Annotated in this window: 110 protein-coding genes (1 of these 110 cut by a window edge); 47 read left to right on the top strand and 63 right to left on the bottom strand. The window is 70.0% G+C overall.

Annotated elements, in window-relative coordinates; all coding sequences use genetic code 11:
- A protein-coding gene (locus tag ACE3T5_RS02390; RefSeq protein WP_374664045.1) for a porin crosses the window boundary here: on the top strand, nt 1-452 show its end. It extends 616 nt beyond the left edge of the window; 452 of the gene's 1,068 nt are visible here — the last part of the coding sequence; its start codon lies off the left edge, out of view; the stop codon is at nt 450-452.
- Between the two features lie 108 nt (nt 453-560).
- Here the strand turns inward: ACE3T5_RS02390 and ACE3T5_RS02385 are convergent, their stop codons facing one another.
- The 5 genes from ACE3T5_RS02385 to ACE3T5_RS02365 form a co-directional block, all read right to left on the bottom strand.
- Nucleotides 561-2,663: a 4-oxalomesaconate tautomerase gene (locus ACE3T5_RS02385; protein ID WP_374664043.1), complete on the bottom strand. Its 2,103-nt coding sequence runs from the start codon at nt 2,661-2,663 to the stop codon at nt 561-563.
- Nucleotides 2,664-2,724: 61 nt separating this feature from the next.
- Nucleotides 2,725-3,129, bottom strand: a complete 405-nt coding sequence (locus ACE3T5_RS02380; RefSeq protein WP_374664041.1) for a GreA/GreB family elongation factor — start codon at nt 3,127-3,129, stop codon at nt 2,725-2,727.
- 247 nt (nt 3,130-3,376) lie between these two features.
- Nucleotides 3,377-4,147: a DUF169 domain-containing protein gene (locus tag ACE3T5_RS02375; protein ID WP_374664039.1), complete on the bottom strand. Its 771-nt coding sequence runs from the start codon at nt 4,145-4,147 to the stop codon at nt 3,377-3,379.
- Nucleotides 4,148-4,212: 65 nt separating this feature from the next.
- Nucleotides 4,213-4,854: a hypothetical protein gene (locus tag ACE3T5_RS02370; protein ID WP_374664037.1), complete on the bottom strand. Its 642-nt coding sequence runs from the start codon at nt 4,852-4,854 to the stop codon at nt 4,213-4,215.
- Complete coding sequence (locus tag ACE3T5_RS02365) at nt 4,842-5,267, bottom strand: hypothetical protein (RefSeq protein ID WP_374664035.1); 426 nt, start codon at nt 5,265-5,267, stop codon at nt 4,842-4,844. Before ACE3T5_RS02365 ends, ACE3T5_RS02370 begins: the two co-directional genes overlap by 13 nt.
- Before the next feature lie 105 nt (nt 5,268-5,372).
- Between ACE3T5_RS02365 and ACE3T5_RS02360 the strand changes: the two genes are divergently transcribed.
- Complete coding sequence (locus tag ACE3T5_RS02360) at nt 5,373-6,050, top strand: TetR/AcrR family transcriptional regulator (RefSeq protein WP_374664033.1); 678 nt, start codon at nt 5,373-5,375, stop codon at nt 6,048-6,050.
- Nucleotides 6,051-6,062: 12 nt separating this feature from the next.
- Here the strand turns inward: ACE3T5_RS02360 and ACE3T5_RS02355 are convergent, their stop codons facing one another.
- Together ACE3T5_RS02355 and ACE3T5_RS02350 are read right to left on the bottom strand one after the other, a co-directional pair.
- Nucleotides 6,063-7,019 (bottom strand): tripartite tricarboxylate transporter substrate binding protein, encoded by a 957-nt coding sequence (locus ACE3T5_RS02355; protein ID WP_374664031.1) that lies wholly within the window; start codon nt 7,017-7,019, stop codon nt 6,063-6,065.
- A 33-nt stretch (nt 7,020-7,052) separates the two neighbouring features.
- Nucleotides 7,053-8,126, bottom strand: coding sequence for a tartrate dehydrogenase (locus tag ACE3T5_RS02350; RefSeq protein ID WP_374664029.1), 1,074 nt, complete (start codon nt 8,124-8,126; stop codon nt 7,053-7,055).
- A 75-nt stretch (nt 8,127-8,201) separates the two neighbouring features.
- On the opposite strand from ACE3T5_RS02350, the gene ACE3T5_RS02345 reads away from it, so the two are divergent.
- From ACE3T5_RS02345 to ACE3T5_RS02335, 3 genes are read left to right on the top strand one after another with little or no spacing between them, the layout of a single operon-like run.
- On the top strand, nt 8,202-9,134 hold the full coding sequence (locus tag ACE3T5_RS02345; RefSeq protein WP_374664027.1) for a LysR family transcriptional regulator: 933 nt from the start codon (nt 8,202-8,204) through the stop codon (nt 9,132-9,134).
- A 17-nt stretch (nt 9,135-9,151) separates the two neighbouring features.
- A complete protein-coding gene (locus tag ACE3T5_RS02340) occupies nt 9,152-9,412 on the top strand; it encodes a helix-turn-helix domain-containing protein (protein WP_374664025.1) in 261 nt (86 codons plus the stop codon).
- Nucleotides 9,412-10,650, top strand: a complete 1,239-nt coding sequence (locus tag ACE3T5_RS02335; RefSeq protein ID WP_374664023.1) for a TIGR03862 family flavoprotein — start codon at nt 9,412-9,414, stop codon at nt 10,648-10,650. The genes ACE3T5_RS02340 and ACE3T5_RS02335 overlap by 1 nt, the downstream gene beginning before the upstream one ends.
- A 129-nt stretch (nt 10,651-10,779) precedes the next feature.
- Here the strand turns inward: ACE3T5_RS02335 and ACE3T5_RS02330 are convergent, their stop codons facing one another.
- The 8 genes from ACE3T5_RS02330 to ACE3T5_RS02295 form a co-directional block, all read right to left on the bottom strand.
- On the bottom strand, nt 10,780-12,012 hold the full coding sequence (locus tag ACE3T5_RS02330; protein WP_374664021.1) for an ATP-binding protein: 1,233 nt from the start codon (nt 12,010-12,012) through the stop codon (nt 10,780-10,782).
- Nucleotides 12,013-12,292: 280 nt separating this feature from the next.
- Nucleotides 12,293-12,673, bottom strand: a complete 381-nt coding sequence (locus tag ACE3T5_RS02325; protein WP_374664019.1) for an XRE family transcriptional regulator — start codon at nt 12,671-12,673, stop codon at nt 12,293-12,295.
- An 84-nt stretch (nt 12,674-12,757) separates the two neighbouring features.
- Nucleotides 12,758-13,045 carry a KTSC domain-containing protein gene (locus ACE3T5_RS02320; RefSeq protein WP_374664017.1) on the bottom strand — a complete coding sequence of 96 codons (288 nt, stop codon included), beginning with the start codon at nt 13,043-13,045 and terminating at the stop codon, nt 12,758-12,760.
- Nucleotides 13,046-13,124: 79 nt separating this feature from the next.
- Complete coding sequence (locus ACE3T5_RS02315; RefSeq protein WP_374664015.1) at nt 13,125-16,271, bottom strand: efflux RND transporter permease subunit; 3,147 nt, start codon at nt 16,269-16,271, stop codon at nt 13,125-13,127.
- A complete protein-coding gene (locus ACE3T5_RS02310; protein ID WP_374664013.1) occupies nt 16,268-17,794 on the bottom strand; it encodes an efflux RND transporter periplasmic adaptor subunit in 1,527 nt (508 codons plus the stop codon). The genes ACE3T5_RS02315 and ACE3T5_RS02310 overlap by 4 nt, the downstream gene beginning before the upstream one ends.
- A complete protein-coding gene (locus tag ACE3T5_RS02305) occupies nt 17,794-19,023 on the bottom strand; it encodes a TolC family protein (RefSeq protein WP_374664011.1) in 1,230 nt (409 codons plus the stop codon). The genes ACE3T5_RS02310 and ACE3T5_RS02305 overlap by 1 nt, the downstream gene beginning before the upstream one ends.
- Before the next feature lie 81 nt (nt 19,024-19,104).
- A complete protein-coding gene (locus ACE3T5_RS02300; protein WP_374664009.1) occupies nt 19,105-19,491 on the bottom strand; it encodes a hypothetical protein in 387 nt (128 codons plus the stop codon).
- A 79-nt stretch (nt 19,492-19,570) separates the two neighbouring features.
- Entirely contained in the window at nt 19,571-19,921 is a 351-nt protein-coding gene (locus ACE3T5_RS02295) for a copper-binding protein (protein ID WP_374664007.1), read from the bottom strand.
- A gap of 164 nt (nt 19,922-20,085) precedes the next feature.
- Between ACE3T5_RS02295 and ACE3T5_RS02290 the strand changes: the two genes are divergently transcribed.
- The 10 genes from ACE3T5_RS02290 (at nt 20,086) to ACE3T5_RS02245 (ending at nt 26,282) form a co-directional block, all read left to right on the top strand.
- Entirely contained in the window at nt 20,086-20,394 is a 309-nt protein-coding gene (locus ACE3T5_RS02290) for a heavy-metal-associated domain-containing protein (protein ID WP_374664005.1), read from the top strand.
- Nucleotides 20,382-20,861, top strand: a complete 480-nt coding sequence (locus ACE3T5_RS02285; RefSeq protein WP_374664003.1) for a hypothetical protein — start codon at nt 20,382-20,384, stop codon at nt 20,859-20,861. Before ACE3T5_RS02290 ends, ACE3T5_RS02285 begins: the two co-directional genes overlap by 13 nt.
- Nucleotides 20,862-20,875: 14 nt before the next feature.
- Nucleotides 20,876-21,124, top strand: coding sequence for a DUF2933 domain-containing protein (locus tag ACE3T5_RS02280; RefSeq protein ID WP_374664001.1), 249 nt, complete (start codon nt 20,876-20,878; stop codon nt 21,122-21,124).
- A 1-nt stretch (nt 21,125) separates the two neighbouring features.
- Nucleotides 21,126-21,386, top strand: coding sequence for a hypothetical protein (locus ACE3T5_RS02275; RefSeq protein ID WP_374663999.1), 261 nt, complete (start codon nt 21,126-21,128; stop codon nt 21,384-21,386).
- A 47-nt stretch (nt 21,387-21,433) separates the two neighbouring features.
- Nucleotides 21,434-23,851 (top strand): copper-translocating P-type ATPase, encoded by a 2,418-nt coding sequence (locus ACE3T5_RS02270; RefSeq protein ID WP_374663997.1) that lies wholly within the window; start codon nt 21,434-21,436, stop codon nt 23,849-23,851.
- Nucleotides 23,852-23,884: 33 nt separating this feature from the next.
- Complete coding sequence (locus tag ACE3T5_RS02265; protein ID WP_374663995.1) at nt 23,885-24,808, top strand: pseudouridine-5'-phosphate glycosidase; 924 nt, start codon at nt 23,885-23,887, stop codon at nt 24,806-24,808.
- A complete protein-coding gene (locus tag ACE3T5_RS02260) occupies nt 24,808-25,137 on the top strand; it encodes a hypothetical protein (RefSeq protein WP_374663993.1) in 330 nt (109 codons plus the stop codon). Before ACE3T5_RS02265 ends, ACE3T5_RS02260 begins: the two co-directional genes overlap by 1 nt.
- Before the next feature lie 80 nt (nt 25,138-25,217).
- Nucleotides 25,218-25,508, top strand: a complete 291-nt coding sequence (locus tag ACE3T5_RS02255; RefSeq protein WP_374664063.1) for a nucleotidyltransferase family protein — start codon at nt 25,218-25,220, stop codon at nt 25,506-25,508.
- A 41-nt stretch (nt 25,509-25,549) separates the two neighbouring features.
- Nucleotides 25,550-25,873 carry a DUF86 domain-containing protein gene (locus ACE3T5_RS02250; protein ID WP_374663992.1) on the top strand — a complete coding sequence of 108 codons (324 nt, stop codon included), beginning with the start codon at nt 25,550-25,552 and terminating at the stop codon, nt 25,871-25,873.
- Between the two features lie 85 nt (nt 25,874-25,958).
- Nucleotides 25,959-26,282: a hypothetical protein gene (locus ACE3T5_RS02245; RefSeq protein ID WP_374663990.1), complete on the top strand. Its 324-nt coding sequence runs from the start codon at nt 25,959-25,961 to the stop codon at nt 26,280-26,282.
- 82 nt (nt 26,283-26,364) lie between these two features.
- Here ACE3T5_RS02245 and ACE3T5_RS02240 read toward each other — a convergent pair whose 3' ends face one another.
- The 7 genes from ACE3T5_RS02240 to ACE3T5_RS02210 form a co-directional block, all read right to left on the bottom strand.
- Nucleotides 26,365-27,975: a M48 family metalloprotease gene (locus tag ACE3T5_RS02240; RefSeq protein ID WP_374663988.1), complete on the bottom strand. Its 1,611-nt coding sequence runs from the start codon at nt 27,973-27,975 to the stop codon at nt 26,365-26,367.
- A gap of 64 nt (nt 27,976-28,039) precedes the next feature.
- Nucleotides 28,040-29,686: a restriction endonuclease subunit S gene (locus ACE3T5_RS02235; protein ID WP_374663986.1), complete on the bottom strand. Its 1,647-nt coding sequence runs from the start codon at nt 29,684-29,686 to the stop codon at nt 28,040-28,042.
- Nucleotides 29,683-30,747, bottom strand: a complete 1,065-nt coding sequence (locus ACE3T5_RS02230; protein ID WP_374663984.1) for a YhcG family protein — start codon at nt 30,745-30,747, stop codon at nt 29,683-29,685. The genes ACE3T5_RS02235 and ACE3T5_RS02230 overlap by 4 nt, the downstream gene beginning before the upstream one ends.
- 38 nt (nt 30,748-30,785) lie before the next feature.
- Nucleotides 30,786-32,255 (bottom strand): N-6 DNA methylase, encoded by a 1,470-nt coding sequence (locus tag ACE3T5_RS02225; protein WP_374663982.1) that lies wholly within the window; start codon nt 32,253-32,255, stop codon nt 30,786-30,788.
- Between the two features lie 21 nt (nt 32,256-32,276).
- Nucleotides 32,277-34,709 carry an EcoAI/FtnUII family type I restriction enzme subunit R gene (hsdR, locus tag ACE3T5_RS02220; protein WP_374663980.1) on the bottom strand — a complete coding sequence of 811 codons (2,433 nt, stop codon included), beginning with the start codon at nt 34,707-34,709 and terminating at the stop codon, nt 32,277-32,279.
- Nucleotides 34,710-34,760: 51 nt separating this feature from the next.
- Nucleotides 34,761-35,066, bottom strand: coding sequence for a HigA family addiction module antitoxin (locus tag ACE3T5_RS02215; protein ID WP_374663978.1), 306 nt, complete (start codon nt 35,064-35,066; stop codon nt 34,761-34,763).
- A 51-nt stretch (nt 35,067-35,117) separates the two neighbouring features.
- Nucleotides 35,118-35,399 (bottom strand): type II toxin-antitoxin system RelE/ParE family toxin, encoded by a 282-nt coding sequence (locus ACE3T5_RS02210; RefSeq protein ID WP_374663976.1) that lies wholly within the window; start codon nt 35,397-35,399, stop codon nt 35,118-35,120.
- Between the two features lie 42 nt (nt 35,400-35,441).
- Between ACE3T5_RS02210 and ACE3T5_RS02205 the strand changes: the two genes are divergently transcribed.
- Complete coding sequence (locus ACE3T5_RS02205; protein ID WP_374663974.1) at nt 35,442-36,080, top strand: MBL fold metallo-hydrolase; 639 nt, start codon at nt 35,442-35,444, stop codon at nt 36,078-36,080.
- On the opposite strand, the gene ACE3T5_RS02200 is transcribed toward ACE3T5_RS02205, so the two are convergent.
- Nucleotides 36,081-36,923: a M48 family metallopeptidase gene (locus ACE3T5_RS02200; RefSeq protein WP_374663972.1), complete on the bottom strand. Its 843-nt coding sequence runs from the start codon at nt 36,921-36,923 to the stop codon at nt 36,081-36,083. It lies immediately after the preceding gene.
- A gap of 118 nt (nt 36,924-37,041) precedes the next feature.
- On the opposite strand from ACE3T5_RS02200, the gene ACE3T5_RS02195 reads away from it, so the two are divergent.
- A complete protein-coding gene (locus ACE3T5_RS02195; RefSeq protein ID WP_374663970.1) occupies nt 37,042-38,706 on the top strand; it encodes an MFS transporter in 1,665 nt (554 codons plus the stop codon).
- Between the two features lie 109 nt (nt 38,707-38,815).
- Here ACE3T5_RS02195 and ACE3T5_RS02190 read toward each other — a convergent pair whose 3' ends face one another.
- Nucleotides 38,816-40,285 (bottom strand): class I adenylate-forming enzyme family protein, encoded by a 1,470-nt coding sequence (locus ACE3T5_RS02190; RefSeq protein ID WP_374663968.1) that lies wholly within the window; start codon nt 40,283-40,285, stop codon nt 38,816-38,818.
- Nucleotides 40,286-40,364: 79 nt separating this feature from the next.
- Between ACE3T5_RS02190 and ACE3T5_RS02185 the strand changes: the two genes are divergently transcribed.
- Both ACE3T5_RS02185 and ACE3T5_RS02180 read left to right on the top strand, forming a co-directional pair.
- The gene (locus ACE3T5_RS02185; protein WP_374663966.1) at nt 40,365-41,075 is read left to right on the top strand and encodes a response regulator; all 711 of its coding nucleotides are present in this window, start codon (nt 40,365-40,367) and stop codon (nt 41,073-41,075) included.
- Nucleotides 41,076-41,085: 10 nt separating this feature from the next.
- A complete protein-coding gene (locus ACE3T5_RS02180; protein WP_374663964.1) occupies nt 41,086-42,291 on the top strand; it encodes an ATP-binding protein in 1,206 nt (401 codons plus the stop codon).
- A 276-nt stretch (nt 42,292-42,567) separates the two neighbouring features.
- Here the strand turns inward: ACE3T5_RS02180 and waaF are convergent, their stop codons facing one another.
- From waaF to ACE3T5_RS02165, 3 genes are read right to left on the bottom strand one after another with little or no spacing between them, the layout of a single operon-like run.
- Nucleotides 42,568-43,548 (bottom strand): lipopolysaccharide heptosyltransferase II, encoded by a 981-nt coding sequence (gene waaF / locus ACE3T5_RS02175; RefSeq protein WP_374663962.1) that lies wholly within the window; start codon nt 43,546-43,548, stop codon nt 42,568-42,570.
- Between the two features lie 22 nt (nt 43,549-43,570).
- Nucleotides 43,571-43,798: a zinc-finger domain-containing protein gene (locus ACE3T5_RS02170; RefSeq protein ID WP_374663960.1), complete on the bottom strand. Its 228-nt coding sequence runs from the start codon at nt 43,796-43,798 to the stop codon at nt 43,571-43,573.
- Nucleotides 43,799-43,800: 2 nt separating this feature from the next.
- Nucleotides 43,801-44,739 (bottom strand): branched-chain amino acid transaminase, encoded by a 939-nt coding sequence (locus tag ACE3T5_RS02165; RefSeq protein ID WP_374663958.1) that lies wholly within the window; start codon nt 44,737-44,739, stop codon nt 43,801-43,803.
- Nucleotides 44,740-44,837: 98 nt separating this feature from the next.
- Here ACE3T5_RS02165 and ACE3T5_RS02160 point away from each other — a divergent pair, with 98 nt between their 5' ends.
- Nucleotides 44,838-47,012, top strand: a complete 2,175-nt coding sequence (locus ACE3T5_RS02160) for a prolyl oligopeptidase family protein (RefSeq protein WP_374663956.1) — start codon at nt 44,838-44,840, stop codon at nt 47,010-47,012.
- A 41-nt stretch (nt 47,013-47,053) separates the two neighbouring features.
- Here the strand turns inward: ACE3T5_RS02160 and ACE3T5_RS02155 are convergent, their stop codons facing one another.
- Genes ACE3T5_RS02155 through radA form a run of 3 tightly spaced genes read right to left on the bottom strand, consistent with a single transcriptional unit; the run spans nt 47,054 to nt 49,715 of the window.
- Entirely contained in the window at nt 47,054-47,524 is a 471-nt protein-coding gene (locus ACE3T5_RS02155; RefSeq protein ID WP_374663954.1) for a glycerate kinase, read from the bottom strand.
- Complete coding sequence (locus ACE3T5_RS02150) at nt 47,521-48,330, bottom strand: metallophosphoesterase (protein ID WP_374663952.1); 810 nt, start codon at nt 48,328-48,330, stop codon at nt 47,521-47,523. The genes ACE3T5_RS02155 and ACE3T5_RS02150 overlap by 4 nt, the downstream gene beginning before the upstream one ends.
- The gene (radA, locus tag ACE3T5_RS02145; protein ID WP_374663950.1) at nt 48,327-49,715 is read right to left on the bottom strand and encodes a DNA repair protein RadA; all 1,389 of its coding nucleotides are present in this window, start codon (nt 49,713-49,715) and stop codon (nt 48,327-48,329) included. Before radA ends, ACE3T5_RS02150 begins: the two co-directional genes overlap by 4 nt.
- Before the next feature lie 114 nt (nt 49,716-49,829).
- Between radA and ACE3T5_RS02140 the strand changes: the two genes are divergently transcribed.
- The gene (locus ACE3T5_RS02140; RefSeq protein ID WP_374663947.1) at nt 49,830-50,870 is read left to right on the top strand and encodes a D-cysteine desulfhydrase; all 1,041 of its coding nucleotides are present in this window, start codon (nt 49,830-49,832) and stop codon (nt 50,868-50,870) included.
- Nucleotides 50,871-50,941: 71 nt separating this feature from the next.
- Here ACE3T5_RS02140 and ACE3T5_RS02135 read toward each other — a convergent pair whose 3' ends face one another.
- Nucleotides 50,942-51,820 (bottom strand): SDR family oxidoreductase, encoded by an 879-nt coding sequence (locus ACE3T5_RS02135; protein ID WP_374663945.1) that lies wholly within the window; start codon nt 51,818-51,820, stop codon nt 50,942-50,944.
- A gap of 22 nt (nt 51,821-51,842) precedes the next feature.
- Between ACE3T5_RS02135 and hpaR the strand changes: the two genes are divergently transcribed.
- The 8 genes from hpaR to ACE3T5_RS02095 are packed head-to-tail and all read left to right on the top strand — an operon-like array spanning nt 51,843 to nt 58,579.
- Nucleotides 51,843-52,316 carry a homoprotocatechuate degradation operon regulator HpaR gene (gene hpaR, locus ACE3T5_RS02130; RefSeq protein ID WP_374663943.1) on the top strand — a complete coding sequence of 158 codons (474 nt, stop codon included), beginning with the start codon at nt 51,843-51,845 and terminating at the stop codon, nt 52,314-52,316.
- Nucleotides 52,317-52,320: 4 nt separating this feature from the next.
- The gene (hpaE, locus tag ACE3T5_RS02125) at nt 52,321-53,778 is read left to right on the top strand and encodes a 5-carboxymethyl-2-hydroxymuconate semialdehyde dehydrogenase (RefSeq protein WP_374663941.1); all 1,458 of its coding nucleotides are present in this window, start codon (nt 52,321-52,323) and stop codon (nt 53,776-53,778) included.
- A gap of 2 nt (nt 53,779-53,780) precedes the next feature.
- Complete coding sequence (gene hpaD, locus ACE3T5_RS02120) at nt 53,781-54,707, top strand: 3,4-dihydroxyphenylacetate 2,3-dioxygenase (protein ID WP_374663939.1); 927 nt, start codon at nt 53,781-53,783, stop codon at nt 54,705-54,707.
- A 49-nt stretch (nt 54,708-54,756) separates the two neighbouring features.
- Nucleotides 54,757-55,164, top strand: a complete 408-nt coding sequence (locus ACE3T5_RS02115; RefSeq protein WP_374663937.1) for a 5-carboxymethyl-2-hydroxymuconate Delta-isomerase — start codon at nt 54,757-54,759, stop codon at nt 55,162-55,164.
- The gene (hpaH, locus tag ACE3T5_RS02110; RefSeq protein ID WP_374663935.1) at nt 55,161-55,964 is read left to right on the top strand and encodes a 2-oxo-hept-4-ene-1,7-dioate hydratase; all 804 of its coding nucleotides are present in this window, start codon (nt 55,161-55,163) and stop codon (nt 55,962-55,964) included. Before ACE3T5_RS02115 ends, hpaH begins: the two co-directional genes overlap by 4 nt.
- A 37-nt stretch (nt 55,965-56,001) precedes the next feature.
- Nucleotides 56,002-56,811: a 4-hydroxy-2-oxoheptanedioate aldolase gene (hpaI, locus tag ACE3T5_RS02105; RefSeq protein ID WP_374663933.1), complete on the top strand. Its 810-nt coding sequence runs from the start codon at nt 56,002-56,004 to the stop codon at nt 56,809-56,811.
- Between the two features lie 11 nt (nt 56,812-56,822).
- The gene (locus ACE3T5_RS02100; protein ID WP_374663931.1) at nt 56,823-57,605 is read left to right on the top strand and encodes a class II aldolase/adducin family protein; all 783 of its coding nucleotides are present in this window, start codon (nt 56,823-56,825) and stop codon (nt 57,603-57,605) included.
- The gene (locus tag ACE3T5_RS02095) at nt 57,602-58,579 is read left to right on the top strand and encodes a 2-dehydropantoate 2-reductase (protein ID WP_374663929.1); all 978 of its coding nucleotides are present in this window, start codon (nt 57,602-57,604) and stop codon (nt 58,577-58,579) included. Before ACE3T5_RS02100 ends, ACE3T5_RS02095 begins: the two co-directional genes overlap by 4 nt.
- 15 nt (nt 58,580-58,594) lie before the next feature.
- Here the strand turns inward: ACE3T5_RS02095 and ACE3T5_RS02090 are convergent, their stop codons facing one another.
- The 6 genes from ACE3T5_RS02090 to ACE3T5_RS02065 form a co-directional block, all read right to left on the bottom strand.
- Entirely contained in the window at nt 58,595-59,581 is a 987-nt protein-coding gene (locus ACE3T5_RS02090) for a zinc-dependent alcohol dehydrogenase family protein (RefSeq protein ID WP_374663927.1), read from the bottom strand.
- Nucleotides 59,581-60,159 carry an amino acid synthesis family protein gene (locus ACE3T5_RS02085; protein ID WP_374663925.1) on the bottom strand — a complete coding sequence of 193 codons (579 nt, stop codon included), beginning with the start codon at nt 60,157-60,159 and terminating at the stop codon, nt 59,581-59,583. Before ACE3T5_RS02085 ends, ACE3T5_RS02090 begins: the two co-directional genes overlap by 1 nt.
- 18 nt (nt 60,160-60,177) lie before the next feature.
- Entirely contained in the window at nt 60,178-61,143 is a 966-nt protein-coding gene (locus ACE3T5_RS02080) for a tripartite tricarboxylate transporter substrate binding protein (protein ID WP_374663923.1), read from the bottom strand.
- 43 nt (nt 61,144-61,186) lie between these two features.
- Nucleotides 61,187-62,050 carry a fumarylacetoacetate hydrolase family protein gene (locus ACE3T5_RS02075; RefSeq protein ID WP_374663921.1) on the bottom strand — a complete coding sequence of 288 codons (864 nt, stop codon included), beginning with the start codon at nt 62,048-62,050 and terminating at the stop codon, nt 61,187-61,189.
- 61 nt (nt 62,051-62,111) lie between these two features.
- Nucleotides 62,112-62,660 carry a VOC family protein gene (locus tag ACE3T5_RS02070; RefSeq protein WP_374663919.1) on the bottom strand — a complete coding sequence of 183 codons (549 nt, stop codon included), beginning with the start codon at nt 62,658-62,660 and terminating at the stop codon, nt 62,112-62,114.
- Between the two features lie 19 nt (nt 62,661-62,679).
- Nucleotides 62,680-63,411 carry a GntR family transcriptional regulator gene (locus ACE3T5_RS02065; protein ID WP_374663917.1) on the bottom strand — a complete coding sequence of 244 codons (732 nt, stop codon included), beginning with the start codon at nt 63,409-63,411 and terminating at the stop codon, nt 62,680-62,682.
- A gap of 79 nt (nt 63,412-63,490) precedes the next feature.
- Here ACE3T5_RS02065 and ACE3T5_RS02060 point away from each other — a divergent pair, with 79 nt between their 5' ends.
- Nucleotides 63,491-64,390 (top strand): DMT family transporter, encoded by a 900-nt coding sequence (locus ACE3T5_RS02060; protein WP_374663915.1) that lies wholly within the window; start codon nt 63,491-63,493, stop codon nt 64,388-64,390.
- A gap of 17 nt (nt 64,391-64,407) precedes the next feature.
- Here the strand turns inward: ACE3T5_RS02060 and ACE3T5_RS02055 are convergent, their stop codons facing one another.
- Complete coding sequence (locus ACE3T5_RS02055; RefSeq protein WP_374663913.1) at nt 64,408-65,931, bottom strand: hypothetical protein; 1,524 nt, start codon at nt 65,929-65,931, stop codon at nt 64,408-64,410.
- A 119-nt stretch (nt 65,932-66,050) separates the two neighbouring features.
- Nucleotides 66,051-67,568, bottom strand: coding sequence for a hypothetical protein (locus ACE3T5_RS02050; protein WP_374663911.1), 1,518 nt, complete (start codon nt 67,566-67,568; stop codon nt 66,051-66,053).
- 279 nt (nt 67,569-67,847) lie between these two features.
- Here ACE3T5_RS02050 and ACE3T5_RS02045 point away from each other — a divergent pair, with 279 nt between their 5' ends.
- Nucleotides 67,848-69,116: a hypothetical protein gene (locus tag ACE3T5_RS02045; RefSeq protein WP_374663909.1), complete on the top strand. Its 1,269-nt coding sequence runs from the start codon at nt 67,848-67,850 to the stop codon at nt 69,114-69,116.
- On the opposite strand, the gene ACE3T5_RS02040 is transcribed toward ACE3T5_RS02045, so the two are convergent.
- The gene (locus tag ACE3T5_RS02040) at nt 69,097-70,617 is read right to left on the bottom strand and encodes a hypothetical protein (protein WP_374663907.1); all 1,521 of its coding nucleotides are present in this window, start codon (nt 70,615-70,617) and stop codon (nt 69,097-69,099) included. The genes ACE3T5_RS02045 and ACE3T5_RS02040 overlap by 20 nt on opposite strands.
- A gap of 184 nt (nt 70,618-70,801) precedes the next feature.
- On the opposite strand from ACE3T5_RS02040, the gene ACE3T5_RS02035 reads away from it, so the two are divergent.
- Nucleotides 70,802-71,938 (top strand): hypothetical protein, encoded by a 1,137-nt coding sequence (locus tag ACE3T5_RS02035; RefSeq protein ID WP_374663905.1) that lies wholly within the window; start codon nt 70,802-70,804, stop codon nt 71,936-71,938.
- Between the two features lie 17 nt (nt 71,939-71,955).
- Here the strand turns inward: ACE3T5_RS02035 and ACE3T5_RS02030 are convergent, their stop codons facing one another.
- The 3 genes from ACE3T5_RS02030 to ACE3T5_RS02020 form a co-directional block, all read right to left on the bottom strand.
- Nucleotides 71,956-73,836 carry an FG-GAP-like repeat-containing protein gene (locus ACE3T5_RS02030; RefSeq protein ID WP_374663903.1) on the bottom strand — a complete coding sequence of 627 codons (1,881 nt, stop codon included), beginning with the start codon at nt 73,834-73,836 and terminating at the stop codon, nt 71,956-71,958.
- 122 nt (nt 73,837-73,958) lie between these two features.
- On the bottom strand, nt 73,959-75,347 hold the full coding sequence (locus tag ACE3T5_RS02025; RefSeq protein WP_374663901.1) for a sigma-54-dependent transcriptional regulator: 1,389 nt from the start codon (nt 75,345-75,347) through the stop codon (nt 73,959-73,961).
- On the bottom strand, nt 75,344-77,164 hold the full coding sequence (locus ACE3T5_RS02020) for an ATP-binding protein (RefSeq protein ID WP_374663899.1): 1,821 nt from the start codon (nt 77,162-77,164) through the stop codon (nt 75,344-75,346). The genes ACE3T5_RS02025 and ACE3T5_RS02020 overlap by 4 nt, the downstream gene beginning before the upstream one ends.
- Before the next feature lie 128 nt (nt 77,165-77,292).
- Here ACE3T5_RS02020 and ACE3T5_RS02015 point away from each other — a divergent pair, with 128 nt between their 5' ends.
- Both ACE3T5_RS02015 and ACE3T5_RS02010 read left to right on the top strand, forming a co-directional pair.
- The gene (locus tag ACE3T5_RS02015) at nt 77,293-77,934 is read left to right on the top strand and encodes a DUF4166 domain-containing protein (RefSeq protein WP_374663897.1); all 642 of its coding nucleotides are present in this window, start codon (nt 77,293-77,295) and stop codon (nt 77,932-77,934) included.
- The gene (locus tag ACE3T5_RS02010) at nt 77,931-79,364 is read left to right on the top strand and encodes a TIGR01777 family oxidoreductase (RefSeq protein ID WP_374663895.1); all 1,434 of its coding nucleotides are present in this window, start codon (nt 77,931-77,933) and stop codon (nt 79,362-79,364) included. The genes ACE3T5_RS02015 and ACE3T5_RS02010 overlap by 4 nt, the downstream gene beginning before the upstream one ends.
- Nucleotides 79,365-79,407: 43 nt before the next feature.
- Here the strand turns inward: ACE3T5_RS02010 and ACE3T5_RS02005 are convergent, their stop codons facing one another.
- The 6 genes from ACE3T5_RS02005 to ACE3T5_RS01980 all read right to left on the bottom strand — a co-directional run bounded on the left by ACE3T5_RS02005 (nt 79,408) and on the right by ACE3T5_RS01980 (nt 82,967).
- Nucleotides 79,408-79,800 carry a VOC family protein gene (locus tag ACE3T5_RS02005; RefSeq protein ID WP_374663893.1) on the bottom strand — a complete coding sequence of 131 codons (393 nt, stop codon included), beginning with the start codon at nt 79,798-79,800 and terminating at the stop codon, nt 79,408-79,410.
- A 51-nt stretch (nt 79,801-79,851) separates the two neighbouring features.
- Nucleotides 79,852-80,283 (bottom strand): ion channel, encoded by a 432-nt coding sequence (locus tag ACE3T5_RS02000; RefSeq protein WP_374663891.1) that lies wholly within the window; start codon nt 80,281-80,283, stop codon nt 79,852-79,854.
- A gap of 34 nt (nt 80,284-80,317) precedes the next feature.
- Nucleotides 80,318-80,674, bottom strand: a complete 357-nt coding sequence (locus ACE3T5_RS01995; RefSeq protein WP_374663889.1) for a hypothetical protein — start codon at nt 80,672-80,674, stop codon at nt 80,318-80,320.
- 104 nt (nt 80,675-80,778) lie between these two features.
- Nucleotides 80,779-80,988, bottom strand: a complete 210-nt coding sequence (locus ACE3T5_RS01990; protein ID WP_374663887.1) for a DUF4287 domain-containing protein — start codon at nt 80,986-80,988, stop codon at nt 80,779-80,781.
- A gap of 351 nt (nt 80,989-81,339) precedes the next feature.
- Nucleotides 81,340-82,362: a sensor histidine kinase gene (locus ACE3T5_RS01985; protein WP_374663885.1), complete on the bottom strand. Its 1,023-nt coding sequence runs from the start codon at nt 82,360-82,362 to the stop codon at nt 81,340-81,342.
- Nucleotides 82,359-82,967, bottom strand: a complete 609-nt coding sequence (locus ACE3T5_RS01980; RefSeq protein WP_374663883.1) for a hypothetical protein — start codon at nt 82,965-82,967, stop codon at nt 82,359-82,361. Before ACE3T5_RS01980 ends, ACE3T5_RS01985 begins: the two co-directional genes overlap by 4 nt.
- A gap of 836 nt (nt 82,968-83,803) precedes the next feature.
- Between ACE3T5_RS01980 and ACE3T5_RS01975 the strand changes: the two genes are divergently transcribed.
- The 3 genes from ACE3T5_RS01975 to ACE3T5_RS01965 all read left to right on the top strand — a co-directional run bounded on the left by ACE3T5_RS01975 (nt 83,804) and on the right by ACE3T5_RS01965 (nt 86,866).
- Nucleotides 83,804-84,985 carry a S41 family peptidase gene (locus ACE3T5_RS01975; protein WP_374663881.1) on the top strand — a complete coding sequence of 394 codons (1,182 nt, stop codon included), beginning with the start codon at nt 83,804-83,806 and terminating at the stop codon, nt 84,983-84,985.
- 2 nt (nt 84,986-84,987) lie between these two features.
- The gene (locus tag ACE3T5_RS01970) at nt 84,988-85,692 is read left to right on the top strand and encodes an O-methyltransferase (protein WP_374663879.1); all 705 of its coding nucleotides are present in this window, start codon (nt 84,988-84,990) and stop codon (nt 85,690-85,692) included.
- 133 nt (nt 85,693-85,825) lie between these two features.
- Nucleotides 85,826-86,866, top strand: coding sequence for a M28 family peptidase (locus tag ACE3T5_RS01965; protein ID WP_374663877.1), 1,041 nt, complete (start codon nt 85,826-85,828; stop codon nt 86,864-86,866).
- Here the strand turns inward: ACE3T5_RS01965 and ACE3T5_RS01960 are convergent.
- Nucleotides 86,848-87,564 (bottom strand): GntR family transcriptional regulator, encoded by a 717-nt coding sequence (locus ACE3T5_RS01960; RefSeq protein WP_374663875.1) that lies wholly within the window; start codon nt 87,562-87,564, stop codon nt 86,848-86,850. The two genes, ACE3T5_RS01965 and ACE3T5_RS01960, sit on opposite strands and share 19 nt — an antisense overlap.
- Nucleotides 87,565-87,604: 40 nt before the next feature.
- Here ACE3T5_RS01960 and ACE3T5_RS01955 point away from each other — a divergent pair, with 40 nt between their 5' ends.
- From ACE3T5_RS01955 to ACE3T5_RS01935, 5 genes are all read left to right on the top strand, one after another.
- The gene (locus tag ACE3T5_RS01955) at nt 87,605-88,660 is read left to right on the top strand and encodes a Bug family tripartite tricarboxylate transporter substrate binding protein (RefSeq protein ID WP_374663873.1); all 1,056 of its coding nucleotides are present in this window, start codon (nt 87,605-87,607) and stop codon (nt 88,658-88,660) included.
- An 8-nt stretch (nt 88,661-88,668) separates the two neighbouring features.
- Nucleotides 88,669-90,414: an L-arabinonate dehydratase gene (gene araD / locus ACE3T5_RS01950; RefSeq protein ID WP_374663871.1), complete on the top strand. Its 1,746-nt coding sequence runs from the start codon at nt 88,669-88,671 to the stop codon at nt 90,412-90,414.
- A gap of 13 nt (nt 90,415-90,427) precedes the next feature.
- Complete coding sequence (locus ACE3T5_RS01945; protein ID WP_374664061.1) at nt 90,428-91,138, top strand: ribonuclease activity regulator RraA; 711 nt, start codon at nt 90,428-90,430, stop codon at nt 91,136-91,138.
- 355 nt (nt 91,139-91,493) lie between these two features.
- Nucleotides 91,494-92,147 carry a DUF4433 domain-containing protein gene (locus tag ACE3T5_RS01940; protein ID WP_374663869.1) on the top strand — a complete coding sequence of 218 codons (654 nt, stop codon included), beginning with the start codon at nt 91,494-91,496 and terminating at the stop codon, nt 92,145-92,147.
- A gap of 50 nt (nt 92,148-92,197) precedes the next feature.
- A complete protein-coding gene (locus ACE3T5_RS01935) occupies nt 92,198-93,223 on the top strand; it encodes a macro domain-containing protein (RefSeq protein WP_374663867.1) in 1,026 nt (341 codons plus the stop codon).
- Between the two features lie 115 nt (nt 93,224-93,338).
- On the opposite strand, the gene ACE3T5_RS01930 is transcribed toward ACE3T5_RS01935, so the two are convergent.
- Nucleotides 93,339-94,265 carry a LysR substrate-binding domain-containing protein gene (locus ACE3T5_RS01930; protein ID WP_374663865.1) on the bottom strand — a complete coding sequence of 309 codons (927 nt, stop codon included), beginning with the start codon at nt 94,263-94,265 and terminating at the stop codon, nt 93,339-93,341.
- A 156-nt stretch (nt 94,266-94,421) separates the two neighbouring features.
- On the opposite strand from ACE3T5_RS01930, the gene ACE3T5_RS01925 reads away from it, so the two are divergent.
- Nucleotides 94,422-95,426, top strand: a complete 1,005-nt coding sequence (locus ACE3T5_RS01925; protein WP_374663863.1) for a tripartite tricarboxylate transporter substrate binding protein — start codon at nt 94,422-94,424, stop codon at nt 95,424-95,426.
- A gap of 5 nt (nt 95,427-95,431) precedes the next feature.
- The gene (locus ACE3T5_RS01920; RefSeq protein WP_374663861.1) at nt 95,432-96,964 is read left to right on the top strand and encodes a UxaA family hydrolase; all 1,533 of its coding nucleotides are present in this window, start codon (nt 95,432-95,434) and stop codon (nt 96,962-96,964) included.
- Nucleotides 96,965-96,970: 6 nt separating this feature from the next.
- On the opposite strand, the gene ACE3T5_RS01915 is transcribed toward ACE3T5_RS01920, so the two are convergent.
- Nucleotides 96,971-97,279, bottom strand: coding sequence for a hypothetical protein (locus tag ACE3T5_RS01915; RefSeq protein WP_374663859.1), 309 nt, complete (start codon nt 97,277-97,279; stop codon nt 96,971-96,973).
- A 136-nt stretch (nt 97,280-97,415) separates the two neighbouring features.
- Here ACE3T5_RS01915 and ACE3T5_RS01910 point away from each other — a divergent pair, with 136 nt between their 5' ends.
- Nucleotides 97,416-97,778: a hypothetical protein gene (locus ACE3T5_RS01910; protein ID WP_374663857.1), complete on the top strand. Its 363-nt coding sequence runs from the start codon at nt 97,416-97,418 to the stop codon at nt 97,776-97,778.
- Between the two features lie 23 nt (nt 97,779-97,801).
- Here the strand turns inward: ACE3T5_RS01910 and ACE3T5_RS01905 are convergent, their stop codons facing one another.
- The gene (locus ACE3T5_RS01905) at nt 97,802-99,439 is read right to left on the bottom strand and encodes an FAD-dependent oxidoreductase (protein WP_374663855.1); all 1,638 of its coding nucleotides are present in this window, start codon (nt 99,437-99,439) and stop codon (nt 97,802-97,804) included.
- A gap of 14 nt (nt 99,440-99,453) precedes the next feature.
- The gene (locus ACE3T5_RS01900) at nt 99,454-100,437 is read right to left on the bottom strand and encodes a Bug family tripartite tricarboxylate transporter substrate binding protein (RefSeq protein ID WP_374663853.1); all 984 of its coding nucleotides are present in this window, start codon (nt 100,435-100,437) and stop codon (nt 99,454-99,456) included.
- Between the two features lie 84 nt (nt 100,438-100,521).
- Between ACE3T5_RS01900 and ACE3T5_RS01895 the strand changes: the two genes are divergently transcribed.
- Together ACE3T5_RS01895 and ACE3T5_RS01890 are read left to right on the top strand one after the other, a co-directional pair.
- Nucleotides 100,522-101,436: a LysR family transcriptional regulator gene (locus ACE3T5_RS01895; protein ID WP_374663850.1), complete on the top strand. Its 915-nt coding sequence runs from the start codon at nt 100,522-100,524 to the stop codon at nt 101,434-101,436.
- A gap of 93 nt (nt 101,437-101,529) precedes the next feature.
- On the top strand, nt 101,530-101,973 hold the full coding sequence (locus ACE3T5_RS01890; protein WP_374663848.1) for a VOC family protein: 444 nt from the start codon (nt 101,530-101,532) through the stop codon (nt 101,971-101,973).
- On the opposite strand, the gene ACE3T5_RS01885 is transcribed toward ACE3T5_RS01890, so the two are convergent.
- From ACE3T5_RS01885 to ACE3T5_RS01845, 9 genes are all read right to left on the bottom strand, one after another.
- Nucleotides 101,951-102,364, bottom strand: coding sequence for a RidA family protein (locus ACE3T5_RS01885; RefSeq protein WP_374663846.1), 414 nt, complete (start codon nt 102,362-102,364; stop codon nt 101,951-101,953). The genes ACE3T5_RS01890 and ACE3T5_RS01885 overlap by 23 nt on opposite strands.
- Before the next feature lie 11 nt (nt 102,365-102,375).
- Complete coding sequence (locus ACE3T5_RS01880; RefSeq protein ID WP_374663844.1) at nt 102,376-103,509, bottom strand: DSD1 family PLP-dependent enzyme; 1,134 nt, start codon at nt 103,507-103,509, stop codon at nt 102,376-102,378.
- A complete protein-coding gene (locus ACE3T5_RS01875) occupies nt 103,506-104,138 on the bottom strand; it encodes a hypothetical protein (RefSeq protein ID WP_374663842.1) in 633 nt (210 codons plus the stop codon). Before ACE3T5_RS01875 ends, ACE3T5_RS01880 begins: the two co-directional genes overlap by 4 nt.
- A gap of 6 nt (nt 104,139-104,144) precedes the next feature.
- Nucleotides 104,145-104,483: a monovalent cation/H(+) antiporter subunit G gene (gene mnhG / locus ACE3T5_RS01870; protein WP_374663840.1), complete on the bottom strand. Its 339-nt coding sequence runs from the start codon at nt 104,481-104,483 to the stop codon at nt 104,145-104,147.
- On the bottom strand, nt 104,480-104,755 hold the full coding sequence (locus ACE3T5_RS01865; RefSeq protein ID WP_374663838.1) for a K+/H+ antiporter subunit F: 276 nt from the start codon (nt 104,753-104,755) through the stop codon (nt 104,480-104,482). Before ACE3T5_RS01865 ends, mnhG begins: the two co-directional genes overlap by 4 nt.
- Complete coding sequence (locus tag ACE3T5_RS01860; RefSeq protein WP_374663836.1) at nt 104,752-105,237, bottom strand: Na+/H+ antiporter subunit E; 486 nt, start codon at nt 105,235-105,237, stop codon at nt 104,752-104,754. The genes ACE3T5_RS01865 and ACE3T5_RS01860 overlap by 4 nt, the downstream gene beginning before the upstream one ends.
- Nucleotides 105,234-106,895, bottom strand: a complete 1,662-nt coding sequence (locus tag ACE3T5_RS01855) for a monovalent cation/H+ antiporter subunit D (protein WP_374663835.1) — start codon at nt 106,893-106,895, stop codon at nt 105,234-105,236. The genes ACE3T5_RS01860 and ACE3T5_RS01855 overlap by 4 nt, the downstream gene beginning before the upstream one ends.
- A 55-nt stretch (nt 106,896-106,950) precedes the next feature.
- A complete protein-coding gene (locus tag ACE3T5_RS01850) occupies nt 106,951-107,292 on the bottom strand; it encodes a Na+/H+ antiporter subunit C (RefSeq protein WP_374663833.1) in 342 nt (113 codons plus the stop codon).
- Nucleotides 107,292-109,702, bottom strand: a 2,411-nt coding sequence (locus ACE3T5_RS01845; RefSeq protein WP_374663831.1) for a monovalent cation/H+ antiporter subunit A, incomplete at its 5' end; no start/stop codon positions are given. The genes ACE3T5_RS01850 and ACE3T5_RS01845, both read right to left, overlap by 1 nt.

Below are 109,702 nucleotides of genomic sequence, written 5' to 3'. Positions count from 1 at the left end.
TCAACGTGCGCCTGGGTTCCACCTTCGGCCCGGTCGAAGTCTCCGGCGCCTACGCCCGCCAGGCGCTGGCTGCCGGCGACATCGTGAGCAAGAACGTCGGCGCGATCTACCGTCACGCCAGCTTCCGCCTCACGGGCGCGTGGTACGAGGACACCACCCAGTCGGCCACGCCGTTCTCGGGCAAGGGCTACCTGGTGGGCGCCATCGTGCCGGTCGGCGCCGGTGAAGTGAAGGCTTCGCTGTCGCGCTACGGCTCGGATGCGGGCGCGCAGCCCACCGTGCGCAAGATGGCGCTGGGCTACGTGCACCACCTGTCCAAGCGCACCGCCCTGTACACCACGTGGGCGCGCGTGCGCAACAGCGGTGGCGCGACGACGGCGCTGAACGGTTCAACCACGGCGGCCAACACCGGTTCGTCAGGCTTCGACCTGGGCATCCGCCACAGCTTCTGATCCCGAAGCGTCCCGCTCCGCGCGGGACGCCATGCTTGTTTCTCAGGGTTCGCGCCGGCTTCGACCGGCGCGTTTTTCATGGGCAGGCGCGGGCGGCCCTGCGCGGCTTCACTCCACCGTTTCGAGCCAGCGGCCTGCTGCCTCGGAGGCGAGGCCGCTCTCGCGGGCCACGCGCGACCAGCGCGTGAACTCCGACTCCACCAGCTCCGCCAGCTCACGCGGGCCGCCGGTCTTGACCGCGGCGCCCTGCGCCTCGATACGGGCCACCACGTCGGGCAGCGACAGCACCTCGCGCAGCGCCTGCGACAGGCCCTCCACCACCGCCGACGGCGTGCCGCGCGGCGCGAAGAGCGCGTACCACTGGGTCACGTCCACGCCTTCCACGCCCACTTCGGGCAGGGTGGGCAGCTCGGGCATCTGCGCCGTGCGGCGGGTGCCGGCCACGGCCAGGGCGCGCAGGGCGCCGGTGCGGATGAAGGGCTGCGCGGTGAAGAGGCTCGGGAACATGATCTGCGCCAGCCCGTTGGCCGTGGCGGCGATGGCGGGCGCCGCGCCGCGGTAGTGCAGGCCCGGCAGCGCCGCGAGGCCGGCACGCTGGCGGAACAGCTCGGCCGCGAACTGCGGCGGGCTGCCGCGGCCGGCGTCGGCATACACGCACTGCCCCGGCTGGCGGCGCAGCCGGTCCAGCAGCTGCGGCACGCTCACCACGTCGAGACGCGGGTTCACCACCAGCAGCGTGGGCGAGGCGCCGATCAAGCCGACCGGCTCGAAGTCGGTGCGAGGGTCATAGCGCAACGGCTCCAGCGCCGGATGCAGCGCATGCGTGCCGATGTAGCCCAGCATGAGCGTGCGCCCGTCAGGGGCCGCACCTGCCACGTACTCGGCGGCGATGCTGCCACCCGCGCCGGGCCGGTTGTCCACGGTGATCTCCTGGCCCAGCCGCTGGGCCAGCCGTGCCGCCACCAGGCGGGCCATCACGTCATTGCCGCCGCCCTCGGCGGTGGGCACCACCAGCCGGATCGGGCGGCGCGCCGCGGCACCGGCACGGGCGGTGGACGCCTCGGCCTCGTCATCCGCGGCCGGGAACACATAGCGCGGCAAGGTCAGCTCACCCTGGAAGATCTTGCGTGCGGTGCGCACCAGCGCGGCGCTGCGCACTTCGGCCTGATCCCCTTCGCCGACCAGTTCGATCTGCACGTCGATGCGGCCGGCCGGGTGCAGCACCGCCAGCGCATGCCGGCCGGGCGCGAAGCCGCCGCCGCTGGCCACCGTGCCCGGCAACGCGAAGGCCGTGGTGACGCCGATGGCGCCGGTGACCGCATGCGAGGCATGGCACTTGCGCGGCGTGAAGTAGCGCGAGGTGATGGAGTCGGGCCCCTCGCCCTCGCTCACCAGCACCGGCTTGGGAATCACGCTGTCGCGCACGTCGCCCAGGCCCATGCGGCGGCCGGCTTCGACGCGCAAGGCCTCCAGCCGTTCGAGCAGCGGCGCATTCGCGTCCAGCGCCACCGGCTTCTCGCGGCCGGTGACGCCCAGGTCCTGCGCGCGCACCAGCATCATGGGCATGGCGGCGTCGATGCACGTCACCTGCACGCCGTCGATCACGTCGATGCGCTGGCCGGTGGGGAACACGCTGCCGGTGACCGAGCCCCAGGCATCGAGGAAGTTCAGCAGGATGGGGGCCGCCGTGCCGGGCACGCCGTCGATGCGCGCGTCACCTTCGTAGGTGACGTGGCCGCCGGGGGTCTGCACCGTCACGTCGATGCGCGAGCGGGTGTTCACGTTGTAGACGCGCGCGGTCGTCGTCTCCGGCCCGGCGGCGATCAAGCCCTGCTCGATGGCGAACGGCACCACGCCCGAGAGCATGTTGCCGCAGTTGGGCCGCACATCCACCGAGCGCTGGCCCACGCCCACCTGCGCGAACAGGTAGTCAACGTCGCAATCCGGCTGGCTGGAGCGGGAGACCATGGCCACCTTGCAGGTCAGGCTGCTGCCGCCGCCCAGGCCGTCGAGCTGCAGCGGATCCGACGCGCCGATGGCGCCGATCAGCGCCTGGTCGCGCGCCTCGTCGGCGGCGGGCAGCCACTCACGCAGGAAGAACGGGCCGCGCGAGGAGCCGGCACGCATCAGGACACAGGGCAGGGTGGTCTTCATGGCCTCGGGCACGGAGTCGATGCGCGCATTCTTGCGCGGCACGGCATCGTCGTCCATTGCATCTTTCCGTCGGATTGATGCACTGGACCGATCACCGATGCCGCGCGCGACCCTGCGCCTACGTGAGGTAGTCGCCCGTGGCTTCCGGCTGGAACAGGATGGCCTCGATGCGGGCCACCGTCTCCACGCCGCCGGGGCCTGCCCAGCGCGCCTGCGCGCCCACGGGCAGGCCGATCAGTCCCAGCCCGGCTGGCGACAGCACCGAGATGAAGCCCTTCGCCGGTTCGGCATCAGCGGGGTAGCACAGCACCAGTGTCTGGCGCTGGTCGGTGCGCTCGTCGTGGATGACGAACTGGGCATACATCGTCACCACGTCCGGCGGGATGGCCTGCGGCGCCACCACGTCGGCCTCATCCAGCAGGTGGGCCAGCAGGGGCGGCGGCGGGCCACCCGGTCGCAGCTTGCGCAGGCGGGCGGCATCGAGTTCGGTGAGCAGGCGCTCGCCAGGACGGAAAGGGGTCATGGGATCACTCCGATCGGGGACGCGCCGGTGGGGGCCCGGCGGTGATGGAGTGGCGCTTGAAGGAAGGGAGAGGGAGGCCGCCGGGCCTAGGCATGTGCGAGGGATCGCATCACGCCCGTTCGCGCGGGCGCGCACGCGCGCTCCCCCGCCGAAGTGGCGAGGGCGGCTGCGATCAACCCGGACGAAGCGCGGCAGGACATGCGGCGAGTATAGGCCGGCCCCGCGCGCGCGGGGCCGACGCACCGCATCAACCCCCGGCCGCGTAGGTCGCGCCCATGCCCTCGCGCACGTCCTGCTGGATGCCGTAGGTGGGGAAGGGATAGCGGAAGCCATTGCCGGCGAGGGCCTGCATGCCGGCCACGGCCTTGGCCATGTCCTCGGGCGGCGCGGCCATGAGCATCTCGTCGTCGAGCACGCCGCCGTAGCGCCGCTCGGCGAAGCACGGGATGGACAGGCTGGGCTGGCGCGTCTTCAGCGCGCGGCCCCACGAATCGGCACAGGCCGACTCGCCCACCACCGACCAGTCGAAGCGCCGGTAGCCGGACCACTGCAGGCCGTTGATGAAGTACATCATGGCGCCGGGCGTGGCGTAGAACAGCACGATGTCCGGCGGGTCGAGCCGGCCGCTGGCCAACGGCGACATCGCAAGCCCCTCGTAGCGGCCATCGGGCACGCAGTGCATGGCGGCCTGGTGGGCGGCGGCGTCGGGCTGGGTGGCGAACCACACGCCGGTCATCGCACGGCCGGACTGCCAATCCGCGTCCTTCGCGCGGCCCAGGCCCACGACGGAGCGGCACTGCGCGCCATACAGGTTGTCGGCCGTCATGCCCACCGTCCAGCCCAGGCGCGCGGTCTGCGCCACCACCTGGTCCAGCGTGTGCACGGCCTTGGGCCGCCGCAGCTTGGGGATGCGCAGCATCTCCGCCTCGGTCTCGAACAGCTTCATGCCGAAGACGACGCTGCGCAGCTTGAGCAGCCGATCCAGGTCGGCCGCCAGCTGGCTCCAGTTCATGCTCATGGGAGAGTCCTTCCGCCCTTTCGCGGGCAAGGACCATTGTGGGTCAAGCGGGCCGGCGGGCGGCCTCAGGGCAGGGCCGGCGCAAACGTCCGCAGGTAGTCGGCTGGCACTTCGAACGCGTGGATGCGCCCGGCCAGCAGCATCACGATGGCCACGCCTGCCAAGGCACCACCGCCCAGCGCCGAGGCCAGGGCCATCGAGCCCCACCGCGGCCGACCCTGCCAACGCCACCACGCCGCGCAGCCCAGGTGCGCGGCCAGCGCCAGCACCGCCAGCCCGTAGTAGGGCGCGAAGAACCAGTGGAGCGGCGGCACATGCAGGCCGGCCGCCGCGAAGTGGAAGCGCGTGTCCAGGCCCAGCACCGTGCGACCGAACAGCACCGCGCCCACGTGCACGCAGAGGAAGAAGGCCAGGTAGGCGCCCGAGCCCGCCTGCAGCCACGCGATGGCACCACGGCGCGTGCGCCAGCCCGCGGCCACCAGCCGCAGCCCGCTCGCGGCCTGGAAGGCCACGCAGGCCAGCAACACGGCCTCCAGAAAGGGCTGGCGGTACACGCGGCGGGCGGCCTGCATGAACGCGACATGGGTCTCGACGCCGGCCAGGCCCGCGAGATGATTGGCCAGGTGGACGGCGGCAAAGGCCCCGACGACGCACGCCGATCCCCGATGCAGGGCGCGCAGGGTCACGCCGCCCGTCACAGCAGCCACCAGCCCGCCGCGTACAGCAGGCCGGCCAGCGCCGCACCGCGCAGCGGCACGCGAAAGAAGTAGCGGCGCGCCAGCACCACATACGCCAGGTGCACGCCCAGCCCCAGCGCCAGCAGGAAGGCCGAGTCCGCCAGCACCTGCGGGCGCGCCAGCGCGAGATAGCCGTACACCACGCCGAAGGTGATGAGGCCCAGGCTGTGGCTGGCGTTGAAGCCCTTGACAGCACGCCCGACCGTCGTCTCGCGCGTGATGACCAGCGTGGCCTCCTCCATCGCCGCGCGGACGGCCGGGTCGCGCGGCTGCAGCCGCGGACCCCGGTAGGTGAACAGCAGGTGCAGCGCGCCCAGGATGGCCAGCACGGCGGCGCCAGCGGCGATCAGCAGGTGGGCAGGGAGGACGTGGGCAGCGGTCATGGGCAGGGGTGGCAGGCAGCGAACGGCTCGTGATCCGGATGGCATCTAAACACGAGAAAGATGGGCCATTGTGAAAGCCGATCCTTCGCGTGTCAAGATACGCCCATGCCCCGAGCGAAGCCCTCCCCTGCCGCCCCGCGGCCCAGCCGCGCACGCGCCCGTGCGTCGGCGCCCGTGCGCCCCTACCACCACGGCAACCTGCGCGCCAGCCTGCTCGATGCGGCCGACGCGCTGCTGGCCGCGCACGGCGTGCAAGGCCTGACGCTGCGCGAGGTGGCCCGCGCGGCCGGCGTGTCACATGGCGCGCCCTACCACCACTTCGCCAGCCTCGACGAGCTGCTCGCGGCGGTGGCCGAGCGCGGCTTCCAGGTGCTGGGCGATGCGGTGGCCAAGGCGGTCACGCAGGGCGATCCGCGCGAGCGGCTGCTGCGCGTGTCCACCGCCTACGTCGGCTGCGCGCTGGCCCATCCCGAGCGCTTCCGGCTGATGTTCGGCCCGCTGCTGGCGCGGCAGGACGACTTTCCGGGCCTGCGTGACGCTGCCCACGCGGCCTTCCGCCATGTGGCGACGGCCTCGGCCGCCCACGACGACGCGCACGCGGCCAGCCTCGCGCTGGCCGGCTGGAGCCTCGCGCACGGGCTCAGCCACCTGCTGATCGACGGCGCCCTGCAGGCCCTGGCGATCCAGGCCCGACCTGAGGAGCTCGCGCGCACCCTGGCGACGCATCTGCTGGGCTCGGCGCCCGCGCCGGCCGGGCGCCGAGCCGCGGCGCCGCGGCGGTGACCGGCGACGCCGCTACTTCTTGCCCAGCCCCAACCGTGCCGCGCCCTCGGTGTAGAGCTTCACCTTCTCGGCCATGAAGGCATCCATCTGGTCCGCGCCCACGTTGACCAGCTCGAAGCCGGCCTTGGCCGCCAGCTCCTTCATCTCGGGGTCGTTGTTCAGCGCGGCCCACAGGTCCGACAGGCGCTTGCGGGCCTCGGGCGGGGTGGACTTGGGCACGCCGATGCCGCGGTAGGCGCCGTCGACCCAGTTCACGCCCAGCTCCTTGAAGGTGGGCACGTCGGGCATGAGCGGGTGGCGCTTGTCCATGGCCACGGCCAGCGGGCGCACGCGGCCCTTGTTGGCGATGGCGAAGGGCGTGTAGGTCATGGCGCCGTCCACCTGCGCGCCCAGCACCGAGGTGGCCATGTCGCCCGTGCCCTTGAACGGCACATACACCGTCTTGATGCCGAAGGCGGCGTTCATGCGCTCGTGGGCCGCATGGTTGGCCGAGTTCAGGCCCGAGCCGCCCAGGCTCAACTTGCCCGGGCTGGCCTTGGCCGTGGCCAGGAAATCGGCCCAGCTCTTGATCGGGCTCTGCTCGGGCACGACCAGGATGTCGGGCGTGTAGTGGAACCAGAAGACGGGCGTGATGTCCTGCGTCTTGTACTGAACCTGCCCTTCGATGGGCTGGAACACGATGTGCGGCAGGTTCACGCCCACCACATTGAGGCCGTCGCCGGGCAGCTGGTTGATCTGCGTCCACATTAGCGCGCCGCCGGCGCCGGCCTTGTACTGGATGATGGTGTCGATGGCCGCGCAGCGCTTCTTCAGGACGATCTGCTGGTGGCGCGCGGACAGGTCCGACTCACCGCCCGGCGGGAAGGCCTGCCAGTACAGCACGTTCTTCTCGGGGCAGCCTTGCGGGGCCTGGGCCTGCGCCAGGGGCGCGAGGGCGGCCAGGGCCAGGGTGGCGATGAGGCGCTTCATGGGCTTGTCTCCTGTTGTGGGATGGGGCGGGGATCAGGCAGCGCGCAGCCGCTGGCAGACCGCCGCGGTCACCTGCTCGGTGGTGGCGCGGCCGCCCAGGTCGCGCGTGTGCAGGGCGGGGTCGGCCGTCACGGACTCGATGGCGCGCATCAGGCGCGCGGCCGGCTCGGCCAAGCCCAGGTGCTCCAGCAGCATCACGCAGCTCCAGAACGTGCCCACCGGGTTGGCGAGGCCCTGGCCCATGATGTCGAAGGCGGAGCCGTGGATGGGCTCGAACATGCTGGGGTAGCGCCGCTCGGGGTCGATGTTGCCGGTGGGCGCGATGCCCAGGCTGCCTGCCAGCGCGGCGGCCAGATCGCTCAGGATGTCGGCGTGCAGGTTGGTGGCCACCAGTGTGTCCAGCGAGGCCGGCCGGTTGACCATGCGCGCGGTGCAGGCGTCCACCAGCTCCTTGTCCCAGCGCACGTCGGGGAACTCGCGGCTCACGGCCACGGCCACCTCGTCCCACATCACCATCGCATGGCGCTGCGCGTTCGACTTGGTCACCACCGTCAGCAGCTTGCGCGGCCGCGACTGCGCCAGGCGGAAGGCGAAACGCATGATGCGCTCCACGCCGGCGCGCGTCATCACGCTCAGGTCGGTCGCCACCTCGATCGGATGGCCGCGATGCGCCCGGCCGCCCACGCCCGAGTACTCGCCCTCGGAGTTCTCGCGCACGATCACCCAGTCCAGGTCCGCCGGGGCGCAGCGCTTCAAGGGTGCGTCGATGCCGGGCAGGATGCGCGTGGGCCGCACGTTGGCGTACTGGTCGAAGCCCTGGCAGATGGCCAGCCGCAAGCCCCATAGGGTGATGTGGTCGGGAATGTCCGGATCGCCGGCGGAGCCGAAAAGGATGGCGTCCATGCCGCGCAGCTGGTCCAGGCCGTCGGCCGGCATCATCTCGCCGTGTGCGCGGTACCAGTCGCCGCCCCAGCCGAAGCGGGTGAAGTCGAAGCGGAAGGCATCCTGCGCATCCGCCAGCGTCTGCAGCACGCGCTGGCCGGCGGGCACCACCTCCTGGCCGATGCCGTCGCCAGGAATGCACGCGATCTTGAAGGTACGGGTCATGACGCGGATGGTGCCGGCAGACGCGGGCGAAAGATCAGCGCAAAATTCAAACCATTGTCAACCTGGGATTCAACAATGGCCGCTGCGCGATCCGCCTCCGCCGAGATGCAGTTCTTCGACACGCTCATGCGCTGCGGCAGCCTCTCGGCCGCGGCGCGCGAGCTGCAGGTGACACCGCCCGCGGTGAGCAAGCGGCTGGTGCAGCTGGAGGAGCGCCTGGGCGTGCGGCTGCTGTCGCGCACCACGCGGCGCATCGGCCTCACGGCGGAGGGCGAGACCTACCTCGCGCATGCGCGCCGCATCCTGGCCGATATCGAGGCCACCGAGCGGGAGCTGCGCGGCGCGAGCGAGCGCCCGCGCGGCCTGCTGCGGGTGAACGCCACGCTGGGCTTCGGCCGCCTGCACATCGCGCCGCTGATCGCCAGCTTCGTGCGCGCCCACCCGGAGGTGGAGGTGCAACTGCAGCTCTCGGCCAGCCCGCCGCCACTGACGGACGACGCCTTCGACGTCTGCGTGCGCTTCGGCGAGCCGCCCGATGCCCGGGTGATCGCGCGCCTGCTGGCGCCCACGCGCCGGCTGCTGTGCGCCTCGCCCGCGTACCTCGCACGGCACGGCACACCGCGCACGCCGGCTGATCTGGCACGGCACTCCACCATCACCATCCGCCAGGGCGATGAGGCGTATGGCGTGTGGCGCCTGCGCGCGGGCAAGCGCAGCGAGACCGTCAAGGTGCACGGCGGCCTCACCACCAACGACGGCGAGGTGGCCGTGCAGTGGGCCCTGGCCGGCCATGGCATCGTGATGCGCGCCGAGTGGGACATCGCCCGCTACCTGAAGACCGGCCGGCTGCGCCAGGTACTGCCCCAGTGGCAGACGCCGTCGGCCGACATCCATGCGGTGGTGCCGGTGCAGATGCAGTCTGCGCCCCGTGTGCGGGCCTTCGTGGATCATCTGGCCGCGCACTTCGGAACGGCCGGCACGCTGGCGCGCGGATCGGCCGCCGCCTGAGCAGCGACAATCGACGCATGGCCCAAGGCAAGCGCATCTCCACCGACCTGCCCGCGCACGCGCTGCAGACGGCGCAGGCGCTCGGTGCCGCCGCGCGCCAGGCCCGGCTGGCCGCGGGTGAGGGCCAGGCCGCCGCGGCCGCGCGGCTGGGCGTGCATGTGCAGACCATCGGCCGCATCGAGGCCGGTGAGCCCGGCGTGGCCATCGGGCATGTGCTCGGCCTGCTCGATCTGTACGGCCTGAAGGTGGACGCGCAGCCGCGCGAGGCCACGCCCTGATGGCCCGCGCGGCGGTGGTGGGCGGCGGCCCGGCCGGCCTGATGGCCGCCGAGGCGATGGCCGCGCAAGGTATCGACGTCGACGTGTTCGACGCCATGCCGTCGGTGGGCCGCAAGTTCCTGCTGGCCGGACGCGGCGGCCTCAACCTCACGCACTCGGAGCCGCACGAGCGCTTCATGACGCGCTATGGCGCGGCGAGCGCGGCGCTGCGCGAATCCGTGGACGCTTTCAATGGCGAGGCGACGCGCGCCTGGGCGGCCGCGCTCGGGATCGAGACCTTCGTCGGCACCTCGGGCCGCGTGTTCCCGAAGGACATGAAGGCGGCCCCGCTGCTGCGCGCCTGGCTGCACCGCCTGCGCGCGGCGGGCGTGCGGTTCCATCCGCGGCATCGCTGGACCGGATGGAACGACGACGGCGCGTTGTGCTTCGACACCCCCGCCGGTGGTGTGACGCACACGGCCGATGCGACCGTGCTCGCCCTGGGCGGCGCGAGCTGGCCGCGCCTCGGCTCCGACGGATCGTGGGTGCCGCTGCTCGCCGCACGCGGCGTGGCCGTCACGCCGCTCGCGCCCGCCAACTGCGGCTTCGACGTCGCGCCCATGCGTCCGGGCTGCACCGGGTGGAGCGACCTGCTGCGCCAGCGCTTCGCCGGCCAGCCGATCAAGCCCGCGGCCGCGCGGCTGCAGGGCGACGCTCCTCAAGACGCCACGCCCGGTGAATTCGTGCTCACCGACACCGGCATCGAAGGCAGCCTGGTCTACGCTCACTCGGCCCGCTTGCGCGACGCCATCGCCGCGCAGGGCCAGGCCACGTGGCTCGTGGATCTGCTGCCGCAACTCAGCCCCGCGCGCGTGCTGAGCGAGGTGACGCATCCCCGCGGCCCCCGCAGCCTGGCCACGCACCTGAAGAGCCGGCTCGGCATCACCGGCGCCAAGGCGGCGCTGCTGCACGAAGTACTCACCCCCGCGCAACGCGACAACCCCGCCGCGCTGGCCGAGGCGCTGAAGGCGCTCCCCCTCCCGCTGGTGCGTCCGCGCCCGGTGGCCGAAGCGATCAGCACGGCCGGTGGTGTGCGCCTGGATGCGCTCGACGCCAACGCCATGCTGCGTGACTTGCCCGGCGTGTTCTGCGCCGGCGAGATGCTGGATTGGGAGGCGCCGACCGGGGGCTATCTGCTCACGGCGTGCCTGGCGACGGGGCGTGCGGCCGGGGTTGGGGTAGGGAAGTGGTTGGTTTGATCGCCTTCGGGGATCGTCACTTCCGCTGCGACTGAAAGTAGATGGCCAGTGTGTCGTTGGCCACCGTCTGCAGCAGCGCCAGCGCGCTTCTGGGCCTACTTCTCGATCTGGGTAACCGGCGCGGGCATGTCAAGCCAGGCTTTTTGTACCGCCCCCATCGGTAGCGGTGGCTTCGTCATTGTCCATGGCCAACTGCCCCTGCGGGTCCACAGGGGGCCAGCGCCCGTCCTTCACCCTTTGCTGGAACCAGCGGTGCATGGCCGCATCGTCGACGGCATACTCGCCGCGTGCCGACTTCCAGACCAATGCCGGGTTGCGCTCGCGCAGCGATTCCAGCGCGCGCTGGGCCATCTGCGCTGTGACCCGGCCCGTCACCCGCTCGCGGTAAAAGCGCAGGGCCTCGCCGTCGTAGGGGCGAAAGCGGGGCCCTTGCTCCAGCAGGCGCCAGAGCACGGCTTGCTCCAGCGGTCGCAGTGCCAGGTATTCGGATTCCATCTGCGCTTCATCGGCCTGCTGGCGCTCCCGCGCCGCCTGCAGTACCGCCTGCTCGAACCGAACCCCCTGCAGGCCTGACAGAGGGCTCAGCGCCTGCCCCAGTGCCTCCATGAAGAACTGGGGCCGGTGACCAAAACTCTCGAAAGCCTGCAGCAGCGTGGCGCCATCCACCGGCGCCAGGTCGGGCCGCTGCGTCGTGATCAGCCGCGACACGTGGTCGATGAAGTCCTGCCCCAGGAGCGGCATGCGGGAGATCTGGGAGCCGTAGAACGGCGCGCCATTGGTGTTGACCAGCCGCAGCAGCTTGTCGCGGTCGGAGCCGGACATCACCAGCATCAGGTTCACTTCGCCTGGCCGGTTGAGCTGGTCACGCGCGGACTTCAGCGCCGACATCGTGGCTTCGCCGGCCTCGCTGGTCAGCGCATGCTGGGCCTCATCGACGACCAGGGCCACCGGCGCCTTGGCTGCTTCATGCAGTGCGCGCAGGGCGTCGGGCAGCGTCACGCCATCGATCTTGCCGATCTTGGTGACATCTACTTTCAGTGCGCCGGCGATCGTCACGCTTTCCAGGCCGGCCGCCTTGGCTGCACGACCCACCACGCCCAGGCGCGGCGCCAGCGCGCGGGCAATGGCGTCGGCGATCAACGCGCCCGGGTCTCGCCGCGGGTCGGCCCACAGATCCACATAAGCCACCACGATGCCAGCCGCTTCCAGCGCGGGCTTGAGATCCGCCTGCAGAAAGGTGGACTTGCCCGTGCGGCGGGGCGCCGCCAGAAACAGCCCGTTGTGCGCGTCCCCAAAGACCGTCTGGCCCTTGAGCGCCGCTGCCAGCTCTTGCGCTAGGGCTTGCCGAGGGAAGTGGATCACTTTACCTCCTAATATCGTATGGGCGATAATTTATCTAAATCGAGATAAAAGTCAATAAGCCCAGCATGGCGTTCGCCGGCAGTTGCGGCTACTGAGCGAGGTATAGCCATTTATGCCGACGTCTGCGGCTTGGACCGTCTACGCAGGAACTGCCCAGCCAGCAGCCACAGGCTGCACCGGCTTCAGGTGAGTGATGCCGCCCCTCTTGCTGTCAAGCAGGGACTCAGTGAGCGCCGTGAACTCAGTTCGCGGCCAGATGCCACACGGGCCTGAGAGCGCGTCAGGTCTCGCTATTCCGCTCATGCTGCCCTACGGGTGCGGGCGCGGTCTTGCCCCCATCAACCCGCCGCACATGGCGCCGCCGCGCCTGCTGCACCTCGGCCTCCAGCGCCCCCAGGTCCTCCTTGGGGTCGGCCGCATCGGCGAGCACGCCCTGGCGATTGAGCAACCACAGGGCCGTGGCCACCACGCCCACGGAGACGGCGGCGTCGCCCTTCTCCAGCCGCATCAGCGTGGGCACCGACACGTTCAACCGCGTCGACCAGGCCTTGAGGGATTCGCGCCGGCGTTTGCGGGCCGTGGCGAGGTCCGCCCCGAGCTTGCGCAGGGCGCTGGCCGCGGCGGGCGGCAGGGCATCGAGGGCGGGCGAGGCTTTGGACACACGTGCAGTTTAGCGAAAGCCGCTATTTGTTCAACCTTATGTGCATGACGTAGCCATAGGCCCAGCCAGGCGCCGCCCCAGCCTTCATCCATTCGACCGGTCGTCGGCACCCCCGAACAGATCCTTCAAGCTCTTCGCCCCCGCCCCCTGCGCGGGCTTCCCCATCGGCTGGCCGGCCGGGTACTCCTCGGCGATGCGGTCTTCCCAATAGGTGGTGGGGTTGGGCGCGGCGCACAGGCGGCGGAACACCTCGGCCGGCACGTGCTTGTAGGCACGCACTGACTGGTTGTCCCAATGCAGGTCGAGCTGGCGCGTGGCCGGGTCGTACACGGCCTGGCGGATGCGGCCCGAGTTGAAAGTCCTGGTTTCCATGGCGATGCTCCTGCGTGCCGGGTGCCAGCCTACAATTTTCCGGCGATGCCCGACATCGGTCCCTCGAGCTGTCTGGCCGTCAGCCCGTGCCACCAGCTTGCACACGGGTTGGCCCACGGCGATGCAGCAGGAACCAGACCGCAGGGATGACCAGCATGCTGAGGAGAGGGGCGGTCACCATGCCCCCGACCATGGGTGCGGCGATGCGTGTCATGACTTCGGATCCCGAGCCTGTGCCCAGCAGGATGGGCAGCAGACCGCCCATCACCACGGCCACTGTCATGGCCTTGGGCCGCACGCGCAGCACCGCGCCTTCGCGAATGGCGGCGAGCAGCGTTTCCTGGGTATCGGGCTCACCGGCGGCCAAGCGCCGCTTGTGGGCGTTCTTCAGGTAGACCTGCATCACCACGCCGAACTCGGCGGCGACACCCGCCAGGGCGATGAAGCCGACAGCAGTCGCCACGGAGATGTTGTGGCCCAAGGCCCAGACCAGCCAGAAACCGCCGATGAGGGAGAACGGGACGGCGGCCATGACGAGCGCCGCATCCTTGAAGGAGCGGAACAGCAGGTAAAGCAGCACGAAGATCACCGCCAGCGTGGCCGGCACCACCACCTTCAGGCGCTGCGTCGCGCGCTCCAGGTACTCGAACTGGCCTGACCACGAGACAGCGTACCCAGCCGGCATCTTCACCTCCTGCGCCACCGCCGCCTGCATGTCGTGGACCACCGAGCGCAGGTCGCGCCCGCGCACATCGACATAGATCCAGCCTGAGAGTCTGGCGTTCTCGCTGCGCAGCATGGGCGGGCCTTCCTGGATGCTGACCCGGGCGACGTCCAGCAGGCGCAGCTGGGCGCCCTTCTCCGTCACGAAGGGAAGTTCGCGCAGCCGTTGCAGCGAATCGCGGATCTCGCGCGGGTACCGCACGTTGATCGGGAAGCGCTCGCGACCCTGGATCACCTCGCCCACGTTCTCACCCCCGATGGCCGTGGTGACGAGCGCCTGCACATCGGCCACGGCCAGGCCGTATCGGGCGGCGGCCACGCGGTCCACGTCGATGTCGATATAGCGCCCGCCGGTCAGCCGCTCCGCGAGGGCCGAGGACACGCCGGGGACCTTCTTCACCGTGGTCTCGATATCGCCCGTCAGGCGGTCGATGGTGGCCAGATCGGCCCCCGCGACCTTGATGCCCACCGGGCTCTTGATGCCGGTGGCCAGCATGTCGATGCGGTTGCGGATGGGCGGCACCCACACGTTCGAGAGGCCGGGAATCTTCACGGCCTGGTCCAGCGCCTGCACCAGCTTGTCGGGCGTCATGCCGGGACGCCACTGGTCACGCGGCTTGAACTGAATGGTCGTCTCGAACATCTCCAGCGGCGCGGGGTCCGTCGCCGTGTCGGCCCGGCCCGCCTTGCCGAACACACGTTCGACCTCGGGCACCGACTTGATGAGGCGGTCGGTCTGCTGCAGCAGCTCCGACGCCTTGGCTGCGGACAGCCCTGGCAAGGCCGAGGGCATGTAGAGCAGGTCGCCTTCGTCCAAGGGCGGAAGGAACTCCCCGCCCAGGCGCATCACCGGGATAGCCGTCAACACCAGCAGCACGGCAGCCACGACCAGCGTGACCCGGGGAAAGCGGAGCACGGCCTCGAGTGCGGGTTTGTAGAGGGTCGTCAGCGCGCGGTTCAGCGGGTTGGTGGCTTCGGGCGGGATGCGACCACGCACCAGGTAGCCCATCAGCACTGGCACCAGCGTGACCGACAGGCCGGCCGCGGCCGCCATGGCGTACGTCTTGGTGAAGGCCAGGGGTGAGAACAGCCGACCCTCCTGCGCCTCCAGGGTGAACACCGGCACGAACGACAGCGTGATCACCAGCAGCGAGAAGAACAGGGCCGGCCCGACTTCGATGGACGCCTCCGTCACGAGGTCCCAGCGCTCCTGGAGCGAAGGGCCACGGCCCTGCCGGTGCTCGAAGGTCTCCAGGTGCTTGTGGGCGTTCTCGATCAGCACGATGGACGCATCGACCATGGCGCCCAGGGCGATGGCGATGCCGCCCAGGGAGAGGATGTTGGCGCTGACGCCCTGCCCCTGCATCACGATGAAGGCGGCCAGCACACCCACCGGCAGCGTGACCACAGCCACGAAGGCCGAGCGCAGGTGGAACAGGAACACGGCGCAGACCAGCGCCACCACGAGGAATTCCTCCACCAGCTTGTTGCGCAGGTTGTCCACGGCGCGGTCGATCAGCAGCGAGCGGTCATAGGTGGTGACCACTTCCACGCCCGCAGGCAGGCTGGGCTTCAGGGCCTCCAGCCTGGCCTTGACCGCCTCGATGGTGGTGCGTGCGTTCTTGCCGGAGCGCATGACGACCACCCCCCCTGCCACCTCGCCCTGCCCGTCGAGCTCGGCGATGCCGCGCCGCATGTCGGGCCCCACCTGCACCGTGGCCACGTCGCGCAGCAGCACCGGCGTGGCGCCCGAGCCGGCCACCGGGATGCTGCGGAAATCGTCCAGGTTCTTCAGGAAGCCGCGCGAACGCACCATGTATTCGGCTTCCGCCAGTTCGACGACCGAGCCGCCCGCGGCCTGGTTGGCCTTGCCCAGCGCGTCCAGGACCATCGCCTGCGTGACACCGGCTGCGCGCATGCGGTCGGGATCCAGCACCACCTGGTACTGGCGCACCATGCCGCCGATGCTGGCGACCTCCGCCACGTCGGGCACCGTCTTCAGCTCGAACTTGAGGAACCAGTCGTTCAAGGCCCGCAACTGGGAGAGATCGTTGCGCCCCGTCCTGTCCACAAGGGCATATTCGAAGACCCAGCCCACGCCGGTGGCGTCCGGGCCCAGTGAGGCACTGGCGCCGGCAGGCAGGCGGCTCTGCACCTGGTTCAGGTATTCGACGACGCGGGAGCGCGCCCAGTACGGATCGGTCTTGTCGTCGAAGAGCACGTAGACGAAGGAGTCGCCGAAGAACGAGTAGCCGCGCACCGTCTTGGCACCCGGCACGCTCAGCATCGTGGTGGTCAGCGGATAGGTGACCAGGTCTTCCACCACCTGCGGCGCCTTGCCCGGGTAAGGGGTGCGCACGATGACCTGCGTGTCGGAGAGATCCGGCAGCGCGTCCACCGTCATGCGGCTGGCGGACCACAGGCCCGCCACCACCAGCAAGGCCGTGGCGATGAGCACGAGGAAGCGGTTGCGCACCGACCAGCGGATGAGTGCGGCGATCACTGGCCGCCTCCGAGCTTGTGGACGGTCGTGAGCTCGTAGCCCGCCGGCCCGCCTGCCTTGAACTCGAAGTGCACCGTGTCGCCGGGCTTCACGTTCGGGAAGGCCTGGGGGCTGGGCTTGCCGAAGCCCATGGTCATGGCGGGCCACTTCAGCTGCGGCAGAGGCCCGTGCGAGATGGTGATGCTGTCGGCCTCGACGCTCTCCACCTTGCCCTGGGCCGTGTAGGTGGCAGGCGCGGCCGCTGCAGCCGGCGACGAGGCGCTGGCAGAGGCTGCGGGGGCGGCGGCGGCCATGGCGCCCAGCACGGAACGCAGGCGCGCCTCGGAGTCGACCAGGAACTGCCCGCTCGCGACGACCTGCTCGCCCTCGGCGAGGCCGGCCGTGACTTCGAGCTCGTCACCAAGGTCCGTGCCCAACGTCACCTCCCGCGGCTCGAAGCGACCGCCCTCCTTGCGCACGATCACCACGGCGCGCGTACCGGTGCGGATCACGGCTTCCGATGCCACCACGAGTCGTTCGATGGCCGGTCCAGCCACCTGCACACGCAACAGCATGCCCGGTGTGAGCCGGTGGCCGCGGTTGTCGACTTCGAAGCGGGCCTGCAGCGTGCGCGTGTTCGCATTCACCTGCGGCAGGATCTCCTTCAGCGCCCCGGTGAAGGTCTGCGCCGGGTCGGCCTGCAGCGCCGCCGTCACCTTCTGGCCGCGCGTGAGCCGCACGGCCTGGGCCTCCGGGATCTCCGCCACCGCCCACACCTGCTCCAGGCCGGCAATGCGGAACAAGGTCATGCCCGGCGTGACCTGCATGCCCTCACGCACGCCCAGTTCCGCCACCACGCCGGAGGCGGGTGCCATCAAGGTGAAGCGCGCCTGCGCCGTCCCTGTCTCTTCGGCCTGTCGCACCAGATCGGCGGGAATGGAAAGCGAACGGGTGCGCTCACGGGCCGCCGCCACGATGTCGGGCGAGGCGCCGGCCTTCTTCAACGCCAGCAATTCGTTCAAGGGCACCAGCCACTCGGGCGCGTACACGGTGGCCAGGGCCTGGCCCTTGCGCACCTGCTCCATGGGGGCGCGCACCGCGAGACGCTCCACATAGCCGGCCACGCGCGTCTGCACCGCCACGTTCAGCCGCTCATCGAACTGCACGGCGCCCACGGCGTCGAACGACTGGCTGACCTTCGCCTTCTTGACGACGGCGGTCCGCAGGCCGAGGTTCTGCTGGACGGCCGCGCTCACCTTCACGCCGCTGTCCGTCTGCTCATCGGCGTACACGGGGACCAGCGGCATGTCCATGAATGGCGATTTGCCGGGCTTGTCGAAACGTTGGCCAGGCACCATGGGGTCGTGCCAGTAGAGCACCTGGCGCTCCTTGGCCCTGGAGGCTTCCGGGGCGGCGGTCGACACGGGCACGGGACCCGTCGCGGCATGCCCTGACGCGGACTGGCGCCCGGCGTAAAAGGCCCCACCGGCAAGGGCGAGCACGGCGGCGGCGACCGCAATGCGTTGGGTGTGAGCGCGGTTCATCACAGGTCCTCCGACTTCAGGGGCTTGTAGGCCAATTGGGCGCGGGCCTTCATCCGATCCCGCTGCAGGCCCAGCAGCTTGCGGCGCGCGTCCAGTTCGGCGCGTCGGGTTTCGTACACCAGGGCCACGCTGCCCTGGTTGGCGGCCAGAGCCGCCCGCGCGGCGGCCGTGCGTTGCGCGCCGGGCACGACCACCAAGGTTTCGAAGGCGTGAATGCGCGCGTCCAGGCGCTGCGCATCGCTGGCGAGGGCCTGGTGGTCGGACTCGGCCGCCCGCAGGGCATCGGCGAGTTCCGCCTCGGCCTTCTGCACCAGCGCCAGCTTGGCGGCCGTGTCACGGTCCTGGCGGCTGGCCGGGGCCACGGGCAGGGGAATCCGCACACCGAACGAGACGAGATCGGATGCGCCGGTGCGCTGGCCATAGGCGAGCTCCCAGCTCCAGTTGGGCTGGCGATTGGCAGCAACGGCAGCAGCTTCCGCCTGGGCGACAGCGAGCTCGCGGCGCCTGGCCAGAACCAGCGGGTGCGCCTCGACCCACGCGGCCTCGGCGAGCACGCCCGGCACGGATGGCACAGCGACTTCGGCCCCAGGGACGCCGGTCCAGCGCCGCAAGGCCACCAACGCGGCCGCCAGCATCTGGCGGGCCTCACCCGTCTCGTCGGCGCTCGCGCCCTGCGCGGCGGCCAGTCCCAGCACGTCGGCAGCCGCGGTGCCCGCCGTCGCCAGGCGCGCACGGCCCACCGCCGCGGCCTCCCGGGCCTGCGCCTCGGCTTCCAGCGCGAGTTGCAGCAACTGGCTGGCGTAGTAGGTGTCCACGAAGGCCAGGGCGGTCTGCAACCGGGTCTCAGCCAGCGCGGTGGCGACGTTCACCGCTTCGCGGTCGGCCATCGCGCGTGCGGCAGCCACGCGCAGCGCGCGCTTCTCGCCGGAGATCCACTCCTGCTCCAGCGCGACCCGCTTCATGGTCATGCCCTCGCGGGTGGTGCTGAAGCGGTCCGGGCCGGTGGCCGGCAAGTTCTCGATGCTCACGCTCAGCATGGGGTCGAGGAGTTGGCCGGCGGCACGCGCGGCCTCGACGGCGCTCTCGCGTCCGGCGCGGGCCGAGCGGGTCGATTCGGACCGCTGCACCGCGCGGTCGAGCGCCTGCTCCAGCGTGAGCGGCGCCGACAAGGCGAAGAGGGGCAAGAGGGCGGCCGCACAGGCTGCGGCCCGGAAGACAGGAAAAGACATGGAACGCTCCGAGGTGAACACAAGGCACATCCGGGGCGCACACAAGTGCACGCCCGGCGCCGGATCAGCGGACGGAGCGGATCAGACTCGCAGGCGGAGCGTGGCGAGAAACAGCGGCTCGGGGGGAGGCTGCGGCTGGAACAGGGGGGCCCGGCCGAGCGTGGCAGAGGCCGCTTCCAGCGGCGCCACCCACGCCACCACATGCACCACGGCCGGCAGGCCGAGCGAGGGCAGCTTGACCAGATCGGTGGCCTCAGGCGCACCGGTGCAATGCTGGTGGCACAGGGCGGGCTGGTCTTCGTCCTGCGCCATGCCCCGGCATGGCTCGCCGGGCGCCATCTCCATCATCGTGGGCTGCGTATCCGCCCCCGTGGGGCAGACATAGGCCGCCAGCGCCAGCTGCGAGAACAGCAGCGCCAGCACCACCACCACGGAGGTGCGCAGACGAAGCAGGGAACCGCGGAACATGGTCAGCGGCAGTCTAACGGGCCGCGCCAGGCTTGTCTGCCGCTGCGGGCGCTTCCCTTGACCTGGCGCAAGTGCAAGCTCAACGCACGACTTCGAGCGCGGTCACCACGTAGCTGCCGTCCTTCTTGTCAGCCGTGAAGCGCACCTTGTCGCCCTCCTTCAGGCCCTGTAGCAGCTTCTTGTCGGTGGCGGTGAACACCATGGTCATGGCCGGCATGTCGAGGTTGGCAAGCGGGCCATGCCGCAGCGTGACCTTGCCCTGGGCCAGATCGACCTTGCGCACTTCCCCTTCGGACTTCGGGGCTTGGACGGACGACCCAGCCGGTCCGTGGTGCGCGGAATGGTCGGCGGCGCTGGCGGCCGGCTGCTGGGCGTGCGCCAGCGTGGCCGTGGCGAGCAGGACGGAAAGGATGACAGGGCGTGGCAGCATGGAGATCTCCTGATGGATGGTGGCAAATGCGGCGTGCTCGCTTGGAATCGCGTGAGCAGCGGAAAGTTCTGGTGGGGAGGCTCTGAAATTCATGCAGCGGAGTGTTGACCTTCCCATGGTGGGAAGGTCAACAATGCCGTCATCCACATGAAAGGAGCTCCTCGATGGTCACCTTCCGCATACCCGACATGACCTGCGGCCATTGCGCCGCGACGATCTCGCGGGCCATTGCCTCCGAAGACGCCGGCGCCCGCCTGGATTTCGACCTGCCCGCGCACGTGCTGCGCGTGACGCCCGCCACGGCCACGCCGGCCGAGCTGGAGGCCGCCATCCGCGAAGCCGGATACACGCCCGCCGCAGTCGATGCCGCGCCGCGAGCACGCGCCAGAGGCTGCGGTTGCGGATGCGGGCCGGCAAGACCGGTTGACATTTCGCAAGTCCGCGGCGCCAGCGGAAGCACATGCTGCGCATGACCCCAAACAGGAGACCCAACATGAAGTCCGCCCTCGTCATTCTTCCCCTGGTGCTGGCCGGTACGCTTGCCGTTGCCCAGGGCACCACTTCGCAGGACCATTCTGCGCATCACCCCGCGGGTGCCAGCTCGGCCCCTGCACGCCAACCGGCCCCTTCCGCGCCGCCCACGGGTGCCGCGCAACCCGACGGATTCCAGCAGCAAATGCAGAAGATGCAAGCCATGCATCAGCGCATGCAGGCCGCCAAGACGCCTGCCGAGCGCAAGGCGCTGATGGATGAGCACATGAAGGTCATGCAGTCCGGCATGGAGATGATGTCCAGGATGGGCACCGCACCGGGCGGGATGGGCAGCATGCAAGGCGGCGACATGATGGCCATGCACCGGTCCATGGCGCAGCGGATGGCCATGATGGAACAGATGATGAAGATGATGATGGACCGTGAAGCGGCACGGGATCGCCCGTGACGCAGGAGCCCGCCATGGCAGACGAACACGCTTCTCCCCGCCCCTCCTTCTGGAAGTCACCCTGGGGGGTGGTCTGCACGGTCATCGCCGTCGCCGCCAGCGCCTACCTCTGGCTGGCGCACAAGGATCACCTCCTGGCGCTGCTTCCCTACGCGTTCCTGGCTGCGTGTCCCCTGATGCACATGTTCATGCACCGTGGCCATCACGGCCACCACCATGGCGGCACGCCCCCGCCAGACCAGCGTGTCCCGCGCGACGATTAGGGTGGCCGATCTCGCCTCCAGCCTGGGCGGCATCCTTCTGGGAGCAGGGCTGGCGCTCATCGCGCCGTTGGGGCTTCGGGCATTCGCCCTGCCCTTGCTGGTGACGGGCCTGCTGGTTCACGCTGGTGGCATGACCCTGAAGCACCGGCTTGAGCAGGCGAGGCGCGAGCCGCTCTGGTGGGAGACCGTCTTGTTCTGGGTCTGCTGGGCCCTGCTGGGGGCCCTGGCCATCTGGTTGGCGCTGGGCCTGTCTGGCGAGTGACACGGCAGCGCCGGGCCGCCGCTCATCGATGCAAGGAAGAGCCACGCATGCAAAGCCATATCCCCTCTGCCGGCGAGTCCGGCGCCGCGCAGCCGGTCGCACATCCGCATGCTGCTGCTGATCACCCTGCTGACCCTGCGCACCAGCAGGAATACACCTGCCCGATGCACCCCGAAGTCCGGCAGCTCGGGTCGGGCCGGTGCCCGAAGTGCGGCATGTTCCTGCAGCCCGTCGGCGTCCCCACCGACGCGGCTCACTCACACGGGGCGCCCCACCGCGCGCACCACGACCACGGGCACCACCTGGCCGCGCCAGCCGCAGCCCCCGCCCCACGGGCCCCGGCCAATGGCCAGGAGGCGGAGTACACCTGCCCCATGCATCCCCAGGTGCGGCAGATGGGGCCGGGCCACTGCCCCATCTGCGGCATGGCGCTGGAGCCGGTGATCGCGACGAGCGGCACAGGCGACAGCCCGGAGCTGAGGGACATGACGCGCAGGTTCTGGATCGGACTGGCGCTCACGGCGCCTGTCTTCGTGCTGGAGATGGGCGCGCACCTGCTGGGCTGGCACCTGCTGCCGGGTCAGACCTCGAACTGGGCTCAGTTGCTCCTGGCCACCCCGGTCGTGCTGTGGGCCGGCTGGCCGTTTTTCGTGCGGGCGCTGGCTTCCCTGCGCAACCGCAGCCTCAACATGTTCACGCTCATCGCACTGGGCACAGGCGCCGCCTGGCTGTACAGCATCGTGGGCACGCTGGCGCCGGGACTGTTCCCGCAGGAGCTGCGCGGGCACGACGGCTCGATCGCGGTCTATTTCGAGGCAGCCGCGGTCATCACCGTTCTGGTGCTCCTGGGCCAGGTGCTGGAGTTGCGGGCGCGCGAAAAGACTTCAGGCGCGATCCAGGCGCTGCTGAACCTGGCGCCGAAGACGGCCGTGCGGGTGCGCGAAGACGGCACCGACGAGACCGTGCCCATCGACATCCTGCAAGTCGGCGACCAGCTGCGTGTGCGCCCCGGCGAAAAGGTGCCGGTCGACGGCGAGCTGACCGAGGGCAAGGGCACCGTGGACGAGTCGATGGTGACCGGAGAACCCATGCCGGTGGCCAAGGCGCCGGGTGCCAAGGTGACAGCAGGCACCCTCAACCAGACCGGCGGCTTCGTGATGCGCGCTGAGAAGGTGGGCGCCGACACCCTGCTCTCGCAGATCGTGCACATGGTCGCGGCCGCGCAGCGCAGTCGCGCGCCCATCCAGCGGATGGCCGACCAAGTGGCTGGCTGGTTCGTGCCGGTGGTCATCGCGGTGGCCGTGCTCACCTTCGCGGCCTGGATGGTCTGGGGGCCGAGTCCCGCGTTCTCGTACGCCCTCATCACCGCGGTGGCCGTCCTCATCATCGCTTGTCCCTGTGCGCTGGGCCTGGCCACGCCCATGTCCATCATGGTGGGGGTCGGGCGCGGCGCGCAGCACGGTGTGCTCATTCGCGACGCGGAGGCGCTGGAACGCATGGAGAAGGTCGACACGCTGGTGGTCGACAAGACGGGCACGCTGACGGAGGGCAGGCCAAAAGTCATTCACATCGAGCCCGCGCCAGGTGTGGACGCTGCCGACCTGTTGCAGAAGCTGGCCAGCGTGGAGCGGGCCAGCGAGCACCCGCTGGCGCTGGCCATCGTGGAGGCCGCGCTGGAGCGCAAGCTGCCCCTCTCCGATGTCGCGGACTTCGATTCTCCGGTCGGCAAGGGCGTGGTCGGCCGGGTGGCCGGCCTGGAAGTCGTGAGCGGCGCGGCCAAGTTCCTGGCCGAACGGGGCATCGACGTCGCGCCGCTGCAGGCCGCCGCGGAAGCGCAGCGGACCCGCTCCGCCACCGTGATCTTCGTCGGCGTGGCAGGCCGGCTGGCGGGCTTCGCGGCGATCGCCGATCCCATCAAGGCCACCACGCCGGCGGCCTTGCAACGCCTGCGTGAGGCAGGGGTGCGCATCGTGATGCTCACGGGCGACGGCAAGACCACGGCTGAAGCCGTGGGGCGCGAACTCGGCATCGACGAGGTGGTGGCCGAAGTGTTCCCCGAAGACAAGGCGAACATCGTCCAGCGCCTGCGCCGCGAGGGCCGTGTGGTGGCGATGGCGGGCGACGGCGTGAACGATGCCCCAGCCCTGGCCGCCGCCGAAGTCGGCATCGCGATGGGCACCGGCACCGACGTGGCCATGGAAAGCGCGGGCGTCACGCTGCTCCACGGCGACCTGATGGGCATCGTACGGGCCCGAAGGCTCTCACGCGCGACCATGCGCAACATCCGCGAGAACCTCTTCCTCTCCTTTGCCTACAACGTGGCGGGCATCCCGCTGGCGGCCGGCCTGCTGTATCCGTTCTTCGGCGTGCTGCTGTCCCCCATCGTTGCTGCGGCTGCGATGGCGCTGTCTTCCGTCAGCGTGATCGCCAATGCATTGCGATTGCGGACGGTGAAGGTGGATTGAGCGGGCCGGTCGCAACCCTACAATTTCAAGGTGATGCCCGACATCGATCCTTCCCGCTTCCTCACCTTCAGCCCGCCCGTCGCGGCGGCGCGCGCGGCCGGGCGGCCACTGGTGGCGCTGGAGTCGACCATCATCGCGCACGGCATGCCCTGGCCGCAGAACGTGCAGACGGCGCGCGAGGTGGAGGCGATCGTTCGCGCCCACGGCGCGGAGCCGGCGACCATCGCCATCCTCGGCGGGCAGATCCGCATCGGCCTGGCTGAGGACGAACTGGAGCAGCTGGCCCGCGGCGGCGCGCTCAAGGTGAGCCGGCGCGACCTGCCGGCCGTGCTGGCCAGCGGCGCGGCCGGCGCCACCACGGTGGCCGGCACCATGATCTGCGCCGCGCTGGCGGGCATCGAGGTCTTCGTCACCGGCGGCATCGGCGGCGTGCACCGCGGCGCCGAAACCAGCTTCGACATCTCGGCCGACCTGCAGGAGCTGGCGCGCACCTCGGTGGCCGTCGTGTGCGCGGGCGCCAAGTCCATCCTGGACATCGGCCTCACCCTGGAATACCTGGAGACGCATGGCGTGCCGGTGATCAGCGCCGGGCAGGATGCCTTCGCGGCCTTCTACACGCGCGACAGCGGCTACAAGGCCGACTTCCGCTACGACGAGCCGGCCGAGCAGGCACGCTTCATCCGCACCAAGTGGCGTCTGGGGCTGCAAGGCGGCGTGGTCGTGAGCACGCCCGTGCCCGCGGCCGACGAGATGCCGCGCGCGGCGATCGACGGCTTCATCCAGCAGGCCCTGGCCGAGGCCGCGGCAAAGGGCATCACCGGCAAGGCCGTCACGCCCTATCTGCCGGCCCGCATCCAGGCGCTGAGCGGCGGCCGCAGCCTGGCCACCAACATCGCGCTGATCCGGCACAACGCCGAGGTGGGCGCGCGGCTGGCGGTGGCGCTGGCGGCTACGTGATGGCGCGCGTGCGCAGCCACTACCACGTCTACGTGATCGAGCTCGACCCGCGCGTGTGGCAGGAGCCGCGCTTTCGCCAGGCCAACCCCGACTACACCGGCGCGTGCGGCCACGTCTACGTCGGCATGACCGGCCTGGACCCGGACCTGCGCTTCGACCGCCACAAGGCCGGCGTGCAGGCCAACCGCTACGCGCGCGACTACGGCCAGCGCCTGTTGCCGGCGCTGTACGAGGCCTACAACCCGATGGTGTACGAGGTGGCGCGCAAGAAGGAAGTGGATCTGGCGCTGGAGCTGCGGCGGGCGGGGTACGCGGTGTGGCAGGCGTGAAGGCAAAGCGGGGGAACCCGGGGTCTTGGCGCCCACTCTGATCGGTGGACAGCGCCAAGCGGCCCGGCAACAATCCATCCATGCGCCCTTCCGATGCCCTGCGCCTTCATCGTGATCGCATCCGCGAGATCGCCCTTGACCATCGCGTGACCAATCCGCGCGTGTTCGGCTCTGTATTGCGCGGAGAGGACACGGAAGGCAGTGACTTGGACATCCTGGTCGAACCGACGGCCGACGCCACCCTGTTCGACATCGGGGCGATCCAATACGAGCTGACTGAGCTGCTGGGCATTCGCATCGACGTGCTGACGCCCGCTTCGCTGCCCGAGAGTTTCCGGCACATCGTGGTGAGTGAGTCCGTGCCGATATGAATCGCTCGTCTCCACTGCGTCTGGCAGCGTATCTGGGTCATATGCACGAAGCCATCGAACGCTGCCAGACGTATGTGCAGGGAATGGACGAAGCCAGCTTCATGGCCGATCCGAAGACGCAGGATGCGGTCATCCGTGGATTCGAGGTCATTGGCGAAGCTGCCAGCAACATCAAGAGGCACTTCCCCGACTTTGCCCGAGAGCAACCCGATCTGCCGCTGGGCATGGCCATCGGCATGCGCAATGCGCTGTCGCACGGCTACTTCACAGTGGATCTTCAGATGGTGTGGCGCTCCATTCATGCAGACCTGCCCCCTCTGCTCGACCTCGTTCGTCGGCTCCTTGAACCACCGGGCCCTTCGTGACCACTGGGCTGTGAAGGGACTGACCGCGCGACGGCACATCGATACTGGCGCCGGGTTGTCGCCCATCCGAACACCCTCGCACCCCGTGCCCCATTCGCTCAAAGGCATCCCACAATCCATGACCAGCACGCATGTCATCGCCTGCATCGAGGCGGTGCACGCCGCCCTGCTACGGCATGAAGCCGACATCGAATCTCTGGATCGCGCCATCGGCGACGGTGACCATTACCTGAACGTCCGACGCGGCTGCACCGCGCTGATGGCGATGCGCGAGTCGCTGTTGCCCATGCCACCCGCGGCCGCTGCAGGCGATGGGCATGAAGCTGCTGTCGACCGTCGGCGGTGCCTCGGGCCCCTTGATCGCGAGCCTCTTGATGACCATGGGCACCTCGCTCAAGTGATGAGCTGAAGGCCCTGTGGGAAGCGCCGGTGCGGACGATGGCGTTGCGGTGGTAAGCGCAAGGCAGGCCAGGACTTGGCCTTCCCCCACCTCACCGCCCCCGCAACGCCTTCGCCCGATCATCCGCGGCCACCACGCCTGCGGCCGCTGCTTCGTCATAGTGCGCCAGGGCCTGGTCGCGATCGACCGCGGTGCCCAGGCCGCGCTCGTGCGACAAGCCCAGCTGGTACTTGGCCCAGGCCATCTGCGCTTCGGCGCCCGCGGCCTCTTGCAGCAGCGCGAAGCCGCGAGCGGGATCGGCCGGGCCGCCATCGCCGTCTCGCATCATCTTGCCGAGCAGGGCCTTGCCCAGGGCGTCACCGCCATCGGCCGCTGCCTGCGCCAGCGCGCGGGCGCGCACGAAGTCGCGCACCACATGCTGGGCCGATGCGTAGTGGAAGCCGAGCATGGCCTGGGCGCGTGGGTCGGCGCGGTCCGCAGCAAAGCCGAGCAGGCGGATGCCTTCGGCGGGGTCCATCGGTCGGCCGGCGCCCGTGAGCGCCGCGACGGCGAGCCGACGCAGCGCCGGGCCGAAGCCCTTGGCGGCCGCCTGCTGCAGCAGTTGCATGGCGGCAGCCGGGTCCTGGCGACCCGGCATGGCGCCCGCATGCAGATCGGCCAGCATGGTCAGGGCGCGCTCGTCGTCCGCACGCGCCGCCTCCTGCAGGGCGGGCTCGGCCTGTGGGTAGTCGCGCTGGAGCATGGCGTCGTGGCCGCGCACGTAGGCGGACCCGGCCGCGCGCTCCTGCGGCGGGGGGGCGAAGCTCGTGTACGCGGATCGCGGGTACGGGTCATCGACAGGCGCTGTCGGGGCGGCCCCCGCGGTAGACGCCCCACCGGGCCGCGCAGCCGCCAGGTAGACCGGCTGCAGTTGCGTGGCCAGCGCGCCGAGCGTCTGCTCACGCTCGGGATGCGAGGGATGCGTGTCGAGCCACACGCCCGAGGACGCGAAGCGCGACACGCGCGTCAACTCGCGCCAGATGCGCGCGGCGCCCTGCGGGTCGTAGCCCGCCTTGGCCATGGCCTGGATGCCCAACTCGTCGGCCTCGCGCTCCTGGTCGCGCGAGAACTTGGCATTGGCCAGGCCCGCGCCCAGCCCGCCGAGCAACGTGGCCGCGCCGCCGGTGTCGCGCCCGCGGCGCGCCTGACTCAGGTCCACCGCGGCACCGATCAGCGCGCCGATGAGGGTGACCACGGCGGCGCGACTGTGGCCGTCGCGCGGGTGATTCGCCTTCAAGTGCCCCAGCTCATGGCCGACGACGCCGGCCAGCATGGCCTCGTCATCGCCGGCCAGCCGGAGCATCGCCAGGTTGACGGCAATCAGCGGCTGACCGTCGCGGAAGGTGGCGGATGCATTGGGTGACTCATCGGTCCGCGTCGTGAGCCGGATCGCGGGGGCCTGGATCTGCAGCGCTGCGGAAAGCCGATCCGTCATCGCCACCAGGCCCGCGATGCGTTCGCGCGGGAGCCGGGCCACCTCCTGCACGGTCGAGCCATCGCGCACGTGGAGAACGACATCATCAGAGCTGCCCGTGGCGATCGCGCGGGCGTCCCAGGCCAGCGTGCGAGGTGGCTGCTGAGCCAGCGCGGTGAGCGGGCCGAGCAGGGCCGCGAGCAGCAGCCAGGTGGATAGCGCCTTCGTCGGCGCACGGGGAACGGTCATCGTGCGATCTCGCAGCAACCAGTGTCTGGCGCGCCGCCCGCTGGCGTCAAGGCGCTGGAGCGCGTCAGGCGGCGGCAGAGTCGACAAGCGCTTCGGCCAGGTGGGACTGGGTGGTTTGGCTGGCAGCCAGGCGCTGGCGGAGGTTGGCGCAGAGGCGGCGGAGTTCGGCAATACGCGCGACAATGCGGCGTTGCTCATTGAGAGGGGGCAATGGGATCGGCGTCGCACGGACTACAGACTGATTGATCTTTGGCATTGTTCCCTGCGTGCCGGTAGCGTTTCGCTGGAAGTAGGTTCTTCCATCCTGGCAAATGAGCCACATGTGAACGTACCGGACATCAACATGCGCGGACAGTCGGACCCGAATCATTAGGTCTGGAAAGATGTACTCGTCGTCCTCTTGGTCGTAAATCGCAGCGATGCCAACGTATTCCAGTGCGTTACCGCGCTGCAAAAGCAAGTCGCCCCTCTTGAGTCGAAAGGGCCTAGCGGCCGCAAGCGGAAGGTCAACGTACTTGAAGCATTCATTGCGAAAGTGTCCCAAAGTGGTCGCACTGAGAGACAAGCACCGCACACCCGTCGGCTCGTCCACTGGCTTTGGGGATAACCCATTTGTCGGCCCTGCAATGACTAAGTCCTCAAGCGCGCACCACAACCAATTTGCAGGCAAATTAAACAGCTCGGTAGGCAACCTAGAGAGAGCTTCCCTGGATTGGCTCTTGGGCATGGATAGTCGCTGTCGCTCGCTGTGAATTCTTCCTGTCAATGCAGATGCTGGCTCGTCGCTAGGATCGTTCTGTACAAGTAGACCGCGGACGGCCAGTTGGAGGATGGTCTGCTCCAGTGCATCCACGGCCTCAGGGCGGTCGAGGAGCAGGTCGAAGTGGTCGGCGACGCGTTGCCAGTTCGCGGCCAGTTCCTCGGGCGTGCTGCTGTCCGTCAGCGTGCCCAGCAGGGTGCCGAGCAGGCGGGCATGCTGCTCCGCTTCGAGCCGGCCCTTGACTTCGAGGGCATCGCACAGGCGCATCAGTTCGTCGACGCGGGCGACGATGCGGGCTTGCTCATCTATCGTTGGCAGCGGGATGGGAATCGAAACTAGGCGACTCTGGTTCAGCTTTGGGACTGTCATTCCCGTCACGTATCGGGACAGGTCCTCAGCAGTGAGCACCACAACCAAATAGCGATCAATGACTCTCTCGCGATGGGGTCGCAGGACGTGCGCGTGATTGTTGACCCACGACTTCCCCGAAATCATGAATGCCGTTGCTTCACCAGGCCCCCATTTGGCCCCATCTTCCCCAATAAGGACCAACGGTTCATCAAAGATGTATGCGTCAACGTGGTCCACCACACCCGACGCACCGAAGTACGGATAAGGACCGCATCTCCTGTTCTCTTTTTTCACGGGCTGTCGTTGACTATCGAGGATGTCAACAATTTCTCCAAGCGCGGTCCAAGCCCAACCAATAGGCAATTGGGGAAGGTGAACGTCCACCTCCCCCAATGGCGCTTTACCCGGGTAGTGGGCCATTGAACCCTTCGCCGAATCCCGTAGCAGCTTGCCTTGTGTGGCGAGCTTCAAGATGAACTGACGTAGCCGCGCCACCCCACCCGGCGCCGTCGCCAACAACTCAAACTGCCGCACCAGCGCCGGCTGTGCCTCCGCCAAGTACCGCGCACTGGGCTCCCGTGCCTCCACCACCGCACTCACGCCTCGCCCTCCGCCTGCCCCAATTCCCACAGCGCCCGGTCACGCGCCAGTTCGGCCTGCAGCTCGGCCTCGGTCGGCAGCCAGGCCTGGTAGCGGCTGGCGTACAGCGGGCCGCCGTCGGCCAGCCGGGAATAGCGCGCCACCGCATCGTTGCGCTCGCTGCTCAAGATCAGGCCGATGGTGGGGCCGTCGCCTTCGCTGCGCTGGCGTTCGTCCCACACGCGCACATACATGTCCATCTGCCCCACGTCCTGATGGCTGAGCTTGCCCACCTTCAGCTCCACCAGCACAAAGCACTTCAGGATGAAGTTGTAGAACACCAGGTCGACGAAGGCGTCTTCGCCCTCCACCCGCAGGTGCTGCTGGCGCGCCACAAAGGCAAAGCCCTTGCCCAGCTCCAGCAGGAACTTCTGCAACTGGTTCAGCAGGCCCTTTTCCAGATCGCGCTCGTAGAGCGCCGCGCCGGGCTGGGCGCCCAGGAAGTCCAGTACGTAGGGGTCGCGGATGAAGTCGCGCGGGTCCGGGCGGGCGTCGCGCTGCACCAGCGCCTGCGCCTCGGCCTGCACGGCGGCCTTGTCCTGGCTGGAGAGCAGGCGTTCGTAGTAGAGCGTGCCGATCTGGCGGTCCAGCGCGGCCACGCCCCAGGCCTGCGACACGGCTTCGGTGGCGTACCAGCGCCGGGCGTCGGGCTCGGCCACGCGCATCAGTGTCTTCAGATGCGACCAGCTCAATTCGCTCCACGGCGTGGAGCGAATCTCCTGGCTGCCGAACACCTGGTAAAGCTGGCGAAAATTGCGCAGGCTCTGCTCCGCAAAGCCTGGCCCGAACTCGGCCGTGAGCCGTTGCGCCAGTGCAGGCAGCAGCCGTGTGCCATAGGCCGCACGGGCCTGGCCGGCTTGCTCGTGCTCGACGATCAGGCGGCCCACATTCCAGTACGCCATCACCATGGACTGGTTCACTTGCCGGTGGGCCAGCCGGCGGGCCTGCGCCAGCACTTCGCGGACCCGGCCGTAGAGAGCCTCGTCGTCGCTGGCACTGGCCGCCGAGGCCGGTGCCAGCACAGCAGTTGGCGGCGTAGACGGGGTGGGCTTCTTCCGGCTCATCGCGCCCCCGCCAGCGATTCCGCCAGGATCGCCTTCAGTTGATCCCGCAGCCCCTGCGCCTCGGCCTGCAGCCGCATGTAGTCACGCAACAGTTCATCCGGGTCGTGGCTCACCGCCTCCGGCGCATGCGGGTTCTTCTGGTCCAGGTTGTAGCCCGCCGCCTTGATGGCATCGATGTCCACCTTCCACGCTTGCTCGTTCTCCACCCGGGCCGCGAAGCCATCGGCCTCGCTGCCCCACCAGGCTTTCTCGGCATCGAACTCCTCGATGCGGATCGGCTTGGTCTTGTTGTAGCTCTTCACGCCCGGCGGGTACGGGTGCTCGTAGTACCAGATGGCCTCCGTCGGGCGGCCCTTGGTGAAGAACAGCAGGTTGGTCTTGATGCCGGTATAGGGCGCGAACACGCCGTTGGGCAGGCGCACGATGGTGTGCAGGTTGCACTCGGCCAGCAGCTGCTCCTTGATGCGTGTCTTCACGCCCTCGCCGAACAGCGTGCCATCGGGCAGCACCAGCGCGGCGCGGCCGTTGGCCTTGAGGATGTGCTTGATGAGCACCAGGAACAGGTCTGCCGTCTCCTTGGTGCGCACGTCGGCCGGAAAGCCCGCCTCGATGCCCGGCTCCTCGATGCCGCCGAAGGGCGGGTTGGTCAGCACCACGTCCACGCGCTCGGCCGGCGTGTAGTCACGCAGCGGGCGGGCCAGCGTGTTGTCGTGGCGCACGTTGCTGGGCACCTCGATGCCGTGCAGCATGAGGTTGGTCACGCATAGCATGTGCGGCAGTTGCTTCTTCTCCACACCGTGAATGCTGTTCTGCAGCAGCGCCTCTTGCTCGGTGTTCTTCACCTGCTTGCGCAGGTGCTCGATGGCGCAGACCAGGAAGCCGCCGGTGCCGGTGGCCGGATCCAGCACCTTCTCCCCCAGCTGCGGGTTCACCATGTCGACCATGAAATGCGTGACGGCACGCGGCGTGTAGAACTCGCCTGCGTTGCCGGCGCTCTGCAGGTCGCGCAGGATCTTCTCGTACAGGTCGTTGAACTGGTGGCGCTCGGCCTGGCGGTTGAAGTCGATGGCGCCCAGCTTGTTGATCACCTGCCGCAGCAGCTGGCCGCTCTTCATGAAGTTGTTGGCGTCTTCGAACACGCCGCGCACCACCCAGCCGCGCGGGTTGCGCACCGGGTCGGCCGGCAGGGCCTTGAGCTTGGGGAACAGCGTGTTGTTGACGAAGTCCAGCAGCGCGTCGCCGGTGATGCCTTCGGGGTCGGCGGCCCACTCGCGCCAGCGCAGGTGCTGGGGGATGGGGCTCTTGTAGTCGTCGCGGGTCAGTTCCAGCTCTTCTTCAAGGGCGTCGAAGACCTTCAGGAACAGCAGCCACACCATCTGCTCGATGCGCTGGGCATCGCCGTTGATGCCGGCGTCCTGGCGCATGACGTCCTGGATCGACTTGATGACCGGGGTGAGGTTGGACATGCGGGATCAGTGAATCTCAGGTCATGCCTCGGGCGGCGCCGAAGTCGCGGCATACAGCTCGCGCTCCAGCGTGGCCAGGGCCTGCAGGTATTGGGGGCGGCCACCGAAGCTGCGGATCAGCTCCACGGGCGAGCCCAGGTCGGTGAAGGGCTGCACGCGCAGCACGGCATCGCTCTCGATGGTGGTGATGCCTTCGTCGGCGTACTTGTCCAGCAGCTTCTCCAGCACCTGGCGGGCTACCGGGCCGTACTGGGTGAAGACATTGCGCTTCTTGACGCGCTGGGCGCGCTCGCGCCGGGTCAGCGGCGGCTGGTCATAAGCCACATGCAGCAACAGATCGAAGGGGTCGAAGTCCTTGCCCACCTCGTCGGCCAGTGCATCGAGGAAGACGCCTCGCGCCTCCAGCTCCTCGATCAGCACGGCCTTGCGGTCAGCGCTGTTCCAGGCTTGCAGAAAGCCATCCAGCGAGTCATAGGCCTTGCCCAGATGGATGCGGGTGTAGTCGCGCAGGCTTTCGGTGATCAGCTTGCCTTCGGCGTTCAGGTACTGCACGCGCTCGCGTGCCACCAGAACGTTGACCATGCCGCCCACGATGTACTTGCGCGGTCCGGGCTGGCCATTTGTCTGATCACCCTCCAGCCGCTCCGGCCCGCCCTGCGGCAAATCGGGGGGTTGCGGCGGTTCGACAGGCTGGCCAGGGCCAGGCTCGTAGATCTGGACCGGGTCGCCATCGAAGGCCGGGTCGGCAAACAGCTCGGTGGCGCGCTTGAAGTCAAGGATGGTGAACCAGCTCTTGCCCAGGTCTTCGCGCAGGCGGGTGCCGCGGCCGATGATCTGCTTGAACAGGGTCATCGACTTGATGTGCTGGTCCAGCACGACCAGCTTGCACGTCTGTGCATCGACACCTGTGCTCATGAGCTTGGAGGTGGTGGCGATGACCGGGTAGGTCTTCTCGGGGTCGATGAAGTTGTCGAGCTCGCGCTTGCCTTCTGGGTTGTCGCCGGTGATCTGGACGACGTAGCTGGGCTGCGTGGCGCAGAGGTCGGCATTGGCGTTGCTGAGCGCCTGCCGCGTGCGCGCGGCGTGCTCGATGTCTTCGCAGAAGACGATGGTCTTGTCGTATCGGTTGGTGGCCTTCAGGTACTCGGTGATCTTGGCGGCCACCACCTCGTCACGGCGCTCCAGCACCAGCTTGCGGTTCATGTCCACGCCGGTGTAGACACGGTCTTCGATCACGTTGCCCAGCTTGTCCGTCATGCCTTCGGGCGGGCGCCAGCCGAAGGCGTCCTTGTCCAGGTCGACGCGGATGACCTTGTAGGGTGCGAGGTAGCCGTCCTCAATGCCCTGGCGCAGGCTGTAGGTGTAGACAGGCTCGCCGAAGTAGTCGATGTTGGAGACGTCGGCCGTCTCCTTGGGCGTGGCGGTCAGGCCGATCTGGGTGGCCGCGCTGAAGTAGCTGAGGATGTCGCGCCAGGCCGAGTCTTCGGCGGCGCTGCCGCGGTGGCACTCGTCGACGATGATGAGATCGAAGAAGTCGGGCGAGAACTGCTTGTAGATGTTGCGCTCTTCCTCCGTGCCGCTGACGGCCTGGTACAGCGACAGGTAGATCTCGTAGCTCTTGTTGACCTGCTTGGTGGTGCGGTGGATGGCCAGGTCAACTTCTTCGACCGTCGTCTTGCCCTGGGCATCGACCACCTCGACGCCCTTGGCGTGCGGGCTGAGCTTGGCCATCGCGCCCTTGAACGGCCGGAAGTCGTTGACCATGGTCTGGTCGATCAGGATGTTGCGGTCGGCCAGGAACAGGATGCGCTTCTTGGCACCGCTCTTCCACAGCCGCCAGATGATCTGGAAAGCCGTATAGGTCTTGCCGGTGCCGGTGGCCATGACCAGCAGCGCCCGGTTCTGGCCACGGGCCACCGCTTCGACCGTGCGGTTGATGGCATTGAGCTGGTAGTAGCGTGGCGTCTTGGCCGGCGCGTAGTCGTGCTCGGTCACCTGGCGCACTTCGGGCGTCCAGCCCTTCCAGGCACAGAAGCGTGCCCACAGCTCGGCCGGTGACGGGAACTCGTCGAGCGTCAGGTTGCGTTCGAGCACGCCGTCCGCCAGCGTCGCGTCACGGAAGACGAAGCCATCGCCATTGCTGGCGAAGCTGAAGGGCACGTCCAGCAGTTGCGCGTAGTGGATGGCCTGCGCCATGCCCGCGCCCATGGCGTGGTTGTTGTCCTTGGCCTCGACCACGGCCAGCGGGATGTTGGGCTTGAAGAACAGGGCGTAGTCGGCCCGCAGTACCGTCGACGCGTCCCGCTTGGCCCGGCGTCCCCGCACCACGACCCGCCCGGCGCGCAGCGGGAACTCACGATACAACTGCACCATGCCGTCCCACCCGGCCCGCTCCATGGCGGGCCGGATGAACTTGTCGCAGATGTCGCTTTCGGAAAGGGCCTTCTTGTTCATGCAACCGGACCGTGGTGCCTGGACGTTTGGTGGTGACAGGCATGTCTGTCGTCAGGCCACCTCAGGCGCCCTGGGCGCCACCTCCTTGCCGATACGCTTGCCCAGCGCCTGCTCGGCGACCTTGAGGTCATAGGCCGTCTGCAGATTCAGCCAGGACTGCGCATCGCCGCCGAAGTAGCGGGCCAGGCGCAGCGCGGTATCCGGCGTGATGCCGCGCTCCTGCCGGACGATTTCATTGATGCGGGCGGGTGGCACGCTCAGCGCCTTGGACAAGGCGAAGGCGGACATGCCCAAAGGAGCCAGAAAGTCTTCCTGGAGAATCTCGCCAGGGTGGATAGGGCGCATGCCGTTCTTCATGGTTCACTCACTTCCATCAACCTGAATCCTGACGAAGGGGCTCCGTTAGCGTCAGTGGTAGTCGCAGATCTCGACATCCTCGGGGCCGGCCGGCGTCCAGACGAAACACACTCGCCACTGGTCGTTGATCCGGATGCTGTGCTGACCTGCCCTGTCATGACTCAACGCCTCCAGGCTGTTGCCCGGGGGCGACTTGAGAAAAGCCAGCGTCTCCGCTGAGTCAAGCTGCTGCAGCTTCCGCTCGGCCACCTTGCGGATGTTGGCCCACCTCGCGGACTTGCCGGTCTCGAACAAGCGCTGCGTGTCGGCGCACCTGAAGGACCTGATCGCCATATTGAAAGTATGACATGCTTATCGATAATCGATAATGCTTCCATGCTCCGCTACCTCACCCTCCCCGTCACCCCCTTCGCCCAGAATTGCTCGCTGGTGTACGACGACGAGACGCACCAGGCCGCCGTGATCGACCCGGGCGGGGATCTGCCGCGGCTGCTGCAGACGGTGGATCAGCTCGGGCTGAAGCTGGAGCAGATCTGGCTGACGCATGCGCACATCGACCACGCGGGCGGCACGGCGGAACTGGCGGCGAAGCGGGGCCTGCCCATCATCGGGCCGCACAAGGGGGACCAGTTCTGGATCGACGGGCTGCCGCAGCAGGGCGCGATGTTCGGCTTTCCGCCTGCGAGCGCGTTCACGCCCGATCGCTGGCTGGAAGATGGCGACACGGTCACGCTGGCCGGCCACGTGCTGAACGTGCGCCACTGCCCGGGCCACACGCCAGGGCACGTGGTGTTCCACTCACCGGAGATGAAGCGCGCCTTCGTGGGCGACGTGCTGTTTGCCGGCAGCATCGGCCGCACGGACTTTCCGCAGGGCGACTACGACACGCTGATCGCCAGCATCACGCAGCGGCTGTGGCCGATGGGCGATGACACGGTGTTCATTCCCGGCCACGGGCCGGAGAGCAGCTTCGGCGCGGAGCGGCGCAGCAACCCCTACGTGCGCGGCACCTGATCAGCGCGGCTGCTTCTGCAGCGCCTGCTGGTACAGGCCCGCCACCTTGGGCACGTTGTCGCTCAGGCGCTTGATGCGGTCCGGCCCGGTGGGATGGGTGGAGAGGAAGGCGGGGCCGCCGCCTTCGCTGGCGCGGCTCATCTTCTCCCACAGCGAGACGGAGGCCTCGGGCTTGAACGCGGCGCGCGCCGCGATCTCCAGGCCCACCAGGTCGGCCTCGGTCTCGTCGTCGCGGCTGAACTTCAGGCTCAGCAGCTGCGTGCCCACGTTGGCGGCCAGGTCGCCCACCTGGCCCAGGCCCAGCAGCGCCGAGCCGATGGACAGCAGCGCGCCGGTGCCCTGCGTCTTGGCGATGCGCTCGCGCGCGTGCTCGCGCAGGGCATGCGCCATCTCGTGGCCCATGATCATGGCCGCCTCGTCGTCACTGAGCTTCAGCTTGTCGAGGATGCCGGTGTAGAAGGCGATCTTGCCGCCGGGCATGCAGAAGGCGTTGATCTGGCTGCTGCCGATCAGGTTGACCTCCCACTTCCACTGCTTCGCGCGGTCGTTCCAGCGCAGCGCATCCGGGATCATGCGGCGGGCGATGGCGCGCAGCTTCAGCAGCTGCGGGTGGTTGTCGGGCGCGAGCACCCGCTTGGCACGGGCCTGCTCCAGCATCTGGCCGTACTGCTGGCCGGCGGCGCGCTCCAGGTCGCCGGCGGGCACCAGCTTGCGCAGGCTGGAGGCCTCGCCCACGTTCACCTGCGCCAGCGCAGGCACGGCGGCCGAGGCCCCGGCGGCGAGCAGGAACGCGCGGCGCCCCTGGGCCCAGGGCGATGCTTTGGCGGCGCAGAGCTGGCACATGGTGCAAATAATACTGAGTAAGCTCCCTCCACATGTTAGTCCTCAACCGCCCATTCCAAGCCCCTCGCCCGGCCGCGCCCAGGCGAATCCCGCAGCGCACCGCGCGGAGGGTCGTCTGATGACCGAGGCTGCCGCCCCGCCGCCCGCCCACGGCCTGCGGGACTTCCTGCACCGGCGCGTGCTGGTCATGCTCACGCTCGGGTTCTCCGCCGGGCTGCCCAACCTGCTGATCTTCGACACGCTGTCGGCCTGGCTGCGCGACAGCGGGATCTCGCTGGCGGTGATCGGCTTCTTCAGCCTGGCCACGCTGGCCTATTCCGCCAAGTTCCTGTGGGCGCCGCTGGTGGACCGCACGCGCATCCCGCTGCTCACCCACCGCCTCGGGCATCGCCGCTCGTGGATGATGATGGCGCAGCTGGCCATCATGCTGGGGCTGTGGCTCATCTCGGGGCAGGATCCGGCCACCGGCCTCGGCGCGATGGCAGCGGTGGCCGTGTTCGTGGGCTTCGCCGGCGCCACGCAAGACATCGTGATCGATGCCTGGCGCATCGAAGCCGCGGAGGCGCGCCAGCAAGGCATCATGGCCGCCGCCTATCAGTGGGGCTACCGCATCGCGATGATCGTGGCGGGCGCGGTGCCGCTGGCGCTGGCGGAGATCTACAACTGGCGCGTCTCCTACGCGGCGATGGCCGCCCTGATGACGCTCGGCATCGCCGCCGCGCTGCTGGCGCCGCGCGAGGCCGCGCACGCGGTGCGGCCGATCCATGCAGAGGGCATTGCGCCACGCCCGGTCTTCGAGCTGGCCGAATGGGTGTTGCGCGCCGCCCTGCTGGTGTTCGGTGGCCTGGTCGCGGGCGCGGGTCTGTCGGGCGACCCCTCGCCGCTGGCCCTGCTGTTCGGCAAGGCGGTGCTGGGCCTCGCGCCCTACTGGAAGGGCACGCCGTGGAGCATCTTCCTGCAGGTGACCGCGGTCGCCATCGGTCTGGGCGTGATCGCGCTGGCCTGCGCACCGGTGCCGGGCATGCGCACGCGGCCGGGCGTGTATCTGGGTGCCAGCTTCGGCGCGCCGCTGAAGGACTTCTTCCTGCGCCATGCGGGGGCCGCCGCCCTGATCCTCGCGCTGATCTGCTCCTACCGCGTGTCGGATTTCGTGCTGAACGTGATGAACCCGTTCTACCTGGACCTGGGCTTCTCGAAGGTGGAGATCGCCGAGGTGCGCAAGGTGTTCGGCGTCGTCGCCTCCATGGCGGGCGTGTTCATCGGCGGGTGGGCGGTGCTGAAGCTGGGCCTGATGCGGGCGCTGGTGGTGGGGGCGTTCGCCGGCGCCATCTCCAACCTCGTGTTCATCGTGCTGGCGATGGTCGGGCACTCGATGCCGGCGCTGTTCATGGCCATCGGCATCGACAACGTGGCCAGCGGCTTCGCCGGCACCTGCCTCATCGCCTACATGTCCAGCCTCACCTCCGCCGGCTTCACCGCGACGCAGTACGCGCTGTTCTCGTCGCTGTACGCGCTGCCGGGCAAGCTGATCGCCTCGCAGTCGGGCCGCATCATCGAGGGCGCGGCGCACTCGGCGCACAACGGCGGCACCTTCGCCACGCTCAACACCTTGCTGGCCAGCGTGACGCCGGAGTCCTATGTCGCCGGGGCGCAGAAGGCGCAGGTGCTGCCGGCGGCACTGGGCGCGGGGTACATCGCGTTCTTCATCTACTCGGCGTTGATCGGGGTGGTGGCGATCGTGCTGGCGTTTGTCGTGGCGCGGCGGTCGCCGCAGGCGGGATGAAAGGAACGCTGGGGTTGCACTTCGTTCCACCCCAGCCTACGGGGAACAGCCGTCGCTGGCTTTCGCAGGCTGGGGTGGAGCGCCAGCGCAACCCCAGCGCTCCCGCCGATCACCCGCCCGCGCTCCCCGCCAGCACCCCGCGCTGCACCTTGCCGAGCGCCGTCTTCGGCAGCGCTTCCACGAACACCCACCGCCGCGGCTGCTTGAAACGGGCGAGCCGCACCTGCAGGTGCGCGCGCAACGCGGCCTCGTCCGCATCCGCCGCGCCGGGCTTGCGCACCACCGCCACCGCGACGATCTCGCCCCACTGCGCATCGGGCAGGCCGAAGGCCGCGCACTCGGCCACCGCCGGATGCTCGCCCAGCGCCTGCTCCACTTCGGCGGGGTGGATGTTCTCGCCGCCGGAGATGATCAGCTCCTTCGCGCGGCCCACGATGCGCCACGCGCCATCGGCCTCCTGCCGGGCCAGATCACCCGTGGCGAACCAGCCTTCGGCATCGCAGGCCGGCACGTCGGGCCAGTAGCGCGCCACGATGTTCGGCCCGCGCAGCAGCAGCTCGGCCGCGTCGCCGTGGGCGGTGCCCAGGCGCGCCTCCACGCCCGGCGCCGGCCAGCCGCAGCTGCCCACGTGGTCGAAGGCCCGCTCAGGCGGCAGCGCGATGGAGAACGGCCCGGTCTCGGTGGCGCCGTACACGTTGCACACCGGCACGCCGCGCGCGTGGAAGCCCTCGATCAGCGGGGCCGGCAGCAGGCTGGAGCCGGCCCACACCGCGCGCAGGCACGACAGGTCCGTCGCGGGCCACGCGGGGTGCTCCAGCAGCGCCTTCATCACCGCCGGCACGAAGAGCGTGAGCGTGGGCCGATCACGCGTGAGGGCGGCCAGCGTGTCGTCCGGGCTGAAGCGCGGATGCAGCAGCACGCGCGCGCCGGCGTACAGGGCAGGCAGGGTCTGGATGCACAGGCCGCCCACGTGGAAGGTGGGCAGCACGGTCAGCACCGTGTCGGCCGGCGTCATCGCCTGCACCTCGGCCGCGATGCGCATGTTCGCCAGCAGGTTGGCCTGCGTGTGCACCGCGGCCTTGGGGCCGCCCGTGGTGCCGGAGGTGTAGACCAGCAAGGCGGGCGCATCGGGGTCGGCGTGGTCGGGTGCCGGTTCCGCATCGGCCGCCAGTTCGTCGACGCCATGCACCGCAAGGCCCGAGGCCCCGCCCAGGGCCCGAGCCGCGTCGGCCCACGCGACGTCGTGCACGATGCAGCTCGGCTGGCTGTCCCCCAGCAGCCGCTGCCACTCGGCCGGCGCCAGGCGGAAGTTCAGCGGCAGCAGCATAGCGCCGATGCGCGCCAGGCCGAACAGCAGCGCGATCTGGCGCGGGTGGTTGCCGCCCAGCCAGGCCACGCGGTCGCCGGGACGCACGCCCCAGTGGTGCCATGCCACCGCGGCGGCGCGGATGGCGGCCTCGGCCAGCGCCGCGCGCGACCAGGCGCCAGCCTCCCAGCGCAGGGCCTCGGCGGTCGACGGTGCGACCGCGGCGGTCAGCGCTTCAGGCAGGGTGCGTGGCACGGCGTTGGAATCAGCCATTTACCCAACTTTACCGCCGCGACAAGCCGGCCCCGCGCGCGCGGCGCATCATGCGCCCTCGAATCGCTACCATCGTTCCATGCAGCAGCTCCTGATGATCGAAGACGACGCCCGCCTCGCGCAGATGGTGGGCGAGTACCTCGAGCGCTCCGGTTTCGGCGTGAGCCACGCACCCGATGCGCGGACCGGGCTGGACCGCCTCACCCAGCCCGGCGCCCTGCCCGATCTGGTGGTGCTTGATCTGATGCTGCCCGACCTGGACGGCCTGGAAGTCTGCCGCCGCCTGCGCGCGCTGCCGGGCGAGGCCGGCAAGGTGCCGGTGCTCATGCTCACCGCCAAGGGCGACCCGATGGACCGCATCGTCGGCCTGGAGATCGGCGCCGACGACTACCTGCCCAAGCCCTTCGAGCCGCGCGAGCTGCTGGCGCGCATCCGCGCCATCCTGCGCCGCAAGGGCGACGGCGGCACCGTGCCGTCGGCGCGCACGCTTCGCTTCGGCAGCCTGGAGATCGACCGTGACGCGCGCACCGTCACCGTGGGCGGCCAGCCGGCCGAGATGACCAGCTACCAGTTCGACCTGCTGGTGGTACTGGCCGAGCGCGCCGGCCGCGTGCTCACCCGCGACCAGATCATGGAGGCCGTGCGCGGCCGCGAGCTGGAGGCCTTCGACCGATCCATCGATGTGCACATGGGCCGCATCCGCGCCGCCATCGAGGCCGACGCCAAGAACCCGCGCCGCATCGTCACCGTGCGCGGCGTGGGCTACGTGTTCGCGAAGCAGCAGGACTGAAGGCCGCCGCATGGCCGATGCCGAATCACTCTCCTGGGTGCGCAGGCTGCGCTTCCCGCTCTACCTGCGCATCTGGATCGCGGTGACGGTGGCGGTGGGCCTGCTCACCTTCGCCTTCGGCTGGATCTGGCGGACCAACGTGGATCCGCCGCCCATGCGCGAGATCATCATCCGCAACGAGGAAGGCGATGTGATCGGCCAGAGCATGACGCGGGCGCAGCGCATCCCCGGCCAGGGCATCGAGTTCGAGGTGCGCATGAACGACGGCCGCGCGATCACCGTGCACCTGCCGCCGCGGCCGCGCCGCCCCGGGGAGCCGCCGCCGGGCCGCCCGATCGGCCCGCGCGGGCCCGAGGGCTTCCTCTGGCTACTGGGCGTGGTGGGCCTGGCCGTGGTGCTGGGCAGCTACCCCATCATCCGGCGCCTCACCAAGCGGCTGGAGACGCTGCGTGGCAGCGTGGAGCGCTGGGGCGAAGGCGACCTGAGCGTGCGTGTGCCCGAGGAGGGCAGCGACGAGGTGGCGGCCCTGTCGCGGCGCTTCAACCAGGCGGCCGAGCGGGTGGAGCAGCTGGTCCGCTCGCACAAGTCGCTGCTGGCCAATGCCTCGCACGAGCTGCGCTCGCCGCTGGCACGCATCCGCATGGGGCTGGAGCTGATGGATCCGCAGCCGTCGCCACGCGCCCGCGAGGAGATCCTGCGCAACATCGCCGAGCTGGACCAGCTGGTCGACGAAGTGCTGCTGGCCAGCCGGCTGGACGCCCGCGAGTCCGACCTCGGCACCGTGGAAGCGGTGGACCTGGTGGGCCTGGCCGCCGAGGAGGCGGCGCGCGCCGGCGCCGAGCTGGATCTGGGCGAGCGGCCGCCCTCCGTCACCGTCCACGGGGTGCCCAAGCTGCTGCGGCGCGCGCTGCGCAACCTGCTGGAGAACGCGCGCCGCTATGGCGATGGCCCGGTGCAGCTGCGGCTGGCGCGCACGGGTGGCATGGCCGAGCTGCGCGTCTGCGACGGCGGCCCGGGCGTGCCCGCCTCGGAGCGCGAACGCATCTTCGAGCCCTTCTATCGCCTGCCCGGGGCCAGCGAGCGCGAGGGCGGCGTGGGGCTGGGCCTGGCGCTGGTGCGCTCCATCGCGCAGCGCCATCACGGCACCGTGCATTGCGAAGACAACCCGGGCGGCGGCGCCTGCTTCGTGCTGCGCGTTCCCTGTGACCAGATGTAGCCCCGTGTAAAAGAATGGAGCAGCGCTCGCCATTCGTGCAAAAAGTCACCACCATGAGGCCCATCACAGCGCGAGAAAGTTGGCAACTCCCCTACCTGGGGTATGTGCCGGCCTGCCAGGCCCGCTAAAGTGGGGTCCAAGCTGTCACGCTTCGAACATCACGGGCCACCACACGAGTTCTTGTCACCGACAACCCTCATTCAAGTCTCCCAACGACGTCCTTCACAGGACTTGATACAGCCACCGCGAGGTGGCTGTTTTTTTGGCGATGGGCCTTCAGCTCAACAGTGCGCGCACCCGCTCGGCGTCGATATCCGCCAGGCAGCGCGTGTGGCCCAGCGGGCACTCGCGCTCGAAGCACGGCGCGCAGTCCAGCGGCGGCTGATAGGCGGCGTCCTGCTTCAGCCACAGGACCCGGGCGCGGTCGTTCAGCGGGGGCGTGTGCAGCGGGCTGGAGGAGCCGAACAAGGCCACCTGCCGCACGCCAAAGGCCGCAGCCACGTGCATCAGGCCGGAGTCATTGCTGACCACCGCGCGCGCGCCCGCGACCAGCGCGAAGGCATCGGCCAGCGGCGTGCGGCCGGCGAGGTGCAGCACGCGGCCGGGGGCGGCGGCCGCGATCTCGTCGCAGAAGGGCGCGTCCTTGGCGGAGCCGAGCAGCACGATGCGCTCGTCCAGCAGGCCGGCCAGACCGGCGTAGTGTGGCCAGCGCTTGGCCGGGCCGAACTCGGCGCCAGGGGCAAAGACCACGTAGCCGCCGCGCGCGAGGCCGTGCGCCTGGAGCACGGCGCTCACCTGCGCCTCGGGCAGCGCGAGGTGGGGCCGGTCGAACTCGACGCCCGGCTCGCCGCTCAGCGCCGAGTAGAAGGCCACCATGGGCGGCTTCGACTTCGGGTTCTTCAGGCGGTGGGTGAGCAGGCCCACGCGCGCCTCGCCCAGGTAGCCCACCCGGCGCGGAATGCCGGCCAGCAGCGGCAGCAGCGCGCTCTTCAGCGAATTGGGCAGCACGTAGGCGGTGTCGAAGCGGCCCTGCAGCTCGCGCCCCAGGCGGCGCCTGGCCTGCAGCTGCAGGCCGCCATGCTGGAAAGGGAACTCGATGACCGCCGCCACCTGCGGCATGGCGCGATAGACCGGCGCCACCCAGGGCAGGGCGCCGACGGTGAGCTGCTCGCCGCGCGCGTGCAGGCGGCGCAGCAGCGGCTCGGTCATCACCGCGTCGCCGATCCACTGCGGCGCGATGACGAGGGCACGCGTCATGGCCGTGCCCCGATGCGCGGGCTCAGTGCCCGCCGCCGAAATGTTCGCCGGCCTTCAGGCGGTACACCGTGCCGCAGTACGGGCACTTGCCTTCGCCGGCATCGGCCACGTTCAGGAACACGCGCGGGTGGCTGTTCCACAGCTTCATGCCCGCCTTGGGGCTGGGGCAGAACACGCCGCCCTGGCCATTGAGGTCGCTGGCCAGCAGCTCGACGACGGTTTCCTTGCGCGGGGCGGTGGCAGTGTTCATGCTCAGACCTTGGCCAGCCAGTGGGCGTACTTGGGGTTGCGGCCGTTCACGATGTCGAAGAAGGCCGACTGGATCTTCTCGGTCAGCGGGCCACGGCGGCCGATGCCGATCTGCACGCGGTCGAGTTCGCGGATGGGCGTGACCTCCGCCGCGGTGCCGGTGAAGAAGGCCTCGTCGGCGATGTAGACCTCGTCGCGGGTGATGCGCTTCTGGATGATCTCCAGGCCCAGGTCCTTCGCGATGTGGAACACGGTGTTGCGCGTGATGCCGTTCAGCGCGCCGGCCGACAGGTCGGGCGTGTAGATCACGCCGTCCTTGATGACGAAGATGTTCTCGCCCGCGCCCTCGGAGACGAAGCCGGAGGAATCGAGCAGCAGGGCCTCGTCATAGCCGTCATCCAGCGCTTCCATGTTGGCGAGGATGGAGTTGCTGTAGTTGCTGACCGCCTTGGCCTGCGTCATGGTGATGTTGACGTGGTGGCGGGTGTAGCTGCTGGTCTTGACGCGGATGCCCTTCTGCATGCCCTCCTCGCCCAGGTAGGCGCCCCAGGCCCAGGCCGCGACCATCAGGTGGATGGTGTTGCCCTTGGGGCTGACGCCCAGCTTCTGCGAGCCGATCCAGGTGAGCGGGCGGATGTAGCAGCTTTCCAGCTTGTTGGCACGCACCACTTCCTTCTGCGCCTCGTTCACCTGCTCCTTGGTGAAGGGCAGGTTCATGCGCAGGATCTTGGCGCTGTTGAACAGGCGGTCGGTGTGCTCCTGCAGGCGGAAGATGGCGGTGCCATTGACCGTGTTGTAGGCCCGCACGCCTTCGAAGGCGCCGCAGCCGTAGTGCAGGGTGTGGGTGAGAACGTGGATCTTGGCGTCACGCCAGTCGACCAGCTCGCCGTCCATCCAGATCTTGCCGTCGCGGTCGGCCATGGAGGGGAGTGCGCTCGCCATGTGGGTTCCTTGCTTGCAGGGGTGGAGGGTTGGCCCGAGGGGCCGAGCCGGCGATTTTATGCGAGCATGCCGCGCCCCCAGAGGAACACCGAAGCCGCATGATCCTTCTCCCCCGGCGCCTGGCGCCCTATCGCCCCGGGCTGGCCGCCGCGCTGGGCGTGATGTGCCTGCTGCTGGCCGCCTGCGCCGCGCCCGGCCCCAGGGCCACCGCCACCGCGGAGCCGTCCGACCCCTACCTGTGGCTGGAGGAGGTGCAGGGCGAGCGCGCCCTGGCCTGGGTGCGCGAGCGCAACGCCGAGGCCGAGGCGCTGCTGACGGCCCAACCCGGCTTCGCCGCCACGCGCGACCAGCTGCGCGCGGTGCTGGAGGACCGCAGCCGCCTCGCCCGCGTGCAGCGCGTCGGCGGCCACGTCTACAACCTCTGGACGGATGCCACCCATCGGCGCGGCCTGTGGCGGCGCGCCCTGCTGGCCGACTACGCCGCCGGCCGGCCGCAGTGGGAGCCGGTGCTGGACCTCGACGCCCTGGGCCGCGCCGAGGGCGAGAGCTGGGTGTGGAAGGGCGCCGCCTGCCTGCCCGCCGCCACCGAGGCCGGCATGGACCGCTGCCTGCTGCAGCTGTCGCGCGGCGGCGCCGATGCCCGCGTGGTGCGCGAGTTCGACCTGCGCACGCGCACCTTCGTGCCCGGCGGCTTCACCCTGCCGGAGGCCAAGAGCCAGGTGGAGTGGATCGACCGCGACACGCTCTACGTGATCACCGACTTCGGCCCCGGCAGCCTCACCGCATCCGGCTACCCGCGCATCGTGAAGCGCTGGTCACGCGGCCAGCCACTCACCCAGGCCGAAACCGTGTTCGAGGCCCCGGCGAACCATGTCTACGTGACGGCCACGGTCGACGCCGCGCCGGCCGGCCCGCGCCACGTGTTCCAGCGCGCCCCCGACTTCCACACCACCGAGGCCTTCGTGCTGCAGGCGGGCCGGCTGGTGCGCATCGACAAGCCGGCCGATGCGCGCCTGCAGGTGGGCGGCGGCTGGGCGGCGCTGCAGCTGCGCCGGGCCGCCACGCTGGGCGGCGCCAGCCACCCGGCCGGCACCCTGCTGGTGACACCGCTGGATGCGCTGGTGGCGGGCCGGCCGCGCTACGACACGCTGTTCACCCCCACGCCCACCAGCAGCCTGGCGCGCAGCGGCGTGCGTTTCCTGCGCGGCCACCTGCTGCTGGAACGCACGGACAACGTGGTGGGCGGCCTGGAGGAGTGGCGCCATGACGGCCGCGCCTGGCAGCGCCGCGCCGTGGCCGCGCCCGGCGCAGGGCAGCTCATGATCGAGCCGCTGGGCCTGCCGGCGCTGGCCCAGGACGCCTGGGGCGACGCCTACCTGATGACGTACTCGGATTTCCTCACGCCCGAGTCGCTGCTGCTGGGCCGCGCCGGCACCGACGAACGCAGCGTCGTGCAGCGCCGCGCCGCGCAGTTCGATGCCACCGGCATGCGGGTGGAGCAGCTCTGGGCCACCAGCCGTGATGGCACCCGCGTGCCTTATTTCGTGGTGTGGCCGCGCGGCGCCATGGCCAGCGCGGACAACCCCACGCTGCTCAGCGCGTATGGCGGCTTCCAGGTCAGCGTGCAGCCCACCTACCAGTCGCTGCGCGGCAACGCGTGGCTGGCGCGTGGCGGCGTCTACGTGCTGGCCAACATCCGCGGCGGCGGTGAGTTCGGCCCCGCCTGGCACCAGGCCGCGCTGCGCGAGAAGCGGCAGAACGCCTTCGACGACTTCATCGCCGTGGCCGAGGACCTGATCGCGCGCCGCATCACCTCACCGCGCCACCTGGGCATCGCCGGCGGCAGCAATGGCGGGCTGCTGGTGGGTGCCACGGTCACGCAGCGGCCCGACCTGTTCGGTGCCGCGCTGATCCAGGTGCCGGTGCTCGACATGCGCCGTTATCACCGCCTGCTGGCCGGCGCGAGCTGGATGGCCGAGTACGGCAACCCGGATGACCCGGCGGACTGGGCCTTCCTCTCGAAATACTCGCCCTACCACCAGGTGCGCGCCGACGCGAAGTACCCGCGCATCCTGCTGACCACCAGCACGCGCGACGACCGCGTCCACCCGGGGCATGCGCGCAAGATGGCGGCACTGCTGCTCGAGCAGGGCCACGCCGCGCTGTCCTACGAGAACATCGAGGGCGGCCATGGCGGCGCCGCCGACGCCACGCAGCGCGCCCACCTGAGCGCGCTGGAGTTCAGCTACCTGTGGCTGCAGCTGGGGCGGTAGTCTCGCTCCGGGAGAGGACCGGGGCGAGGGCGCCGGCCGCGCTAACGACCAGGGACTTCGCTCCCTCTCCCTCCGGGAGAGGGCTGGGGTGAGGGCGCCGGCGCGGCACCAACATCCTCCTGCGCCTGCGGCCGCACCATCTCCCACTTCACCAGCCGCCCGTTCACGAACTCGCAAGTCACGCTGCTGGCGGTGCCGTCGGTCCAGCGGTAGACCTCCGGGGCGGTGCCCGCCTCGCTCAGCTGCTCGCCCATGGCGCGCGTGAGCGCCATCACGTGCAGCAGGTTCACGCCCAGGCGCAGCTTGGCATTGAGCATCACCGCGCTGTCGCAATAGCCGATGGGCCGGTTGGCCGCGCCCTGCAGCACCTTCATCGTGCGGGTGAAGTGCAGCAGCATCCACATCACGATGCCACCCACGACCAGGGCCACGCCGCCCCAGCCGCCGGACTGCCAGCCCACGGCCACCATCACCACGCCCGCCACGGGCACCAGGATCTTCCGCCAGTTCATCCCGTGATTGTCGCGGCGGCCGGCGGCATGCGGCCTGTGGCGAGTGCGTAGGCCCAGTCGGGCCGGCCGCGGGCCTGCGCCAGCGCGGCCTGCGGGGCCCAGTCGTAGGGCACGGCGCGCCATTGCACGGCCCAGCCCGCGGCACGGCGCTCGACGATCACGTAGCGCGCCTGCGGATGGCCCGTCTCCATCACGTGCGGATGCGGCCAGTCCCAGTCGTAGGCCTGCAGGCCCACGCTGCCGGGGTTCACGACCAGCGTGCCGTCGCATTGCACGGCGCGCGGCATGTGGGTGTGGCCGCACAGGATCAGGGTGGGTGGCGCGGCTTCGTCGAGCACCGCACCCAGTCGCTCGCGCACTTCGATTGCGGTGGCGGGGCGCACGCCCGGGTCGCCGCCGGGCTGGTAGCTGGTGGTCGCCGTCTCCAGCAGGTAATGCAGGTCGCTCGCCGGCGTGCCGTGGATCAGCAGCACCTCGTCCGCGACGCGCAGGCCGGGCGGCGGGATGCTGTCCAGCCAGTCCCACTGCGCTTCGTTGAGTTGCGTGGCCGCGTAGCCGTCACTGTCGGTCGGGTTCCAGCGCTCGGCCCGCCCGCGCAGGCGCAGCAACTGCCGCTCATGGTTGCCGGCGATCACCGGCCCGCCGCGCGCCATCAGCAGATCGGCCGTCTCGGCCGGCTGCAGCGGGCCGCTCAAGCTGTCGCCGAGGTTGACGACGAGATCGGCGCGCTCGCGGTCCACCTCCTCCAGCACCGCCTGCAGCGCGGGCAGGTTGCCGTGGATGTCGGACAGCACCGCGATCCTCATGCCGACAGCTCCCGCAGCACCTCCAGCGCCTGCTCGATGCGCTCCACGGGGTGGATGGTCAGGCCCTCGAAGTCGCGCGCGGCGCGGCCGCTGGTCTTGGGCGCGTTGGCCTTGGGCACGATGGCCACCGAGAAGCCGAGCTTGGCCGCCTCGCGCAGGCGCTCCTGACCGCGCGGCGCCGGCCGCACCTCGCCCGCCAGGCCGACTTCGCCGAAGGCGAGGAAGCCCTTGGGCAGCGCCCTTCCGCGCAGCGACGAGGCGATGGCCAGCATCACCGCCAGATCCGCCGCCGGCTCGCTGATGCGCACGCCGCCCACGGCGTTGACGAACACGTCCTGATCCAGGCAGGCCACGCCGGCATGGCGATGCAGAACGGCCAGCAGCATGGCGAGTCGGTCGCGGTCCAGGCCCACAGAGAGGCGGCGTGGGCTCGGGCCGCCGCTGTCCACCAGCGCCTGGATCTCCACCAGCATCGGCCGCGTGCCCTCCAGCGTGACCAGCACGCAGCTGCCGGGCACCGGCTCGCTGTGCTGCGACAGGAAGATGGCGCTCGGGTTGGCCACGCCCTTCAGGCCGCGCTCCGTCATCGCAAAGACGCCGATCTCGTTGACGGCGCCGAAGCGGTTCTTGATGGCGCGCACCAGTCGGAAGCTGCTGTGCGTGTCGCCCTCGAAGTACAGCACGGTGTCCACCATGTGCTCCAGCACGCGCGGGCCGGCGAGCGCGCCTTCCTTGGTCACATGGCCGACCAGCACGATGGCGGTGCCGCCGGCCTTGGCCGCGCGAGTGAGATGCGCGGCGCATTCGCGCACCTGCGCCACCGAGCCGGGCGCGGAGGTGAGCGCGTCGGAGTAGACGGTCTGGATCGAGTCGATCACCGCCACCGCCGGCTGCTGCGCGCTGATGGTGGCCTGGATCTTCTCCAGCTGGATCTCCGCCAGCACCTTCACCTGCGAGCGGTCCAGCCCCAGCCGGCGCGACCGCAGCGCCACCTGGGCGCCACTCTCCTCGCCGGTCACGTACAGCGTGGGCACGCCCTGGCGCTGCAAGCCATCGAGCGCCTGCAGCAGCAGGGTGGACTTGCCGATGCCGGGATCACCGCCGATCAGCACCACCCCGCCTTCGACGATGCCGCCGCCCAGCACGCGGTCCAGCTCGTCGATGCCGGTGGGCGTGCGGGCGATGTCGGCCGCCTCGATGTCGGCCAGCACGGCGACCTCCGAAGCTGGCGCGAGCGATGCGAAGCGGTTGCGCGTGGCCGAGGCCGACTCGGCCACGCCCTCGATCAACGTGTTCCAGGCACCGCAGTGCGGGCACTTGCCCTGCCACTTGGGGCTGGTGCCGCCGCAGTCGTTGCAGGTGTAGAGGGTCTTGTCCTTGGCCACGCGGGCAGTGTAGGCGAGTGCGCAGCGGGTCAGCGTCGCCAGAGGCGCGGCGACGAACAGGGCCGGGCAGATCCCAGGTCGGCGGGGCCCGCGCTTCGGCGACACTCGCTCCCCATGGACCTCTCCCGCTTCCCCCGCCGCCGCTACACGCCATTCGCCACCCCCATCGAGCCGCTGCCGCGCTTCTCGGCGGCGCTCGCGGCCAGTTGCCCGGGCGGCGTGGGGCCCGAGGTGTGGATCAAGCGCGACGACATGCTGGGCCTGTTCCCCGGCGGCAACAAGACCCGCAAGCTGGAATTCCTGGTGGCCGACGCGCTGGCGCAGGGCGCCGACACGCTGGTGACCTGCGGCGCGCCGCAATCCAACCATTGCCGCATCACGCTGGCCGCGGCGGTGAAGGAGGGGCTGCGCTGCCGCTTCGTGATCGAGGAGCGCGTGGCCGGCAGCTACGACCCGCACGCGAGCGGCAATCACTTCATGTTCCAGCTCATGGGCGTGGAAGCGATCACCGTGGTACCCGGCGGCTCTGACATGGCGGCTGCGATGGCGCAGGTGGCGGCCGACGTGGCCGCGCTCGGGCGCAAGGCCTACATCATCCCCGGCGGCGGCTCCAACGCCATCGGCGGCCTGGGCTACGTGGCCTGCGCGCAGGAACTGCAGCAGCAGTGCTTCGACTTGGGGCTGCGCTTCAACCGCGTCGTGGTCGGCTCGGGCAGCTCCGGCACGCATGGCGGGCTGGTGGCCGGCTTCCTGGGCAACCACATCGACATTCCCATCGTGGGCGTGGGCGTGAGCCGCGACCCGGCGAACCAGCAGCCGCTGGTGCTGAAGGAGGCGCAGGCCGTGTGCGACCTGCTGGGCATCGGCGTGACCGTGCGACCCGAAGACGTCACCTGCGTCGGCGGCTACTGGCAGCCGAAGTATTCCGTGCCGAACGCGCGCATGGTCGAGGCGGTGCAGATGCTGGCCCGTACCGAAGGCATCCCGCTCGACCCGGTCTACACCGGCAAGATCATGGCCGGGCTGATCGGCCTGGCGCGCGAGGGCTTCTTCGCGCCCGGCGAGCGTGTGCTCTTCATCCACACGGGCGGCCTGCCGTCGCTGCATGTGTATGAGGACGTGGTGCTCGGACGCACCGAGGTCGCGTCCGCGTGACCTCGTGACCTCGTAGGCTGGGGTGGAGCGCAGCGCAACCCCAGCGCTTCAAAGTCCGCCCACGCGGCGCCTCAGATCAGGCCCTTGTACGACCCGCCGTCGATCTGGATGTTCTGGCCGCAGATGAAGGCGGCCTGCGTGCTGCAGAGAAACGCGCAGATCGACGCGAACTCCTCCGTGGTGCCGAAGCGCTTGGCGGCCACGGTGTCGGCCAGCTTGCGCCGCGCCTCGTCGTAGCTGGTGCCGTCCAGCTTCGCCTGGCGCTCGGTCAGGAACTGCTGGCGCGGGGTGTCGATGCGCTCCGGCAGCAAATTGTTGATGGTCACGTTGTCCACCACCGTCTCGGCCGAGATGGCCTTGCACACGGCGGTGAGCGCGGTGCGCGCCGAAGTCGACAAGCCCTGATGCGCGCGCGGTGACTTCACCATGGCGGAGGTGATGTTGACGATGCGGCCGAAGCGCCGCTCGCGCATGCCGGGCAGCAGCGCGCGGATCATCAGCACCGGCGCCAGCATGTTGGCTTCCATCGCCTGCAGGTACTGATCACGCCCCCAGTCCTGGAAGTTGCCCGGCGCCGGACCGGCGTTGTTGTTGATCAGGATGTCGGCATCCGGGCAGGCCGCCACCAGCGCGGCGCGGCCGGCCTCGGTGGTGATGTCGGCCTGCACCGGCGTCACCGGCTGGCCGGTGGCGCGACGGATCTCCTCCGCCGCCGCCTCCAGCGTGGCCAGCGTCCGGCCGTTGATGAACACGTGCACGCCCTCCTGCGAAAGCGCCAGGGCGCAGGCCTTGCCCAGCCCTTGCGACGACGCGCAGACGATGGCCTTGCGGCCGGCGAGGTGCAGATCCTTGCGGGTCTCCTTGTGCGTGCGGACCGACGACCGCAGCAGCCTGCCGGCCGCTGGGGCATGCCCCTGCGGCGCGCCCGGCGGGGCTTGCGCGAAAATCATTTAACCTGTTAAATATTGTGCCATGGTCCAGCCCTTCACGCACCGCAACCTGCCACGCCTGCTGCTGCAGGCGCGGGAGGCGGTGATGCTGCACACCCGCCCCAGCCTGCGCGCGCACGGCCTGTCGGATCAGCAGTGGCGCGTGCTGCGCGTGCTGGGCGAGCACGGCACGGTGGAGACAGGCCGGGTGGCACGTGAGGCGTTCATCCTCGGCCCCAGCCTCACCGGCGTGCTGGCCCGCATGGAGCGCGACGGCCTGATCCAGCGCGAGCGCGACCCCGCGGACCAGCGTCGATCCGTCGTGCGCGCCACGCCGCGCGGCAAGCGGCTGGTGGCGAAGCTGTCCGACGCCATCGAATCGCACTACGCTTGGCTGGAGCAATCGCTGGGCAAGCCGCAGCTGCAGCAACTCTATGACCTGCTCGACCGCGTGATCGCGCTGGAGCAGCCTGGCGACGAGACCGTCGCCGAACCCGAACACGAACAAGAGATCTGAACCCATGCGCATCGAACACCTGATCAACGGCCGCCCGGTTCCCGGCGGCGACTACTTCCAGACCGTCAATCCCGCCACGCAGGAAGTGCTGGCCGAGGTCGCCGCCGGCGGCGAAGCGGAGGTGAACGCCGCCGTCGCCGCGGCGAAGGCCGCCTTCCCGAAGTGGGCGGCCCTGCCCGCGCCCGAGCGCGCGAAGCTCGTGCGCAAGCTCGGCGACCTGATCGCGGCGCACGTGCCCGAGATCGCGCAGACCGAGACCAACGACACCGGCCAGGTGATCGCGCAGACCGGCAAGCAGCTCGTGCCGCGCGCCGCCGACAACTTCTACTACTTCGCCGAGATGTGCGTGCGGGTGGACGGGCACACGTACCCCACGCCCACGCACCTGAACTACACGCTGTTCCACCCGGTCGGTGTGTGCGCGCTCATCTCACCCTGGAACGTGCCGTTCATGACGGCCACCTGGAAGGTGGCGCCCTGCCTCGCCTTCGGCAACACCGCGGTGCTGAAGATGAGCGAGCTGTCCCCGCTCAGCGCTGCGCGCCTGGGCGAGCTGGCGCTGGAGGCGGGTATCCCGGCCGGCGTGCTGAACATCGTGCACGGCTACGGCAAGGCGGCCGGCGAGCCGCTCTGCGCGCACCCGGACGTGCGCGCCATCTCCTTCACCGGCTCCACCGCCACCGGCAACCGCATCGTGCAGGCCGCGGGCCTGAAGAAGTTCAGCATGGAGCTGGGCGGCAAGAGCCCGTTCGTGATCTTCGAGGATGCGGACCTGCCGCGGGCGCTGGATGCCGCCGTCTTCATGATCTTCAGCAACAACGGCGAGCGCTGCACCGCCGGCAGCCGCATCCTGGTGCAGAAGTCGATCTACGCTTCGTTCGTCGAGCAGTTCGTGGCCCGCGCGAAGCGCATCACCGTGGGCGATCCGCTGGACGAGAAGACGATCATCGGCCCGATGATCAGCCAGGGCCACCTGGCCAAGGTGCGCAGCTACATCGAGCTGGGGCCGAAGGAAGGCGCCACGCTGCTGTGCGGCGGCCTCGATGCGCCGGCCCTGCCGGACCGGGTGAAGAAGGGCAACTACGTGGCGCCCACCGTGTTCGCCGACGTGGACAACCGCATGCGGATTGCGCAGGAAGAGATCTTCGGCCCCGTGGCCTGCCTGATCCCGTTCGAGGACGAGGCCGACGCCATCCGCATTGCCAACGACATCGCCTACGGCCTCTCCAGCTACGTCTGGACCGAGAACATCGGCCGCGCCCATCGCGTGGCCGCGGCGGTGGAGGCCGGCATGTGCTTCGTCAACAGCCAGAATGTGCGCGACCTGCGCCAGCCGTTCGGCGGCACCAAGGCCAGCGGCACCGGCCGCGAGGGCGGCACGTGGAGCTACGAGGTGTTCCTGGAGCCGAAGAACGTGGCGGTGTCGCTGGGTTCGCACCATATTCCTCACTGGGGGGTTTGACCATGGGCCAACTCGCACTCGCCGCCAAGATCACGCACGTGCCCTCCATGTACCTGAGCGAGCTGGACGGCCCGCGCAAGGGCACGCGCCAGGACGCCATCGACGGCCACATCGAAATCGGCCGGCGCTGCCGTGCGCTGGGCGTGGACACCATCGTGGTGTTCGACACGCACTGGCTCGTGAATGCCAACTACCACGTGAACTGCGCGCCGCACTTCAAGGGGCTGTACACCAGCAACGAGCTGCCGCACTTCATCAGCAACATGGGCTTCGAGTTTCCCGGCAACCCGAAGCTGGGCAAGCTGATCGCCGAGGTGGCCAACGACTGGGGCGTGGAGACGCTGGCCCACGACGCGACCACGCTCAACCCCGAGTACGGCACGCTGGTGCCCATGCGCTACATGAACGCCGACCAGCACTTCCAGGTGGTCTCGGTCTCGGCGCTGTGCCAGGCGCACTACCTCAACGACAGCGCGCGCCTGGGCTGGGCGATCCGCCGCGCCATCGAGGACCACTACGACGGCACGGTGGCGATCTTCGCCAGCGGCTCGCTCTCGCACCGCTTCGCGCAGAACGGGCTGGCGCCCGAGTACGCGTTCAAGATCTGGAGCCCCTTCCTGGAGCAACTCGATCACGAGGTGGTGCGCATGTGGCAGGCCGGCGAATGGAAGGCCTTCTGCGGCATGCTGCCCGAGTACGCCAGCAAGGGCCACGGCGAGGGCTTCATGCACGACACCGCCATGCTGCTGGGCGCGCTGGGCTGGTCGGCGTACGATGGCCGCGCCGAGATCGTCACGCCGTACTTCGGCGCCTCGGGCACCGGGCAGCTCAACGCCGTGTTCCCTGTCACGCCGCAGGATGGTCATGCCATCCCGGCGCCGCAGGCCTCGTCGGCCGAGGGCTACACGGCGGTGGCGCAGCGGCTCTGAGGGGCGCTGCGGAAATCGTTATCTGACCCCAATTATTGGGAGGCTTGCCATGCCACATCTCGTCGTGCTGTACACGCCCAACCTGGAGGCGCGCACCAACCTCGGATTTCTTTGCCGCTCGCTGGCGGATGCCATGCTGGGGGTGATGGACGAGGCGGGGCGGCAGGTCTTTCCCACCGGCGGCACGCGCGTGCTGGCGTTTCCGGCGGCGCACTACGCGGTGGCCGACGGCAAGCGGGACTACGCGTTCATGTACCTCAACCTGCGCATGGGCGCGGGCCGCAGCGACATGGTGAAGAAAGCCGCCGGTGACGTGCTGCTGCACACGGTGCAGCGCCACTTCGCGCCGATCTTCGAGCAGTCGCTGATCGGCATCACCGTGCAGGTGGACGAGAGCCCCGGCCAGGTCTACGACGCCAAGCACAGCAACATTCATCCGCTTTTCCAGACCCCATGAGCTTCAGCACCGACCTCATCGACCAGCTCGCCCGCGAACTCGACCAGAGCGAGAAGACCCGCCAGCAGGTGGAGCACTTCAGCAAGCGCTTTCCCGGCATGACCATCGCCGACGGCTACGCGGTCTCGCGGGCCTGGGTGGCCATGAAGATCGCGCAAGGCCGCGTGGTGCGCGGCCACAAGATCGGCCTGACCTCACGCGCCATGCAGCAGGCCAGCCAGATCGACGAGCCGGACTACGGCACGCTGCTGGACGACATGTTCTTCGCGCCCGGCGACATCCCCTTCGACCGCTTCATCGCGCCGCGGGTGGAGGTGGAGCTGGCCTTCATCCTCAAGGCACCGCTGCAGGGCCCCGAGGTCAACGTCGACCAGGTGCTGGCCGCCACCGAGTACGTGCAGCCGGCCATCGAGATCATCGACGCGCGCATCGAGCAGTTCGACCGCCACACCAAGGTGATGCGCAAGGTGCAGGACACGATCAGCGACAACGCGGCCAACGCCGGCATCGTGCTGGGCGGCGAGAAGGTGGACCCGCGCGCGGTGGATCTGCCGTGGTGCGGCGCTGTCCTGCGCCAGAATGACGTGGTGGAAGAGACCGGCCTGGCCGCCGGCGTGCAGGGCCACCCCGCCATCGGCGTGGCCTGGCTCGCCAACAAGCTCGCGCCCTGGGGCGAGAGCCTGCAGGCGGGGCAGGTGGTGCTGGCCGGTTCCTTCACGCGGCCGGTGGGCGCCAAGCGGGGGGACCGCTTCGACGCCGACTACGGGCCGCTCGGACGCTTCACGTTCCGCTTCGTGTGAGCGCAGCGCCTCCCAACAGGAATCCGGAGACCCCTCGATGCAGACCCCCGTCAACCCCTTCAAACAGGCCCTGGCCGAGAAGCGCGCGCAAATCGGCCTGTGGCTCGGCCTGGCCGACCACTACACCACCGAGATCTGCGCCGGCGCCGGCTTCGACTGGCTGCTGATCGATGGCGAGCACTCGCCCAACGACCTGCGCACCATCCTGCAGCAGGCGCAGGTGATCGCGGCCTACCCGGCCAGCCATGCCATCGCGCGCGTGCCCATGGGCCATGGCATGGTGGGGCAGGCGCTCATCAAGCAGTACCTCGATCTCGGCGTGCAGACGCTGCTGGTGCCGATGGTGGACACGCCCGAGCAGGCGCGCGAGCTGGTGCGCTGCATGCGCTACCCGCCGGATGGCATCCGTGGCATGGGCGGCGCGCGTGCCTCGCGCTGGGGCCGCATCCCGCAGTATGCGAAGGAGGCCAACGCCCAGGTCTGCCTGCTGGTCCAGGCAGAGACGCGCGAAGCCATCGCCAACCTCGACGCCATCGCGGCGACGCCGGGCGTGGACGGCGTATTCATCGGCCCGGCGGACCTGTCGGCGGCCATGGGCCATGTGGGCAATCCCGCGCATCCGGAAGTGCAGGCCACCATCGAGGACGCCATCCGCCGCATCATCGCGGCCGGCAAGGGCGCCGGCATCCTGACCACCGACGAGACGCAGGCGCGGCACTACCTGGCCCTGGGCGCGACCTTCGTCGCCGTGGGCCTGGACACCAACCTGCTGATGCGCGCCACCACCGAGCTGGCGCGCAAGTTCAAGGGTGCGCCCGCTGCGCCGCAGGGCAAGACGACCTACTGAGGAGACCGCGCATGAGTGCCGTGCTGAAACCCGCCGCCGCCAGCCGCTTCCACCCTGACGAGTGGGCCGCGCGCGTGCAGCTCGCCGCCGCCTACCGCATCTTCGACATGCTCGGCTGGACGGAGATGATCTACAACCACATCACGGTGCGCGTACCCGCCAGCGTGAGCGGCGATGCGAAGCACTTCCTCATCAACCCCTTCGGCCTGCACTACCGCGAGGTGACGGCCAGCAACCTGGTGAAGATCGATCTGGCGGGCAACAAGCTGGATGCGGACAACCCCTGGCCGGTGAACCCGGCCGGCTTCACCATCCACGGCGCGATCCACACCCACGTGGACCACGCGCACTGCGTGATGCACACCCACACGACCAATGGGCTGGCGGTCGCCTGCACCGAAGGCGGGCTGGCGCAGAACAACTTCTATTCCGCGCAGCTGCATGACCTGGTGGGCTATCACGACTTCGAGGGCATCACCATCCACGCGGACGAAGCCCCGCGCCTGCTGGCCAGCCTGGGCAGCCGGCCATTGATGATCCTGCGCAACCACGGCCTGCTGTCGGTCGGCCCGACGCTGCCGCTCGCCTTCGTGCGGCTGTGGACGCTGCAGCGCGCCTGCGACATCCAGGTCACGCAGGCCGCGCTGGGCCGCGCCATCCCGGTGCCCCAGGCGGTGGCGATCAAGACCACGCACGACTCGTTCCAGTTCGACCAGCGCTTCGGCGCCGGCCAGGACGTGTTCGACGCCATGACGCGGCTGGTGGACCGCATCGACGACAGCTACAGGCAATGAACAAGGTCTGCATCTACGGCGCCGGCGCCATCGGCGGCTGGATCGGCGTGAAGCTCGCGCGCGTCGGTTGCGCGGTGAGCGTGGTGGCCCGTGGCGCCACGCTGGAGGCGATCCGCCGCGACGGCCTGCGCCTGGTGGAAGGCGGTGTCACGACCGCCGTGCCGGTGCAGGCCAGCGCCTCCCCGGCGGAGCTGGGCGTGCAGGACGTCGTGGTGGTGGCCGTCAAGGCGCCGGCCATGGCCGACGTGGCGCGTGCCATCGGCCCGCTGCTCGGGCCACACACCATCGTGCTCACCGCCATGAACGGCGTGCCCTGGTGGTTCTTTCACGGCATGAGCGGCCCGCTGGCCGGCACGCGGCTGGAAGCGGTGGACCCCGACGGTGCCATCGCCGCGGCCATCCCCGCGCAGCACATCATCGGCTGCGTGGTGCACGCGAGCTGCGCGCTCGACGGCCCGGGCCTGGTGCGGCATCACTTCGGTCAGAAGCTGATCATCGGCGAACCTTCGGGCGAGGCCACGCCGCGCGTGCAGGCGCTGCAAGCGCTGCTGCAGCGCGCCGGCTTCGAGATCGAGCTGTCGCCGCAGATCCAGAAGGACGCCTGGTACAAGCTCTGGGGCAACATGACGGTGAACCCGGTCAGCGCCATGACCGGCGCCACCACCGACAAGGTGCTCGACGATGATCTGGTGCGCGGGTTCATCTCCGCCGTGATGCTGGAGGCGCGCGAGATCGGCCACCGCATCGGCATCCCCATCACCCAGCAGCCGGAGGACCGGCATCAGGTCACGCGCAAGCTGGGCGCCTTCAAGCCCTCGATGCTGCAAGACGTGGAGGCCGGCAAGCCGGTGGAGCTGGATGCGCTGGTGAGCGTGGTGCGCGAGCTGGGCCAGCGCACCGGTGTGCCCACGCCCTACACCGACGTGCTGCTGGGCCTGGCGCGGCTGCACGCGCGCACGCACGGGCTGTATTGAGCCGCGGGCGCGGCCTCAGGGCCGCAGCACGAGCTTGCCCAGCGTCTCGCCCGCATCCAGCAGCTGGTGCACCTCACGGGCCTGCGCCAGCGGGAACACCGCGGCCGGCAGCGGGCGCAGGCGGCCCTCGGCCATGAGGTCGATGGCCCGCTGCATCAAGGCGCGCCGCTTGGCCGGGTCCGCATCGAGCGTGTGGATGGAGTAGCAACGCACGCCGAGGCTGCGGCCCAGGCGCGCGCGCAGGGCCGCGAACACATCCTGCGGCAGGCCGCCGAGCGCGTTGTACGACAGCAGGGTCCCCAGCGGCGCGAGCAAGTCGAGGTTGGCGATGAAGCCCGGCCCGGCGACGTGATCCAGCACCATGTCGACGCCCCGCCCCTGGGTGAGGGCCATCACGGCCGCGCGCAGGTCCTGCTCGCCGCGCACCAGCACCTGCTTTGCCCCCGCCGCGAGCGCGAAGTCCCGTTTCTCCGGCGAGCTGACGACCGAGATCACCTCGATGCCATCGGCGCTCGCCAGCTGTTGCAGTGCCGTGGCCACGCCGCCGGCGCCGCCGTGCAGCAGGATGCTGCGCGGCCGCACGCAACCGCTTTCGTACAGCAGCGCGCCGGCCAGCTGGTAGTTGGGCAGCGTGACGGCATCGTCGGGTGAGATGCTTGCCGGCAGCGCATAGACGGCCCCGGCCGGCAGGCAGAGGGCCTGCGCGTAGCAGCCGCCTCGCTGCGGCAGCTCCCGCGAGCTCACCAGCACGCGCTGGCCCGGCGCGACGCCGGTGACGCCGGCACCGACCGCATCCACCACCCCGGCCATCTCGTTGCCCGGGATCGCCGGCAGCGGCGGCATCCACTTGTAGGTGCCCTGGCGGATCAGCGCGTCGGGCTTGCCCACGCCGATGGCCAGCGCACGCACGCGGACCTCACCCGCCGCCGGCTCGGGCAACGGAAGATCGACGACCTCCAGCACCTCCGGCCCGCCGGGGTGCCGCAGCTGCACGGCCTGCATCAGCGCTGGCCGTCGTGCACCGACACGTTTTCCTTGGTCAGGCCGCCCAGCCGCGCATGCACGCGGCCACCCGTGCCCATGACCAGCGCGAACAGGATCTCGCGCGGACGCGGTGCGTCCTGGATGCCGATCTCCATGCTGTTGTAGTGGCTGCGCACATAGCAGGCGTGGATGTAGTGCAGCGGCACCATGAGGCGGTAGCCCGTGGCCGCGACGGCCTTGGCGGCCGGCACGATGGCCTTGGGCTCGCCCAGCACGGCGCGCATGGCCCAGCCGCCCGCCTCGTGCCAGACGGCGGCGTGTTCCAGCTCGCCGTCGACGCCCACGATCGCGGCCTTGCTGTACACCTCCACGTTCTCTTTGCCCAGCACGCCCACCAGCTCCTCGGCCAGCAGGGTGCCCAGCGAGCGCAGTTCGGCCATGAAGGGCAGCAGGTCCGGCTCGTAGCGGCCTGCGTACGGGTTGCGAATGACGGCACAGGCCGCGGCCAGGCGCAGCGGCTTCTCGGCCACCGGCCCGCCCTCGTGGTGGATGGTCTCGATGGTGAGGCTGCGCTTGCGGATTTCGATCAGGGACATGGAAAGCTTCGTGTTCGGCTATTGCTTGGGGATGCGGGCATCGGCCACGACCTGGGTCCAGCGCTGCAGCTCGCTGGCGACCATGGCCTTCATCTCCTCCGGCGTGCTGCCGCGGGCTTCGCCGCCCATCTCTTCCAGCCTCGTCCTGACGGCGGGCAGCTGCAGCGCCTTCAGGGTCTCGGCATTCAGGCGGTCGATGACGGGGCGGGGCGTGCCGGCCGGCGCCATGAGGCCGGCCCAGGAGCGCACGTCGTAGCCGGCCACGCCTTGCTCGGCGACGGTGGGCACGTCCGGCAGGCCGGGCCAGCGCTGCGAGCCGGTGGCCGCCAGCGCGCGCAGCTTGCCGGCCTTGATGTTGGCCAGCACCGCCGTGGGCGGCGCGATGATGAAGGGCACGTCGCCCGCCAGCAGCGCGGTGAGCGAAGCCGAGTCGCCGCGGTACGGCACATGCAGCAGGTTCAGCCCCGCCATCTTGGCCAGCAGCTCGCCCGCCAGGTGGTGGGTGGAGCCCACGCCGGCCGTGCCGTAGCCGATGGTGCCCGGAGCCGCCTGGGCCGCCTGCGCCACGTCACGGAAGCTGCGGTACTTCGACTCCGCGTTGGCCACCAGCAGGAAGGGGAAGAAGGTGATGGTGCTCACCATCTCGAAGCTCGCCACCGTCTGGTACGGCAGCGTGTTGTATAGCGCGCCCGCCACGACGTGACCCCCCGTGGCCAGCAGCAGCGTGTAGCCGTCGGGCCGGGCGCGCGCCACGGTGCCCGCGGCGATGGTGCCGCCGGCGCCGGCCTGCGCCTCGACCACCACCGACTGGCCGAGCGTCTTGCCGATCTCGCCGCCGATGAGACGGGCGATGGCGTCGGCGTTGCCGCCCGCGGCAAAGCCCTGCAGCAGCTTGATCGGCCGCTCGGGCCAGGTCTGCGCGTGCAGCGGGAAGCTGCCGGTGGCGGCGAGCGCGCCGGCGGCGAGGAAGGTCCTGCGGTCCATCTTGTCTCCTTCTGGGGTTCGGGTGCGTGGTGCGCGGGGCCGTTCAGGCCCCGGCGACCACCGGGTTGCGCAGCGTGCCGATGGCCTCGATCTCGACCTCGACCACGTCACCGGCGCGCATGATCAGCGGCGGCTTGCGGCTCCAGCCCACGCCGGCCGGCGTGCCGGTGGCGATCACGTCGCCCGGTACCAGCGTGAAGATGGTGGAGGCGTAGTTGATGAGCGTGGGGATGTCGAAGATCATGTGGCCGGTGTGGCTGGACTGCTCCACCTTGCCGTTCAGGCGCACCTCCAGCTTGAGATGGCGGCCGGGCTCGATCTCGTCGGCCGTCACCATCCAGGGGCCGAAGCCACCGGTCTGCTCGAAGTTCTTGCCCGAGGCGATCTGCTTGGCATGGAACTGCCACTCGCGCACGCTGGCGTCGTTGTAGCAGCTGTAGCCGGCCACGTGCTCATAGGCGCGCTCCTTCGGGATGTTGCGGCCGGCCTTGCCGATGATGACGGCGAGCTCGCCCTCCCAGTCCAGCGAGTCCGACACCTTGGGGTTGACGATGGGCTGGTTGTGGGCCGTCTGCGAGCGCCACACGCGCAGGAAGATCGGCGGCTGCTCCGACAGCTCGCGCTGCATGCCGGCGGCCAGCACTTCCTTGTGGTGGTCCATGTAGTTGCGCACCGCGCACACGATCTTCTCGGGCCGCGGGATCACCGGCAGGAAGTGCAGCGTGGCCAGCGCGCCGTCATCCGGCTGGCCCTTCACATGCTCGGCCGCCTGCAGGTAGGCGCCGGAGCCGATGTAGTCGGCCAGCGTGGGGTACTGCGGGAAGGCGCGGCTCAGGTTGACGGCGCGGTCGCCGACGGCGGCGCCCCAGGCCTCTTGGCCGTTATGGAGGTAGGACAGGAGTCGCATGACAGGTTCCAGTGGATGAAGACAGGGGCCGCGCTGGCACAGCGCGGCGGTGGAGCGGGGTTCAGGCGGCGGGCGCCGCCTTCAGGAAGCGGGCGCGCCACTCGTCGAGCGGCATGAAGGTGGGGTCGGCGCGGCAGATGGCCTCGGTCTCGCGCATCAGCTCCTCGTCGCTCTTGTCCAGATCGAGCGGGTCGCCGTGTGGCTGCGCCACGTAGAAGGGCGTGTCGATGTAGACCTCGACCGTGTTGCCTTCGGGGTCGGAGAAGTAGATCGAGAGCGCATTGCCGTGATTCAGGCCGCGCATCTGGGTGGCGCCCTGCTCCAGCGCCAGGCGGCGGATGTCGCGCATGGACTGGATCGACGGCACCACGAACGAGATCTGCATCACCGTGGAGAACGTGGCCTCTTCGGGGCGACCGCCGGCGATGACCAGCTGGTGGTGCTGGTCGGGGCTGGCGCTCATGAAGATCAGGTCCACCGGGAAGGTGCGGCCGCGGCCGCGGTCCGTGACGGTGAGGCCGAACACGCGCGTGTAGAAGTCGACCAGCCGCTGCGGATCCTTCGCGAAGATGCCGAAGTGCGAGGGCGTGGGGCGCGAGACAGTGAGCATGGTGCAGGCGGTAGGGTGATCAGGAAGGGCGGCCCGCCTCGGCGGCGGCCTCCATGCGGGTGAGGGCGGCCTCGACGTTGCGCTGCGTGCCGCGCACATGCTCGGCCAGCAGGGCGCAGGCCGTCTCGGCATCGCGGCGCAGCACGGCATCGAGCAGGCGGCGGTGCTCGCGCAGCTTGCTGCGCAGCGTGGTGCGGTGCCGCGCCGAGAAGCGGCGGTAGCGCTCGGCCTGGTCGAACAGGCTGGCGCACAGGGCGCGCTGGCGCTCCGACGGGCAGGCGGCGTAGAGCGAGAGATGAAAGTCCCGGTGCAGCTGGCTCCAGGTGTCGTCCAGCACCAGCGGCCCTTCGCCAAGATTCGCCTCGGCGCGCTCCAGCCGGTGGGCGGCGGCCACCACGGCGGCCTCCCAGGCGTCGTCGCCCTGCGCGATGGCGGCCTGCAGCGCCTGCACCTCGACCAGCAGGCGCATGTGGGTGACATCGGCCAGGTCCGCGCGGGAGATGGCGGCCACGCGGAAGCCCCGGCGGTCGTCGGCGCGCACCAGGCCCTCCTGGCTCAAGCGGTTGAGCGCCTCGCGCAGCGGACTGCTGGAGACACCGTAGCTCGCCTGCAGCTCCTCGACCTTCAGCTTGGCGCCGGGCGCGTGCGCGCCGGTCAGCACGTCACGCCGCAGCCGCAGGAAGGCCTGCTCCACCAGGGACGGGGCGGAAGGCGCGGACGGAACCGCGGGCGAGGACAGGGTGGGCTGCACAAAACGGAATTTATGCACAAAATGGATTTCTGTGCATCGGGTTTTCCCGACCTGCCGGCGCATCCACTACGATCCCGCCATGACAACCCGGTCGATCGGCCCCGCGGCCTTCTTCACCCTGCTGCTGATCGCGCTGATGATGGGCGCCAACCACGTGGCCGCGCGCATCGCCTTCAACCACGGGGTGGACGTGGCGACGGCCGTGGCCTTCCGCAGCATCGCCACCGCCCTGGTGGTGCTGGCCCTGGTGCTGCGGGCCGGCGCGAAGCTGGACCTGACGCCGCGCCAGCGCCGCTTCCTGCCCGGCATCGGCCTGCTGATCGGCGTGCAGAGCCTGTTCCTGTATTCCGCCGTGGCCCGGCTGCCGGTGGCCCTGGCGCTGCTCGCCTTCAACACCTATCCCCTGTGGACCGCGCTGCTGGCCTGGGTGATCTACCGGCAGCGGCCCGAGCGCACGCTGGTGATCGCGATGCCGGTCATCCTGCTCGGCCTGGCCCTGGCGCTCGACGTGCTGGGCGCCGCCTCGGGCCTGGGCGCGGCCGGGCAGTGGGGCCGCATCGGCGCGGGCGTGGCCTTCGCGCTGGCCGCCGCCGCCTCTTTCGGCCTGGCGCTGGTGCTCACGCAGCACGAGACGCAAGGCGTGGACGGGCGGGTGCGCACCATGGCCTCCATGGGGATCGCCGGCGCCGTGGCGCTGATCGCCGTCACGGTGCAGGGCGGCTTCCACCTGCCCACCGCGCCGGCCGGCTGGGGCGGGCTGGCCGCCCTCGCCTTCCTCTACGGCACCGCCTTCACCATCATGTTCACCGTGCTGCCCCGGCTGGGCGTGGTGGGCAACTCCGCCATCATGAACGTGGAGCCGGTGTTCGCGCTCGTGCTCGCGTGGCTGATCCTGGGCCAGGCCATCGCGCCGGTGCAGGTGGCCGGCGCGCTGCTGGTGGTGGGCGCGGTGATGTGGCTGGGGCTGCGGCGGCGCTAGCCGCCGCAGGCGGCCCGCTAGCGCACGCCCAGCACGAAGGTGCCGTCGGAGCGGTCCGGCAGCGTCAGGCCCACCCACAGCTGCTGCTGCCCGGCGGGGCTGAGCGTGCGGTAGGCTACGCCGATCACGCTGAAGCCGCACAGGTCCGCCGTGCCGCTGACCTGCGCGATCACCTGGAACACGTTTCGCCCGCCGGGCCGCGGGCTGACGGTGCCGCTGAGCGTGCAGGTGGCGAAGCTGCCGCTCACCGCGCCATCGGCCGCGATGACCATCGTGCCCGTGGCGCCCATCGCGGCGCGGAAGGGCCAGCTGCCCGTGATGGTGGCCAGGCTGGCCGGCTGGCTGTAGTCGTAGCGGGCCACCGGCATCACGGCGGCCGTGATCGGGTGCGACTGCGAGTCACCGATCACGGTGGCCTGCCCGCTCAGGCTGGTGCCGGCCACATAGGTGCCGGTGAAGCTGCCGGTCTGTGCGTCCTCGCTCTGGTACACGGTCATCAGGCTGCTGCTCACGTAGCTGCCGTTGCTGCCGGCGCCGGTGATGAAGGTCAGGCCCTCCACCTGCGTCAGGCTGCCTTCACCGGTGCCATCGGCCACCCACACATCACCGTTGTCCAGCGCCAGGATCTGCACCCGCGCCGTGCTGCCGCCGGATGTGGAGGTGCCCTCGTACACGCCCTCCAGCGGGCCGCTGGCACCGGCGGGCGGATCCGCGCTGGCGAAGACCAGCCGCTTCAGCGGCACCCTGCGGCCGTCCGGCAGGGTGAGTTCCGCCGTGGTGCCGGTGAGCCCGCGGAAGGCCACCGTGCCGGCGCTGCCGGTCGCCTGCGGCGCCCGATAGGCCGCGCCCAGTGCCTGGCCGTTCTGGTAGGTCTGCAACTCGCCGCTGAAGCCCTGGCCGCTGACGGCGCCGACCGTGAGATACCAGACGGGCTGGCCGCTGGCGTCATACATGTAGCTGGCGAGCGCCGCCGTCGCGCCCTGCACGTCGACGAAGAAGCCACGGCCGCTCTCGGCGTCGTTCCACCACAGGCCGTTCTCGAAGCCGGCCGCCGAAGACACGACCGTGCCGCCGGCGAGGGCGAAGCGCTGCACCGGCAGCGCCTGGCTGCCCGCCGCCGTGGCCAGCGTGAGCGTGCCCGAGGTCGGTGTGGAGACGACGAAGGTGGCCGTGGCCGCGGCGACGGTAGTGGTCGGCGCGCGATAGCTGCCGCCCAGCGTCTGCCCGCCGCCGTAGCGCGACAGCGTGCCGAGGTAGCTGCCATCGCCCTGGCGTGCGAGCGGGCCCACCAGCCAGAGAGGCCGGCCATCGGCCTCGTACAGGTAGGCGCCCACCGTGAGCACGCCGCCCTGCCTTTCGATGGCGAAGCCCCGGCCCGATTCGCCCGGGTTCCACCAGATGCCGATCTGCGGCTCGACCGCACCGGCTTTCAGCAGGCCGCTGGCCGGCACCGCCTCATCCGCGCCACCGCAGGCCGCCAGCACGACCGCTGCCACGCACGCCAGCGCCCGCGCGCGCAGGCCCTTCCAGTTCCACTGCATCGTCCCAACCTCCTCGCGCCCGTCGACCCGCCGCATCGGGCGGGCGGGGTGCGATCAAGTTAGCACGGTGCGCGCGGGGGCATTTGACTTGCAGCAACCGCCCGCGCAGGCGAGCCGGATCAGCGTGTCCCGAGCAGCATGGTGCCGTCGGTTCGCGCCGTGTTCATGAAGCCCATCCAGAGCTGGCTGGTGCCGGTCGGACTCTGGGTCACGAAGGCCACGCCACTCCCGGTGAAGCTGCAGCCCGACCCCGTGAGGGAGACGCTCGCATTGAACACGTTCTTGCCGCCCGGCCGCGGTGTCACGGTGCCAGAGAGCGCGCAGCCGCCGAAGTTGCCCGTCAGCCCGCCGCTGGCGTCGATGCTCGCCGCGCCGGTGGAGCCCTCGCTGGCCTTGTAGGACCAGTTGCCAACCACCGCGCTCAGGCTGGCGGCGGCCTGGTAGTTGTAGCGCGTCGTCGGCAGGGCCTGCGCCGAGAGGGTTGAGGCCGCGCTCTGGCCCAGTTTGTAGGTGCCGCTGAAGCTGACCCCCGCAACGTAGGTGGCGGTGAGGGTTCCGCCGCTGGCATCCTCATCGGCAACGATGTCCACCACGCTGCTGCTCGAGTAGGTGCCGTTCGCGGACGATCCCGACGCCAGGGTGAAGGCTTCGAGCTCCGTGATCGTGCCACCGCTGCCGGCACTGGCGCTGCCCTTGCCCCACGCCGTCCAGACGTCGCCGTTGTCCAGCGCGAGCACCATCGCCGGGCCGGACCCGACGGTGCTTTCATACACCCCTTCCAGTGCAGCGGTGCTGCCGCCACCCGAATCACTACTGGCAAACACCAGCCGCTTGACCGGCACCACGCGCCCGCCGGGCAGCGTGAGCTCCCCCGTGGTGGCCGTGATGGCGCGGAAGGACACCGTGCCCTGCTGGCCCGCGGACGCCGGTGCGCGGTAGGTCGCGCCCAGTGCCTGGCCGCCCTGGTAGGCCTCCAGCGTGCCGCTGAAGGTGCTGCCGCTGACGGTGCCGACCGTGAGGTACCACAAGGGGTTGCCGCTGCCGTCGTACATGTAGCTGGCCAGCGCCGCGGAGGTGCCCTGCACGTCGATGAAGAAGCCGCGTCCGCTTTCGGCGTCGTTCCACCACAGGCCGCTTTCGAAGCTGGCCGCGGAGGCGGCGATGCTGCCGCCGGTGAGCGCGAAGCGCTGCACCGGCACCGTGTGCGAGCCTGTCGCGGTGACGAACGCGAGCGAGCCGCTGGTGGCCGTGGTGAGCGAGAAGGTCACCGTGGCCACCGCCGCGGATGAACTGGGCGCGCGGTAGGTGCCGCTCAACGATTGCCCGCCCGCGTACCGCGTGAGCTGCCCCTGGTAGTCGCCGTTCGACTGCCGCGCGAGCGGCCCCACGTACCAGGTGGCGCGGCCATCGGCCTCGTACAGGTAGGCGCCGAGCGTGACGATGCTGCCCTGGCGCTCGACCGCGTAGCCGCTGCCCGAGGCCGAGGGGTTCCACCAGATGCCCGTCTGCGGCTCCGCGAGCGAGGCCTTCTGCAGCCCCGCGAGCCCGCCTTCACCCTCCCCACCCCCGCAGGCAGCCAGAAGGCCGCACAGCATCCACGCGGCCAGCCAGCGGCCGCAAGCCATCCACTTGCGCATGGTGATTCCCTCCAGTGCAGGCCGACTCGACGCCCCGGCCCTTGGGCATTCCTGCGCCGCAAGTTAGGCCTCCGGCCCGCGCCTGTCCAACACATCCGGTGTAGGACCGTCGTGACGCCGCGCTCATCCATGCGAAAGCGCCCGCCGGTGCGATCATCGATCGCCGGGAAATGAATGCCCCCAAATGCATCAGGGTCTGCCGCCCTTGCTCAGCCTTGAGCGTGAACGGCGAACCGGCGCCCTGTTGCGCCATCCGCCCAGCGTGGATACTCCACAGCCATGAACGCCTCCACCGCCGCGGCCGACGCGCCCTGCTGGCTGCTGCTCACGCCGCAGGCGCAGGCCTGGCAGGCGACCGAGATCGACCTGGCGCAGGAGGAACCGGGCTTGCCCGACGCCGCCTTCGTGGCGCGCATCCCGCCGGACGCGCTGCAGGCCTTCGCCGACACGCTGGCCGCCATCGCGCGGCGTGCGCACACGGCCGATCTGCTGATCCTGGTGCCCCATCGGCCACCGCCCGAGGTGTGCGTGCGCGAAGACGGCGCGGTCGACAGCTTCGCCTGCCGCCTGGGCACGCTGCGCGCGCTGGCCGCGCACGGCGGCTGGGCCTTGGTGCAGGCAGACCTGTATCGGGTGACCGAGGCAGCGCTCAACAACCCGCACGCGCCCGCGGCCGCCTGCCTGCAGATGCCGCCCCCATCGCTGGATGCCCTGGCCGATGCCGAAGGCGACCCCGCGCTCACCGCCGAATGGATCATCCCCCACCGCGGCTGGCTGCCGCACCTGCGCACGTGCCTGGCCGGTGTGGCCCGCGCAGCGGGCGCGGGGGACCTGGTGAGCGTTGCGCTGGACGAGCCGGTCGTCGAAACGCATCGCGCGCTGGCCGCGCAGCATCCCGGCGCCCGCGTACTCGCCTGCGAGCCGTCTGGCGTGGGGCCCTACGTGGCCCGAGAGATCCTGGCCTCCCAGTGCCGCCACCCGGCCATCCTGTTCCAGGATGCCGACGACAGCCCCTGCGTGGACCGCCGGCATCGGCTGCTGGCCGCGCTGGTGCAGCGCGACCTGGACCTTGTCGGCTCGCATGAACTGCGGGTGGACGAGATCAAGCGCCAGGTGGTGGCGCTGCGCTTCCCGCTGGACGTGACGCGGGCCCTGGACAAGATGCCCTGCCACCCGCTGCTGTTCCCCTCGGCCGCGGTGCGCACGCCGGCCCTGCGCGCGGCCGGCGGCCTCTCGACCCATCGCCGCTTCGGCAGCGACACCGAGTTCATCCTGCGCGCGCACTTCTTCCTGCGCATCGGAAACGTGGACGACTTCCTCTACCTGCGCCGCATGCGCGCGGGCTCGCTCACCACCTCACCCGAGACGCACGTGGCCTCGCCGATGCGCCAGGCCCTGGACGCCACGTGGAAGCGCGACTTCGCGCTCGTGCGACGCGGCCGGCTGGCGCTGGCCGACTCCAGCCTGGCGGTGACGCATCGTGAAGACCTGCGGGCGACGCGGCTGGTGCGGGTGGGCGCGCAACCGCCTAGCGTTGCCCCAGCATGAACCCGCCGTCGTCCCGTGCGCTGTTCATGAACCCCAGCCAGAGCTGGGCCGCACCGCTGGCACTGGTCATCGGGTAGGCGACACCGGTGCCCGTGAAGTTGCAGGGCTGCGCCGTCGTACTGGCGGTGATCGCCACCGTGACGTCGAAAACATTCTTGCCACCGGCCCGCGGGGTGACCTTGCCGGCGAGCACGCAGTGGTCATAGACACCGCCCAGATCCCCCGCGGCGCTGACGGTGAACGTCCCCGTCTGGCCGCCGGGCGCCTGGTACGGCCATGATCCGCTGATCGCGGCCAGGGTCGCCGGCTGGCTGTAGGTGTAGCGCGTGGTCGGCACGACGGTGGTGCTGACGAAGCCCACCCCGCCTTCGCCGGTGACCCGGAACTCCGCAGCGAGACTGACGCCAGGCTCATAGGTGCCCGACACCGTGCCCGACTTCACCCCATCCTGCGAGCCCATGTCCGAGAACCGGCTGCTGATGTACGTGCCATTGCCCGAGGCGCCCGAGACGAGCACGAAGCCCTCCAGCGTGGTCAGCGCGCCGCTGCCGGCGCCGTAGGCGACCCACAGGTCGTCGTTGTCCAGCGCGAGGATCGTCACGCGGGCCGTTTCGGTGCCATTGACCACCGTGCCTTCGTACACGCCCTCCAGCTTGCCGGTGCTGGACGCACTGGTGAACACCAGCCGCTTGAGGCTCACCGGCGCGCTGCCGGGCAGCGTGAGCGTGACGGTCGTGCCCGTGAGCCCCAGCACGGTGACGGTGCCCGCGGGCGTGGAGAGCTGCGGCGTCTGGTGGCCGCTGCCGAGCGGCTGTCCGCCCTCGTAGCCCTGCATCTGCCCGCTGAACCGGTCGCCACTCACGGTGCCCAGGGTCAGGTACCAGATCGGCGCACCGTTGCTGTCGTACATGTAGCTGGCCATGGCGGCGGCGCTGCCCTGCACGTCGATGAAGAAGCCGCGGCCGCTTTCGGCGTCGTTCCACCACAGGCCGCTTTCAAAGCCGGCGGAAGACGCCGCCACGGCACCGTTGTTCAGGCCGAAGCGCTGCACCGGGATGGTCGTCACGCCGGCTGTGGTGACGAACTGCAGCGTGCCGCTGGTGGCCGTGCTGAGAGTGAACGTCACGGTGGCGATGGCCGTCGACCCGGTGGGTGGGCGATAGCTGCCGGTAAGCGTCTGCCCGCCCGAATAGCGACTGACCGTGCCGGTGTAGCTGCCGCTCGCCTGGCGGTTGAGCGGGCCCACGTACCAGACCGGTCGGCCGTCAGGCTCGTACATGTAGGCGCCCAGCGTGACGATGGCGCCCTGCCGCTCCACCGCGAAGCCGCGGCCGGATTCCGACGGGTTCCACCAGATGCCGGTCTGCGGCTCCGGCGTGGCGGCCTTGAGCAGCGTGCCGAGCGAAGCCGATGGGTCGGCCGCTCCACCGCCGCAGCCGGCCAGCACGGCGCCCATCAGGACCAGCGCGATCCAGCGCCTCACAACCCTCAGGATGCTCATGGCGAGCCTCACCTTCCAGGCCTGCGCGGCCCCGCGGTGCGCGGTCGAACGCAGCGGGACCCACGATAGGCTTGTGGTCTGGCGGCGTCAAGCGGCGGCCCTCCGCCGCCGCAGAATGGCGGTCTTGCTGCGCCCCATCGGATCCTTCATGCGTGTCACTCGCCACCGCCCGCCTCGACCGTTCATGCGCCTGGCACTGCTTGCGGCGCTGATGACCGGGATCCACCCGGCGGCCGACGCGGCATCGCCGGCGCCCCCAGCAGAACTCGCCGGCACCTGGAAAGGCCGCATCGGCCCCGCCGAGGTGATGCTGTGCATCACCGACACCGGCGATGCGCAGACCTACTACCTGCGCCACCGGCGCGGCATCACGCTGGCCGCGCCCAACGAGGCGGCCGGCACGCCCGATGCGATGCGCCAGGCGTGGCAGGCCGGCCGGCTGGAGCTGCTGGAGCAGGAGAAGCAGGTCGACCGCAGCACCCGCATCACCGGTCGCTGGCAACTGGCGCCGCGCTCCGGCACGGAAGCCGCCGGCACCTGGAGCGACCCCGCCGGCACACGCAGCCTGCCCATCACGCTGACGCGGCTGCCCGGCGACGCCGGCCACGACCCGCGCATGCCCGGCACCGGCTGCGGCCCCGCCTTCTACGAACCCCTGCGTGCCGCGGTGCGCGTGAAGGCCTCACCCGCGCGGTTGGGTGACCGGCCCTACCGCATGATCGAGAGCGAGCAGGCCACGGCCTTCGAGGTACCGCCCGACACACCGCATGCGGCGCGGCTGAACCGCTTCACCCTGGACTGGGTGCGCGACCAGGCCGCACGCGCCTTCGACTGCGACCTGATGCGCGGCGGCCCGCCCTCGCCCCTGGGCGCCACGCTGGAGCCGGTGTGGTGGACGGATCGCTTCCTGGTCATGCGCGACACCCTGCCCGAGACGTACTGCGGCGGCGCGCACGGCTTCTGGTCCATCCAGTCGATCACCTGGTCGGTCCCGCAGGGGCGGGTGGTGGACACCTGGACCTGGCTGCGCGGCGGCGAGAAGGCACTGGAGGCGCGCACCGGCCCGGACGGGCAGCCCGCACGCTCCCCGCTCTTTCGACTCCTCACGCGCCACCATCCGCGCAACGCGAAGGACGACGACTGCCGCGAGGTCATGGACCAGATGAGCGTGGATGCGCCGACGCCCGGCCCCGACGGCCTGACCTTCCAGACCAGCTTCTTCCATGCGATGCGCGCCTGCGGCGACGAGGTGAAGCTGACCTGGGAGCAGGTGGCGCCGCACCTGTCGGCAGCGGGGCGGGCGGTGCGCGAGGGGCGATAGGCGCGGCCCGTCAGCGCCTACTGGGGGATCGAGATCGACTCGGCGGCGTTGTCGCTGGTGATGACGGGCACGCCGCCCACGGTGGCGGGGATGAGCCAGGGGGTCCAGCTGCCCTGCTTCTTCAGCACCACGCTGGATGTCATGGACGGGATGGCCACCTTCTGCACGACGGTGCCGCTATAGAACGAGCCACCCCCACCCGATGTGCGCAGGACCCAGAGCGTGCGGGTAGCCCCGCTGCCGGTGACGGTGAAGTCCAGGACCACACCCTCGTTGGCGACGGCGGGCACCTCCCACATCGTGGCTTGCGAGAAGTTGCTGTTGCCCGGATTGAGGAAGATGCGTGTCGGCGCGCTCTCCCAGTCGTGCCCGCCGAAAAGCAGGTCGGGCGACCCGTCCTGGTTGACGTCAACCAGCTCCACGGTGAAGTAGTTGCCGCCGCGAAGGCTGACCGGCAGCCTGCCGACGGCTTCCCGGGTGAAGCGACCGCTTCCGTCATTCAGCAGCACCAGTGCGCGGTCCGGGTCCTTGTTGTCGACGAGGACGACGTCGATGTGGCCATCCCCGTTCAGGTCAGCGGCGGCCGCACCATGGAAGAACCCGACATCCTGCGATGCATCCCGCGCTCGGTAGCTGCCATCCGACTGGCTGAGCAGGACGGTGTTGCGTTCGCCAGGAAATGGCGGTGCGTCATAGCCGGTGCAGGGCATGAAGATGTCGGGACGCCCGTCGCCGTTGAAGTCAGCCACCAGCGACTTGCGCGGGTTGACGCATGCAGGCGACTCGTACTGAACCATGCTGCCTGTCACGAGTGTGTAGCGCCCGTCCGGCTGCCGGGCGAAGAATTCGAGAACGGCCGGCGTGGCCTGGGCGAGCGGCTTCGCGAGGTCATAGGTCAAGCGGGCACGAAACAGGTCGAGGCGCCCGAGCCCCATGAAGTTTCCGTATGCCCGCGTGTTCTCGTGGACAGGCAGTTGCTGCGGCACCAGCCCGATCTCCTTGAAGTTCGCATACGACGACTTGTGCAGGACGGGCGGCGTCTCGCTGCTTGCGAACCTGAGACGCTGCACGCGCATGACGCGGCCGCTGGGGAGCGTCAGCAGACCGGTGGTGCCGGTCTGCGCGCGGAAGGCCACCGTGCCCTGCTGTCCGGCGGACTGCGGTGCCCGATAGCCAGCGCCCATTGGCTGCCCACCCTGGTAGGCCTCGAGCGCCCCGCTGAAGGCGCCGCTGCTGATCGCCCCTGCCGCATTGCCGACCGCGCCCACGGTCAGGTACCACACCGGTCGCCCGCTGTCGGTGTACATGTAGCTGGCCAGCGCCGCCGTGTTGCCCTGCACGTCGATGAAGAAGCCGCGACCGCTCTCCTCCTCGTTCCACCAGAGACCGCTCTCGAACGATGCCGAAGACGCAGCGACAGAACCACCGTTGATGGCCAGGCGCTGGATGCCCACGGCACTGGCACCCCCCGAGGTGACGAAACTCAGGGTCCCTTGCGTGGCAGACGACAGCGTGAAGGTGACCGTCGCCTGGTGAACGGCAGACCCCGGCGCCCGGTAGGTGCCCGTGAGGGATTGCCCCCCGGCGTAGCGCGTGACGGTGCCCTGATAGCTGCCGTCGCCCTGCTGGCTGAGCGGCCCCACGTACCAGACTGCGTGGCCATCGGGCTCGTACATGTAGGCGCCCAGCGTGACGACGCTGCCCTGCTGCTCGATGGCGTAGCCGCTGCCGGAGGCGGATGGATTCCACCAGATCCCCGTCTGCGGCACGGGAGTGCCGGCCTTCAGGGCCGAGGCGAGACCCGCGCGCGGGTCCGCTGCGCCACCGCCACAGGCGGCCTGCAGCAGCAAGAGAGCGGCCGCGGCCAGCCAGCCGCCGATTCGATTCAGGGCGATCATCGAAGTCCCTCCAGCGATGCATCACCACGAACTGCGTGGGGACCAATGCATCTGGCGGCACTTTAGGGACGGCGCATGTGCCGGTCAACCTCGAATGAGGGACGCAGGCCAGCCGCTTCTGCTCAGCCGTGCTGGCGCAGCCCCAGCCGCGCCAGCTTCTTGATCAGCCCCACGCGCGAGATGCCGAGCCGGCGCGCGGCCTCGGACTGGTTGCCGCCGGCCGCGCGCATGGCCTCGCCGATGAGCCGCGTCTCCAGCTCCGCGATGGCGGCGTCGAGCAAGCCCGTGCCGCCTGGCAGCGCGCTGTCGGTGACGGCGGCAGGCGCGGGCTCTGAACCACTGGCCAGACGCAGCAGCGCCGCATCCACCTGCGCCTCGCCAGCGCCCAGCAGCGCACCGGACGCCTCGACCACCGCGCGCAGCTGGCGCACGTTGCCGGGCCACTCCTGCGCCTGCAGCCACGCCGTGGCGTCGGTGCTGAAGCGCGCCGCGGGCGCCACGCGGCGCAGGAAGCGCGCGGCCAGCAGCGGCACGTCCCCGGCGCGCTCGGCCAGCGCGGGCGTGCGCAGCACCATGCCGCGCAGGCGGTAGAACAGGTCCTCGCGGAAGCTGCCTTCGCGCACCATGGCCTCCAGGTCGCGGTGGGTGGCGCAGACCACGCGCACATCCGCATGACGCAGCGTGCGGCCGCCCACCGGCACGAAGCTGCCCTCCTGCAGGAAGCGCAGCAGCTTCACCTGCATCGGCGCCGGCATCTCGCCCACCTCGTCCAGGAACAGGGTGCCGCCATGCGCCGTCTCCACCAGGCCCGGCTGGTCCCGGTAGGCGCCGGTGAAGCTGCCCTTCAGGTGGCCGAACAGCTCGCTCTCCAGCAGCTCCGCCGTGAGGGCGCCGCAGTGGATGATGCCGAAGGGGCCGTCGCGGCGCGGGCTGCAGGCATGCAGGGCGCGGGCCACCAGCTCCTTGCCAGTGCCCGTGGGGCCGAGCACCACCACGCTCACCTGCGTGGGCGCCACGCGCCGCACCATCTGGCGCAGGGCCTGCATGGGCGGGGATAGACCGACCAGGCCCAGGTCGTCCTGCGCGCCGGCGTCCGCGCGCAGCGTGCGCAGCTCGGCGTCGAGGCGCGACTTGTGCAGGGCGCGGGCCACCACGATGCGCAGCAGATCCGGATCGATCGGCTTGGTGAGGAAGTCCCACGCGCCCAGCTCGGCCGCGCGCAACGCCAGCTCGCGATCGCCATGGCCAGTGAGCACCACGACCACCGCGGGCGCGAAGCGCGGGATGAGTGCGAGACCCGCCTCGGGCTCCATGCGCGGGGGCATGGCCAGATCCAGCAGCACCACGTGCGGGCGGTCCTGCGCGAAGACGTCGAGCGCCTGGTCCGCGTCGCCCGCCACCGAGACACGATGCCCCAGCGCGGCCAGAAAGCCGCTGCCCAGGCGCTGGTAGGCGGGCTCGTCATCGACCAGCAGCACGTGGCCGCCGGCACTGGAAAGGGGCTGGGTCATGGCAGGCTCGGAAAGCGCAGGGTGAAGCAGGTGGACCAGGGCGGGCGCTGGGTCAGGCGCGCGTCGCCGCCGTGCGCGGCCATGATGCGCGCCACGATGGCCAGGCCGAGCCCGGTGCCGCCGGGGCTGCGCGAGGCGAAGGGCTCGAACAGGCGCTCGCGCAGATCCTCGGGCACGCCGGGGCCGTCATCGCACACATGCAGCTGCACGCCCAGCGCATCGCGTTCGGCTTCCACGCACACGCGCCGCGTGCCGGCTGCCGCGCGGGCATTGGCGAACAGGTTGCCCAGGGCCTGGTCCAGCCGGGCGGGGTCTGCGCGCAGCGGCAGCGGCGCTTCGAAGCCGGCACCCAGCTCGACCCCGGGCGCGCGGCGCACCGCCTGGCGCACCTGCGCCGCCAGGTCCAGATCGGCCCGCCGCAACTGCCACGGCTTGGCGTAGTCCAGCAGGTCCTCGGCCAGGCGCGAGATACGCTGCACCTGGTCGGCGACCTCACGCCGGGTATCCGCAGGTGCCGTGGCCACCGCCATGGCGATGATGTTGAGCGGATTGCGCAGGTCATGTGCCACGCTGGCGGCCAGGGCGCCCAGTTCGGCCAGGCGGGCCTGCAGCTGACGCTCACGCTCACGCGACTCGGCCGCGCGGGCATGTTCGAGCTGCTGCGCCGCCTCGGCCAGCACGCCGGCAAATAGCTCCGCCAGGTGACGCGGACCGGGCGGCGCGGCGTCCCAGCCTTGCAGGCGCACCTGCCAGCCATCCGCCGTTCGGAAGCACAGGAGCGCGGGCGCATCGGCCAGCGCCGCGCCCTGGCCGGCCGGCGGCAAGTCCTCCATCTGCACCCGCGCGTCCACCCGCAGCCCCACACGGTCGGAGATCAGCGAGGCCGCGCGCGCCGCCAGGGCCTGCTCACTCTCCGCACCGGCGAGCGCGGCGCGCCACGCCTGCAGGTCGGCAGCCGACGCCGTGCCGCCCGGGTAGACGATGCGTTCGGCAAAGCCGCGCACCGGCCCGCTGAGCGCCAGGCACAGCACCGCCACCAGCGCGCCGGTGAGCCAGCGTGATTCCAGCGGCAGGGCCAGCGTGAGCGGCACCGCCAGCAAGCCCGCGCCCACCAGCAGTGCCCACACCAGCGCGCGTCGGGCCCAGGCATTGGCCACGAACACCTGGTAGCGCAGGATGCCGTAGACCAGGATCACCGGGTACGCCGGCAACGCCAGCACCTGCCACGGATACACCGGAATCTGCAGCGCCGCGAAGCCGTAGCCCGACATGCAGACCATGCCCCAGCCGCACGAGACGGTGAGCGCGGCGATCTGCCGGCGCTGCATCGGCTCGCGCACCCGCCATCCCTGCCACACCAGCACGCCCACCCCTGCGGCGGCCAGTGCGGCCCAGGCCAGTGCGTTGACCCAGCCGCTCCAACCGGGCAAGGCCACATAGTCCACGCCGGTGAAGGGCGGGAAGTGCACGAACCGCGCGGGCGGCACCACCCACGCCAGCAGCGTGCTGGCCGCGGCCAGCCCGTAGGCGGCGCGCAGCGGCCACGGGCTGGCGACCGGCACGCGGCAGAACACCAGGCAGAAATGCAGGAAGGCCGCGGCAGTGAGCGGGATGGTGGAGACCAGTGCCAGCGCCACCGGGGCCGACGAGAGCCCGAACACGTTGGGCAGCTCGTTGCCTGTGACCCAGATCGCCACGCCCAGCAGGAACAGCGTGAGCAGCCGCGCGCCGCGCACGCGCTCGGCCCAGGCCAGCAGCACGGCGGCCAGCACCAGTGTCTCCACCAGCGCGAGGCCCATGACGATGTGCAACGCCATGGGCAGGCACTGTAAACGACGTTGACAGCCAGGGCGTTGGCGCTGTCAACGGCGTACACAGGCGCTGAGGGCTTTTCGTTGCGAATCAAGCACTTGGCGCGTGGCACGCGACCTGCGCCAGCCTGGGCATGGAAGCCCTGAACCTCATCCCGATGCCCGATGCGGCGGCGCCGCTGGATATCGCAGCGCTGGTCGGCCCGCAGGCCTGGCGGCGGCTGCCACCCGCCGTGCAGCGGCGGTTCGCGGCTGCACATGGCGACACCACCTACCGCGGCACGCTGGCGATGGACTGCTCGCGCATCGGCGCCCTGTTCGCGGCGTTCAGCCGCGTGCTGGGCGGACCGCTCACTGCGCTGCGCTGTGCCGAGGTGGCCGCCACCGTGCGGGTGCATGGCGATGGCGCAGGCGGCGTGGTGTGGGAGCGGCATCTCGCGTTGACCGGGGGGCACGGCGAGCGCGTCGTGCGCTCCACCAAGGAGCGCGGCCCGCACGGCGGCCTGGTCGAGCGCACGGATGGCGGCCTGGCCATGGCCCTGCGCGTGGACGAGGAGGCGGGCGCGCTCGTCTTCACCAGCCTGCGCTACTTCCTGGTCATCGGCCGCTGGCGCGTGCCGGTACCCGCGCTGCTGACGCCCGGCACCTGCCGCGTGTCGCATCGCGATCTGGGCGACGGGTACTTCCGCTTCACCCTTTCCATGGTCCACCCCCTGTGGGGCCGGACCTTTCACCAGACCGGCGTGTTCGCCGATGCAACGGAGGCTTCGTCATGACCCTCGTCTTTCTCATCCTGTGCGCCCAGATCGTGATGGGCGCGCTGGACAACTTCTGGCATCACGAGATCGCGGCGCGGCTGCCGCAGCGGGCGTCCGCCCGCTACGAGCTGGTGCTGCACGCCGCGCGCGAAGGCATCTACGGGCTGCTGCTGCTGGGCCTGGCCTGGTTCCAGTGGCTGGGCGCCTGGGCGCTGGTGCCCGCGCTGCTGATGGTGACCGAGGTCGCCATCACCTGCGCGGACTTCGTGGAAGAAGACCGCACGCGGCGGCTGCCACCGCTCGAAGCCGTGCTGCACACCCTGCTGGCCGTGAACTACGGCGTGCTGCTGGGCGTGCTGGGCCTGCAGTTCGGCGGCTGGGCGCTGCAACCCGCCATGCTGGTACCGGTGAGCCACGGTGCGTGGTCGGTGTTCTTCACGCTCGCGGGCCTGGCGGTGCTGGCCTGGGCCGTGCGCAACGCGCTGGCGGTGCGCCGGTTCTCGCGCCGGCCGCAGCCCGCGCTGCCCGTGGTGCCGCCCAGCGGCCCGGCCGTGCTGGTGACCGGGGCCACCGGTTTCGTCGGCTCTGCCCTGGTGGCGCAACTGGCCGCCGAAGGCCAGCGCGTGATCGTGTACAGCCGGGACCTGCTGCAGGCGCGCCGCCTGTTCCCGGGCCAGTGGGTGGTGGACCAGTTCGACGACATCCCGGCCGAGACGCGCATCCGCGCGGTGGTGCACCTGGCCGGCGCGCAGGTGCTGGGCGCGCCGTGGACGCAGCAGCGCCGGCGCACCCTGCTGCAAAGCCGGGCCGACTTGATGCATGAACTGCTGGCGCTGATGTGCCGCTTGCACGAACGCCCCCAGGTGCTGGTGAGCGCGTCGGCGGTCGGCTTCTATGGCGTGCCAGCCGATGCCGGGCCGCTGGACGAGCAGGCGCCGCCGCAACCGGGCCGCTTCCAGTCGGACCTGTGCGCGGCCATCGAGCACGAGGCGCGCCGCGCCGAGGCCCTGGGGCTGCGCGTGGTGCGCCTGCGGCTGGGCCTGGTGCTCGGCCCTGGTGGCGGCGCCTACCCCGCCTTCGCCGCGGCGGCCCGCTGGGGCCTGGGCAGCGTGCTGGGGACGGGGCGCCAGCCGGTGCCGTGGATCCACATCGATGACGCCGTCGGCCTGATCCGCTTCGCGCTGCAGCGCAGCGACTTGCGCGGCGCGGTCAATGCCGTGGCGCCGGAAGCGCCGACGCAGCAGGCCTTTGCGCGCACCATGGCCGGCACGCTGGGCCGGCGGGTGCACCTGCAGGTGCCCGACTGGGTGCTGCGGCTGGGCCTGGGCGAGATGTCGGAGCTGCTGCGCTGCGGCCAGCACGCGGTGCCGGCGGCGGCGCTGGCGGCCGGCTACCGGTACCGGCAGCCGGACCTGGCCCGCGCGATGCAGGCGCTGGCGCAGGCGTGAGGCGCAGGCGAAGTCTGGCGCGCCATCGGCGCGCGCGGTGGCGCTACCCCGGCCGATGCAGTGCGCAGAGCTTGTTGCCGTCCGGGTCGCGCACGTAGCCCAGGTGCAGCGTGCCGGCCTTGCCCACACGGGGGCCGGGCGGATCTTCGATGGACACGCCGCCATGGGCCACGGCGACATCATGGAACTGCTTCACCTGCTCCGGCGACTGGCACTTGAAGCCGATGGTGGCACCATTGGCGAAGGTGGCCGGCTCGCCGTTGATGGGCTCGCTCACGCAGAAGGTGCCGCCGTCATGGCGGTAGAACAGGCGCGTCTGGCCGGTGGCGTTCTGGTTGCGCAGGGGTTCGCCCGCGCCCAGGACGCCCAGCACGGCGTCGTAGAAGCGCTTGGCGCGGTCGATGTCGTTGGTACCGACCATCACATGGCTGAACATGGGCTTGTCTCCGGGTGGCGTGATCAGCCGCCATCGTACCGTCGCGCCCGGCTATGTGTCATTGCCGCGCCAGAAGCGCTCCATGGAGATGTAGGTGAACGAGGCCGACCAGCCGATGAGCAGCAGGCCGTTCAGCGCCTCCACCCCGGCCAGCAGCCGCACCGGGCCCACGGGCGAGACGTCGCCGAAGCCCAGCGAGGTGTAGGTCTCGGCGGAAAAGTACAGGCAGCTCGCGAGGGTGGAGCCCGCCGAGCCGGCCAGGCCGCCGATGCCGAACCAGGCGATCAGGCCGTGGAGCGTGATGCCGTAGATGGTGATCTCCGCGGCGTGGGCCGAGAAGGCGGCGAAGATCACCACCAGCAGCTTCGCCCGGTTGGGGATGGCGAGCAAGGGCAGCCTCGCGTTCAGGACCCGAAGCACCTCATAGTGCAGGACGGTGGTGCCGATCACGAGCAGCAGGCAGGCGGCGATGACGAGGGACATGCAGGATCAACGGCCAGATGGTCGCGAGCTGCGCTTACGCGCCGCCCGCACCCACATCGAAATCATCACCCAGCTCGAAGTCACCGCGCCGGAACGCGGCGAGCACGTGCCTGGCCTCATCCAGCTGTGCACTCGGCACCCGCACCTTGGCGCCACCCACCGCGATGGCCAGCAGGCCGTGCGCCTGCACGATGTGGGCATCGCCCGCATCGGCCTGGATGCCCGCCGACTGCAGGCACCCACAGAGCAGATGCGCCTCCGTCGGCGAGAGATCGCGCACCAGGATGACGAGATCGCCCAGGTAGGGGATGGGTTCGCCGTCGGACTCCGCCTGCGACTCGTCAGTCAAGGGCGGGAAGAAGGGTCGCAAACCATGGGACGCAGCGGTCATGGGCCCCAGTCTCGCCAATTGCGCTGGCGCCAGGTGAACCGTCACCGCCAGCCTTGATCGAACCTGGACATCGAGTCGGGCGGCAGCGACCCAAAGGGTGGTGGCTACCTCTTGGCGAGGTACCACGCGACCAGCGCGTTGGCGTGACCATGGCCCATCTGGTGTTCGGACTTGAGATGACTCACCAGCTCCATGTGCTTGAGCGGCCCGGCCTTCTTCAGCACCTGCATCCAATGCTCGATGGGATGGCCGTACTTCTTTTCGATGGAAGGGAAGTAGGAGGCTGGGCCAGTGACTTTCTCTTGCGTTGGCATGTGGACCTCGACGATGCGGACTGGTCTTGACGGGGGTGGAGGCTCGAACAGGGATTGAGCCACGGCCTCCATTTCCGCCGGCTTGAGGTCCCCAAAACCTACTACGAGTGAGCTGGTACGAGATCGACGTGCTCAGTCTGGAGAACGCAAGGGATGGCGAAGCGTTTGGGCTGCCGCTGGGGGCCAACGCCGAGTTAGCCGGCGCCGTGCGATAGGGCCGGGAGCGAAGCGACGGCCCGCCGCACGGCGTCCGTGTTGAACAACCTGTTAGACCGCACCTGCGTACCCTTGTGCCAAAGTCAGGTTGACAGCAATCCCTTGGTCAGGAACATTGACTGTGCAATGGGGTAACTACGCCGCTGGCAGCGTGAGGATGAAAGAATTCCGCGCATACTCCGAGCCGATCGAGGGCTTTCCTGGAATCACTGTCAGTCTTCCCTTATTCAGTTTTGCCATCGCTCGGGCAAGGTACAGCCCAATCCCAGCGCCGCTAAGTTTCCCTTGCACGGCTTTCATGCCCGAATAGCCTTCGTCGAAAATGCGCTCGACTTCGCTTGGTTGAATTACCAAACTTTCCATTGAGAATCGGATATCCACTAGGCCTGCGCCATCTTCATGCGAGGTGACCTTTAACTCGCTATTGGGACGGACGTACTTGGCCGCGTTCTCCACGAGGTAGTAGATGCACACGTGTATTGAATCGTAGTCAAAGACCGCTTGAAGCAACGTCTTGTCGACCTCGGCACGCACCTTCTTGCTGACAAATTCACCAAAGAATAAATAGAAGACATTCATAAGCACTCTGTGAATGCTGTGTCGCTCGATGTTCCTTGGGTCAAGCCTTCCAGAGAGCCTATCAAACGCAGTGTACTCTGCCTTCTGGGCTGCTTGATGCTTCAGTATTTCCAATAAGGCACGGGCCGTACCTTCAATGTTGTTACTGATTTCGGACGCGACGTACGGAACTGCCTCTCGTGGTGAGCCCAACAGCCTGTCTTGCCGAGCGATATCAAAAATTTCCTGAGATGTCTTGGCTGTGAGACTTTTTAGGTTGTGGAGTAGTCGTCTAGTACGAGCCTCAGCGTTCTTAAGAGTTATATCCACCGTACTGGCAGCTGCCAAGATTGCATTGAGATCCGTTTCCATCAATCGCTTGCTACTTACGCGGTCCGGATCACTTGAGACGACCAATGCCGTGTACGCCCCCGATTTCCTCCGCATAACTCGCACTTTCGTGCCGTCAAGTGTCGTGACTGAAGAGTTACCTTCCTGCAGCGAAGAGACCAGAACATCAACTGTCGCTTGGGGCAACTGATTAAGAAGCGGTTCCGTTCGATCGGCGGCCCAAAGCACATACTGCGCGAGGTTCGTCACTTCCTTAGGACCTTGACTATGGTGTCTTCAAAACGGATCGGCTCAGCGGTTTTGGGAAGACAGTAATCCGCCTCACGGAGCGCTTCGTGAAAACGCGCCCCGTTTTCTTCGGCAGAGTAAATCACAACGCGCTTTGTCGGGTGCCTGCGCTTTATGGCTTGCGCAAGCCCAAGACCCTCGTCCGCATATTGCATGGCCTTGCCCACTCCCTGTATGTCGACAAACACGACGTGTGCCTCCAACAAGGCAGGCTGCTCAAGTGAGTTGACGTCTGTCACAAGCTTTGTGTGCTCCCATCCCATTTTCCTCAGGACGCTCACGATCTTGAATGCGCGGTCATCGTCGATGAAGAGCAAGTTGATGGTGCGCTTCAGTTCGGCTATGTCCGCTTGAGAGTGTTCACCGGCACCGATGCTTGCAGAGGCGATCGCTGAATTCCCAACATTTACACTCACCGTTTGTGTCGCGCTTGCCGGTTGCCGACTCGCCGGGGGTGAGGCATTCGCTGAGCGCCTCTTGAGAAACCTGAATGCACCAAAAATTGCAAGAAGTCCAGCAATTACAGAGATGACTTTTTCTGTTGTGTCGAGGTTGAAGTCAGGCATGTTTTCCGCGCGGAGCAACTGTGGAGTGGCCAGATGATTGGGGGCGTCCCGTAAGGTCTAACGATGGCGGTAACCGGACTGCTGCGGCAAGGCGCACCGGGCCAAGAATGAAATGGCGGCCCGGTGTGCCTTGCCGCAGCAGGTCCGGTTGACCAACTTGTTATGCCGGGCGCACGGCCCAGAACGAACTGCTGGACCTTGACCGAAGCTACGGCTGCTCTGTGCCAGAACCGCCAAACACCAGTGACCTTCACCTGCAGCCGAAGCCGAAGCCGAAGCCGAAGCCGAAGCCGAAGCCGAAGCCGAACCCAGACGATTGCTCATACGGGAGTTCACGTTCCTCCCCAGTGGCCAAGTAAGCACAGCACAGGCGGACGCACCCAGGGCGCGCAGAGGCTCTGACTTGGACGTTGAAGATGCGCAACATGTGACCGGCTTGAACGCGACAGCGCACATGAACTCTTCAAGCCCTCCGCGCAGCGGCATGCGATGCCCTACTTTGAACTGGCGAAACCCATGAGGCCCGACGATGCCTTCACGGGCGGATTCGCGGCGAGGCCTCGATTGCACGGCATAACTTAATGTAGTACGCACGCATCCTATCCACAGATCGACAGATATGTCTACCGATCGACACAAGTGTCGATCAGTGGGCGTCTACAGGTCGACACTTTTGAGGGGTCGATAGATCGACACCTCCGCCCGGCTCGCGTTCATCAAGCCGAGCCGCAGCTGGTTCCTGTCGCCCGGTGTGCGGCTTGGCGGTTGACGAGAGGAGCGCCGTGGTCCGGCTGTGGCGCTGCACGATGCAAGAATGCGCCAACCGGAATCACGTCATGCGCGCACAGATCACACAAGCCATCCTGGCGCCAGCCCTCTGCATGGGCCTGGCATCCACTTCATTGGGCGTGGCTGCCCAAGGTTCTGCAAAGCCGCTTCCACGCGACGAACTCCAGGCGCTCGCGGCGGCGTGGTCGGTCCTGAACGACTCGCTCGTCTACAAGGCTGACGGCAAGGCGCTGATCGTCGGCGCCATCCGGGGCATGCTGCGCAGTGCAGACCCGGAGTCGGGCGAGTACTACACCGTAGAAGAGTTCGCGGAGTTCAAGGCGGGGCTCGACCGCAGCCGGGTGGCTTCTGGCCTGGAAGTGCGCCATCTCGATGGCAGGTACCTGCTGACACCTGTCGATGGGGGTCCGGCCTCGGCTGCAGGCGTCCGGTTCGAGGACCAGTTGCTGGCCGTGGATGGCGTGCGAGTGCGTGGGCTCACGCTGAACCAGGTGGTTCGGGCATTGAGCGGGTCCGCCGGTAGCCGAGTCGCGCTGACCGTGCTGCGCGAAACCGACCTGAAGGTCCATGAAATCACGGTCGAACGCCAAGCCTTCCGAGCCCCCGGCCCGAGTGTTGCTCGCGCTCCTGGCGGCTGGGTCGTTCTGCGCGTTTCCCGCTTCCTGGACAGTACGCTGCAGGAAACCGTTCATGCACTTCAGCGTGCCTGGAGCGAGCAACCCTACCGCGCCGTGGTGTTGGATCTGCGGGGTTGCCCCGGCGGCCTGCTGGACACGTCAATTGGCGTTGCATCCATCTTTCTGCCAGGGGGCGAGGTCGTCGCGCACTCACATGGTGCGCCCGCAGAGTCCAACATGACTTACCGTGCCAGCCGGGCCTTCTACCTTCGGCGGGGTGGCGCGGACCCCATCGAAGCCCTGGACCCGGCGATCCGTCGCCTGCCACTGGCCGTCCTGGTCGATGGCGCCACCGCGTCAGGTGCGGAGATCGTCGCGGCCGCCTTGCAGGAGCACCGCCGCGCCCCTGTAGTCGGGCAACGCACCTTTGGCCGTGCCAGCATCCAGACGGTGACCCCGCTGCAGCTGGGTGGCATCAAGTACACGAGCGCCTACTGGACGTCGCCCGGCGGTCGGCGCCTGCATGGCAACGGCATCACGCCCGATACCCTCTTGGACAACCCATGGGACGACGCCTTGGTTGCCGATGCCTTGACGCGCGCGCTGAGGTGACCATGTCCACCGTGCACCCTTCCCCTGAGGCCACCCGCGCCGAACTCCGCACGCTCTGCCCTGACCTCAGCGCGCGCGCCCTCGACCTGCTCACCCACATGTACACGGCCCAGCGCCTGCAGGGCACCGATGGCGAGGCAGAGCCGGGGCTCACGCGCATCGGGCCGCTCCAGGGCGCGGTGCTGCACCGGCTGGTGCGGCAGACCAGTGCGGTGCGCACGCTGGAGATCGGCTTTGCCTATGGCTACTCCACCGTGTGGCTGCTCGACGCGATGCCGGCGGGCGCGCGCCACGTGGCGGTGGACCCGCATGAGCGCGTGCTGTACGCGGGCGTGGGGCTGCACCAGGTACAGCAGCTCGGTGCGGCGGCCGCCTTCGAGTGGCGGCCGGCCTACTCGATCCATGCCTTGTCGGATGCCATCCGCGCCGGCGAGCGGCACGACCTGATCTTCATCGACGGCAACCACCGCTTCGACGATGTGCTGGTGGACTTCTACCTGGCGGACCAGGCACTGCGCCCCGGCGGCATCATGGCCTTCGACGACATGTGGATGCCCAGCGTGCGCACGGCGGTGAGCTTCGTCGCCAGCAATCGGTCGTACCAGCCGGTGACCCAGCCGGAGGGGAACATGGCCGTGTTCCAGAAGGTGACCGACGACGCGCGCGACTGGCGTCACTACGTGCCGTTCCAGGTGCACGCGGGCTGATCGCAGCACGCCGGTCGCATCGCGCGCTACCACGCGTCGCTTCTGGCGCCACCTGCGGCATGCAGGCCCATCATCCGGCGTCGGCCCCCGCATCATCACGCGTCATGCCCCACCGCCCTTGCGCTGAATCCCCATGAGCACGCCTGCCTGGTGGCAACGCCGCCTCCGGCCTTCCGTGGCCATGCTCATCGTCGCAGCCTGGATCCTGCTGCCCACGGCGTGGATCTGGTTCAGCGTGAGCCAGCCCCTGGTGCTGCCCCGCCCGGCCGCCGAGCCGCGCACTCGCGCCGACGCCATGCGCCTGCAGGAGGATGTGCGCGTGCTCTCGACCCGCTTCGACGGCCGCTCCGCCCTGAACATGCCGGTCCTGGAAGGTGCCGCTACCTACGTGGAGTCGCGCCTCGCGGCGTTGGGCTTGCCCGTGGAGAGCCAGCGCTTCACCGTCCACGGCCGCAGCTACCGCAACCTGATCGTCCGCCTGGGGCCGGACACACCGCAGGTGCTGGTGGTCGGGGCGCACTACGACGTGTTCGGGCCGAACCCCGGCGCCGACGACAACGCCAGCGGTGTCGCCGGCCTGATCGAGCTGGCCCGCCTGCTGCAGCGGCAGCCGCTGGATCGCCGCGTGGAACTCGTGGCCTACGCGAACGAAGAGCCGCCGTACTTCCGCACGCCGCACATGGGCAGCGCGGTTCATGCGGCAGCGGTGCGAGCGGCTGGCAAGCAGGTGCCGCTGATGCTGTCGCTGGAATGCATCGGCTACTTCTCCGATGCCCCCGGTAGCCAGCAGTTGCCAGCGCGCCTGATGGCGGCGGCCTACCCGACCACCGGCCACTTCATCGCGCTGGTGGGCTTCTATCGCGACGGCCCGGCCGCGCGCGCGGTGAAAGCCGCCATGATGGGCGCGACGGATCTGCCCGTGCACTCCATCAACGCGCCGGGTTTCGTGGTGGGCATCGACTTCTCGGATCACCTGAACTACGCGCAGGAGGGCTTTGTTGGGATGATGGTCACCGACACCGCCTTCCTGCGCAACACGGCCTATCACACGCGCGGCGACACCTGGGACCGGCTCGACTACGCACGGATGGCGAAGGTGGTGGATGCCGTGGCGGCGGCGGTGACCGCGGCCGCCGGCGAGCCGCGCCGTGACGATCACCCGAGCTCGAAGTAGCCCGGATGCTCGCGCTCGATTGCATCCAGAAAGCCTAGCGGCGCGCGCACATGCTCCCGCATGGCCTTCACCGCGGCCGCTGAGTCCCCCGCCACGATGGCCTCCACGATCAGCCGGTGCTGGTCAATGGCGATGCGGTGGCTGCCCACGGCCGGGATGGCGAGGTGGCGGATGCGGTTCATCCCGGTGCGCGCCAGGCGCAGCACCGGCCACACGTGCGGGTGGCCCGCGGCCTCCAGCAGGCGTTGGTGGAACTCCTCGTCCGCGGCCAGGTGCGTGGTGTAGTCGCGCCGCGCGGCGGCCTGCGCCTGACGGCTGACGATGGCCGAGAGCTGCGCGCGCTGCGCCAGCGGGGCGCGCGCGGCCTGGCCGACGGCGGCGCACTCGATGGCCTCGCGCGCGAAGATGGCGTCGGCGATCTTCTGCCGGTTGAGGCGCGCGACGAAGGTGCCGCGCTGGGGCTGCGACTCCAGCAGACCCTCCACCACCAGCTGGCGGAAGGCCTCTCGCACAGGGGCGCGGCTCATGCCCAGATGGTCAGAGACGGCCTGCTCCGACAGGGCCATGCCCGGCAGGAAGGTGCAGTCGAGCACGGCAGTGCGCACGGCCTCGTAAGCGCCGCGCGCGGCGCTGCCGCGCCCGACGGCCGCCGCGGCGGGCGGGGCGAGTGCGGGTAAGTCCGGGCGTGGGCGGGCCATGGGATGACTAGGATACTAGCATACCAGTAAGGAGAAGCCCATGTCCGATGCCCGCCGCGCAGGCGCCGCCCCCTCGCCCCGCCGCACCCGGCGCCCCCTGCTGCGCGCCGGCGCGGCGGTGCTGCTGGCTGCCACCATGCCGCTGGCCGCGCTGGCGCAGGCCGACTATCCCAGCAAGCCGATCAAGCTGATCTCCCCCTTCCCGCCCGGTGGCACCAGCGACGTGATGGCCCGCCTGCTGTCCGAGGAGCTGGGGCGCATCCTCAAGCAACCCGTGCTGGTGGAGAACGTGGGCGGCGCCGGTGGCGTGATCGGCACGGACCGCGGCCTGAAGGCGCCGGCCGACGGCTACACGATCATCCAGACCGGCGTGGGCCAGAACGCGGTGGCGCACGGCATCGCCAAGACCGTGCCCTATGACTCGGTGAAGGATTTCACCCATCTGACCCAGGTGCACTCCGGCCCCAACGTGCTGGTGGCCCACCCCAGCGCGCCGTTCAACACCTTCAAGGAGTTCGTCGACTATGGCCGCGCCAACCCCGGCAAGCTGAGCTATGGCTACACGCCCGCGGCCTCCGGCCACATGGCGATGGAGCTGCTGAAGCAGACGGTGAGCACCTGCACCGGCGCGAAGAAGGAGAACTGCAAGCCGCTTTTCATGGTGGGCATTCCGTATCGCGGCGGCGGCCCGATGATGACGGACCTGCTGGGCGGCCAGATCCCGGTCATGTTCATCAACCAGGATGTGGCTTTGCAGCACGTGAAGGCCGGCAAGCTCAAGGCCCTGGCTGTGAGCAGCCTGGCGCGCAACCCGCTGTACCCGGACGTGCCCACGATCCATGAGTCCGGCTTCCCCGGCTTCAGCGCGCTCTCGTGGTCCGGCCTGTCGGTGGCCCGCGGCACGCCCAAGCCCATCGCCGACAAGCTGGAGGCCGCGATGGTGGCCGCGATGAACAGCCCCTCGATCCGCCAGAAGCTGGAGTCGCAGGGCTTCGTGGTGCCCACGCCGGGCAGCGCCGCCTACACCGACTTCGTGGCCAAGGAGCTGGACCGCTGGGTGCGCGTGATCAAGGTCGCCGGCATCAAGGCGGAGTGACGCACCGCATGACCCGCAAGACGTATGAGCAGCTGCGCAGCGCGCGCTGGTACGCGCCGGACGATTTCCGATCGTTCGGCCATCGCTCGCGCACCATGCAGATGGGCTTTGACCACGCCGACTGGCAGGGCAAGCCCGTCATCGGCATCGTCAACACCTGGAGCGACATGAACAGCTGCCACTCGCACTTCAAGCAGCGGGTGGAAGAGGTGAAGCGCGGCATCCTGCAGGCGGGCGGCTTCCCGCTGGAGCTGCCGGCCATGTCGCTGGGCGAGGCTTTCATGCGGCCCACCACGATGCTGTATCGCAACCTGCTCGCGATCCAGACCGAGGAGATGCTGCGCTGCCACCCCATCGACGGCGCGGTGCTCATGGGCGGCTGCGACAAGACCACGCCCGGCCTGCTGATGGGGGCGTTCAGCATGGGTGTGCCCTGCATCTTCGTGCCCGCCGGCCCCATGCTGCGCGGCAACTGGAAGGGGCAGGTGCTCGGCTCCGGCTCCGACGGCCACAAGTACTGGGATGAGCGCCGCGCCGGCCGCATCACCCAGGCGCAGTGGATGGAGATCGAAGGCGGCATCGCCCGCAGCGCCGGCACCTGCATGGTAATGGGCACGGCCGCCACCATGATGGGCATCACCGAGGGCCTGGGCCTCACGCTGCCCGGCGCCTCCAGCATTCCGGCGGTGGACGCCAACCACCAGCGCATGGCCACGCGCAGCGGTCGCCGCATCGTGGAGATGGTGTGGGAGGACCTCACGCCCGCGAAGCTGCTCACCCGCCGCCACTTCGAGAACGCGATCACGGTGGCCATGGCCGAGGGCTGTTCCACCAACGCCATCATCCACCTGGTGGCCATGTCGCGCCGCGCGGGCAAGGCCTGCGAAGTGACGCTGGACGACTTCGATGCCTACTCGCGCAAGGTGCCGGTGATTGCCAACATCCGCCCCAGCGGTGACAAGTACCTGATGGAGGATTTTTACTACGCCGGCGGCATGCGCGGCCTGATGAAGCGCCTGGCCGACGGCGACCTCCTGCACCTGGACCTGCCCACCGTGAACGGCCAGACCGTGGGCCAGAACCTGGAAGGCGCGGAGGTGCACCACGAGGACGTGATCCGCCCCTTGTCCAACCCGATCTACCGCGAGGGCGCGCTGGCCGTGCTGCGCGGCAACCTGGCGCCGGACGGCTGCGTCATCAAGCCCAGCGCGTGCAGCGCAAAGTTCCAGCAGCACACCGGCCCGGCGATGGTGTTCGACGACTACCCGTCGCTCAAGGCCGCCATCGACGACCCCGATCTCGATGTGACCGAAGACCACGTGATCATCCTGCGCAACGCCGGCCCGCAGGGCGGGCCCGGCATGCCGGAGTGGGGCATGGTGCCGATTCCGGTGAAGCTGGTGAAGCAGGGCGTGAGCGACATGCTGCGCATCAGCGACGCGCGGATGAGCGGCACCAGCTACGGCGCGTGCGTGCTGCATGTCTCGCCGGAGTCGTATATCGGCGGCCCGCTCGCCCTGGTGCGCAACGGCGACCTCGTCAGCGTGGACATCCCCGCGCGCCGCATCCACCTGGAAGTGAGCGATGAGGAACTTGCTGCGCGCCGCGCCGCCTGGGTTCCGCCGCCGCCGCGCTATGAGCGCGGCTGGGGCTACCTCTTCACCCGGCACATCCTGCAGGCCGACCAGGGCTGCGATTTCGACGTGCTGGAAACCGCCTTCGGCGCACCGACCGCCGAGCCCGCCATCTACTGAGCACCGCATGCCTCTGAACCCCGAAACCCGCCGGCTGCTGATGGGCGTGAGCACGGCCACGATCTGCACCGCCCTCTTCAAGCGTGGCCTGCGCCAGCAGTTCATCCAGGACGTGCGGCCCCTCAACGCCACGCTGCCCAACATGGTGGGCGAGGCCTTCACCCTGCGCTACATCCCGGCGCGCGAAGACCTGAACCCGCTCTCGGTGTTCCTGGATCGCGGCCACCCGCAGCGCGTGGCCATCGAGGCCTGCCCGCCCGGCGCGGTGATGGTCTTCGACAGCCGCAAGGACGCCCGCGCCGCATCGGCCGGCGGCATTCTCGTCACGCGCCTGATGGTGCGCGGCTGCGCCGGCGTGGTCACCGATGGCGGCTTCCGCGATTCGCCCGACATTGCCGCCCTGCCCTTCCCCGCCTATCACCAGCGGCCGAGCGCACCGACCAACCTCACGCTGCACCAGGCCATCGACATGAACGTGCCCATCGCCTGCGGCGACGCGCCGGTGTGGCCGGGGGATGTGCTCGTGGGCGACCGCGAGGGCGTGGTCGTGATCCCGGCGCATCTGGCCGATGAAGTGGCGGCCGAGGCGCATGAGATGACAGCGTTCGAGGATTTCGTCGCCGAGCGCGTGGGCGGGGGGCGCAGCATCCTGGGGCTGTATCCGCCCACGGCGGAGGGGGTGGTGGAGGAGTTTGCGGCCTGGCGAGGGGCGAAGGGGCGTTGAGCTCAGCCCGCAGAGGGCTGAGTGACATCGTGGGTCATGGCCTCACGTGCAGTAACCAGAACGCTTGGTTCAGCGAGCCTAGCGCATGCCGGAAAGTCGGCGTGCCGGACAGCGCCAGCCAGCGCGAGCTTGCGGGCACTAGCGAAGATCTCGCAGATCGTCACGTCGCGATCAGTCATGTGGACTGCATCGGTGCTCAGGCCCCTCTTTCCACGGCATCGCCGACGCAGCCGTGGCTGGGGGCACAATCCGGCCCGCTACCATTTCGGGGACATCCGGTGCGCACATGCCCCACCAACGCCTGACGCTCGCCCGCCTGATACAGCGGCTGCTCACTGACTGAGCGTCCACGCCCATGGCCGACGACTACGTCAAACTGCTCAACCCCGAGCGCGCGCTGATCTTCCGGATCATCCACCGCGCGAACATGCCGTGGGTGCTGCAGCATGGCCTGCATTGCGGCACCAGCGCCACGCGATCGCCTCGGTGGGTGAGCATCGGCAACCAGGAGCTGATCAACAAGCGCGCCCACTGGACTGTCCCAGCCGAGCCGGGCGGCGTGCTGAACGACTATGTGCCCTTCTACTTCACGCCCTTCTCGGTGATGATGCACAACATCAACACTGGCTGGAACGGCGTGCCGCGGCATCCCAAGGCTGACATCCTGATCCTTGTGGCCAACCTGCGGCGGGTGATGGAACTGGGCCTGACCGTGCTGTTCACCGACAGCCATGCCAACAACCCGTTGGCGAACTACCACCGCGATCTGGCACGGCTGGACCAGATCGACTGGGGCATCCTGCAGCGGCGCGACTTCAAGCGCGACCCGGACGACCCGGCCAAGTTCGGCCGCTACCAGGCCGAGGCCCTGATTCATCGTCACTGCCCCGTGCAGGGGCTGGCGGGGATTGTGTGCCACGACGAAAGCGTCAAAATGGCGGTGGAGCAGGCCGTGGCGGCGGCTCACGTCGCCCTTCCCGTGGCGTGCCAGCCCGGCTGGTACTTCTGATGATCCACTACACCCAAGGCAACCTGCTGGATTCCAAGGCCCAGGCCCTGGTGAACACGGTCAACACCGTAGGCATCATGGGCAAGGGCATTGCATTGATGTTCAAGGATCGCTTCGCCGACAACTTCCGCCTGTACGCGCAGGCGTGCAAGGCGGGAGACGTGCGCACGGGCCGCATGTTCGTGACGGAGCCGCAGGAGCTCGACGGACCGCGCTGGATCATCAACTTTCCCACCAAGCAGCATTGGCGCGGTGATTCCCGGCTCGAATGGATCGTGGAAGGTCTGCAGGATCTGCGGCGATTCCTGGTGGATCACCAAGTCCGCTCGATTGCCATTCCGCCGCTGGGCGCTGGCAATGGCGGGCTGGACTGGGCCGCAGTCAGGCCACATATCAATCATGCCCTGGGCGACCTGGATGTCGAGATCACGGTGTTCGAACCCACCGCCCGCTACCAGAACGTGGCCAAGCGGCAGGGCGTGGAGCAGCTCACCGCCGCACGCGCCTTGATCGCCGAGCTGGTTCGACGGTATTGGGTGATGGGCTTCGAGTGCAGCCTGCTCGAAGTGCAGAAGCTGGCCTGGTTTCTCGACCGCAGCCTGAACCGCGCAGACGCCGCCAGCAACCCGCTCAAGCTTCGCTTTGAGGCCAACAGGTTCGGCCCCTACGCGCACGGCCTCACCAAGCTGCTCGACAAGCTGGACGGCAGCTACCTGGGCAGCGAGAAGCGCATTGGCGATGCCAAGCCGCTCGACGTGGTGTGGTTCCAGGAAGAGCGCACCCAGCTCGTGCAGGCGTTTCTGCGAACGGAGGCCAAGCCGTACATGGCGGCCCTGGAGGAGACCTCTGCTCTCATCGACGGCTTCGAGTCTCCCTACGGCATGGAGCTTCTGGCCACGGTCGATTGGCTGCTGGCCCGCGGCGATGTGCAGCCCACGGTTGAATCCGTGCGCGCCGGCTTGCAGAGCTGGCCTCATGAGGGCGGGGCCGAACGCAAGGCACGCCTTTTCGATGATCGCGCCATCCGCGTGGCCGTGGCGAGATTGACGCACCCGCCTGTACCCGCCACCTCCTGAGCGCGGCCCGCGCCGGCCGCCATGAGCGCAGACAACTTCCCATCCGCCAGGGCACCAAGGTGATCGACCGCCTGCCCAGCGCTGCGGCGATCCGCGACCTCGATGCCCTGCCGCCTCACGCCACCGCACGCAGATCCTCCATCAACACCGCCGTCGCCCGCGTCGGTGGCCGCGCGCGCAGCCACATCATCCCCACCGGCGGCAGATCCAGCTGCACCGCGATGCGCAGCACGCGCACCAGGCCCAGACCTTCGAAGTGGCGCGCCACGCTGCGCGCCATCAGCGCGCAGGCGCCGCGCTGATGCAGGAAGGTGACCTGCGCCAGAAACGACGCGGACTCCACGATGTCTGTCGGCGGCTGCAGGCCGGCGGCGTAGAAGCACTGCACGATCTTCACCCGGGAGGAGGCCCACGGCGGCGGCATCACGAAGGGCTGTGCGGCCAGGTCCACCCACCGCACACGCCGCTTGGCGGCGAGCGCATGGCCCGGCCGAGCGACCACCACCATCGGCTCCTGGCGCAGCGCCTCGGTCTCCAGGTCCGGCGCGGCATAGGCGGGTTCGAGCCGGCCGATGAACAGGTCGAGCTCCCCTGTGCGCAGCTTGGGCAGCAGATGCGTCAGGTCCCCTTCCTCCACCAGCACCGTGGCGGCGGGGGCGCGGGCCTTCAGGCGGTCCAGCGCAGGGGCCAGCAACGTGGGCAGGGCCACCACCATGCAGCCCACGCGCGTGCGGCCGGCATGGCCGCTCTCGACCGCCGCCATCTCGTCGCGCGTGCGCTCGTACTCCGCCAGCGCGGACTTCGCGAAGCGGATGAATGCAGCGCCGGCGGCCGTGGGCGTGCTGCCGCGCGTGGACCGCTCGAACAGCACCTGCCCGAGCATCGCCTCCACCTCGCCGAGCATGCGCGAGACGGCCGGCTGCGTCACGCTCAGGAACTCCGCCGTGCGGCCTACGTGGCGGAACTCGTCCAGCGCCACCACCAGTTGCAGGTGGCGCAGCTTGATGTTGGAGCGCAGGGCGCGGTCGATGGGGCGGGCCATGTCGGCATCATAGATAACGCAGGCCTCATGAATGGATGCGCAAATCTGATTGGATCGTGATGGACCGGTTGCCCACAATCCGCGCGATGCCGGGTCCGCGTGCCGCCACGGGTGGCGCGGGATCACCGGCTCCCTGAACAAGCACGGAGACACCACATGCCCCACTCTTCCCAACGGCCCCCGCTGCGCCGGCGCAGCCTGCTGATCGCCGCCACCGGCACCGCCGCCGGCCTGGCCCTGCCGGGCTACGCCCAGGCGCAGGACTACCCGTCGCGCCCGATCAACTTCATCTGCCCCTGGCCCGCCGGTGGCACGGCGGATGCGTCGATGCGCGCCATCTGCCAGGCCGCGGCCCGCGTGCTGAAGCAACCCATCGCGGTGGAGAACAAGGCCGGTGCCGCCGGCATGATCGGCGCGCAGGCCCTGGCGCAGGCCAAGCCGGACGGCTACACCGTGGGCCAGATCCCGATCTCGGTGACGCGCTTCCACCAGCTGGGTTCGCTCAAGGCCGATCCCCGCAACGACTTCACCTACCTCGCGCGCACTTCGGGCCAGACCTTCGGCATCGCGGTGCTGCCGCAGTCGCCTTTCAAGACCCTGCAGGAGATGGTGGCGCACGCCAAGGCCAACCCGGGCAAGGTGAGCTACGCGCACGCCGGCATCGGCGGTGCCACGCACGTGGGCATGGAAGAGTTCGCGCTGGCCGCGGGCATCCAGCTCAACGCCATCGCCTACAAGGGCGGGGCCGCCGCGCTGCAGGACACGCTGGGCGGCCAGGTGGACATGCTGGCGGATTCCAGCTCGTGGGCGCCGCACGTGGAAGGCGGCAAGCTGCGCCTGCTGGCCATCTGGGGCGAGGAGCGGCTGCCCGCGTTCAAGGACACGCCCACGCTCAAGGACGCCGGCTTCAAGGTGGTGGTGGATGCACCCAACGGCATCGGCGCGCCCGCCGGGCTGGAGCCGGCGGTGGAGGCGCGGTTGCGCGAGGCCTTCCGTCAGGCGGTGCTGTCGGACGAGTTCAAGGCCGTGGCGACGAGGATCCACGCCCCGGTCATGTACCTGGATGGCCCCGACTACCGCAAGTACGTGATGGGCATGTACGACCACGAGACGCGGCTCATCCAGCGTCTGAAGCTGAAAGAGCTGCTGGCCAAGGGTTGATGCCAGTGACTGCCTCCGCCGCCTCGCCGCTGATCCGCCTGCACCCGGCCGACAACGTGTGGGTGGCACGCGCGCCGATCGCGCTGGGACAGGACTTGCCGGGCCTGGGCCTGCGCGCGCGCGCCCAGGTGCCGGCGGGCCACAAGATCGCGGCCCGCGCCATCGCCGAGGGTGAGGCGGTGCGCAAGTACGACACGGTCATCGGCGTGGCCACGCGGGATCTGGCGCCGGGCGAATACGTCCACACGCACAACCTGCGCATGGCCGAAGGCGCACAGGACCCTGCATTTGGCACCGACGTGCGGCCCGTGGCCATGCTGCCCCCCGCCGAGCGCGCGCGCTTCATGGGCTACGTGCGCGAGGACGGCCGCGTGGGCACGCGCAACTTCATCGGCATCCTGGCCTCGGTCAACTGCTCGGCCACCGTCATCCGCAAGATCGCGCAGCACTTCACGCCCGAGCGGCTCGCGGCCTTCCCCAACGTCGACGGCGTGGCGGCCTTCCCGCAGTCCAGCGGCTGCGGCATGTCGTCGCCCAGCCCGCACTTCGATCTGCTGCGGCGCACGCTCGCGGGCTACGCGCGCCACCCCAACCTGGCCGGCGTGCTGATCGTCGGCCTGGGGTGCGAGCGCAACCAGGTGGCCGACCTGGTGGATTCGCAGGGCCTGCAGGCCGGCCGGCTGCTGCGCACGATGGTGATGCAGGAGGTGGGCGGCACGCAGGCCACCATCGAGGCCGGCATCCGCGCGGTGGAAGAGATGCTGCCGCTCGCCAATGCCTGCCGTCGCGAAAGCGTGGACGCGAGCCACATCGCGGTGGGCCTGGAGTGCGGCGGCTCCGACGGCTTCTCGGGCATCAGCGCCAACCCGGCGCTCGGCGCGGCCATGGACATCCTGGTGCGCCATGGCGGCACGGCCATCCTGTCGGAGACACCGGAGATCCATGGCGTGGAGCACCTGCTGACGCGCCGGGCCGTCACGCCCGCCGTTGGCCAGCGCCTGCTGGACCGCCTGGCGTGGTGGGCCGAGTACACGCGCGGCCACAACGGGCAGTTCAACGGCGTGGTGGGGCCCGGCAACCAGGCGGGCGGCCTGGCCAACATCGTGGAGAAGTCGCTCGGCTCGGCCATGAAGGCCGGCACCACGCCGCTGCGCGCCGTCTACGAGTACGCGGAGCCGATCACCGAACACGGCTTCGTGTTCATGGATTCGCCCGGCTACGACCCCGTGGCGGTCACGGGCCAGATCGCCAGCGGCGCCAACCTGATCTGCTTCACCACCGGGCGCGGCTCGATGTTCGGCTCCAAGCCGGCGCCCACGATCAAGCTGGCCAGCAACACGCCGATGTTCGAGCGGCTGCGCAGCGACATGGACATCAACTGCGGCCTGGTCATCGACGGTGAGCTGGACCTGCCGGCGATGGGCGAGCGCATCTTCCGCGCCATCCTGGCGCACGCCTCGGGCGAGAAGACGAAGAGCGAGCTGCTGGGCCTGGGCGACGACGAGTTCGTGCCCTGGCACCTGGGCATCGTGAGCTGAGGGCGCTCAGCCCCCGGCGTCCAGCCCCTCCACATCGGCCGCCGCCAGCGCTGGCGGCCAGCCGGGCAGCGTGAGTTCGTACGACAGCTTCAGCGCCAGCGGCCCACCGTTCGGGAACGCACGCGCGTCCATCTCCGCCACCAGCCGCTGCACCCGCTCCGATCGGGCGATGGCGGGCTGGCCATTCAGCGCGACGCTGGCACGGACCGGCGGGCCGGTGTCGGCCCAGATGGCACACGCCGATAGCAGGCTGACAGCCGCCAGGGGGAGAGTGAGACGGGCCGTCGTGGCGGCAAGGCGGGGCAGACAGGTCATGCGGCGTGGGCGCTGTTGAGCAGGCGCGACCATTGTGGCAGAGCGGCACGCCAGCCCGGTGCCGTCCGCGCGCCTGTCAGGCCGCTGCAACACTGCCGGGATGGCCGGGCCGGCGGGTGGCGACAATCACGGCACGATGTTGCAGTGCCCTCGTCCCCACGCCGCGGCCGTTTTGCTGGCCCTGCTGGCCGCGCTGCCCGTGCGTGATGCGCTCGCCCAGGGCCGTTTCACGCAGGCGGGCCTGGAGGACGACTGCCAGCGGCGCCTGCGCGCCCTCGCCCCGCCCGAAGTGAAGGTGCGGTCGACGGCCTTCTCGGCGCTCGGCACCCAGCCCAGCTACTACGTGGTCACCCAGCAGTTCAGCGCCCCGCTGCGCAACGGCCAGCGACGCGCCAGCTGCACCTACCGCCGCAACGGCGAATGGGCGCATGACGACGCGCATGCCTACGAGCTGGCGCGGGAGCTGGAACGGCGGCGATCGCTGAGCAACGCGCCTTAGGCGCCGCCGGGCCTCTCCCCGCCTCAACCGCCGCAGAGCGTGCGCACCAGCGCCGGCACGTCCGCCGGCAGCGCATCCCCCCGCCAGGCCACGTGCTGGTCTTCGCGGCACAGCACCAGGCGGTGCCGATAGCCCTCGGGCACCTCGATACCGGCCACGTCGATCACCGTCAGCGGCATGCCCCGCGCCTGCGCCTCAGCCTGGAGCGGGCCGACGTCGGCCGCCGCGTCGAAGCGCAGCAGCGAGTAGCCCGGCCCGAAGGCGTCGTACACCGAGCGGCCATCGGCCAGCCAGAAATGCGGCGCCCGGCAGCCCGGCACGGTGGAGGGCGTGAAGCCGCCCATGGTGTAGCCCGGTGGCTCCTCACCATCCGCCACGATCAGCGGCGAGCCGCTGTAGAAGTAGCCGAAGTTCAGCCCGGCGCAGCAGAACTGCTGCACGTTGAGTTCATAGGCCTCGCGGCCCACCTGCTCACGCGCCCGCGCGCCCTCGGCGTCGTTCGCCTCGATGTTCGGCGGCACGGCGCCGCGCGCACGGATCATCTTGGCCGCATGGTCCATCGCGAAGTGCGACACCTGCTGCGTGATCGGCTGGCGCTCCGCCTCGTAGGCGTCGAGCATCGCCTCGCTGCCCCAGCCCGCGAGGCGCGCGCCCAGCAGCCACGAGAGATTCAGCGCGTCCGCGATGCCCGCGTTCATGCCGTAGCCCGCATACGGCACCCACAGGTGGGCGGCGTCCCCGGCGATGAACACGCGGCCGCTGCGGAAGCGGTCCGCCACCAGGCGGCGGCCGACCCAGTCCTCACGCGAAATGATCTCGTAGGGGAAGTCGCCTTCCACGCCCAGGATCTGGCGGATGGCCCAGTCGCGGTCCACCGCGTCGAAGTCTTCCTCGTGCGGATGCAGGTGGTTGTGCACCAGCCAGGTCTCCTGGCCGTCGATGGCGAACACCGTGCCGCAGCGGCGCGGGTTGACCGAGTAGTAGCTCCAGGCGGGCTTGCCCGGCAGACGCGCCCGCAAGCCCGGTGCGCGGATGTAGCTGGACTGCACGCGCTGGATCACCGGCGTGCCCTCCAGCTTGGCACCGATGGCCTTGCGCACGCTGGAGCTGCCGCCGTCGCAGCCCACCAGGTAGCGCGCGCGGATGCGCCGGGTGGCGCCGTCGTCCAGGCCCGTCATCGCCGCCGTCACGCCGTCGGCATCCTGTTCAAAGCCGGTCACCTGGGTGCGGTTCAGCAGCGTCACGCCAGGCAGCGCCGCCGTGTGATGCAGCAGGATCGGCTCCAGGAAGAGCTGGTTGATGCGATGCGGGGGCTCCGGCGTGGGCCACCACGTGTCCGGCCCCTCGCGCGAGGTGTAGCGCTCGGCCCGGCCGGGGATGGGGATGCGGGTGAGCTCCAGGCCGCTCATGCTGGTGCGGAACACCACGTCGTTCGGGTAGTCCGGCGGCAGGCCGGCGTCGCGCAGCTTGGCCGCCACGCCCAGGCGGCGGAAGCGTTCCATCGTGCGCGCCGAGACGTGGTTGCACTTCACGTTGGGCGGCTCGCCGTAGTGGCGCGTCTCCACCACGGTCACCCGCACGCCGCGGCCGGCAAGATCCATGGCCATCGTCAGGCCCACCGGGCCCGCACCGACGACCAGCACATCCGTCTGATGATCCATGAGCAATCAGCCTCTCAGGGATCGAGCTTGATGCCGGCCTGGCGGATCACCCGGCTCCACTTGGTGGTCTCGGCGCGGATGTAGGCGTCGAAGGCGGCGGGCGTAGTGGGCGCCGGCTCCACGCCGGCATTGCGCATCGTGGTCTTGATCTGCTCGTCGTTCAGCGCGGCGGTGATCTCCGCGTTGAGCTTCGCGACGATGGCATCCGGCGTGCCGGCCGGGGCGACCACGCCGAACCAGCCGGTGGAGTCGTAGCCCGGCAGGCCGGCCTCGGCCACCGTCGGCACGTCCGGCAGCTGCGGCAGGCGCTGCGGGCTGGTCACGGCATACGCGATCAGCTTGCCGGCGCGGATGTGCTGCAGGGCCGAGGGCAGGTCCACCACGGCCAGCGGCACGTTGCCGGCCAGCGCGTCCAGCGCGGCCGGGCCAGAGCCGCGGTACGGCACCTCGACGAACTTCACGTCGGCCATCTGCGCGAACAGCGCGGCCGACAGGTGCATGGCCGTGCCATTGCCGCCGTGACCGATGGAGAACTTGCCCGGCTGCGCCTTGGCGGCGGCCAGCAGGTCCTTCTGCGTCTTCGCCGGTACCGACGGGTGGCCCACGATCACGAAGGGAATGGCCGCGAGCATGGAGACCGGCTTGAAGTCCTTCAACGAGTCGAAGGGCATCTGCGGATACAGGCTGCTGTTGGCCGACAGCGCGCCGGCCGCGCCCACGCCCAGCGTGTAGCCGTCCGCCGGCGCCTTGGCCACCAGGGCCAGGCCCACGTTGCCCCCGGCGCCGGGGCGGTTGTCCACCACCACCTGCTGGCCCAGCTTCTCGTTCAGGCGCGGGGTGAGCAGGCGCACCACCGCGTCGGCGCTGCCGCCGGGCGGGAAGGTCACTACCATGCGGATGGGTTGCTTGGGGAAGTCGGCGGCGGTCTGCGCCAGCGCGGGTGCGGCGGCCAAGAAGGCCGCGCCCAGCAGGCCAAGGGCTCTTGCGAATCGTTGCATGGGTTGTCTCCTGTTCGCCCCATTGGAGCGCGTGGCGATTCTTTCGTAAATCGAAATTTCCTGAAGCATCTATGATGTTTTCTCGTGAATCAGCGACCTTCCTTCACCCCCACCGTACGGCAGCTGCGCGCCTTCCGCGCCGTCTACCAGCTGCGCAAGCTCGGCGCCGCGGCCGAGCAGCTGGCCGTGACGCAGAGCGCCGTGAGCGTGCTGGTGCGCCAGCTCGAAGAGGGCCTGGGCACCCGCCTGTTCGACCGCACCACGCGCTCCCTGCGGGCGACGCCCGCCGCGGAGGAGGCCATCGCGGTGGCCGAGCGCATCCTGCGCGACGTGGATTCCCTGGGCGCCGGCCTGCGCGACCTGGGTACGCTGCGGCGCGGCCGCGTCTCGGTGGCGATCACGCCCACCCTGGCGGAGATCCTGCTGCCGCGCGCCCTGCGCCGCTTCGCCCGCCAGCATCCGCAGATCCAGGTGGTGATCGACGACTGCTCGCCGGATCAGTTCGTCTCGCGCGTGGTGAGCGAGCGCGTGGACATGGGCATCGGCACGCCCGAGCGCGCGGCCGCCGGGGTGGACACGCGGCGGCTGATGGCCGACACGCTGGCCTTCGTCTGCCGCAAGGACCACCCGCTCGCCACAAGGCGCCGCCTGCAATGGCGCGATCTCGCCGGCCACCCGGTGGTGACGGTGCGGCCGGGCTACGGCATCCGGCCCCTGATCGACGGCGCCGCGGTCCAGGCCGGCGTGACGCTGGAGGTGGTGAACGAAGTGAGCTTCCTGTCCACGGCCCTCTGGCTGGCCGACGGCGGCGTGGGCGGCGCCATCATGCCCAGCGCGTACGCCCGACGGCCCGGCGAAGGCGCGCGCGTGGTGCGCAAGCTGCATGGGCCGGTGGTCTCGCGCGACATCTCGCTCGTCACGCCGAAGGGACGCTCCATGTCGCCGGCGGCGGCGGCCTTCGCCGCGGCGCTCGAGGCGGAGCTGGCGGCCACCCGCTGAGCAAGGGGCACCGCTCGCGCGCCGTGCGCTGCGACGGCACTGCCGGTAGCATGCGTCCTTTGCCCACCTGAACGCCCTCTCTCGCGAATCCCCATGCAGGCCCCCACCACCAACCCCGCCCCGCTCTCGCCCTTCCACCTGGCCTTTCCGGTGCACGACCTGGCCGAGGCGCGCCGCTTCTACGGCGGCGTCCTCGGCTGCCCTGAAGGCCGCAGCTCCGACGAGTGGGTGGACTTCAACTTCTACGGGCACCAGATCGTGGCCCACCTCGCCCCGGGCGAGACGGGCGCGGCGCAGCGCAACGCGGTGGACGGCCACGGGGTTCCGGTGCGGCACTTCGGCATCGTGCTGCCCATGGCCGACTGGGAGGCGATGGCCGAGCGGCTGCGCGCCCAGGGCATCGCCTTCGTGATCGAGCCCTACATCCGCTTCAAGGGCGAGCCCGGCGAACAGGCCACCATGTTCTTCATGGATCCCTCCGGCAACGCGCTGGAGCTGAAGGCCTTCAGCGACATCAACCGGCTGTTCGCGAAGTAGCGGACCCTGCCGCGGCTGGCAGGCAGGCCACCGCCTCCACCTCCACCTTCAGTCTGAAGTGCAGCGGCCCGGTGGGGACCACCGCGCGCGCGGGCCGCGCCGTGCCGGCCCATTCGGCGTACACCGTGTTGAAGGCGGGCCAGTTGGCGATGTCGTCCACGTACACGCGCACCTGCACCAGGTGCGCGACGTCGCTGCCCGCGGCCTCCAGCGCGGCCTGCACGTTGGCCAGCACCTGGCGGGCCTGTGCCTCGAAGGGCGCGTCGGTCAGGCGCTCGCCGGCGGGCGTGACGGGCAGCTGCCCGGCCACGAAGACGAAGCCGTTGGCCACCGTCACATGGCTGTAGTGGCCGCCGGGGCGCGCGAGGGTGTCGGGGTTGAGATGCTGCATGGCGAGACCTCCTACCAGCCCTGGAAACGCGGCCATTCACGCAGCGCGCCTTCGGCCGTGACCACCTCGTACTGCGGGAACTGCGCCGCGGTGGCGCAGGCGTGATTGGGCAGGATGCGCAGCGTGGTGCCGACCGGAAAGCGCTGCACGATGCCAGGGTCCGCCTCGCCTTCGCGGGCGAGGATGCCGTGCTCCTGGTTGGCGCCGGTGAGCACGTAGCCCGGCAGCACGTGGCCCTCGGCGTCGCAGACCTGGCCGTAGCCGTAGTCGTGGCGCTGCCGCTGCGTGCCTCGGTCGCGGCTCATCGCCATCCAGCCGGCATCCACGATGGCCCAGCCCTTCTCGGGCTGATGGCCGATCACGGTGGTGAGCACCGACAGCGCGATGTCCTCCGGCGCGCACACGCCCACGTTGGCCATCACCAGATCGAAGAAGGCATAGACACCCGCGCGCACCTCGGTCACACCGGGCAGCGCGCGCGCCGACAGCGCGGTGGGCGTGGAGCCGACGCTGACCACCGGGCAAGCCAGGCCCGCGGCGCGCAGCCGCTCGGCCGCGCGCACGCAGCCCGCGCGCTCCTGCTCGGCCATCGCCGCCAGCGCCTCGGGCGTGTCCAGTTCGTAGCTGGCGCCGGCGTGCGTCATCACGCCGCCGAGCGTGCTGCCGGCGGCCTCGATGGCCAGGCCCAGCTCGATGAGCAGGTCCGACCCGGGCGCCACGCCGGAGCGGTGCCCGTCGGTGTCGACCTCGATCCACAGCTCGAAGCGATGGCCGTTCGCGCGCCCGAAGGTGCCCAGCGCCTGCGCCATGGCCATGTTGTCGGTGATCAGCTTCAGGTCGCAGCCCTCGCGCCGCAGCGCCAGCGCCGCCTCGAACTTGTTGGGCACGATGCCCACCGCATACAGGATGTCGGTGTGGCCCTCGGCGAAGAACTGCCGCGCCTCCTTGAGGGTGGAGACGGTCAGCCCGCTGGCACCGGCGGCCACCTGCAGCCGCACGATGTCGGCGCACTTGGTGGTCTTGACGTGCGGGCGGAACTTGACGCCGAGCGCGTCGAGCTGCGCCTGCATGCGGGCAATGTTGCGCTGCAGGCGCGGCAGGTCCACCACGGCGGTGGGGGTGGGCAGGGTGGCGAGCGGGTTCATTCGTTGGCGGCAGGGTCGGAGGGGGCAGGCGCGGCCTCATTCTCCGATACCTCCACGCCCGCCAGCACGCGGGCACACACGGGCGCCAGCTCGGCCAGCCGATGGCGCTGCCGCAAGTCCGTGGTAGCGGCGCAGCTCACCACCAGCCGGCTGTCGCGCAGGCAGACGATGCGGGTGTGCACGCGCAGCACCTGCTGGTCGTCGGTGCGCTCGTAGCGCAGCTCGAAGCCCGGGCGCCCCTGATGGACATGGGCCACCACGTCGGTGACCCGTGTGCCAGGGGCCTGCGCCTCCAGGTCGGCCAGCATGGTGCGGGCGCGCTCGGGGCGGCACAGCGGCGCGATGTCGGCGTGGCGCCGGCCGCGGGCGATCTGCACGATGCCGGTCAGGCCGGCATGCGGGCCGCGCAGCTCGGCCAGGGCCAGCTCGTCATCCGGGGGCACCCGCTGCCAGGCGGCGGGGTGTGGCACGCGGATCACCACGCCCTGCGACCGCGGCAGGCCACGCGAGTCGAAGGTGGCCCAGTCCTGCGCCCCAGCGGGTTCGGCGACCAGCAGGCCCAGGCTCATGGCGGCCAGCAACGCCGTGGCCGCGCCGCGCGGAAGCCAGGGCCCGGGCCGCCCGCGCATGGCGCCTCAGCCGTCGCCTTCCCGCCCCAGCGGCGGCGGCACCGGCTCGCCGGCCTGGCGGCTGCGGAACAGCGCAGCCCGCGTCAGCAGCACGGTGGTGACGGGCGCGGCCACGGACAGCAGGATCATCACCGCCCAGGCGTGCAAGGCGAGCCGGCCAGTGCCGAAGCTGAAGTGCAGGATGGCCGCGAGGCTCACGGCCCAGACCCCCAACGTGGTGGCGATGGCCGGCGCATGCATGCGCATGAAGAAATCCGGCAGGCGCAGCAGGCCCAGCGCCGCGGCCAGGGCGCAGGCGCCGCTTGCCAGCAGCAGCAGGGCGACCAGGGCTTCGACGACGGTCATTCGATCACCTCCCCGCGCAGCAGGAACTTGGCCATGGCGGACGAGCCGAGAAAGCCGAACAGCGCCATCAGCAGCGCGCCTTCGAAGTACATGCGGCTGTCATCACGGATGCCCAGCACCAGCATCATCAGCATCGCCACGGCGAAGATGAAGTCCAGCGCCAGCACGCGGTCCTGCGCGCGCGGCCCGCGCACCAGGCGCGCCAGCGCCAGGGCCATGGCCACGGCGTACATCAGCAGCGTCACCTCCACGGCCATCGCGAGCAGGTTCATTCGAAGATCTCCATCAGCGGTTGCTCATAGCGGGTCTTGAAGTCGTGCACGTAGGCGGCTTCGTCCTCCACGCCGAACACGTGCAGCAGCACCGCACTGCGGTCGGGCGCCAGCTCGGACCACAGCGAGCCCGGCACCACGGTGCAGATGACGGCGAGCGCCGTGAGAGCGTACGGGTCGCGCAGCGCGAGCGGCACCGTCACGAAGGCGCCGGTGGCCGGCCGGCTGGCCGGGCGCAGCGCGCCCGCACCCACCTGCAGCGCGGAGACGATCACGTCAGCGCCGACACGCATCACCAGCTTCAGCAGCACGGGCAGGCGACGCAGCCGCGCACCGCGTGGGGCGAGCGGACGCGCGAGACGCTGCACCGCGAGCGCCACGCCTACGGCCAGCAGCCAGTGGCCCGGCTCGCGCGCGTCGTTCAGCGCCAGCCACATCGACACCAGGGCCACGAAGAGGAGGATGGCAGGCAGGCGGATCATGGGCTGACCTCCGGCACCGCCCGCGGCACCGGCTGCGTGCCCATCACCGCCTCCACGTAGCCGCTGGGCAGATGCAGCTCGGCGGCGGTGGCGCGGGTGAAGGCCAGCGCGCGATCGCCCATCACGGCCAGCGCGATGCAGGCGCCCAGCAGCAGCGCCACCGGCAAGCCCTCCACCAGCTTGAGCTGCGGCGCGGCGCGGTCCTGCGTGGCCCAGAAGTGGGCGATGAACGCGCGCGAGAGCGCGATGGCCGCGAGCAGGCCCGAGGCGAGCAGCAGCCCGAACAGCAGCCAGCCCACGGTGACCGAGGGCCCCAGCTCGCGCGGCTGCAGCAGGGCGCCCAGCATGGCGATCTTGCCGACGAAACCGGAGAGTGGCGGCAGGCCCGCGATCACCAGCGTGCACAGCAGGAAGCCGCCGCCCAGGAAGGCCACCGCGCCCGGCATCACGCGGCCCACCAGGGCGACCTGGTCGTCGTCGAGGTTGGCGTCGGCCGGCGGCGCATAGTCCTCGAACCCGGGCAGGCGCCCGGCAGCCTGGTCGGCCTCGGGCGGATCCACCTCGATCTGGCGCGCGCGCTCCACCAGTTCCACCAGCAGGAACAGCGCCGAGGCGGCCAGCGTGGAGCTGGCCAGGTAGAACAGGGCGCCGGCAGTGAGCGCGGGCTCGTCGAAGGCGATGGCGGCCATGATGGTGCCGGAGGAGGTGATCACGCTGTAGCCGGCCAGCCGCGCGAGCTGCTGCGAGCGCAGCATGCCGATGGCGCCGAAGGCGATGGTGGCCAGGCCGCCGGCCACCAGCATCGGCTGGCCGAACAGCGCCGAGTCCCCCGCGGTAGAGGGGAAGCACAGCGTCCACAGCCGCAGCACGGCATACACGCCCACCTTGGTAAGCATGGCGAACATCGCCGCCGCCGGCGCGCTGGCCGCCGAGTAGGCGGCCGGCAGCCAGAAGTTCAGCGGCCACAGCGCCGCCTTGGCCAGGAAGGCCACCGCCAGCAGCGCCGCCGCCGCGTGCAGCAGGCCGCGGTCGGCCACCGGCACATGCGGCAGCTTCAGCGCGATGTCGGCCATGTTCAGCGTGCCGGTCACGCCGTACAGCAAGGCCGCGCCGGCCAGGAACAGCAGCGAGGCCAGCAGGTTGACGGTGATGTAGTGCAGCCCGGCGCGCACGCGCGTGGTGCCGCCGCCATGCAGCAGCAGGCCGTAGGAGGCGGCCAGCAGCACCTCGAAGAACACGAACAGGTTGAACAGGTCTGCGGTGAGGAAGGCGCCGTTCAGCCCCATCAGCTGCAGCTGCAGCAGCGGGTGGAAGTGCACGCTGGCCCGGTGCCAGCGCGCCAGCGAGAACAGCAGCGCGCCCAGCGCCACCAGCGCGGACAGCACCAGCATCATGGCCGAGAGGCGGTCCAGCGCCAGCACGATGCCGTAGGGCACCGGCCAGTTGCCGGGCAGGTACACCGCCATCGCGCGCGCGGTGACCACGTCCAGGCCGGCGAACAGCCACAGCGCGAGGCCGAGGCTCGCCAGCATGGACACGCCGTTCAGTGCCGCCTTCAGGCCGCGCAGCCGGTCGGGCAGCACCATCAGCACCGCGGCCGCCAGCATGGGAAGCAGCACCGGCGCGACCACCAGGTGGGCGGCAGCGTTCAGGCTCATGTGACGCCCCTCCGCGCTACGCGCTGCGGGATTCGCGCGGGAACGGCCCGACGGCTCATCGCTCCTCCTTGCCGTCCACGTGGTCGCTGTCGGTCAGCCCGCGCAGGGCCAGCAGCACCACCAGGAACAGCGCCGTGGTGGCGAAGCCGATCACGATGGCGGTGAGCACCAGGGCTTGCGGCATCGGGTCGGTGTAGTTCAGCAGGTCGGCCGGCACGCCGGGACGCACGATCGGCTCCTTGTCGACCGAGAGGCTGCCCACGCTGAAGATGAACAGGTTCACGGCATAGGACATCAGCGTCAGGCCCACCAGCACCTGGTAGGTACGCGGCCGCAGCACCAGCCACACGCCGGCGGCGCCCAGCACGCCGATGGCCAGGGAGAGGATCAGTTCCATCAGGCACGCTCCCGCACGGGACGCCGACGCGCGCGCAGCGACTGGTGGGCCAGCGCCGTGAGCATCAGCAGGGTGGAGCCCAGCACGACGGCGAACACGCCGGTGTCGAACAACGCGGCGCTGGGCAGGTGAATCTCGCCGATCCACGGCAGCGTGACGTGCGCGGTGTGGGTGGTGAGGAAGGGGTGGCCGAAGGCGAGCGCGCCGGCGCCGGTGAGCACCACCACCACCAGGCCGAAGCCCATCCACCACGGCGGGTTGAGGTCCATGCGCTCCTCCACCCACTGCGTGCCGCTCACCATGTACTGCGCGATGAAGGCGGTGGCCAGCACCAGGCCAGCGATGAAGCCGCCGCCGGGCTGGTTGTGCCCGCGCAGGAACAGGTGCGCGGCCACGAGCATGGCCACCGGCAGCAGCAGGCGCACCAGGACCGCCGGCACCATGAGGTAGCCCTGGGCCGGGTCGTCCGCGTCGTGCAGGTCCTGCGGGCGCACCAGGTCGGCGCCCGAGACGGCCTGTGCCGTGCGTTGCTGGGGCGGCAGTTCCTCCACCTCGCGCGGCGGACGGAAGCGCCGCAGCAGCGCGTAGATGGTCAGGCCCACGGTGGCCAGCACGCAGATCTCGCCCAGCGTGTCGAAGGCGCGGAAGTCCACCAGCATCACGTTCACGATGTTGGTGCCGCCGCCCTGGGGCAGCGCGTTCTCGATGAAGAACGGCGAGATGCTCTGGAAGCCGGTGCGCGTCATCAGCGCATAGGACAGCGCGGCGAGGCCGGCGCCCAGCAGCGCGGCCAGCACGAAATCACGCCGGCGGCGCCAGCGGGCGCGGGCCGCCTGGCGCGGGTCGTCCTGCTCCAGCCGCTTGGGTAGCCAGCGCAGGCCGAGCAGGAACAGCACGATGCTCACCGCCTCCACCGCGAGCTGCGTCAGCGCCAGGTCGGGCGCGGAGAACCAGGCGAAGGTGACGCACACCGCGATGCCCACCACGCCCAGCAGCGTGAGCGCCACCAGGCGGTGGAACTTGGCCTGCCAGGCCGCCCCCACGGCGGCGGCGGCGCCCACCAGCCACAGCAGCGCGAAGGCCGGCGTGGCCGGCACGCGCGCGCGGTCGCCCCACTCCAGCGGCACGACCAGCGCCGAGGCCAGCGCGGCGGCCCCGGCCACCACCAGCAGCCACAGCAGCTGGGTCTGCATGCGCGGACTGCTGGTGCGTCCGATCAGCCAGCGGGCGGTGGCATTGGCGCGCGTCAGGCCGCGCTCGAAGGCCGCCTTGCCGTCGAGCCGGCCCATGAAGGGCGCGGCGCGCAAGGGCCGCTGCTTGAACCAGGCACCGAAGGCCAGGTACGCCGCCACGCCGCCGGCCAGGGCGACCAGGCTCATGATGAGTGGCGCGTTGAAGCCGTGCCAGATGGCCAGGCTGTACTCGGGCAGGCGCCCGCCCACCACCGGCCTTGCGGCGGCTTCCAGCAGGGCGCCCACCGACCACTCGGGGAAGATGCCCACCACCAGGCAGGCGGCCACCAGCAGCTCGATCGGCAGGCGCATCCAGCGCACCGGTTCGTGCGGCACGCGCGGGCAGTCACGCGGTGGCGGGCCGAAGAACACGTCGTGCCCGAAGCGCAGCGAATACACCACCGCGAAGAGGCCGGCCACCGTGGCGATGGCGGGCAGGGCCAGGTCCGTCCAGCCGGGGGCCTGCACCTGCACCGTCTCGGCAAAGAACATCTCCTTGGACAGGAAGCCGTTCAGCAGCGGCACCCCCGCCATGGCCGCACAGGCCACCATGGCCAGCCGCGCGGTGGCGGGCATGAAGGGGTACAGGCCGTCCAGCCGGCGCATGTCGCGCGTGCCGGTCTCGTGGTCGATGATGCCCACGCCCATGAACAGCGACGCCTTGAAGGTGGCGTGGTTGAGCATGTGGAACACGGCGGCCACCGCGGCCAGTTCGCTGTTCATGCCCAGCAGCAGGGTGATGAGGCCGAGGTGGCTGATGGTGGAATAGGCCAGCAGCGACTTCAGGTCGTTCTGGAACATGGCGGCGTAGGCGCCCAGCAGCAGGGTGATCGCGCCGGCGCCACCGACGATCCAGAACCACTCCGGCGAGCCGGCCAGCACCGGCCACAGCCGCGCCAGCAGGAACACGCCCGCCTTGACCATGGTGGCCGAGTGCAGGTAGGCCGACACCGGCGTGGGGGCGGCCATGGCATGCGGCAGCCAGAAGTGGAACGGGAACTGGGCGCTTTTGGTCAGCGCGCCCAGCAGCACCAGGGCGAGCGCCGGGCGATACAGCGGATGGGCGCGCACCGCCTCGCCGGCGGCGAGCACGCGGTCCAGCTCGTAGCTGCCGGCGATGTGGCCCAGCAGCAGCACGCCGCCCAGCAGGCACAGGCCGCCGGCGGCCGTGACCACCA

It is taken from the genome of Ramlibacter sp. (genome assembly GCF_041916345.1).
GTDB lineage: Bacteria > Pseudomonadota > Gammaproteobacteria > Burkholderiales > Burkholderiaceae_C > Ramlibacter.
The sequence above is the reverse complement of the archived record's forward strand: the minus strand, read 5'-3'. Positions and strand labels throughout refer to the sequence as shown.

Bases quoted from the DNA above. Each gene is read 5' to 3' on its own strand.
- ACE3T5_RS01925 (WP_374663863.1), top strand. From the start codon at position 94,422: ATGCCCCACTCTTCCCAACGGCCCCCGCTGCGCCGGCGCAGCCTGCTG.
- ACE3T5_RS02380 (WP_374664041.1), bottom strand. From the start codon at position 3,129: ATGACCCCTTTCCGTCCTGGCGAGCGCCTGCTCACCGAACTCGATGCC.
- ACE3T5_RS01865 (WP_374663838.1), bottom strand. From the start codon at position 104,755: ATGAACCTGCTCGCGATGGCCGTGGAGGTGACGCTGCTGATGTACGCC.
- ACE3T5_RS02115 (WP_374663937.1), top strand. From the start codon at position 54,757: ATGCCACATCTCGTCGTGCTGTACACGCCCAACCTGGAGGCGCGCACC.
- ACE3T5_RS01860 (WP_374663836.1), bottom strand. From the start codon at position 105,237: ATGATCCGCCTGCCTGCCATCCTCCTCTTCGTGGCCCTGGTGTCGATG.
- ACE3T5_RS01995 (WP_374663889.1), bottom strand. From the start codon at position 80,674: ATGACCGCTGCGTCCCATGGTTTGCGACCCTTCTTCCCGCCCTTGACT.
- ACE3T5_RS02320 (WP_374664017.1), bottom strand. From the start codon at position 13,045: ATGGAAACCAGGACTTTCAACTCGGGCCGCATCCGCCAGGCCGTGTAC.
- ACE3T5_RS02020 (WP_374663899.1), bottom strand. From the start codon at position 77,164: ATGGCGTTGCACATCGTCATGGGCCTCGCGCTGGTGGAGACACTGGTG.
- mnhG (WP_374663840.1), bottom strand. From the start codon at position 104,483: ATGACCGTCGTCGAAGCCCTGGTCGCCCTGCTGCTGCTGGCAAGCGGC.
- ACE3T5_RS01875 (WP_374663842.1), bottom strand. From the start codon at position 104,138: ATGCGCGGGCGGCCCGGGCCCTGGCTTCCGCGCGGCGCGGCCACGGCG.
- ACE3T5_RS01940 (WP_374663869.1), top strand. From the start codon at position 91,494: ATGGCCGACGACTACGTCAAACTGCTCAACCCCGAGCGCGCGCTGATC.
- ACE3T5_RS02095 (WP_374663929.1), top strand. From the start codon at position 57,602: ATGAACAAGGTCTGCATCTACGGCGCCGGCGCCATCGGCGGCTGGATC.
- ACE3T5_RS01930 (WP_374663865.1), bottom strand. From the start codon at position 94,265: ATGGCCCGCCCCATCGACCGCGCCCTGCGCTCCAACATCAAGCTGCGC.
- ACE3T5_RS01980 (WP_374663883.1), bottom strand. From the start codon at position 82,967: ATGCCTGACTTCAACCTCGACACAACAGAAAAAGTCATCTCTGTAATT.
- ACE3T5_RS01880 (WP_374663844.1), bottom strand. From the start codon at position 103,509: ATGAACCCGCTCGCCACCCTGCCCACCCCCACCGCCGTGGTGGACCTG.
- ACE3T5_RS01905 (WP_374663855.1), bottom strand. From the start codon at position 99,439: ATGGATCATCAGACGGATGTGCTGGTCGTCGGTGCGGGCCCGGTGGGC.
- ACE3T5_RS02305 (WP_374664011.1), bottom strand. From the start codon at position 19,023: ATGTCTTTTCCTGTCTTCCGGGCCGCAGCCTGTGCGGCCGCCCTCTTG.
- ACE3T5_RS02075 (WP_374663921.1), bottom strand. From the start codon at position 62,050: ATGCGACTCCTGTCCTACCTCCATAACGGCCAAGAGGCCTGGGGCGCC.
- ACE3T5_RS01955 (WP_374663873.1), top strand. From the start codon at position 87,605: ATGTCCGATGCCCGCCGCGCAGGCGCCGCCCCCTCGCCCCGCCGCACC.
- ACE3T5_RS02250 (WP_374663992.1), top strand. From the start codon at position 25,550: ATGCACGAAGCCATCGAACGCTGCCAGACGTATGTGCAGGGAATGGAC.
- ACE3T5_RS01910 (WP_374663857.1), top strand. From the start codon at position 97,416: ATGTTGCAGTGCCCTCGTCCCCACGCCGCGGCCGTTTTGCTGGCCCTG.
- ACE3T5_RS02090 (WP_374663927.1), bottom strand. From the start codon at position 59,581: ATGCAGGCCGTGCAGCTGCGGCACCCCGGCGGGCCGGAGGTGCTGGAG.
- ACE3T5_RS02055 (WP_374663913.1), bottom strand. From the start codon at position 65,931: ATGCAGTGGAACTGGAAGGGCCTGCGCGCGCGGGCGCTGGCGTGCGTG.
- ACE3T5_RS02000 (WP_374663891.1), bottom strand. From the start codon at position 80,283: ATGTCCCTCGTCATCGCCGCCTGCCTGCTGCTCGTGATCGGCACCACC.
- ACE3T5_RS01885 (WP_374663846.1), bottom strand. From the start codon at position 102,364: ATGCAGCATCTCAACCCCGACACCCTCGCGCGCCCCGGCGGCCACTAC.
- ACE3T5_RS02185 (WP_374663966.1), top strand. From the start codon at position 40,365: ATGCAGCAGCTCCTGATGATCGAAGACGACGCCCGCCTCGCGCAGATG.
- ACE3T5_RS02295 (WP_374664007.1), bottom strand. From the start codon at position 19,921: ATGCTGCCACGCCCTGTCATCCTTTCCGTCCTGCTCGCCACGGCCACG.
- ACE3T5_RS02170 (WP_374663960.1), bottom strand. From the start codon at position 43,798: ATGAACACTGCCACCGCCCCGCGCAAGGAAACCGTCGTCGAGCTGCTG.
- ACE3T5_RS02255 (WP_374664063.1), top strand. From the start codon at position 25,218: ATGCGCCCTTCCGATGCCCTGCGCCTTCATCGTGATCGCATCCGCGAG.
- hpaH (WP_374663935.1), top strand. From the start codon at position 55,161: ATGAGCTTCAGCACCGACCTCATCGACCAGCTCGCCCGCGAACTCGAC.
- ACE3T5_RS02340 (WP_374664025.1), top strand. From the start codon at position 9,152: ATGGCCCAAGGCAAGCGCATCTCCACCGACCTGCCCGCGCACGCGCTG.
- ACE3T5_RS02150 (WP_374663952.1), bottom strand. From the start codon at position 48,330: ATGAGGATCGCGGTGCTGTCCGACATCCACGGCAACCTGCCCGCGCTG.
- ACE3T5_RS01965 (WP_374663877.1), top strand. From the start codon at position 85,826: ATGAGCACGCCTGCCTGGTGGCAACGCCGCCTCCGGCCTTCCGTGGCC.
- ACE3T5_RS02365 (WP_374664035.1), bottom strand. From the start codon at position 5,267: ATGACCGCTGCCCACGTCCTCCCTGCCCACCTGCTGATCGCCGCTGGC.
- ACE3T5_RS02385 (WP_374664043.1), bottom strand. From the start codon at position 2,663: ATGGACGACGATGCCGTGCCGCGCAAGAATGCGCGCATCGACTCCGTG.
- ACE3T5_RS01975 (WP_374663881.1), top strand. From the start codon at position 83,804: ATGCGCGCACAGATCACACAAGCCATCCTGGCGCCAGCCCTCTGCATG.
- ACE3T5_RS02040 (WP_374663907.1), bottom strand. From the start codon at position 70,617: ATGAGCATCCTGAGGGTTGTGAGGCGCTGGATCGCGCTGGTCCTGATG.
- ACE3T5_RS02045 (WP_374663909.1), top strand. From the start codon at position 67,848: ATGAACGCCTCCACCGCCGCGGCCGACGCGCCCTGCTGGCTGCTGCTC.
- ACE3T5_RS02205 (WP_374663974.1), top strand. From the start codon at position 35,442: ATGCTCCGCTACCTCACCCTCCCCGTCACCCCCTTCGCCCAGAATTGC.
- hsdR (WP_374663980.1), bottom strand. From the start codon at position 34,709: ATGAACAAGAAGGCCCTTTCCGAAAGCGACATCTGCGACAAGTTCATC.
- ACE3T5_RS02060 (WP_374663915.1), top strand. From the start codon at position 63,491: ATGACAACCCGGTCGATCGGCCCCGCGGCCTTCTTCACCCTGCTGCTG.
- ACE3T5_RS01915 (WP_374663859.1), bottom strand. From the start codon at position 97,279: ATGACCTGTCTGCCCCGCCTTGCCGCCACGACGGCCCGTCTCACTCTC.
- ACE3T5_RS02310 (WP_374664013.1), bottom strand. From the start codon at position 17,794: ATGAACCGCGCTCACACCCAACGCATTGCGGTCGCCGCCGCCGTGCTC.
- ACE3T5_RS02005 (WP_374663893.1), bottom strand. From the start codon at position 79,800: ATGTTCAGCCATGTGATGGTCGGTACCAACGACATCGACCGCGCCAAG.
- ACE3T5_RS02080 (WP_374663923.1), bottom strand. From the start codon at position 61,143: ATGGACCGCAGGACCTTCCTCGCCGCCGGCGCGCTCGCCGCCACCGGC.
- hpaI (WP_374663933.1), top strand. From the start codon at position 56,002: ATGCAGACCCCCGTCAACCCCTTCAAACAGGCCCTGGCCGAGAAGCGC.
- ACE3T5_RS02155 (WP_374663954.1), bottom strand. From the start codon at position 47,524: ATGAACTGGCGGAAGATCCTGGTGCCCGTGGCGGGCGTGGTGATGGTG.
- ACE3T5_RS02375 (WP_374664039.1), bottom strand. From the start codon at position 4,147: ATGAGCATGAACTGGAGCCAGCTGGCGGCCGACCTGGATCGGCTGCTC.
- ACE3T5_RS01855 (WP_374663835.1), bottom strand. From the start codon at position 106,895: ATGAGCCTGAACGCTGCCGCCCACCTGGTGGTCGCGCCGGTGCTGCTT.
- waaF (WP_374663962.1), bottom strand. From the start codon at position 43,548: ATGACGCGTGCCCTCGTCATCGCGCCGCAGTGGATCGGCGACGCGGTG.
- ACE3T5_RS02035 (WP_374663905.1), top strand. From the start codon at position 70,802: ATGCGCCTGGCACTGCTTGCGGCGCTGATGACCGGGATCCACCCGGCG.
- hpaR (WP_374663943.1), top strand. From the start codon at position 51,843: ATGGTCCAGCCCTTCACGCACCGCAACCTGCCACGCCTGCTGCTGCAG.
- hpaE (WP_374663941.1), top strand. From the start codon at position 52,321: ATGCGCATCGAACACCTGATCAACGGCCGCCCGGTTCCCGGCGGCGAC.
- ACE3T5_RS02280 (WP_374664001.1), top strand. From the start codon at position 20,876: ATGGCAGACGAACACGCTTCTCCCCGCCCCTCCTTCTGGAAGTCACCC.
- ACE3T5_RS01960 (WP_374663875.1), bottom strand. From the start codon at position 87,564: ATGGCCCGCCCACGCCCGGACTTACCCGCACTCGCCCCGCCCGCCGCG.
- ACE3T5_RS02100 (WP_374663931.1), top strand. From the start codon at position 56,823: ATGAGTGCCGTGCTGAAACCCGCCGCCGCCAGCCGCTTCCACCCTGAC.
- ACE3T5_RS01990 (WP_374663887.1), bottom strand. From the start codon at position 80,988: ATGCCAACGCAAGAGAAAGTCACTGGCCCAGCCTCCTACTTCCCTTCC.
- ACE3T5_RS02070 (WP_374663919.1), bottom strand. From the start codon at position 62,660: ATGCTCACTGTCTCGCGCCCCACGCCCTCGCACTTCGGCATCTTCGCG.
- ACE3T5_RS02025 (WP_374663901.1), bottom strand. From the start codon at position 75,347: ATGACCCAGCCCCTTTCCAGTGCCGGCGGCCACGTGCTGCTGGTCGAT.
- ACE3T5_RS02265 (WP_374663995.1), top strand. From the start codon at position 23,885: ATGCCCGACATCGATCCTTCCCGCTTCCTCACCTTCAGCCCGCCCGTC.
- ACE3T5_RS02165 (WP_374663958.1), bottom strand. From the start codon at position 44,739: ATGGCGAGCGCACTCCCCTCCATGGCCGACCGCGACGGCAAGATCTGG.
- ACE3T5_RS02010 (WP_374663895.1), top strand. From the start codon at position 77,931: ATGACCCTCGTCTTTCTCATCCTGTGCGCCCAGATCGTGATGGGCGCG.
- ACE3T5_RS02190 (WP_374663968.1), bottom strand. From the start codon at position 40,285: ATGGCTGATTCCAACGCCGTGCCACGCACCCTGCCTGAAGCGCTGACC.
- ACE3T5_RS02135 (WP_374663945.1), bottom strand. From the start codon at position 51,820: ATGATTTTCGCGCAAGCCCCGCCGGGCGCGCCGCAGGGGCATGCCCCA.
- ACE3T5_RS01900 (WP_374663853.1), bottom strand. From the start codon at position 100,437: ATGCAACGATTCGCAAGAGCCCTTGGCCTGCTGGGCGCGGCCTTCTTG.
- ACE3T5_RS02290 (WP_374664005.1), top strand. From the start codon at position 20,086: ATGGTCACCTTCCGCATACCCGACATGACCTGCGGCCATTGCGCCGCG.
- ACE3T5_RS02300 (WP_374664009.1), bottom strand. From the start codon at position 19,491: ATGTTCCGCGGTTCCCTGCTTCGTCTGCGCACCTCCGTGGTGGTGGTG.
- ACE3T5_RS02200 (WP_374663972.1), bottom strand. From the start codon at position 36,923: ATGTGCCAGCTCTGCGCCGCCAAAGCATCGCCCTGGGCCCAGGGGCGC.
- ACE3T5_RS02350 (WP_374664029.1), bottom strand. From the start codon at position 8,126: ATGACCCGTACCTTCAAGATCGCGTGCATTCCTGGCGACGGCATCGGC.
- ACE3T5_RS02360 (WP_374664033.1), top strand. From the start codon at position 5,373: ATGCCCCGAGCGAAGCCCTCCCCTGCCGCCCCGCGGCCCAGCCGCGCA.
- ACE3T5_RS02050 (WP_374663911.1), bottom strand. From the start codon at position 67,568: ATGCGCAAGTGGATGGCTTGCGGCCGCTGGCTGGCCGCGTGGATGCTG.
- ACE3T5_RS02225 (WP_374663982.1), bottom strand. From the start codon at position 32,255: ATGTCCAACCTCACCCCGGTCATCAAGTCGATCCAGGACGTCATGCGC.
- ACE3T5_RS02335 (WP_374664023.1), top strand. From the start codon at position 9,412: ATGGCCCGCGCGGCGGTGGTGGGCGGCGGCCCGGCCGGCCTGATGGCC.
- ACE3T5_RS02030 (WP_374663903.1), bottom strand. From the start codon at position 73,836: ATGATCGCCCTGAATCGAATCGGCGGCTGGCTGGCCGCGGCCGCTCTC.
- ACE3T5_RS01890 (WP_374663848.1), top strand. From the start codon at position 101,530: ATGCAGGCCCCCACCACCAACCCCGCCCCGCTCTCGCCCTTCCACCTG.
- ACE3T5_RS02140 (WP_374663947.1), top strand. From the start codon at position 49,830: ATGGACCTCTCCCGCTTCCCCCGCCGCCGCTACACGCCATTCGCCACC.
- araD (WP_374663871.1), top strand. From the start codon at position 88,669: ATGACCCGCAAGACGTATGAGCAGCTGCGCAGCGCGCGCTGGTACGCG.
- ACE3T5_RS02345 (WP_374664027.1), top strand. From the start codon at position 8,202: ATGGCCGCTGCGCGATCCGCCTCCGCCGAGATGCAGTTCTTCGACACG.
- ACE3T5_RS01970 (WP_374663879.1), top strand. From the start codon at position 84,988: ATGTCCACCGTGCACCCTTCCCCTGAGGCCACCCGCGCCGAACTCCGC.
- ACE3T5_RS02355 (WP_374664031.1), bottom strand. From the start codon at position 7,019: ATGAAGCGCCTCATCGCCACCCTGGCCCTGGCCGCCCTCGCGCCCCTG.
- ACE3T5_RS02260 (WP_374663993.1), top strand. From the start codon at position 24,808: ATGGCGCGCGTGCGCAGCCACTACCACGTCTACGTGATCGAGCTCGAC.
- ACE3T5_RS02270 (WP_374663997.1), top strand. From the start codon at position 21,434: ATGCAAAGCCATATCCCCTCTGCCGGCGAGTCCGGCGCCGCGCAGCCG.
- ACE3T5_RS02240 (WP_374663988.1), bottom strand. From the start codon at position 27,975: ATGACCGTTCCCCGTGCGCCGACGAAGGCGCTATCCACCTGGCTGCTG.
- ACE3T5_RS02210 (WP_374663976.1), bottom strand. From the start codon at position 35,399: ATGGCGATCAGGTCCTTCAGGTGCGCCGACACGCAGCGCTTGTTCGAG.
- ACE3T5_RS02085 (WP_374663925.1), bottom strand. From the start codon at position 60,159: ATGTCCCTGATCGAAATCCGCAAGCGCAGCCTCACCATCGAGACCATC.
- ACE3T5_RS02215 (WP_374663978.1), bottom strand. From the start codon at position 35,066: ATGAAGAACGGCATGCGCCCTATCCACCCTGGCGAGATTCTCCAGGAA.
- ACE3T5_RS02015 (WP_374663897.1), top strand. From the start codon at position 77,293: ATGGAAGCCCTGAACCTCATCCCGATGCCCGATGCGGCGGCGCCGCTG.
- hpaD (WP_374663939.1), top strand. From the start codon at position 53,781: ATGGGCCAACTCGCACTCGCCGCCAAGATCACGCACGTGCCCTCCATG.
- ACE3T5_RS01850 (WP_374663833.1), bottom strand. From the start codon at position 107,292: ATGGAACTGATCCTCTCCCTGGCCATCGGCGTGCTGGGCGCCGCCGGC.
- ACE3T5_RS02180 (WP_374663964.1), top strand. From the start codon at position 41,086: ATGGCCGATGCCGAATCACTCTCCTGGGTGCGCAGGCTGCGCTTCCCG.
- ACE3T5_RS02195 (WP_374663970.1), top strand. From the start codon at position 37,042: ATGACCGAGGCTGCCGCCCCGCCGCCCGCCCACGGCCTGCGGGACTTC.
- ACE3T5_RS02160 (WP_374663956.1), top strand. From the start codon at position 44,838: ATGATCCTTCTCCCCCGGCGCCTGGCGCCCTATCGCCCCGGGCTGGCC.
- ACE3T5_RS02285 (WP_374664003.1), top strand. From the start codon at position 20,382: ATGCTGCGCATGACCCCAAACAGGAGACCCAACATGAAGTCCGCCCTC.